Raw genomic sequence first — 113,225 nt, 5'->3', positions numbered from 1 at the left:
TTTCGGGCATGCGGCTAGCCGCGGCTGGGAGTTGTCTTGGCAGATGACCGGCGGTGTTCAGGGGCAGCATCCCGCGCGATCGGGCGTGCCAGTCGAGGAGTATTTCGGCAACGCCTATGCGTTTGATCCGGCCGGCTTTGATGCGGCTCAGTGGGCCGACGCCATTGCAAAATCGGGCGCCACCTATGCCGTGTTCACATCGAAACATCACGACGGCTTTTCGATGTTCGACACCGCGCACAGCGACTACTCGATCACGCGCGCCAGCCCGTTTGGCCGCGACCTGATGCGTGAATTGCTCGACGCGCTGCGTGAACGCGGTATCAGAACTGGTGTCTACTTCTCGCTGCCTGACTGGCATCATCCGCTCTACCCCGCCATGACGGAAGAGACGATCACTCGGCCGTACGAATTAGGCAGCTATGTGCGCACGGATGCCGCACAGTGGGGGCAGTATCGTGCGTTCGTGCTGGCGCAGCTCACCGAAATCCTCACCGAGTACGGCCAGATAGATCTGCTGTGGTTCGACGGAGAATTCGAGCACACCGCCGCAGAGTGGGACTACGCCGGCATCCGCGAGCACGTCCGCGCACTTCAGCCAGATTGCGTGGTGAACGACCGGTGCGTCGGATTCGGCGACTTCACGACCGTAGAACAGCGCGTTCCGACCGAGATTCCGACTCGGCTGTGGGAAGCCTCGATCACCATGAACGATTCCTGGGGATGGAGCGCCGACGATCACCACTGGAAGAGCACGGCGACGCTGCTGGGCATCCTGGCCGAGGTCGTCGCAGCAGGCGGCAACCTGCTGCTCAACGTTGGCCCCACAGGCGAAGGGTTGTTCCCCCGTGAGGCAACCGAGCGATTGGAACAGATCGGAGAATGGACCAGTCGAAACCGCGAGGCGATGAGCGGCGTCACACGCGCTCCGGCCCCCATTCATGCCCCCCTGCCAATCGGCGTGAAAGCTTCCGCGGGTATCGATCGCGTCTTTGTGTATTGCACTCTGCGCCCGCACGACACCGTGATGATCTCGGGTCTGCCCGTCTCACGCATTGTGGGTGTTTCTGTGTTGGGCACAGACCTCTCGCTCGCTCACACCGGCGCCGCATGGCTGTCAGAAGTGCACGCTGGTGTCAGCGATCCACTCGGAGACCTGGAGATCATCATTCCTCAGCAAGTCGCAGACTCACTCGTTCCGGTTCTTGAAGTCACCGTGCGCACCAGCAGCGAGGTTTGAAAATGAAGATCACAAGTGTCGAGGTATGGACTGTTCAGGTTCCGGGCGCCGACCCGCCGTACTCTTGGCGGGCGGGCCTTCAGGGGAGTCCACCAACTGGAGACCGGGCCGTGCTGCGCATAGGCACCGACGAGGGCGTGACCGGTGTGGCGCTTGCGCCTCGCCCTGGTAGCCCCGCAATGCTCACCGACATCGTAGATCGGCTGTTGCGAGAAGAACTGGTCGGGCAGGATCCGTTGCAACGTGAGTGGCTTTGGCATCGCATGTGGGAGCTCGATCGTTTGGATGAGTTTCCGCTTCCACTGCTGGGAATCGTCGATATCGCCCTCTGGGATCTGGCCGGGCGCCATGCCAATCTGCCCACCTGGCAGCTGTTGGGCGGCTTCCGCACCGAAATTCCGGCATACGCATCGACCTCGACGTTCCGCACTACGGAAGAGTTTCTCGACGTCGCAGATCAGTGCATCGCCCTTGGCTATCGCGCAATCAAGCTGCACGCGTGGGGTGATGCGAGAGCCGACGCGGCGCTTTGCATTGCGCTGCGCGAGCATGTTGGACCAGACCTGCCGCTGATGTACGACGGGTCGGCAGGATTCGACCTGCCTGACGCCATCTACGTCGGTGAAGCTCTCGCAGATGCGTCCTACACCTGGTACGAAGAGCCAATGCGAGAGTTCAGCGTCAGCGCGTACGCCTCGCTGGCGCGCTCGGTGAGAGTGCCGCTGCTGGTCGCCGAGACTTCAGATGGAGCGCACATGAACTCCGCGGACTTCATCCGCGCGGGAGCGGCGACATTCGGCGTCAGAGCAAGCACCGGCCTGCGCGGCGGGTTCACCGGATCCATGCGCACAGCACACCTCGCCGACGCATTTCGCGTGCGCGCCGAGGTTCACGGCGGTGACATTCCCAACCGCCACCTCTGCATGGCCATCTCGAACACGACGTACTACGAGTCGCTGGTCACATCAGTCGCCGTGCGACGCGAAGCCTGCGTCACCTCCGACGGACTCGTGCTCGCGCCAACTGGGCCAGGGGTTTCGTTGCCGACGAACATCGATCTTCCCGCCGCTCTGAGCGAGTACGCCCAGAGCTGAGCCGCCTAAGCCGGAGCGCCGCACTAGCGGTGCAGTCGCGCTGAACGCACGGGCGGATAGATCGACTAGATCACGTCGTTGAGCGCCTGAACCCGAAGCGCGCGGGCACGGTGATCGCGCTGCTCGGTGACAAGCCTGCGCAACGCGGCGGGTGCGCTGTGGTGAGCCGCAAGCCACCCATCGACGAGCTCGAGCGTCTCAGTTGCAGGAAACAGTCCGACAACGAGGCGCCGCGCGATCTCGATGCTGCGTGTCTGCCACACCTCCCCGATTCGCGAGAAGTAGTCACTGTCGTAGGGCACAGTGAGGTCGCGGTGATCTCCCGCCGTGAACCCACGGGTCGTCGCATCAAGGTGATCGTTGGTCAGCGTGTGGTCATCCCATGCACTCGCCCAGGCCGCCGCGCGCACCGCGACCGTCGGACGTGAGGCGAGCACCCGCACAAACTGTGTTCGCCCGCTTGCCGTGTCATCTGAAACAAGTTCGCGGCGTGCGTCCGCCTCGTCGGCATCTCCCGTGGCGGCGAGGGCCCCGAGCAGCATCCATCGCAAATCAGCGTCGAGCTTCAGACCTTCGGGTGCGCCCGAACCATCCGTCAAGATCGCTCGAATATCGCTTGCCCGTGCGCGGTCACGAGATGCCGCATCTGCCAGCGCGCGTGCCCACACCAGTTGCGCCCCGCTCCCGGCATCCGCTGCCATCAGCGCTTCCCATGCAGTGCTCAACCATGCTGCTGAGGCACTCGCGCGCAAGCCCTCGGGTTGGTAGACACTTGACGCGGCGGCAGCGTTGGCGACAACTCCCGCGAGCAGACTGAGGTTGGTCTCAGCTGGGGCATGAGCGCGCACGATGCGCAGATATCGATCGGCGCGCAGCTCGCCATCGCGAGCGGCATTCCACAGCGCCGACCACACCAGGCCGCGCGCGAGCGCATCGTCGATCGTCGAGAGCGCCGCCTCGACAGCGTCAAGCGAGCGGTCGTCAAGACGCACCTTGGCATACGTCAGGTCTGCGTCGTTGATCAGGGTGAGGTCGGCCTCGTTGAGCGCGACTTCGGTCTGCGCGCTGTCAATGTCGAGCGCGACTCGTTCCCGAAGGGCGAGGCGGCCCGCCACCAGGTCGTAGAGACCGACCTGCAGGCGGTGCGGGCGTGGTTCGCTCTGATGCAGCACTGCCTGCGAATCGGTCGTGCGCTCGAGCCAGAGGGTGGTGACACCACTGGTTTCGAGCCACGCGCGAGACCAGCTGCGCAACTCTCGGCCAGATGTCTGTTCCAGTTCCACCAGAAGATCGCCGAGGGTCGTGTTGCCGTACGCGTGTCGCGCGAAGTAATGGCGGGCGCCGCTGAAGAACGCCTCCTCGCCCACGAATGCGACCAACTGTTTGAGAACCGAGGCGCCCTTGGCATAGGTGATGCCATCGAAGTTCAGCTTTGCCGCCTCTAGGTCGGTGATGTCAGCCACGATCGGATGCGTGGTCGGCAACTGATCCTGCGTATAGGCCCAGGCCTTGCGTCGGTTGGCGAAGGCCACCCACGCGTCGGTGTACTTGGTGGCCGCAGCAGATGCGTGCGCTCCCATGTAGTCGGCGAACGACTCTTTGAGCCAGAGGTCGTCCCACCAGCGCATCGTGACGAGGTCACCGAACCACATGTGTGCCATCTCGTGAAGAATCGTGTTCGCACGTGCGGCCTGTTGCGCCTGGGTGGATGCTCCACGAAACACATATGCCTCGGTGAACGTCACCAGACCCGGGTTCTCCATCGCGCCGATGTTGTACTCGGGCACGAAGATCTGGTCGTACTTTCCCCACGGGTAGGGGTAGGCAAACGCGTCGTCGAAGAAGTCCATCCCTTGGCGGGTGATCTCAAGAATCTCGTCAGATTCGAGGTGATCGGCGAGCGAGGCCCGGCACAGCACTCCGAGCGGCACCGTGCGATCGCCCTGCGTCCACGTGGAACCGACGCGATGATAAGGACCGGCCGCAATGCAGGTGATGTAGCTCGACAGCGGGAGCGTCTGCGCGAAGCGCACGGTCTGTGCCGACTCGGTGGTGACGGTTGAGGCAGCATCCTGATTCGACAACACATGCCAGCCCAGTGGTGCCGTCACCTCGAAGGTGTAGCGAGACTTCATATCGGGCTGCTCGAAGCAGGCCATCACACGACGAGAGTCTGCTGGCTCGTAGTGCGTATAGAGATAGGTCTCACCGTCGACGGGGTCAACGAATCTGTGCAGCCCCTCACCCGATCGGCTGTACTCGGCCGTAGCGACGATGACCACCTTGTTCGTCGCGGAAAGGCCCGTCAGCGCGATCCGTGCACCGTCGTAGTCGACCGGAACTTCGTCGCCGTTGATTGTCAGGCTGCTGACACTCGCACCGATGAAGTCGACCCACGTCTGTTCGGTCGAAGAATCGAACTCGAGCGTGGTGGTCACCGGAAAGCCGGCCCGGTCGGGGTCGGTCGCGCCGGTCACATCGATTTCGACATGGATGCTGCGGGCAGAAACAGCAGCGGATCGCGCGGCGGTCTCATCCCGAGTGAGATTGGCAGTGGTCATGCTTCCATGGTGTCACTATCGCCTCACGACGCGTCTAGGCTTCGGGCCAGGCCCTCGAAGCCAGACACACTGTCAAAGAAGCGAACACAGGAATTGCTCGCCCGAAGCGGAATGATCAGTCGCCGGCCGCAGTTGCACCTGTGGCCCGTCGCGACCACCGAGTGTCTGCGACCCCAACGAGCAGAGAGCTGTTGAAGGATGTCAGAAGTGACCCAAATGCCCTCCCATCTTGACGCAACCGTGCTTGACAACGCGGCCTGGCACGCGCTTTCAGGCCCACATGCAGCTTTTGCCGAGGGCGACGGTCTCGCCCGTCGCTACCACCCAGATGTCGCCCCGTTCGTCGCGGTGCGCACCTGGGACGACCCCCGGGTATGGGCTTCGCTCAGCGACCTGGTCGGGCCAGGAGCGCAGATCGGCCTCTCTGGAGACATTCCGGAGTTTCCAGACGGCTGGCAGGAATTGTGGCGGGGCGAGGGAGTGCAGCTCGTCGAGACCGGGTCGCTTCACCCCGTGCCCGATGCCGAAGCTGTGCTGCTCGGGGAGGGTGATGTGCCCGAAATGCTCGCTCTTGTCGAGCGAAACAAACCTGGCCCTTTCCTGCCTCGCACCCATGAACTGGGGCGATACGTCGGGATCCGTCGGGACGGGCGACTCGTGGCGATGGCGGGCGAGCGCCTGAGGTTGCCGGGATGGACCGAGATCAGCGCCGTGTCAACTGACGATGCATACCGTCGACAAGGGTTCGCATCGCGGCTCGTGTTGGACGTCGCCTTTCACATCCAACAGCGCGGCGACCGTGCCCTCATGCACGCCGCGGCAACGAACGTCACGGCGATCGCGGCGTACGAGCGCCTCGGCTTCGCGCGACGCGGACTCACGACCTTTGCCGGGGTGCAACTTCCCTGAGCCCCCCCCCCCCCCCGACGCCGCCGGCCGGACGGAGCCGCCATGGCGGAAGAAGAGATCGCGGACGCGACCGGCATGACCCCGTTGCGCAGATCTGTCAACCCCCGTGCACCCAGGCCCACAAACCGGCTGAATAGAGAAGGCCGGTTCAGACCCCGGGCAATCCCACAAACAGGAGGAGCACCTATGACGCAGATCATCGAAACCATCGACGTCGACGTTCCCGTAAGCACGGCATACAACCAGTGGACGCAGTTCGAGAGCTTTCCGAAGTTTCTCGACGAGGTCGAGTCGATCACTCAAGTCGACGACACCCACAATCTGTGGAAGGTGCGCGTCGGCGGAGCCGAGCGCGAGTTCGGCACCGAGATCACCGAGCAGCACCCCGATGAGCGTGTCGCGTGGCGCAGCGTGGGCGGCGAGACCGAGCACGCAGGAGCCGTGACTTTTCACAAGCTGAGCGACAGTGAAACCCGCGTCACAGTTCAGATCGACTGGGATCCGCAGGGCCTGCTCGAGAATGTAGGTTCTCTGGTCGGAGCGGGATCGCACGCCGTGAAGAAAGATTTGAAGAACTTCAAGGAGTTCATCGAAAGCCGCCACACTGCCACCGGCGCGTGGCGCGGAGACGTGCCCGCCTGATCAAACAAGCGGATGCTATGACGGATGAGCCCGGTACGGAGGAGATGTCTCCTCCGTACCGGGCTCATTCATGCCCGCATGTCCTGCTCCCAGGATGCGAGGTCGTCTGTATCAGGGCTTTCCGCCTCGGGCTGCGCCACGGGCGGGCTTTTCAGCGCTCTGATGCGCTCGGTCATGTACTTCACCGCTTCGGCGTTGTCGGGCGGGTTAACCTCGGAGTTGGTCGACTCCACCAGCATCACGCTTGCGCTGTTGAGCAAGAAGCGCCCCTCGATCGTGTTGCCATCGGGACTGATCGCGCGTAGTGACACCGAGTCTGCATGCGAAGTATCGGCGAGCACCTGCGCATACTCGAGCAGGCGGTCGGCCGTTTCGTCGTCCATGAGCAGGGATTTGTCCGCGAATTTCACGTGTTTCATGCGCTCAATGTATGAGCCCCAAACTCACTGGGCGACACCCTTGACAGATCGGCGTTCTATCCCCTCTCCGTTGGTACGCGCGGGTATCGCGGAAGGACGGGATGCGCAAGGGGTATGGCACTCTGCGCTTCGCTGCGGTTGCCCCTCTCATCTCCAAAATTCTCAAGTATGTCGGCTCGCTGGCGTGGGCGTCTGAATGCGGTGTGCGCGTGCTCGACGAGGGACAAATGTTCATGTCGAGGTGTTTGTGGTGCCCCGACGCCGGCGAGTGAGAGTGGACCAGATCGAGCACGCGGAGCGGGGGGTCGCGAACCTCGATTGCAAGGTGCAGGATGTTGCTATAGTCATCGCGACCCAGTTGCCCGATGAGGTGCAGCGACGCCTGCCGACATCTAGAGAGAAGACCTGATCGTGGGAACTATTTATTACGGGGGATCAGCTACCCCCATCCATATCGACGATCGGGCACTCGCACACCTGAAGATCGTGATCGCCACGAAGCTGCGCCGCAGTGAGAGCTTCACCCTGACGTGGGTTCACCCCGAGGGAGAGCCTCGGGGGCGCAGCACGGTGTGGCTGCACCCCTCCATTCCCCTCCGCTTCGTCTTCGACGAGCCCGAGGCGCCCGAACTCAACCACGACTGGATACGCGAACTCGCGAACTCGGCCAATTCGTCAGGTGGGATCAGTCTGGTGGCAGAGCACGTGCTCTCGACCGACTCCGGCCCCACCGACAGTGCACCTCAGGCCGTGGAGGTTTCCGACTCCTAGCGCAGACCGGCGATGACAGCGCCGAGTGTGACCTACAGCGCCAGCACAATGGTCGCCGCGTAGATGACTGGGATGCTGACGCCCTCGAACCCCACCCCTCGTCGATCACGCAGAAGCAGTCCGGCGGCAAGCACCGCCGTGATCAGCAGAGTGCCGCCGAGAAGAACCAGGCTGGTCGCTCCGGCTGCGCTGTAGATGGTGCCGTTGAGGTAGAAGGCATCTGCAACCGACAGCGTCAGCACATCGAAGACGTTGCCGCCGATGATGTTGGCTACGCCGAGCGTGAGTGCACCCATGCGGATCGCCGCGATCAACACGATCAGCTCGGGCAACGAGGTGATCGCCGTCGTTACCGTGAACCCCGTGATTCCGCTCGGCCAACCCGTCGCGGCGATCACACCGAGTCCGGCTCGACCGATTATCCACCCAGTCGTTCCAACCACTAGTCCGAGTGCCGCGAACGCAATCCACAGCCGCGCCAGCGAGCCGGTGCCCTCTTCTGCGGGGTTGTCTTCTCGTGTCTCGTTCGTGCGGATCGGCTTCCACATCGGCGCGTCATGCATCCGGCGAACCAAGCGCAATCCGTACAGGTAGAACACCGGAATGAGGATGGTCACCGGGTGCACCCAGCCGATCTGAAGCTGCGGCGTCGCAAATGCCACAACGGGCAGCGCCAGCAGTGCAATCAAGACAATCGACTGCAGAAGGTTCTCGAGCGATGCGGCGGCATGCTCGAGATTCGCCCTGCGGTAGAGCAGGTCCGCGATGGCCAGCCACACGGTCTGAAGGGCAATACCGCCCACCGGGTTCGCCAATGCGAAAGCCGCATCTCCTTCGAGTGCGCCGGTCGCGGTCGTCACAATTCCCGGGAGCGACGTCACCGCTCCCAGGAAGACTGCTCCCGCCACTGCCTCGCCGAGGCCCGTGCGATCGGCGAGTTCGTCCGCGGTGCGCGCGAGCCGCGAGCCGGCGAACACGATGACGATGACCGCGACTGCGAGCGCGATGACGCTCGGCCACAAAGGCCATGGGCCGTTCATCGCGCTCCCCGTTTCGCGGCTCTCGACTCAGCGATCACTGGTATGAGTACGAGCCTCGACGTGCAGTCTCGAGACCGAATTCACTCGCTCGGCAACGGAAAGCGCAACGTCGCAGCGACCGGCGAACCGTCGAGAAGATCGGCGTTGCACACGGCACGAACCGATCCGCCCGACCTGAGCACCCGCGCAGCGATCTCGTCGACGAGCGCATAGGTGTCGGGCCCGGGCGACTCGGCACGCTCGACGCCGCCGAATTCATCGATACGTCCCTCTTCTGTCGCGTCCATGTCGAAATGCAGCGTGTCTACGGCAGCGGTCGCGGCGGCAACGGCAACCTCGTCGAACTTGCTCGTCGCCAAGCCTTGTGCGCGTAGAGTGCCGAAGCGCTCGCGCCATGCGTCTAGTTCGGCTGCATAGTGCTCGTCGAGGATCTTTCGCACCTTTGCGGCACGCGCCGGGTCGTCGACCGAGTCCGGGTGACCATCGATCTCTGCATCGAGCAGAAACGGGTGCGTGTTGACTTCTCGGTACGCGGGTTGCAGGTCGGTGGATGCTGCGAGGATCAGCGGCACGTCGTTGGGGACGACTTTCACAACTTCGTCCTGCACCGCGGCCGCATAGCGTTGCCGTTCGATGCGGTCGCCTGTCGTTCCGTCTGCCCGCTGGCGATCGAAGCGGCCACCGGTGGTGGTGTGTTCGAGCATCAGCTGATGATCATCAGGCAGATCAAGCGGGTGCTCGCGAGGGTCATGGTCGGGACCGAACTCGAGCAGACGAGCACGGCCCTGGGTGAGCTCGACGACGAAAGCCCGATGAGCGAACGCGCTGGCCCGCAACAGCGCGCCGATGTCGAACCGATCGCCCACAGCCACGTTCTCCTCCACGACGTTCGCGATGCGGAATGCCTCAAGGAGTTCAGGCGCTGCGAGGATGACGAGCGACCTCGACTGATGACGCCAGAAGTCGTCGTCATCATTGAGCGCACGAAGTGGCGCCACGACCTGCTCGATGACGTTGCGAGAGACGTCCTTCTGAGTCAGGTGCCGCTCGGCGTCGTCGATCGCGTTGCGCAACCCGATGCGAATGCGTTCGTGGTCTGCGGGCATCGGCGACGACGCAATCGCGATCGTCACGCTGGCATCGTCTCGATGGTCCATGAGTTCAAGCAAGCGGTCGTTCTGGGGAATCTCTGAAGCCAACATGTCGTCAGGTTAGGCAGAATCTTCCGGCAATTTCGAGGGGGTTGCGATGTGCTCGGCACCGCGTTAGTGGGCTCGCCGGAGGAGCGCCTTGACTCGGCTATTCCTGCGCGCAGTTCCGGTCGGCCACTGCCGAGAAGTCAGGCACCAGCCTCGACGCCGCTTCGTCCGCGGTCTCGGCGGGCCCGTTGTCTTGAATGTCGCGGACCAGCCAGTCCATCTCTGCAATCTCGCGGCGCTGAGCCTCGCTGATCTCAACTGCCAGTTCGCAAACCCGCACGTCGACGTTCTGAAACCGCTCCGAGCGGGTGGCGGCGCGACGGCGCCCCGCCTACAATCGTGCAATTCCGTAGAGCTTCCAGACACAGATCTGCCCCGGCGAGGGGTGCAGCCCGAAACCCGGGGGGTTGATCCGGTCGACGCCAGCCTCGGTGACGAAGGACAGGGCGATCTCGCCCCCGAGGATCGGTGATTGAACTCGAGCAGCCCGGGCTGAGCCGCCCCGCACGCAACGTGAGCTCGCGGCGTATGCGAGCGACGTCCCCTACGCGCGAAACCCCGATAGTTTGTGGCTTCCGTCACACCACGGCTTGATGACCGACAGACCGCATCGGCACAGCGCGACGGTTTCGCGTTGTCGTTCAAGCGGCTCACCGTCTGCGCCAGTGATTTCCACTGGTCCGCGAACGATCAGCGGACCGTTCGGGTACGCCGCGATCGAGGGCCACTGCGAATCGTTCATGTGGTTGCCTTTCGAAGTTCTCGGAGCGGCGACGCAGAGCGCCGTACGACGGCATCCCGGCCGCACACCCTCCGCGCCCACGCAACATGAGCGCACGACATGATGCACGCCGCAGCGACAAGCGACAGCGTGTCGACAGTCACGCTCCCCCCAGCGGCGTCGCCACTCGAAGTGCCGAATGCCCGTGCTCCCATGCCTCACGGATGTCGTCGGCGACCATGTCATCGACGAGAAGACAGGCGGCGGCACCGAAGATCACGTCGTTCAGGAGCTCTGGCTCGGACTCCACGAGTGCGCCTGCAAGATCTCGCCCGGCGATCTGCTCGTGGACGGCGTCAGCCTCGACGTGCTCGTCGAAGTACTCGGTCACCTCATCGCCGAACCCGAGTCGCCGGAATCCGTCCGCGTAGCCGCGGTTCGGAAGCGACGAGGTCATCTCGAACGCAGCCAGGTGCCCGACGATGGCGCCACGAAGTCGTCGGTGAAGTCCGAACAGCGACATCATGTTGTGCGAAGCCAGCAAGATCGGCGGGACGGCGTCGATGTGCGTGGCATAGGTGGCATCGAGCCCTGCGCCGCGCATCGCCCTCGCAAAAATCTCGGCATGGATGCGTTGCGGACGCCCACCGCCATACTCATCGGCTTGGATCTCGACGAGGGCCGCCTTTGCGCGACCGGTGAGCCGTGGGATCGCCCACGAGTGCGGGTCTGCCTCGCGCAGCGTGTAGACACTCCGAAGAACAAGGAACTCCCGTGCCTGCTCGACCGTCGCCGACTTCGCCATGAACCGAGACAGACTCGGCCCCGGCGTCGGCGCCGTCAACGCGAAGAGGTACTCTGCGACGGCATCCGCCGTTGCATCCGGAGCCACGGGAGGCTGCACGGCCGCGCGCAGCGCCACCTCCATCGCGGCCTCGAGGATGCCGCGCACTCGGATCAGCCCGGGGTTCCATTCCCACTCGGCATCGAACTGCGTGATCGAGCCGTAGTGCACTGAGTACATAAGGAACAGCGACAGCTGCGCGTCATCGTCGTGAAGAATGTCGGGCGAGCACGCGAGTATGTTCGCGATGCGCGCGGCATCCGCTTCAAAGCTGTCAACTGGCGGTCCGGTCAGCGCATCGATCAGGAGCTCGCTCAGCGCCCCGCGGGATGAAAAAGTGAGTGTCGACCGCATTGGGGCCGGTGAAATTGACAGGCTGATGGTGCTCTCCGTGTGTCGCAAGGATGGTGTTCCTAATTCTCACCGACGCGCTCCGGAGCGACTCAGGGCTTGACGTGCGGTACACAAGCGGCTATCCATCGCCGCGCTCTCGGCGGTTGGCGATGATGCGCAGCAGCATCGAAGCACCCCTTCGAGACCATTAGCGCACGGAGCCTGATCAGCGCAACCCTGTGTGCTCTTGCGGCGTTCCGACGCACAATTGGGCGAAACGACCGCTCGAGAATCACCCACTCACGCGGCGAGACACTGCACGAAGCGAGGAGGCCGGATGCGAGGCACGCGAATGTTGGCTGCGGTGTCGGTGGTCGCTCTCACCTCGACGCTCGGCGCCTGCGCCCCAGCAGACGACACGCCGACCCTCACCTGGTACATCAACCCAGATGCCGGAGGTCAGGCGCGCATCGCTGAGCTCTGCACAGAGGCGGCTGACGGCGCGTATCGAATTGAGACGTCCTTGTTGCCGCGCGACGCCGCATCTCAGCGCGAGCAACTGGCGCGTCGACTGGCGGCGAGCGATCGGTCGCTCGACATCATGAGTCTCGATCCCCCATTCATCCCCGAGCTCGCCGAGCCCGGGTTCCTCGCTCCCGTCCCCGACGAGCTGCAGAGCACCGACGGCATCGTGCAGGGCGCGATCGACTCCGCGAGCTGGAACGACGAGCTGGTGACCGTACCGTTCTGGGCCAATACGCAGCTGCTTTGGTACCGCGAATCCGTCGTCGAAGAGGCCGGGCTCGATATGAGCGAGCCCGTGACGTGGGAGCAGATCATGGATGTTGCCGCTGAGAACGACCTGCAGCTCGGCGTGCAGGGCGCACGCGCCGAATCACTCACGGTGTGGGTCAACGCTCTCATCGCCTCGGCAGGCGGAGAGATCCTCATCAACCCGGGCACCGCAGCCAATGAGATCGAACTCGGGCTCGACACCGACGAGGGCCGCGCCGCGGCCGAGATCCTGTCCCGCATCGGATCGGAGGGTCTCGCGGGAACGGGGTACCCGACAGCGGATGAGAATGCGAGCCTGTCGCTGTTCCAAGGTGATTCCGGGTCATTCATGGTGAATTGGCCGTTTGTCTGGCCCGCGCTCAACGAGTCTGCTCCCGAGATCGCCGACGACCTGGGATGGGCGATTTACCCTCGTGTGGATGCTGATACCGAGGCCGCGCCACCGGTAGGCGGCATCAATCTCGGGGTCGGCGCGTTCAGCGAGAACCAAGAGCTCGCGTGGCAGGCCGTCGAGTGCATCGTGCAGCCCGAGAACCAAGCTGAGTACTTCGTCACCAATGGGAATCCCCCCTCGAACACCGCGGCGTACGACGACCCGTCTGTGCAAGAGGAGTTCCCTATGGCCGATGTCATCCGCGAATCGCTCGACCTTGGAGCACCGAGACCGCAGACGCAGTACTACAACGAGATCTCGCTCGGGCTGCAGTCCACCTGGCACCCGCCGGGCTCGGTGGATCCTGACGCGACGCCGCAGACGTCACAGGACTTCATCACCGCTGTGTTGCGAGGGGAGCGACTCCTATGATCGCCCAGACGAGCATCGACACGAAAACGCCAACTGATCGCGACGATACGCCCCAGAAGACAAAGAAGACCAAGCGCTCAGCAAGGACGCGCGCGGAAGCTCGACTCGGGTGGATGCTGGCGGGTCCGGCCTTCGGCATCATGCTGCTGGTCACGATGTACCCGATCATCCAGGCGTTCTACGATTCGCTGTTCAGCCTGCGCCTGACCGCCCCCGACGACCGCGAATTCATCTGGTTTCGCAATTACGCAGTGGTGCTCACCGACCCCGCATTCTGGGAATCGATGTGGATCACGCTTTTCATCACCGTGGTGACCGTGATCCTCGAGCTGCTCCTCGGGTTCGCTCTCGCTCTGGTGATGCACCGCGCGGCGAAGAAACTGCGCGGCCTTGCGCGCACAGCCATTCTCGTTCCCTATGGGATCGTCACCGTCGTCGCGGCGTTCGCGTGGTTTTATGCGTTCGATGTGAACTCAGGCTTCGTCAACAGCTGGCTCGCGTGGATCCCCGGCTATAACGACGAACTCAACTGGTTCGCCTACCAGGGCACGTCGCTCTTCGTCATCATCCTCTCGGAGGTGTGGAAGACGACGCCATTCATCTCGCTTCTTCTGCTGTCGGGACTCGCTCAGGTGCCCGGAGACCTTGAAGAAGCCGCCAAGGTCGATGGGGCGACCGGCTGGGAGGTCATGCGCCGGGTGATTCTGCCGAATATGAAGGCCGCGATCATGGTCGCGGTGCTCTTCCGCACACTCGAGGCGTTCCGCATCTTCGACAACATCTATGTCATGACCGCCGGCGCCAACGGCACCGAAGCGCTCTCGCTGCTGGCATACAACACCTCGATTGGCCGGCTGGAGATCGGGCTCGGCTCAGCGATCTCGGTGCTCCTGTTCCTCAGCGTCCTTATCATCGCTGCGATCTTCATCCGCGGGTTCAAAGTCGACCTCACCGGTGGGAGGAACAGCTGATGCGCGCGATGAACTGGCCGCAGCGAATCGGATGGATTGCGATCCTCCTGGCCGTGCTGGTCTGGTCGCTCTTCCCCGTCTTTTCGATCCTCATGACCTCGTTCAAGACGCCGGCAGGGCTGTTCTCGGGCACGCTGGTTCCCACGGAGTGGACGCTCGACAACTACGCCGAGATCCTCACTCCTGGCGGGTCGGCGCAAGAGCTTTTCCTGACGTCACTGCGCAACTCGATCGGCATATCGCTCATCGCGACGGCGATCGCCGTCGTTCTCGCAACCCTCTGCGCCTATGCCGTCGCGCGCCTGGACTTTCCCGGAAAAGGCGTGATCCTCGTCACGGCGCTCGCGGTGTCGGTGTTCCCCGTCGTATCGATTGTCACGCCACTGTTCAACCTGTGGCGCACGATCGGCCTCTACGACACCTGGCTCGGGCTCATCATCCCTTACCTGTCGCTCACCCTGCCGATCTCGATCTGGACTCTTTCTGCGTTCTTCCGGCAGATTCCGTGGGAATTAGAGCAATCCGCTCAGGTCGACGGCGCTACGCCGTTCGAGGCTTTTCGCAAGACAGTGGTCCCGCTGGCCGCGCCAGGAGTCTTCACCACGGCGATCATCGCGTTTTTCATCGCCTGGAACGACTTCGTATACGGGATCTCGCTGACCTCGACGGATGCTGCTCGGCCGGTTCCCGCCGCGCTGTCGTTCTTCACGGGCGCGTCACAGTTCGAAGACCCCACGGGCGCGATCTCGGCCGCCGCGATCGTCGTCACCGTGCCCGTCGTCATCGTGGTGGTCATCTTCCAACGCCGCATCGTGTCGGGCCTCACCCAGGGTGCGGTCAAGGGATGACACCGCACTCTCGAGATAAGGAGCTGTCATGGCATCCATCACTCTGAACAACGTCGTCAAGACATACGACGATGGCTTCACCGCAGTCAAGGGCGTTGATCTCGACATCGCGGACGGGGAGTTCGTGATCCTGGTGGGCCCTTCAGGCTGCGGCAAGTCGACGCTCCTGCGAATGATCGTGGGGCTGGAAGACATCTCTGATGGTGAGCTGCAGATCGATGGCGAAACCGTCAACGACAAGGCTCCCAAAGACCGCAATCTCGCCATGGTCTTTCAGAACTATGCGCTCTACCCCCACCTGACCGTCTACGAGAACATCGCGTTTCCGATGAGGCTGAAGTCGAGCACGGTCGACGCAGACGAACTCGACAAGCGCGTCAAGCGGGCGTCGAGTCTGCTCGAACTCGACGAGCACCTCGACCGCAAACCGGCAAACCTCTCGGGAGGGCAACGCCAGCGGGTCGCGATGGGTCGCGCGATCGTGCGCAACGCCGCGGCATTCCTCTTCGACGAGCCGCTGTCAAACCTCGACGCGAAGCTACGCGGTCAGATGCGTACCGAGATCGCCAGACTCCAGCGATCGCTCGGAATCACCACGGTCTACGTCACGCACGACCAAACCGAGGCGATGACGCTCGGCGACCGTGTGGCAGTGCTGCGACGCGGAGAGATGCAGCAGGTCGCAAGTCCTCGTGGGCTTTACGAGCAGCCGGCGAACCTGTTCGTAGCCGGCTTCATCGGCTCGCCACCCATGAACTTTCTCGGCGGCACAGTCGACGGCGACACCCTGCACCTACCCATGGTCGACGTACCGATGGACGATCGTTTGCGCGCGGCCGTCGGCGACCGCGATCTGGTCATCGTTGGCGTACGACCCGATTCGTTCGCTGATAAGGAGTCCCTTGAGCGGGAACCGGAAGGCGGCGTCGAGGTCGAACTCGAGTTCGAGATGACGGAGTGGCTCGGCGAAGTGCTGTACGCATACGTGCCGTTCGACGTCGACGGCGCTGTACGCGACAAGCTCGCAGAGCTCGATCGCGATCTTGACGGTGAGAGCTTGCGCACCGAGCTGGTCGTCGCCCTCGACGCCACAAGTTCGATCCGTGACGGCGACACGGCGACGCTCTGGTTCTCACTCGACAAGCTGCACGTGTTCGATCCCGAGACCGGCGAGAATCTCACCCGTGATGAGGAGCGGGCCGAGAAACTCGAAGAGGATGCTCGCGCGCAACGCAAGCGCGCGCTAGAGCGGGCGCGCGAGCGAGCCAGCACATCGTCAGAGTGACCCGGCGCGGCTTGGCAGCGGAGTCAAGCGGCCAGTCCTGGATTACGGCGAGAGCCGTCCGCAACTAGACGACGCCACGCACGACGCGGCGCAATCGCCACGTGTTGCCTTCGTGCGTCTCGTGCACGAGCTCGTCGAGCGTGGCAAGGGCGAGCGCAAGCCCCCGGCCAGATTCGGCGTGCCAGTCGGGCATCTGAATTGACGACAGGTCGATGAGGGCAGGATCGGCTGTATCCGTGAAGACGGCCTCCAGCATCGTCTCGGTCATCGTCAGCGTGAGCGATACATGAACTGGTTCACGGGCGCTCGCATGTTCGACGATGTTTGCGGCAATCTCGCTCACGGCGAGCGCGAATGGTTCGCGGTCCTCGGCAGGGACAGGAGGTCCCGACTCCCACAGCGCGGCGAGTGCGTCCAGGACACGATCGGTAAGGTCAGCGCCGACCCTCCCACAAACGTGTTCAGTCCGCTCAGTCGGCATCGAAGGCCGCCTCAGGCGAAGGATAGTCGTGCAGCACACGATCTAGATTGGTCAGTTTGAACACGTTCCGGACCTGATCCGTGATGCCAGTCACCCTCAGGTCGCCGCCCGCCAACCTGGCTGACTTCAGGCCTCCGACGAGAGCTCCGAGCCCAGAGGAATCCACGAACTCCGTCGCCGACAGATCGACGGCGACGCGCACGTCGCCCGCGGCAACGAGTTCGTCTACCGTTTGTCTGAATTGGGCGACGGATGGAGCCGTCAGACGGCCTTCGAGTCTGATCACGGCGCAGCGTTCGCCCGTTATGACGCTGAGGTTCACGAGGGTTCCTCTCTGAATGTCGTCCCCTCACGCGCGGGGCCGCGGTACAGGGCTGCCTGGATGATGACGCTGAGTACCACCAGGTCGTAGATGACCCAGACGGTGTTGACGAGCGTACCTGTCCCGTCGGCGGTGCCGACAGCGAGCCGTCCGAGGCCGATGATGAGCGCGAGAGACAGCACCGCGATCGCGATGAGTTGCGGCCAGATCTCGCGCCACGGAAAACCCTCGCGTGTCGAACCATCCTTTCGCGTGACGACGAACGAGAGCGGGCGACCAAACACGACGTTCGCGAATGCGGTACTGCAGGCAACGATCCACACCGGAAAAAGGGCGAGCGAGTACTGCTGACCGCGCCACGTCCGAAGTCCGCGGGCGACTACGAGGAAAAGGATCTGATTGACAAGAAAGTAGGGTATGAACCGCGCGAAGAAGTCGACGCTCCATGCCGTGACGGGCAGGACACCGAAAACGAGATAGATCACCGGAGCGGCCAGGTACACGATTGCTGCATATCCCGAGATGTAGCTCCACATCGTGGAGAAGTACATCAGCCGTTGCCCCGCCGACAGCCCTTTCTTCACGAGAGGGTTATCGCGCAACATCACCTGCAGAGTCCCCTGCGCCCAGCGAAGGCGCTGTTTGAGCATCGTGCGCAGATCCTCGGGAGCGAGGCCGACCGCCAGGATTTCGTGGTGGTAGACGCTACGCCAGCCGAGCGCGTGCAATTGCATTGCGGTCGCCATGTCCTCGGTCACGGAGATCGTCGCGAGCGGCTGCACCGGCTGGGCCTCGTCCGGTCTGTCTACCCGCAGAGCGTGGAGCAGAGCTGAGACGGACTCCACCGCCGCCAGAGGTGAGAACTCATGATTGGCCAACGCATCCAGCGCATCGTCGTCGATCACGACGGCGTCGAGTTCGGCGTCGCGCTCGACGGGGAGACTTTCAATCATCGCGAGATCGGCGCGGAGGCTGGCGAAGTCGCGCGCCACCAGCTGACGAGAAGCCTTGTTCACGGCAGCCTGCAAACGGTACGTGACATCACCGATCGCTGCGCCGGCCGCGATCTCCGAACGCGCTCCAGAAACATCTGCGACGAGCGACTTCAACTGCCGACCGACATCCGGATCCACCTCACGACGACGGACGGCTTTCGCCAACATCGACTCGGCCGCCCTCAGGGTACGCATGGTCGACCTCTCCAAATCGCGCACATACCCGACGATCCCCAGCTGCATGAGAGCGTCCCGTCGCAGGACCGCGTTGGAGCCACAGAAGAAAGCCGCGTTCCAGCCATCCTTGCCTTGCTGAATCGGACCGTAGAAGAGGGGCGCCTGGCTGCCGAGCGGGTCAGCATCGTCCACATTGCCGAACCACTGCGGTGTCTGAACGAGAGCGACCGCCGGATCATCGGCGAAATAGCCAAGCGTGCGGTGCAGGATGAGGGGGTCCGGAATCTGATCGGCGTCGAGAATCAGCAGGAATTCGCCCTCGGTTTGAAAGAGTGCATTGTTGAGGTTTCCCGCTTTCGCATGGCGCGGCTTGTCATCCCAGTCGTTGGAGCGGCGAATGTACCCGATGCCCGCTGCGCGCGCGGCCTCTTTCATGTCCTCGCGCGCTCCGTCATCCAGGATCCACGTCTCGTGCGGGTATGCGATGCGCTGCGCGGCGAGGGCCGTCGCTAAGACCATCTCGATGGACTCGTTGTAGGTGGTGATGAAGACATCGACCGTGCCCTCGGGAGCCGATACGGGCGCCGGGCGATCACGTGCTCGCCACATCGTGAGCGAGAAGAAAAAGGTGTCGACGAGACTATAGGTTTCGGCAAGCACGAGAGGAACGGCGATCCACCAAGCCGACCAGTTCACCGATTCCAACCAGCGCCACGCAACATAGTTGGCGCCGAGAATTACGGATAGGGCCGCGACTATCCGGATGAGGACCAAGCGAGCGCTCACCCGTCCCTCCTCTCCACCAGAACGGTCGCGTCGTCGTGGGGCGCGTCCGTCGACTCGAGCCGCTCGAATCGACCGTCACTCCGCAGAACGAATGTCAGGCTGTGCCGCGCATCGACACACGCGAGCGATCCCGACGCGACGTCGATCTCAGCGAGGACTGCGGTGACAAAGATGTTTGATCCCCCGATGTATTCTTCGAGCATCTGATCGACTGTGTCACCGCGTCCGGGATGCTGCGTGCGGGCGCGGTGACTCGCGACCGCTCGCTGTGAGTGTGTGCCCAGGAACTGCCGGTGGATCATCGGCGAAGACAGCCTTCTGCACGAGCACCGCCTGGTCGATCTCGTCTTCGCGTGTGATTTCACTCTGCACCCATTGCGCCAGCTCGCGCAAGGGTTGGATCAACATAATTCCCCTTAATCAGCACGCCACTCAACCCAGGAGCGGACCGAGAAAACCCCTGATCATGCGGTGCTGGCAATCGAGCTTGACCCAAAACCAAACGAGACCCGCTCAAGCACACTCTTTCCGAATCGCGCTGTCGCTCCGCTTGGGGTACCAGCGTCAAAAGACTCAACGTACACAGTCGCCCACTCGCAGCGTCACTGAAGTAAGGCAATGGCTTCGCCTGTCCCCTCCTCGATGCTTCCATCCTCATCCCATATGCCAGGGGGATCTGAAGGAAAGTCGATGCCCTCCGGCAACGAGATGGCCAGCTCGTTCGCAGCCTGTCGGTGAGTATCTGTCCTTGTTGGGCGCCGCGGCCCTCGGCAGTGCAAGCACTCAACACAAGTATCGATTTCAGCCCCGCGATGATCGATAGAGACTTCCGCTGATCGGCTGAACGCTTCACAGCATCTTCTCGATCTCTGCATCGTATTTGTTGGCGTTTTCCGCCATCGAGAGAGCGATGGAACTGTCGCCCGCGAATCTCGTGATCTCTGGCGGGCAATCAACGTCGGTGACGGTCAGCTCGCGTTCGGTGAATCGCCCGGTAAAGCTGCCGCAACTATGCCGTGATTGGTTCGTCGCAACGAGCCCGCTGGATGCAAAAGCACCCGCACCGAAGAACACCAGGAACGACACGGACCCGTCAGGGTTCTCGATGATGTCGTACACAGCGCGTTCTTCAGCCGGTCCAGGTTCCTCCCCCGTGTACTCCCTCATGTCATTGACGAACACCGTTGCGATGTCGCCGCTGGAGATCTCCTCGAGCGCAGTGTGGTCAGCCAGAAGGTTCGCGGTATCCGTCTCGGTGATGGATAGGAGCAACGCCACGCCGAGCTCCGCTTCTTCGACCGCTTGCGTATACGCGCGGCTGGTCCCGCAACCGACCACCGAGGCGCAAACGAGCGCAAGGACAAGGCCTAACGCGAGCGGGCGAGCTACCGGTACAGGTCTCCGGCCCATGACTGCGTTCCACCTCCTGGGCACGCTGTTGTCAGTCGCGCGTTCATCGCGTAGGTGTTGCCCGGCAGGTCTGGCGTCGCCAGAGAATCGGGTGCGTGAATGAAGTTCTGCATGTCATGTGGGCTAGTCCACGAAAGGGAGTTGCTCGGCTGAGTGCCCGGTACGCCTGAGCGTAGCCCAAGCCGCAGCTCCTGACCGCACGCTCGCGATGCCGAACATCTGTGCGGTCGCGCGCTCGCCGGCAGCGCGACCGCCCACCTCATTCGACGTCGATCAGCCTCAGTCCAATTCAAATGTGGGCACAATCCCATTGCAGGGCAAAGCAAAACCCCCGCGATCCCAGTGTTTACAAGGGATCTGCGGGGGTTTTAGGTGGCGGTGACGGTGGGATTTGAACCCACGGTAGGGGTGAACCTACACAACATTTCGAGTGTTGCACCTTCGGCCGCTCGGACACGTCACCATCGACCAGTTTACGATAAGGATGCCGATGCCGCGAATCGGGTGATCCGCCTTCATCCGGGCGCGATACCCCAGCTGCGCGCAAACGCAATACGGTGGCCATATGAGTTCCGCCCCCGAGGGATCGCCCGGCCGGAACCCGGCCGAGAAAATGTCGCGAGATCAGCGCGTCATTCTCGTCATCGCGGTGCTCGCGTCGTTCGTGGCGTTCCTCGATGGCACAGTAGTCAACGTCGCATTGCCTGCCATCCGCAACGAACTCGGCGGCGGTTTGGCGACACAGCAGTGGGTGGTCGATGCCTACCTGATCACCCTGGGCGCGCTGATCCTTGTTGCGGGTTCAATCAGCGATGCGTACGGACGTGTGCTGGTGCTGCGGCTCGGGCTCATCGGGTTCGGCGCAGCATCCATCGCCGTTGCAGCCGCGCCGACAGCGGATTTCCTCATCGTTGCGCGCGCTCTACAAGGCGCGGCTGGCGCATTGCTCGTTCCTAGTTCTTTGGCTCTCATCACCTCGACTTTTCGAGGCGTAGCCCAGGGTCGCGCGATCGGCGCGTGGACAGCAATGACCACCACGGCGATGATCGCGGGGCCGGTCATCGGCGGCGTCTTCGTTGATCTGCTCTCATGGCGACTCGCGTTCCTCATAAACGTGGTGCCGATCGCGATCACCCTTTGGCTGCTCACGCGCACCCGCGTGCGCGACGTGCGTCGCCCTGACGCTTCGGTCGACTGGCTTGGTGCGGTGCTCTGCACGGCGGGGCTGGGCACAGTGGTCTTCGCGCTCATCGAGCAACCGCGCCTCGGATGGCAGTCTGCGGCAATCTGGCTGCCGCTGGCGGGCGGCAGCATCCTATTCATCCTCTTCATCATTCGACAGCGCCGCGTGCGCAATCCGATCTTGCCGCTCGACCTATTCACGGTGCGCAACTTCTGGACGGGCAATGTCGCGACATTCTTCATCTATGGCGCACTCGCGCTCAATGGCTTTGTCGTCGCGGTGTATCTGCAGCAGAGCGCAGGGCTCTCGGCAACCTTGGCTGGGCTGGCAAGCCTGCCCAGTACTGTGTTGCTGATCGTGCTCAGCTCGCGAGTCGGCGCGGTCGCGGCGCGTATCGGACCTCGGCTGTTCATGACCATCGGTCCGCTCCTGATGGGGGCCGGCGCTCTGCTGTTGCTCACCGTGTCGCTCGATTTCTCGTACTGGTGGCAGGTGCTGCCAAGCATGGTGCTGAGCGGCTTCGGGCTCGCGCTCATGGTGGCCCCGCTGACCACCACGATTCTCGGCTCGATCGACACCGAGCGCTCGGGCATCGCCTCCGCTGTCAACAACGCGGTGTCGCGTGTCGCTGGGCTCGTCACCATCGCACTGCTCGCCACCATCGTCGGCGGCGCGCTCGATCTTGAGGGCTTCCATCGCGCAGCCATCGCGACGGCAGTCTTCATGTTCGCGGGCGGCGTGGTGTCGTTCTTCGGCATCCGAAACACGCAGATTCATCATGACGTGCGGCAGACGGGGCTTTAGTCCTGGTGCAGATTCCACTGCCCCTGCCAGACTGGATGCATGGCCGTTATTGAGAACTCCAAAGTCACCGTTGTAGGCGCCGGCAGCGTCGGCTCCAGCGTCGCGTACGCAGCGCTCATCCGAGGCTCCGCACGCCACGTCGCGCTCTACGACATCGCCACCGAAAAGGTCGAAGCCGAAGTTCTCGACCTCGCACATGGCACCCAGTTCACGGGGACCAGCAGCATCACCGGCGGCAGCGACATCTCGGTCGCCGAGGGTTCGCACGTCGTGGTGATCACTGCCGGCGCGAAACAGAACCCCGGTCAGACCCGCATCGAACTGGCGGGAGTCAACGCCGGCATCATGCGCAAGATGATGCCGCAGCTGCTTTCGGTAGCGCCCAACGCCGTCTACGTCATCGTGACCAATCCGTGCGACGTGCTGACCGTGCTGTCGCAACAAGAAACCGGCCTACCGCCCGAGCGCATCTTCGCCTCGGGCACCGTGTTGGATACATCGCGGCTGCGCTGGAAGCTTGCCGAGCGTGCGGGCGTCTCAACCTCCAGCGTGCACGCCTACATTGTCGGCGAGCACGGTGACACCGAGTTTCCGCTGTGGTCGGCCGCAACGATCGGCACCGTGCCGATTCTCGAATGGGTCACCCCCGCAGGTGACCGCATGACCGTAGAAGAACTCGACCAGATTGCGATTGACGTCCGTGATGCTGCGTATAAGGTCATTCAGGGCAAGGGCGCGACCAACTACGCAATCGGCCTTTCAAGCGCCCGCATCATCGAGGCGATTCTCGGCGACGAGCACGCGGTGATGCCAGTGTCTCCTGTGCTGACTGACTTTCACGGCCTCAGCGGCGTCGCACTCTCGGTTCCGTCGATTGTCAGCGCCAGGGGTGCATTCCCGATCGCTGAGACACGGTTCTCACCGAACGAACGTGAGCTGTTCCACCGCTCAGCAGATGCACTCACCGAAGTCGCGAACTCTTTGCGATAGCGGTGATCAGTGGATGCTGCCACCTGCGGCATCCACTGATGCTTACTGGCGCTTCGCACGCCATGCCCGCCACGCGCCCGTCGCCCACAGAGCCCACAGCACCAATAGCGGCTGAAAGAGCAAGCGGATTCCGCGAGATAGATCGGTGTCAAGACCGAAAGCGTCTCGTCCCTCAACGAACTGCGCGATGTTGCCGGGGAACACGGCGATGAAAAACGCCGCGGTGATCCATCCGATCGGCACACGCCAGCGGCCTAGAAACAACAGTGCGAGCCCGAGCGCGATCTCGACGACTCCCGAGGCGATCACGACGAAATCGACGTCGAACGGCAACCATGGCGGCACCTGCGCCCGAAAATCCTCACGCGAAAAGGTCAGATGCGAAGTGCCTGCGAGCACCAAGAAAGCGCCGAGAAGCCAGCGCGCGATACGCCGCAGCCACGGTCGGGGTTCGCTCGGCGATAAGGGGGTCATCTTTCCAGTGTGAGCCATCGGTGCCTATGCCGGCGGCGATTGTCGTACCCGGCCCGTACGCTGATCTCATGGCGACCCGCAAACCCACCACCGCCGCGGCCTACCGATGCACGGAGTGCGGGTGGACGGCCCACAAGTGGGTAGGCCGTTGCGGCGAATGCCAGCAGTGGGGCACCGTAGTCGAAAGCGCCGAGCAAACGGGCATCTTGCGATCGGTCACAGCGGTTGCGCCCGGCGCATCACGCGCGGCACGGCCGATTACCGCGATTGACACCGCAGATACGCCGCGGCGCAGCACCGGGGTGGGCGAATTCGATCGGGTTCTGGGCGGGGGCCTAGTACCCGGCGCGGCAATTCTGCTGTCTGGCGAGCCCGGGGTGGGCAAGTCGACGCTGCTTCTCGAAGTGGCAGCGAAGGCTGCCCAGTCGGGGCGGCGGGTGCTCTACGCCAGCGCTGAAGAGTCCACCGGCCAGGTGCGTCTGCGCGCAGAACGCACCGGGGCGCTGCACGACAGCCTTTATCTCGCCAGCGAAACCGACCTCGCCACCATTCTCGGACACGTTGACGAGGTGAAGCCTGACCTGCTGATCGTCGATTCAGTGCAAACCGTGTCGTCATCGATGTCTGACGGCATGGCTGGCCACCCGTCGCAAGTGCGTGAAGTGGCGGCGACGCTCATTCGCACGGCGAAAGATCGAGACCTTCCCACCATCATCGTCGGACACGTGACGAAAGACGGCTCAATCGCTGGTCCCCGCATTCTCGAGCACCTCGTTGATGTGGTCTGTCACTTCGAGGGCGATCGCCAGACGTCGCTGCGTTTCGTGCGCGCGCTCAAGAATCGCTTCGGCCCCACTGACGAAGTCGGATGCTTCGATATGACCGGTGCAGGAATCGCCGAGGTGCCCGATCCGAGTGCCCTCTTTCTCGGTCACGGCAGTACAGAACCGGGCACCTGCGTCGCGATTGCGCTTGAAGGCCGGCGCGCCTTGCCAGTCGAAGTGCAGGCGCTGACAATCACGACAAATGCACCGAATCCACGCCGCATCGTGAACGGCGTCGACTCAGCTCGGGTGGCGATGGTGCTCGCGGTGCTCGAGAAGAAGGCCGGCATCGTCACCTCGAACCAAGACGTCTATGTATCGACGGTCGGCGGCGTGAAGTTCACCGAACCTGCCGCCGACCTCGCCATCGCCCTCGCTGTAGCGGGGGCGGTACGCAACGAAGCGATCCCCAAGCACATCGCGGCAATCGGTGAACTGAGCCTCGCGGGCGAGATTCGCCCGGTAACGCAAGCCGCGCAGCGGCGCACCGAGGCCGCGCGGCTCGGCTATCGCGACCTGATCGACAGCCGCTCGTCGCGGCTGCGTGGAGCGCTCGATGACGTGCGGGCTCGTTCCAAGAGCCGCCCGGGCGACGACATTCCCCGGTTCTAGGGCAAGAGATTACGCGTCGAGCGCCGCGATCAAGTCCGCCGGAGTTGCCTGCATCGCGTGTGGGCCTGCGATATCGAAGAAGACGGTCGTGATCTCGTCACCGTGCACTTCAAGAAACGCGTGCAGCCATGCCGCTGACTGCAGGGCAACACCGGGCGGCAAGCTTTCTGGCTTATTGGCGGCATCGCTGAACAGAAGCAGCGCTACATCGCCGGTCTTCGGATCACGGTACGTCCACACCTCACCTGAATCGAGGGGGTTATCACGCTGGCCCGCGCGCATGAGCGGCGCAACCGTCGGCCCGTGCCGCAGAGCGAACGCAACCGCAGCCATGTCGCCGGTCTGCAACGCGTCGCTCAACTGCGGGTTGCGAAACTCCAGGGGCGCTTGCTTCTTCGATCGCTTCTTGCCTGCCACCCCACCAGCGTAGTCGCGGCCAGCAGGCCCTGTCTTTTCGGCGGGTCAGTAGAGCTGGAACGACGCGGTTTCAAACGACGGGATGCCGCCGATCTCTACCGACAGGTGGTAGGTGGCGCCAGCGCCAGCTGCTCGCGGTCGGGTCTCGTCGTCACATGTGCCTACCGATGAACGGGTCCGGTCCCATTCGAGGGGCGCCGCGCTTGAGACGGTTTGGCCAGCTGCCAACATGACGACCATATCGCTCGGTTCGCTCTGGCAGTCGGTCGAACGCCACCACACATCGCTGCCGCTCGATACCTCGAACTTCTGTGTGCTGGTGCCCACGTTCAAACTGCAGTCTGTCTCGCCGTCGTTGGTCAAGGTGATCGAGAACTGCGGGTTCTCATCAGCGGTGTAGCTGCTCTGGTCTGTCACCGGAACAACTGTGATGGCGCTTTCTACGCACGGGGTCACGACAGGTGTCGCGTCAGGCGTCGCGGCGGAAGCATCGCTCGTCGGCTGCGCGGTAGCAGTTGGTGACGCTGCGGCGCTTGATACGGGCGCCGGAAGGTCGGACGCCGCTGCCTGCGAAGCGGGCACATTCGCATCGGAAGTTGCTTCGGTCTCAACACCCCAGCTCTGCCATGGCTGCGCGATGAGAAGCCACACCGATCCTGCAATCGCGATGATCGCGAGCAGCAGCACAATGCGCCGGCGCCGATAGACGGCGGGGGAGTGCTTTCTGCGACGTTCCTGGCCGGTCATGAATCCAGGGTAGGCGTGCCTTGCCGAGTCTTTGGTGTGACTCGCCCCTCAGAGGCTCTTCAGCATGCGAGTGTTGCCGAGAGTGTTCGGCTTGACGTGCGCGAGATCGAGAAACTCGGCGATACCTTCGTCGGGGCTGCGCACGAGTTGAGAGTACACATCGGGATCGACAACCTGTTCGCCGATCGTCGAAAAGCCTCGCCGTTCGAAGAACGCCACTTCAAACGTGAGGCAGAACAGTCGCGAGATTCCGAGCGCACGCGCATTGTCTTCCAGAGCTTCAACGACACGGCGGCCCACGCCGCGTTGCAGCCACTCGTCTGAAACGATCAGCGTGCGAACCTCGCCGAGGTCTTCCCACATCACGTGGAGCGCGCCACAGCCGATGATCGTGCCGTCTTCCGCCTCGGCGACGACAAACTGCTGGGTCGACTCATAGAGCACCACGAGATCTTTGCCCAGCAGAATGCGTCGCTGCACGTAGGGCTCCAGCAGCGACTGGATTGCCCGAACGTCTCGCGTCGCGGCTGGTCTGACGGTGAAAGTACTCACCGCTCAAGCCTACGGCCCACACAGCGAAGGGCGGATGCTCCCTTTCGGAAGCATCCGCCCTTCGATATGGTGTGCGGTCAGTCGCTGGTTGCGGCGAGGTACGGCGTGGACGCGATCTCACCTTGGGTGACCTCGCCGACAGCCACCTTCTCGCCGCGGGGTGCGGTCTCGAACGCGAACTGTCCGTCGGCGAAGTCAACCTTCACGTGGTCGCCCGCGTTGAGCGTGCCGTGGAGGATCTGCTCGCTAAGTGCGTCTTCGACCTCGCGCTGCATGGCGCGACGCAACGGTCGTGCACCGAGAGTCGGGTCGAAGCCGATCTCGATGAGCCGTTCCTTCGCACTGAGCGACAGCTCAACGGTCATATCGCGGTCGAGCAAACGTTCACTGAGGCGCTTGGTGAACAGATCAACGATCTGCACCAGCTCCTCCTTCGACAGCTGCGGGAACACGATGACGTCGTCGACACGGTTGAGGAACTCAGGCTTGAAGTGACGCTTCAGCTCTTCGTCTACCTTGCCCTTCATGCGCTCGTAGGTCGTAGCTGAGTTGCCCTCAACTTGGAAGCCGACCGGGCCGCCAGCGATCGCCGACGAGCCGAGGTTCGTCGTCATGATGATCACGGTGTTCTTGAAGTCGATAACGCGACCCTGGCCGTCGGTGAGACGCCCTTCTTCGAGAATCTGCAACAGCGAGTTGAAGATGTCTGGGTGAGCCTTCTCGATCTCGTCGAACAGCACCACCGAGAACGGCTTGCGGCGCACCTTCTCAGTGAGCTGGCCACCTTCTTCGAAACCGACGAAGCCGGGAGGGGCACCGAACAGACGAGACACGGTGTGCTTCTCGCCGAACTCGCTCATGTCGAGCGAAATCAGCGCCGACTCGTCGTCGAAGAGGAACTCCGCGAGAGCCTTCGCGAGCTCGGTCTTTCCCACGCCCGTCGGGCCGGCAAAGATGAACGAGCCACTGGGGCGCTTGGGGTCCTTGAGCCCGGCACGCTGACGGCGAATCGTCTTCGCGAGCGCCGCGATAGCTTCTTCTTGGCCGATGACGCGCTGGTGCAGCGCCTTCTCCATGAAGACCAGACGGCTGGATTCTTCTTCGGTGAGCTTGAAGACCGGAATGCCGGTCGCCTGGGCGAGCACCTCAGCGATCAGACCCTCGTCGACCACCGCGTGGCTGGCGACGTCACCCGAGCGCCACTGCTTCTCGAGTCGCAGACGCTCGGCAAGAAGAGACTTCTCTTCGTCGCGCAGTGATGCAGCCTTTTCGAAGTCCTGCTCTTCTGAAGCGATCTCTTTGTCGGCACGAACGCGAGCGATCTTGTCGTCGAACTCACGCAGTTCGGGCGGGCTCGACAGAATCGACAAGCGCAAGCGCGCACCCGCTTCGTCGATCAGGTCGATGGCCTTGTCTGGCAAGAAGCGGTCAGCGATGTAGCGATCAGCCAAGTTGGCTGCCGCGACAATGGCGCCGTCGGTGATCTGAACCTTGTGGTGAGCCTCGTAGCGATCGCGCAATCCCTTGAGGATGTTGATCGAGTGAGGAAGGCTCGGCTCCGCAACCTGAATCGGCTGGAAGCGACGCTCGAGCGCAGCATCCTTCTCAAAATGCTTGCGGTACTCGTCGAGCGTCGTGGCACCGATGGTCTGAAGCTCACCGCGGGCAAGCAGGGGCTTCAGAATGGATGCTGCGTCAATCGCGCCTTCGGCTGCACCGGCGCCCACGAGGGTGTGGATCTCGTCAATGAAGACGATGATGTCGCCGCGCGTGCGGATCTCTTTCGTGACCTTCTTGAGTCGCTCTTCGAAGTCACCGCGGTAACGAGAGCCGGCGATGAGCGAGCCGAGGTCGAGCGAGTAGACCTGCTTGTCTTTGAGGGTCTCGGGCACGTCGTTCTTCACGATCGCCTGAGCGAGGCCTTCGACGACCGCTGTCTTTCCGACGCCGGGCTCACCGATGAGAACAGGGTTGTTCTTCGAGCGACGCGAGAGGATCTGCATGACCCGCTCGATCTCTTTTTCGCGACCGATGACGGGGTCGAGCTTGTTGTCGCGCGCGGCTTGGGTGAGGTTGCGTCCGAACTGGTCGAGCACCGCCGAGCCGCCCTGAGCGGATGCGGGCTGCTCCCCTGCTCCGGCGGCGACGCCCGCGGGTTCCTTGCCCTGGTATCCGCTGAGCAGCTGGATGACCTGCTGGCGCACCTTGTTGAGGTCAGCGCCGAGCTTGACGAGCACCTGAGCGGCAACGCCTTCACCCTCGCGGATGAGACCAAGCAAGATGTGCTCGGTGCCGATGTAGTTGTGACCGAGCTGCAGCGCTTCGCGCAGGCTCAGCTCGAGCACCTTCTTGGCACGCGGCGTGAAGGGAATGTGGCCGGTCGGCTGCTGCTGCCCCTGGCCGATGATGTCTTGCACCTGCTCGCGCACAGCGTCGAGCGAGATACCGAGGCTCTCAAGTGCCTTCGCGGCAACACCCTCGCCCTCGTGAATGAGACCGAGCAGGATGTGCTCGGTTCCGATGTAGTTGTGGTTGAGCATTTTCGCCTCTTCTTGGGCGAGCACAACCACACGACGTGCACGGTCGGTAAATCTCTCGAACATCGCTTCCTCCGGGGTACCTGGGTCGGTCGACCACTGAGTGCCTTACATCGAGGGTAACGAGAGCGCGCGAACGGTATGCCCGTGTTCGCCCTGGGCATACGCGCCGACCGGGGGTTGACCTGCAGCATTCGTAGACATATCGTTTTTCGATAACAACGTTTATCGATATGGAATTCTGCAAAAAGGATGCAGCGATCGGTCGGGGTGCGCACCTGCAAAGGGATGCGCCGAGGCTCGAATGAGTTCGGTCACCGCGCTCGCACTTCGCCGTTCACAACCGATCTGTCGGGAGGACTCCCAATGACGTCGTACACGCCAAACCTTGAGCTTGCTCTTGCGCCAAACCTCGAGTTTGCTCTTGCGCTGCTGGCCGCATCGGCCGTTGCTATCGGTGGACTGATCGCCCTCTTTGTCTGGCGGGCGCGCAGACGCAACAGCAAGACAGTGCTGATGGATGTCGCAGCACGAATTTCAATCGTGTGGATAGCGCTCACCGCCGTTGGACTGCTCGTGTTGCTGCCAAGCTGGTTTCTTCAACCGAACGTGATGGTTGCTCATCTCCCCCTGATTACCGCGTGGCCGAGTGATCTGCCCTGCCTCGGCGAGCCTGTCCCCGCCTCGTCTGCAACGGCCACCTCGCTTTACTGCGCCTCGGTCAACACAGCAACCGCAAGCATCACCAATCTCAGTACTGCGGCGACCGTCGTGCTGGCATCTGCTGATCTGCTGGCGCTCGTCGTCGCGGTCTTTCCCGCGATCGTCGTGCTCATCATCTGCAATCAAGCACGTGAAGGCACGCCGTTCTCAGCCCTCACGAGCCGGTGGCTCTTCATTGGTGCGGGTGTCATTCTCATCGCTGGCATCGGAAGCACCGTTCTCAACGACATCGGCAGCACCATGGCAGCAGCTGAGGTGTTGCCACAACCGGGCGCGGGTACGACAACAGCCGCAGGGATTGCCACATTCTCCATTCCCTACTGGCCGCTTGGCGCTGCTGGCATCGCCGCACTTATGGGCACCATCTTTCGCCACGGTGCTCAGTTGCAGCGAGATACGGATGGCCTCGTATGACGCCCGCCGAAGATGAGGGACCGAGCGGTGTGCACTGCAGACTCGACGAGTTGCTGGCCGAGCGCGGCATGACGCTCACACGGCTGTCGCAGATCGTCGGGGTCTCGATCGTGAACCTGTCGGTGCTCAAGAACGACCGTGCTCGCGCAATCCGCTATTCGACGCTCTCTGCGATCTGCCGCGCCCTCGACTGCGAGATCGGCGAATTGCTGGTGCGCGTTGACTAGCTCCTGCTGAGCCCTGTGGAGTCGCTAGGACGCGAGGCTGTCACGGGAGGACAGAAAACGGTGCTGGCGTTGGAGGCGAATTGTGCACATTCGCCGTCCAACGCCAGCAACCAACGTTGCGGGTATGCTCCCCGAGCCACTCTCCCCAGAGTGCCCTCAACGGTTAAAACCGTATTCGAGCCGCAACTGCGCCAACGGCCAATACACTGCTCGCGCGAGGCGCCGCCCCGCAATACCGCGGGTGTTTCTGCCTAATCCGGACAATCCCGAACAGCGCGAGACCCCCGGTGGTGAACCTCGACCTAGTTGACGCCGATGATGGGCACCCGCACACCATCGAACCCAGAGCCAGTGAGCACAGCTTCGACGTCAGCGGCGTCTTCAAGGTCTGTCACCCACGCGACCGTGGTCTGCGGCGCCATGTCCAGCGTGCACACCTGATCAGCATCCGGCGTTGCGAATGTGACGGTGACCTCAGCAGGGCCAGTGGCCTCTGAATTCTCGATCACCGGCAAGCACGAAGATGACCCCCAAGTGAGAATCACGAACTGTCCGTCGGCGCCGGTCCAGCCAGCGCTGGGCAGGACCTCCATTGAGCTATCCCCGGGAACAAGGCCGTCGACGCCAGCAAGCAACGCTTCGCCCTCGACCGCTCCGGTCGTGATCACGGTGACATCTTGGGCCGTGTCAAGGCCTTCGGGAACACCCACTCCGGTCGCACGCGGAACCAGATCGCGCGTGCAGACTTCGCCGAACTCCGTGAGCTCAACAGTGAGCACCTGGCCGCTTACCGACACTTCTCCCGCAACCGGCACGCAGCTCGAGCTGCCCAAAGTCACCACACCGATCATCGCGCCGCCCTCAAGCCATGCGGCCTCAACTCCGGCGCCGTCAGTGGACTCCTCGACGGGCGTCTGCGTGGGAGCGTCGCCTGGCGACGACGTTGAACAGCCGACCAGCACGCTCCCCAGAAGCATTACCAGCCCAATCCCGGCACCGATCAAGCGAATGCCCACGAGCGCCACCTTTCTCAAAGAGGATGGATGCTGCGCAGCATCCACTCTTCAAGTGTCTCGCTCAACGCGACCGTCTCACAACTCTTACTGCAGCGACGAAGTCAACCGTGCCAGGTTGTCGAGCACTGTCGAGCGAAGCGGTTGCTTCATCCACTCTTCAAGCGTGAGTTCACGCGATGACTCCCGGTACATGTCTTCGGTCTCACGCAGCTGCTCGGTGAACTCGGCACCGCGCACCAGCATCGAAATCTCCATATTGAGACCGAAGGAGCGCATGTCCATGTTGCTCGACCCGAGGATTGAGACCTCATCGTCAATGCTCATCGACTTCGAGTGCAGAATGAACGGGCGCTTGTACATCCAGATCTTCACGCCCGCGCGCAACAGAGCCTCGTAATAGCTGCGCTGGGCGTGGTAGACCAGCGCTTGGTCGCCCTCTTCTGAGACGAAGAGCTCAACGTGAACGCCTCGCTGGCACGCCGAATTGACCGCCATCAGAAGTGCCTCGTCGGGCACGAAGTAGGGGCTGACGATAATGATCTTGTGCTGTGCGGCGTAAAGCAGGCCTGCAAACAGCTTGAGATTGTTCTGAAACTCGAATCCCGGGCCAGACGGGATGACTTGGCAGTCAAGGTCACCTGTGCCCGACGCGACGCGGAGCAGATCGATCTCGTCGGTGAGAATCTCTTCAGTCTCGCTGTACCAGTCGCTGAGGAATACGGCGTTCACCGATGCGACCACGGGCCCATCGAAGCGCACCATCATGTCAACCCAGTGCAGACCGCGCTTGATGTTCTTCTTCAAGTTGTAGGTCGAATCAGTCGCGTTCTGCGAGCCCATGAACGCTACAAGGCCATCAACGACGAGCAGCTTGCGGTGGTTGCGCAGATCGGGGCGCTGGTACTTGCCCTTCAGCGGCTGTACCGGAAGCATCAAATGCCAGTGGGCGCCCATCTTGTCGAGGCGCCTGAGAGTCTTCTTGTAGTAGGGCTTGCCCCGGTTCGCCCAGTGGTCCAGCAGAACGCGAACGACCACCCCGCGGGCGGCAACCTCTTCAAGAGCGCTGAAGAAGTTGTCGGTCGCCACATCGGACTGCAAGATGTAGAACTCAACGTGCACGTAGCGTTCTGCCTTGCGGATCTCATCGGCCATCGTGTCGAGGCTCTGCTGATAGTCAGAAATCAGCTGCGCCCCGTTGTCGCCCGCGAGTGGCAGCGCGCCAAGATTGCGGTTCATCGTCACGAGCGAGGTGAACCACTCGGGAGCGTCAGGTCGCAGTGTGCCGAAGTCGAGCGATTGGCTGGTCTCTTCGATGTAGTCGTTGATCTTGCGTTGCATCTGTCGACGCTTGCGCGGCAGTTTCGGGTTTCCGATGACCAAAAACAGCAACACACCGACGAGGGGAATGAAGTAGATCGCCAACAGCCACGCCATGGCCGCGGTCGGGCGCCGATTGCGCGGGATCACGATGATCGCGGTGATTCGCACGACCAGATCGAAAACGAAGACGAAGACAAGCCACCAGGTCGTATAGATCTCGACCGTCATTTACTGAGCCCTTCCGCCACCGGTGTGCTCAGCGTAGCGGGCGCCGACGGTATCAATCGGACGATGCCGACGGCGGGGTGGATGCCGATGCAGCCGGAAGTCCCCGGCGCGCACGTTCCTCAGCCTCGAATTTCGCGTATTCACGCCGCTCGGTGCGGTCCATTCGGATCACGCCACGCATCACCAGAAAGAAAATGATGCTGACCACGACAGTGGGCAACAGCGTCCACACGACCGCAACCCAGTAGCTATCCATGCTTCCAGGATACGCGGGTGAGCGATCGCGCCGGACCCTCGCTAACACCCTGACTTTTGTGGACGCTCCCCCGTGGCATCGATTTGTCTCGTTTCGCATACGCCAGATGCTCGAATGTCTTGGGCATGACCACCATCGTGAAGGCGGCGAATGCCGCACAGTTCCTGTCTCTCGTTCCTCATCTGCTCGGTTTCACCCCGTCACGAAGCCTCGTACTGGTTCCGTTCGACGGCGACCGCAGCCTCGGCGCCATGCGCTTCGATCTTCCCGCTGCTTCGCCCGATGCTCCTCCTGACACCATCGATCGCATCGCGTCTACGGTCATCGGCATGGTCTGCCGACTGCCTGCGGCAACAGCGATCGCCGCCGTCGCCTATACCGATGCGACGTTCGACGCAGGCGCTGCGATGCCGCACCAGGATCTGCTGCGCGCGCTCGAGCGCCGCGCCGACTCTTGCGGACTGCGCATCACCGACATGATCTGCGTCGCCTCAGACGCCTGGGGATCGCTGTTCGACAGCGAGCGACCGGGTGAAGCTCGCCCGCTCGCCGAGATCAACCCGCATCTCGACGCCGAAGTGGGGCCAGCACCTGTCGGCAACCAGACAGCCGGGGCCGACTTGCCGCCGGTTGATTCCGCGCAACAAGAACACGTTGCAGAGGCGATTGTGTCGCTCAAGCACTTGGTGGCACTTCTCAGTGGCGCACCAGACGGCGAGGCAGAGGCTGACTCGACGCAGCGAATCAACCCCCAGACGATCGCCGCGGCCTACACCCTCGACGACATTCCCGCCCTGTTGGAGGAGTCGCTCACGTGGGATCTCGCAGACCTTGCCCCGTACGACGTCGCCCTCGTGGGCTGGTGCTTGGCCCGACCGAGCATGCGAGACGTCGCGCTGGTGCAGTGGAGCGGTCAGTTCGACGACGGCGACGAGGCCCTCGACGCCCAGTTGCGCTGGGAAACAGGTGAGGAGTACCCGCCAGACCTGGCAATGCGCATGTGGGGCGAGGGCGAGCGCCCTGAGCCCGGCAGGCTCAATGCTGGCCTCGAACTCAGCCGTCGCATTGCCGCGACGGTGCCACGCGACATGCGCCCGGGGCCGTTGTCGATGTGCGCATGGTTGTCATGGGCGCTGGGGCGCTCATCGCACGCAGAGGTGTACGCGAGCATGGCCTGCGAGATCGAACCCGAGCACGGGCTGTCTGAGATCGTGCTCTCGTTCGTGTCGGCGGGGCATCTGCCCGAGTGGGCTTTCACCTCGACCCCAAGACCGAGCTGACTACTTGACGAGCGGAAAGAGGATCGTCTCTCGAATGCCGAGTCCGGTGATCGCCATGAGCAGCCGGTCAATACCCATTCCCATCCCGCCGGTTGGGGGCATGCCGTGCTCAAGAGCTCGCAAGAACTCTTCGTCGACGCGCATCGCCTCATCATCGCCGCGCGCTGCGAGCTTGGCTTGTTCGACGAATCGCTCCCGCTGGATCACCGGGTCGACAAGCTCGGAGTAGCCGGTGGCCAACTCGAATCCACGAACATACAGGTCCCACTTTTCAACGACGCCCGCAATTGTGCGGTGCTCACGCACGAGCGGGCTGGTGTCGACGGGAAAGTCCATCACGAATGTGGGGCGTGTCAGCTCGCCCTTGACGAAGTGCTCCCACAGCTCTTCCACGAGCTTGCCGTGCGTGGCCACCTTCGCGGGAACATCGACGCCTTCCGCTTCGGCGAGCGCCGCGAGCTCGTCGAACGAAGTGTCGGGGGTGATCGTACGACCGCACGCCTCTGACAGCGAGCCGTACATCGAGATGCGCTCCCACTCGCCGCCGAGGTCGTACTCCGTGCCATCCGCCCAGGTGACCGTGGTTGACCCCGCAACCGCGATCGCGGCATTCTGAATGAGCTCTTGAGTCAGATCGGCGATGCCGTTGTAGTCGCTATAGGCCTCGTACGCCTCAAGCATCGCGAATTCGGGGCTGTGTGTTGAGTCAGCACCCTCGTTGCGGAAGTTGCGGTTGATCTCATAGACACGATCGATACCGCCGACCACGGCACGCTTCAGGTATAGCTCGGGAGCGATGCGCAGGTAAAGGTCAGCGTCGAACGCGTTCGAGTTGGTGATGAAGGGGCGAGCGGACGCCCCGCCATGCTGCACCTGCAGCATCGGCGTCTCTACTTCGATGAAGTCGTGGTCGGTGAAGGTCTGACGCAGGCTCGCGTTGACCTTCGACCGGGCAACAACGGTCTGACGGGCCTGATCGCGCACGATCAGATCGAGGAACCGGCTGCGCACGCGGCCTTCATCACTCAACTCGGAATACATGTTCGGCAGCGGAAGCACAGCCTTAGCGGCGATCTGCCACTCGGTCACCATGATCGACAGCTCACCGCGGCGGCTTGAGATGACCTCGCCCGACACGAAGACGTGATCGCCAAGGTCGACGATCTCTTTCCACGCCTGCAGCGACTCTTCACCCACCGACGCCAACGACACCATCGCCTGAATGCGGCTGCCGTCGCCGGACTGCAACGAGGCGAAGCACAGCTTGCCAGTGTTGCGGCTGAACACGATGCGACCGGCCACACCTGCGACGACACCCGTCTCATCTCCCGCTTCAAGCGCGCCGTACTCGGCGCGAAGCGCGGGAATGGTTGTGGTGACGGGGAGGCTCACGGGGTATGCGCCACCGGCAGCATCCACTCGCTCTGAAATCAGACGCTCACGCTTGGCAAGGCGAACTGCCTTCTGCTCGAAAATCTCATCGTCGGTCGGTTCGTTCTCGGCCGGCGCGGGCGCGCTGGTATCAGTCATCGCAGATGGCTCCTCAAAAGTCACCCAAGTCTATCGGGGGCACCGCATGGGGCACCGTCGGAAGGAATTCGCGGCATCAGGGCCAGCGTCAGCGTCAGCGTCAGCCGAGGTCCAGTTCGGCGATCGATGAGCCGTCGCCACCGCCCGCTTCGGCGAGAGTGTGGTCGATCGTCGAGTGCACCAGGGTCGATAGGTAAAGACCCGGGTTGGGCACACCGACCTTTGCGAGCAACGTGGTGGACTGCTGCACGATCGATCGCGAGAACTGCGTCGCGGTCGCAATGCCCTCTGCGTAGTCGGCACGGTCTTCTTCAGCGATCACGATCGGCTCACAGCCAAGTTCGACTGCGAGCGCTTGTGCGATAGGCAGCACTGGCCCGGGCGCCGTGACCGCAGCGAAAGAGTTGGCGAGAAGCCTCAAGTCCATCGATGTTCCGGTGAACGCGATCGCAGGGTGAACGGCGAGCGGAATCGCCCCCTTTGCCATCGCGGGAGCGAGCACCCCGGTGCCGTACGCGGCATCGGTGTGCAATACCAGCTGCCCCGGTTGCCAAGCGCCGACCTCGGCGAGTCCGGCAACGAGGTCTGGCAGCTGATCGTGGGGAACAGCGATGACCACGAGTTCGCTGCGGCGAACAACTTCGGCCGCGTCCAACACGGGCAGCCCCGGCAAGATTGCCTCCACCCGGTCGGGGTCACTGCCCGCAGTGATGGCGACGAGTGCGTGCCCAGCGCCAGCGAGTGCAGCGCCAACGACCGGACCGACCTTTCCCGCGCCGATGATCCCTACGCCGAGACGACCTTCACGATTCATTCGACCTCCTCTGGGCGAGCTGGCAAAGCTGTCTCGGATGCGCCGGGCCCACCGTCGCTCGCAGCGTCCGCGTCGTCACGGGCGTCCACGTCGTCACGGGCTTCCGCGTGATCGCGGGCTTCCGCGTCAGCTGCATGGCGAGCCTCGTCGACGTGCGCCCAACGATGCGAATGATCGCTCGCAGCCGCGCGCACGGTGCCTGCGGCGACATCGGCGAGCAGTGCAAGCGCGGCATCACGATCCACGGCGGCCAGGTGAGCTGATACCGGACCTGTCACGACGTGAGCATGCGCGCTGGCCACGCGACTCTTGCGGTCAAAAGGACCCTGATGAAGGGCGAAGCTCTGCAAGCGCGCGAGCGGCAGAATCGACAGATTTCGCCAAATCACGCCTCTGCGCAAGAGCAACAGGTCATCGGTCAGCCGAAAGCCGTTGCGCTTCCACGACAGCGGACGGATCCACCAGGCGCGTTTCGGCGTGGTGGTGAAGCTGTCTTGCTCGAGCGGCCCAAACATTCCCTCGCGCACGATGAGCGACCACTCAGTCTCTGGCACGCCGGGCTGCATCAACCGCAGCACCTGCTCCACATCGGCCGCTGTGCCGACGGGCAGCACGGTGGTGAACTGGTCGGTCGTCGAGTCAGTGGCGCTGCGACCGCTGAGTCGATTGAGCTTCACCGCCCACCAGCCGAACGGCCGCCAGAGAATCGGCTGTGTGACCTCGAGCGCGTGCACGCGGCCCGGCGGAATGGTCTCGGTGATCGTGGTGAGCAGCCCGAACGTGATCCGCGCACCGTCGGGCGTGGGGGCGATGGAATAGCGCAGCGAGCGCAGAATCGAACTCACCCAATAGGCCCCAAGACCGATGAATGCGGGAATGAAACCCAACAGCAGCCACGTATAGCCGAGCGAGACCCCGATGACGATTGCGATCACCGTGATCAACACGAAGACAGTAGACGGACTGACCACGTGAGAGGCGATAATCCGCACGACGGGAATGTCTACGACAGACTCTGGCTCGGCCACCGGGGCTTCGGGTCCCTCAATCAAGCCGGTGATCTCGCGGCTCATCGTCGCGCTCAGTGCAGACACTCGAGATCCGGATGCTGATCCCTCCGCCTTCGCGGCTTCAGCAAGCTGCTGGCCCGATGCCAGGCGCAAAATATCTGCGCGCACGGTTTCGGCGTTGACGGTCGACAGATACTCCAGCTTGACGTTGGAATCCATCCCCGCGCCGACAACCTCGAGCTTGGCGAGGCCGAACAGTCGCGCGATCATCGGACGGGTGAGGTTCACACCCTGCACCCGGTCAAGTGGCGCACGTCTCTGGGTGCGGAAGAGAATGCCGCTGCGCACCTCGACGTCGTCCTGAGTGATGCGAAAAGTGTGAAAGCGCCACGAGATGTAAAAACCCAGCACCAGCAGGGCGATCACACCGAACACGACAAGAATCGCGACCAGGTAGAGATTGTGGGCGATCACGAAGTCGATGGGATCGTTCGAGGATTCGTAGCTCTGATAGCCGTCAAAGTCAGACGAGAGCCACGGGAGCACGATTCCCAGCAGCCGATCGCGCAAGTTGGCGATCACCACACCGACGATGACGAGCAACACCAGCCCGCCACGAAGCAGCGGGCTCAGCGGGTGCATGCGTTGCCATTCGCCGTCGCTTAGCGGCGAGCGCACCAGCGTTTGCGGTGGTGCGTTCGCAGCGTTGGGTACGGGTTCAGAACCCGGCAGAGTCGGATCGGTCATAGGCCGGTACGGCGACTCTCTGCCACTGTCACGAGGTGATCGCGCAGCAGCTCGGCCGTGCCCTGAGACAAGCCCGGAATCACCACGCCGGTGGCCGCGGCAGCGGTGACAAACTTCAGCTGCGCAATGCCGAACTTGCGATCGAGTGGGCCGTGAGTGATGTCAACCAACTGCATACGGCCATAGGGAACCGCGACCATTCGCTGCCAGAGGATTCCTCGCCGAGATACCAGGTCATCTTGACGTAGCTGATAGCCAATAGCCCGCGCCTGACGAGGCATGATCGCGAGCGACCAGACCATCAAGACGGTGATGATGCCGCCCGGAATCCACGCCCACCATTGATTCCACAACAAGGCAAGCAACAGCGTGGCTGCGATAACCAACAGCAGAACTGAGCCGCTCGAGATCAGTTGCACAATGACGTACTTGGGCGAGATCTGATGCCAGATGCCCTCCTCGAGCACGAGCCGGTTTTGCGAGCGAGCCTCCACCAGCTTCGAGAACGTCTCCGTTCCGTCGCTGACGGCTTGCGTTTCCGCTTCGGCTGCGGTTTCGGCTTCGAAGGACTCAGTGGTCGTGGAGTCGAGGCCGGAGTCCGGGGTCGTCTCCTCCGGGTTGTTCGTCATCGTCGTCCTTCCGGATGGTGCACAGGTGTTCGGCGATGAGCCCTGCGGCTACAAGAGCGCCGCCGCCAACGACGGTCGCGATGATCGCCGACATCGATCCTAACGACGGGGTCACCGGCCGGGTCAGCAAGAAGATGAGCAACCCGACGGCCACCCCCGCCACAGCAGCGCCAACGATACTCGAAGATTTGGCGAGAATAGCCGTCCTGAGCGCGCGGAATGGGTTGACCGGAGCACCATGCAGCCCTCGCGTGGCCCGGCGCACCGGCAGCGCCATCACGATGACGAACACCCCGAGCAGCACCAGAAGCACCGGCAGCATCACGCTCGGGCTGAACGTCGCTCTGCCCGACAGGGTCAGCACCTGGTCGATAACAAAGCCAGCGACCGCGCCAATCCCTGCGGCGATCAGCAGCATCCCTATGCCCGTGCGCTTCACTGTTGTTGCCTCAGCTGCGCGAGAACAGCGTCGACTCGTCCGTGTCCGGGCAGTACGGCGTCGCGATCAAGCCCCAGCCACGGTGCCAGCACGAACTCGCGTTCCGCGGCTCGCGGATGCGGGATCAACAGCTCAGGATCGTCACTGGTGACCTCGCCGTAGGCGATGAGGTCGAGATCAAGTGTGCGATCGCCCCACCGTTCACGCCGCTCGCGACCGTGACGATTCTCAATCGCGTGCAGATATGCCAAGAGCACGGTCGGCGCCAAACGTGTCTGCAGCAGAGCCACCGCGTTGAGGTACGCCGGGGCGTCTTCATCGGGGCCGTCGAGCTTGACCGCCACCGACTCGACCGGCGCAGAGGCATGCACGTGACTCACAAGGGGCAGTCGCGCGAGGTCTTCGACTGCTATGCGCATCGTGTCTTCGCGATCGCCCAGGTTCGCGCCCAGTGCGATGACAGCGGTGACGGTTGGGGGTGCGTCTCGCTCGGGCACGCCGCCGACGCCTTCGCCCAACCGCCGGCTCAAGGCTTTGCTCTTTCGATCGACACTGAGACATCGTCAAACGAGAGTGCGATAGGCGCGTTCGGCTTGTGCAACGTCACGCGCACGCGTCCGATGCGCTCAATTGTCAACAGGCTAACGGCAATGCGCTCGGCAAGCGCCTCGAGCAGATTCACCGGCTCGCCAGCAACGATGTCTGCTACGCGTTGGGCAATCTCGCCGTAGTGCACCGTGTCGCGCACATCGTCGCTGGCCGCGGCGGCGCGGGTGTCGACGTACATCGTCAAGTCGACGATGAAGTTCTGACCTTCTCGCCGTTCGCTGTCATAGACGCCGTGATACCCAAAAACAGTGAGACCTGTCAGCGCGATCTCATCATGGGTCGTTGCCGAGGTCACGAGGTTGATCCTTCCCAGTGGTGGAGCACGTTCAGAGCATCTCGCGTCGCGGCGACATTGTGCACGCGAACCGCCCAGGCGCCGGCTTGCGCCGCGAGCAGGCTAGTCGCGGCAGTCGCCAGATCTCGCCGCTGCTCGTCGGCGTCTGCCGCATCGGTCGCAAGCATCTGGGCAAGAAAACGCTTGCGGCTTGTGCCGATCAGCACGCGCTGCCCCGCCGCGGCGAGGCGGTCAGTGCCGCGCAACGTCGCCCAGTTCTGCGCACCTGCCTTGCCGAACCCGATTCCCGGGTCGACGATGATTCGGTCAGCAGCAAAGCCTGCGGCGAGCGCAGCATCCACTCGTTCGAAGAGTTCGCGCTCAACGTCGCCAGCCACGTCGTCGTAGGTTGCACGCGCGTACATTTCTGCTGATGGTCCCCGCCAGTGCCCTAGCGCAATGTGTGCCCCTGTCGGCGCAATCGCATCGAGCATTTCGCCATCGGCGAGGCCACCCGATACATCGTTGACGATGCTCGCTCCCGCGCTGACCGCGGCTAGCGCAGTGGATGCGTTCATGGTGTCGACGCTGATGACAACATCTGCGGCGGCAAGCCCTGCAACGACGGGGAGCACGCGGTCGCACTCAACTCGGGTGTCGACCCGCTGCGCGCCAGGGCGTGTGGATTCGCCGCCGATGTCGACGATGTCGGCGCCGTCGCGGCGCAGTTGCAGCGCGTGCGCGATCGCCGCATCAGCCGCGAGAAATCGTCCGCCGTCGCTGAACGAATCAGGGGTCACGTTCACGATGCCCATCACGAGGGTCATCCGGCGTGCCCTCCCCCACGATTCAAGCCGCGGGCAGGCAGTAGCGCGATGAGTTCCGCGCGCGCGATGGGATTCGTCAGCTCGCCACGGGCAGCGATCGTGACCGTCGAAGAATCAGACTGCTGCCCGCCGCGCATCGTCACGCACTCGTGAGTCGCGGCCAGAACGACGAGCACACCGCGAGCGTCGAGTGAACTCGCAATCGCATCGGCGACCTGCTCGCCGAGCCTCTCTTGCACCTGCGGGCGTGATGCGATCACGTCGACGACTTTTGGCAGCGCTCCCAACCCGACGACCTGCTCACCGGGCAGATAGGCGATGTGAGCGTGCCCGCGAAACGGCAACAGGTGATGTTCGCAGATCGACCGAAATCGAATATCGCGCAGCATCACCGCCCCCGAAGGCAGGGTTTCAGGGGCGGGCCCTTGCGCTACCGAGATGGTGTGGGCGAGGGGCTCGGTTGCATCTTCACCTACTCCGGCGAAGAACTCGGCGTATGCACTCGCTACCCGCTCGGGGGTTTGGCGAAGTCCTGGGCGATCAGGATCTTCGCCGATCGCCTCGAGAAGTTCGCGAACGAGCGCCGCGACGCGCTCACGGTCGACGGCCATTTAGCGCTCCTACGCGGTCGCCGGGCGTGCTTGCCCACTCGCGCGACGCTCAGGCGCGGCCGCCTCAGCGTCTGCTTCAGCTTCTGCCTCAACCGACGCGACCACCAGGTCGGGTGCGGGAGCGCGGGCAGGAACGTCTACAGGAGGATGCTGCGAAACCGGGCGCTGCTCGCTCGAGAGCCACTGCGGCCTCGGTGGCAGGCGCTTGACATCCTTGAAGATCTCGGCGAGCTCGAGGTGGTCGAGCGTCTCTTTCTCAAGCAGCTCGAGCGCTAACTTGTCGAGCACTTCGCGGTTGTCGTTGATCACTTCGTAGGCTTCGTTGTGTGCCTGCTCGATAAGCGCGCGCACCTGATCATCGACACGCTCAGCGATGCGCTCCGAGAAGTCACGGCCGTGACCCATATCGCGGCCCATGAATACCTCGCCCGACGACGAGCCGAGCTTGACCGGGCCCACGTCGCCGGTCATGCCGTATTCGGTCACCATCTTTCGTGCGATGCTCGTGGCTTTTTCGATGTCGTTCGAGGCGCCGGTCGTGGGGTCGTGGAACACGACCTCTTCAGCCACGCGCCCGCCCATCGCGTAGGCAAGCTGGTCTTGCAATTCGTTGCGCGTGACCGAGTATTTGTCTTCGAGGGGAAGCACCATCGTGTATCCGAGTGCACGCCCTCGCGGAAGAATCGTGACCTTTGTGACGGGGTCAGTGTGGTTCATTGCAGCCGCTGCCAGCGCGTGGCCACCCTCGTGGTAGGCGGTGATGAGCTTCTCTTTGTCTTTCATCACACGCGTGCGGCGCTGCGGCCCAGCGATCACGCGGTCGATTGCCTCGTCGAGTGCGCGGTTGTCGATCAGTTGCGCGTTCGACCGCGCGGTGAGCAACGCGGCTTCATTCAACACGTTCGCGAGGTCAGCGCCGGTGAAGCCCGGAGTCTTGCGTGCGACGACCTCGAGGTCAACATTGTCAGACAGCGGCTTGCCGCGCCCGTGCACTTCGAGGATCGTCTTGCGGCCCTTCAGATCGGGAGCGTCGACACCGATCTGACGGTCGAAGCGGCCCGGGCGAAGAAGGGCAGGGTCGAGAATGTCAGGACGGTTGGTCGCCGCGATGACGATGACGTTCGCCTTCGGGTCGAAGCCGTCCATCTCAACGAGCATCTGGTTGAGCGTCTGTTCACGCTCATCGTGTCCGCCGCCCATGCCGGCACCGCGGTGACGACCCACGGCGTCGATCTCGTCAATGAAGATGATGGCGGGCGCGGTCTCTTTGGCCTGGTTGAACAGGTCACGAACACGACTGGCCCCGACGCCGACGAACATCTCAACAAAGTCAGAACCCGAGATCGAATAGAAAGGCACTCCGGCCTCGCCTGCAACCGCGCGGGCGAGCAGGGTCTTGCCTGTTCCTGGAGGGCCGTACAGCAGCACGCCCTTCGGGATGCGCGCACCGACCGCCTGAAAGCGTGTCGGGTCTTGCAAGAAGTCTTTGATCTCTTCCATCTCTTCGATGGCTTCATCCGAGCCGGCAACATCGGCGAAAGTGACCTGCGGCATTTCTTTGCTGACGAGCTTGGCCTTCGACTTGCCAAACTGCATCACCTTGCTGCCGCCACCCTGCGCGCTAGAGAGCAACCACCAGAACAACAGGCCCAGCAGCAGAATCGGAATCATCAGCGACAGCAGACCGTCGAGCCAGGTGGTCTGCGGAACCGTATCGTTGAACCCGTCGGTCGGATTCGCGTTGTTGATCGCTGTAACGACCTCGTCGGCACGGGCCTCTACGTAGTAGAACTGCACCTCTTCTGAGCCTTCGAATGGTTCCGACAGCGTCAGATCGACGCGCTGGTCGCCATCGGTGATCCCCGCTTCGACAACCGTGTTGCCATCGAGCAGTTCAAGGCCCTGCTGCGTGGTGATCTGCTTGGCGCCGGTCAGGCTCGAGATGAGCAAGAACCCGACGATCAGCAGCAGCCCGATCAGCAGTGCATAAAAGAACGGGCTACGAGTGAGCTTCTTGAAGTTCATGGTGCGGGCGTGTGCCCGATCCCTTTCGTCGACGAACCTCCGCAACACACACTGGTGCCTCGCGCGGCGGTGCATTCAGGGTATAACGGGGCCGCTATGCCGTTGCTGTGCATTCGCCCACGGCGTAAGCGGCCGAACAGCGAGCTGCCGAGTGGCCGAGTGGCCGAGTGGCCGAGTGGCCGAGTGGCCGAGTGGCCGATCAGTCTTGATACACGTGCGGCGCCAGAACGGCCACATCACGCAGATTGCGGTACTTCTCGGCATAGTCGAGTCCATAGCCGACGACAAAGTCGTTGGGAATGTCGAAGCCGACATACTTCGAACGCACCTCAACCTTGGCTGCGTCGGGCTTGCGCAACAGCGCGAAGACTTCGATCGATGCCGCGCCGCGCGACTCGAAGTTCTCGAGCAACCACGCGAGGGTGAGCCCCGAGTCGATGATGTCTTCCACGATCAGCACGTGTTTGCCGTGCAGGTCGGTATCGAGGTCTTTTCGAATCTGCACGACACCGCTCGACTTGGTTCCGGCCCCATACGACGAGACGGCCATCCAGTCCATCGGAACCGGGGTGGGCAGTGCCCGGGAGAAATCGGCCATGACCATAACCGCGCCCTTGAGCACACCCACCAAGAGGAGGTCTTTGCCTTCATAGTCGCTCGCGACTTGCGCAGCGATCTCATCGAGCTTGTGAAGGATCTGCTCCTCGGTCACAAGAATGTCGGTCAGGTCGTCTCGAATTTCGGCCGCGCGCATAACAGCGAGTCTATGGCGCGCTCGACGTTTCGTCAGAGTCAGTCGTCGCCGCGGTGCGGGCGGTGAACTCAAGCTGATTGCCGATGCGTCGGGCTTGGCATCCCGGCAAATCGATGGCGCCCTGACCTGACCAGTGCGTGACAAGACGCGCGACCTCAAGCGTCTGCGACCGGGTGAGACTCTGATGAAACTCTGCGGCGACCACGTGACGAATGATGCGATGGCGCAGCGCTGCGGGGTTGGCGGCGAGGGCGGGTGCTGATACCGAGATGCCAGCTTCCGCATGCTCGACGATGTCTTCAATCGTCTCGTTGATCATCTCGTCGAAAGCCTCGGCATCTTCACGCAGCTGCGCTGCCGTGCGCGCAAGCGCCTCGGCGATGCCAGGCCCCAGTTCGGTCTCGAGCATCGGCAGCACAGTTGTGCGCACGCGCACTCGCGCGAAGCGGGCTTCGTCGTTGTGCGGATCCTCCCACGGTGCCAGGTGTTGGGCAGCACATGCGGCTCGTGTTGACGTGCGCCGCACCTCGAGCAGCGGACGCACGATCGAGGTTCCATTGCGCTCAGATTCAACGGCCATGCCCTGCAGACTGGCGGCGCCCGAGCCCCGCGCAAGCCCGAGCAGCACGGTCTCGGCCTGATCGTCGAGGGTATGACCAGTGATCACCGCAGCGGCGCTCACCTCTCGGGCAACGCCGCCGAGCGCGGCATAGCGCGCGCTTCGGGCGGAGGCCTCTGGTCCGCCATCGTGCCCGACGTCGACCGTGACTACGCGGCTTTCGAGCCCGAGCGCGCTGGCCTGATCAGCCGCCTTCGCAGCGACTTCGACAGAGCCCGGCTGCAAGGAGTGATCCACGGTGACCGAGATGGCCGTGATCGAGAGTTTCGGAGCTTCGAATGCAACTGCTGCGGCCAGCGCGAGGGAATCTGCGCCGCCCGACACGGCAACGATCACCGTGGTGCCAACGTGCATCTTCGACAGCGCGGAGCGCACCGCCAGCCGTACTTCGGCGACAGCGGGATCAAGGGGTTCACGAAGTGCCACGGGGCTACGCTACCGGCGAGGCAGGCTTGCCAGTGATATCGGAATCGTCACGCGACTAGGCTGGACGGCGGCATCCCACAGATTTTGAAGGAGAACCCCATGGGCGCATACGACGCCGTCATCGAGATCCCTCGCAACAGCAAGATCAAGTACGAAGTTGACCACGGCACCGGCCGCGTCTTCCTCGACCGCATCTTGTACACCCCGATGGGCTACCCCGCCAACTACGGGTTCTTCGAGAACACCCTCGGCGAAGACGGCGACCCCCTCGATGTGCTGGTTCTGCTTGACCACGACCTCGCGCCCGGAATCATCGCCAAGGTGCGCCCCGTTGGTGTGCTCAAGATGAGCGACGAGGCTGGCGGCGACGACAAGGTCGTAGCCGTTATCGCAAAGGACCCGCGCTGGGATCACATTCAAGACGTCGCGGATATCTCGCAGTACACGCAGAACGAGATCGGTCACTTCTTCGAGCACTACAAAGACCTTGAGCCCGGCAAGTGGGTCAAGGTTGACGAATGGGCTGGCGCAGCTGAAGCCGAGCGACTCGTCTCGGAGTCGTTTGTGCGCTTCGAAGAGCACGAGGGCGAAACCCGCACGCAGGGCGAGGGCGAATCGCCCAGCAGCCTCTGAGGATCTTTTAGAAGGGTGGATGCCGCGAGGCATCCACCCTTCGTCGTTTAGACCGAGATTCCCCGCGCCGACATGAAGTTCGTCGGATTCACGGGGGAACCGTTGACATATGTTTCGAAGTGAAGGTGGCAACCGAACGAGTTGCCGGTGTTGCCCTCGCTGGCGATGAGCTGGCCGGCTTTCACGGTCTGACCGCGGCTGACGAAGATGCCGCCGCTGCGAATGTGGGCGTACCCGGTGCCGATGTTTCCACCGTGGTTGATCTTGATGTAGTTGCCATAGCCGCCGTTGTAGCCGGCGTACTCCACCGTGCCGCCATACGCCGCATAGATGGCCGAGCCACAACCGGCAGCCAGGTCGACGCCGTAGTGATAGCCGCTTGAGCAGTACCCGTTGCCGCACTGCACATAGCGGGCGCCGTAGCCCGAACTGCGGTAGCCCGACGACGGCCGCACCCACCCGGAGCTCGTGGAGGAACCACTCGATCCGCTGCTGCTTCCGCTGCTCCCGCTGCTGCTGCCTCCGCTGCTTCCACTGCTTCCGCTACTCGTGCCGCCGCTGTTGGCGGCTGCGGCAGCAGCGGCTTTCGCGGCGGCAGCGGCAGCCGCAGCGAGTCGCTCGGCCTCTTCTTTCGCTTTGCGCGCTGCTTCTTCTTTTGCTTTGCGTTCCGCTTCGATGCGAATGCGCTCACCCTCTTGGTACTCAGCGAGGGTGCGCGCCGAGGTGTCTTGCAAAGCCGCCAACTGTGCATCGAGCGTGATCTTGCGTTCGGTCTGCTCGTCGAGCGCTGCTTGGGCCGCATCGGCGGCCTCTTGAGCGGCGATCATCTTCTCTTGTGCGATCTGCTGAAGCCGGTCGCGCTCAGCTCGTTGAACCTCAGCCTGGTCTGTCAGACTCTGGGCTGAATCACGAGCGGTGATCGCATCGGCATATACCGATTGGTTGCGCTCGATGAGCTTGTCCATGGTGCCGAGCCGCGCGAGCAGATCGTCGGCAGATGCCGCAGAGCCGGAGAAGAACAGCTCCATAGACGTATCGTCGCCGCCGTTGCGATAGAGCTGCGCGGCGACCCGGCCTGCTTTGTTTGCGGAGTCGAGGGCCAACTGGGCTTGCTCGTCAGCTTGAGACTGCAGCTCGTCAGCGCGAAAAGAAGCGTCGAAGTACTCTTGCTGCGCCGCGTAGAAGTCGTCTGAGGCCTGCTCTGCGAGAGCCTGTTTAGCCGCGACATCGTCAGCCAAGGATTGGATGAGTGCCTGGATGCGGGCGATCTCGGAGGCCTTTGACGATTCGTTCTTACGTGCCTCTTCAACGTCGTCCCACGAGGGGTAAGTCGCCGCAAAAGCCGGAGCGACAACACCACCCCCGAAGAGCGCACCGAAAGATACGACGCCGATGGCGCCAAGCCCGAGGGCTGACCGACGGTTGAGAACAGAGCCGAAGAGGCGACGTTCGCGCTCGGTCGGAGCGCAGCCGCAGTCGTCTGCGACGTCTTCGGAAACCATCAATTCCTCCCACCCGCGCTTGGTCACAACTTTCACATTAGCAACATGAGTCCCGAAATGGTCTTTTGTGTTGTCTATATCCTGCGCTCGTTCGCGAGCGAACGCACCAGCCAGTCTCAACTGAGCTGGGAGTTAACCTGGCTCGGCACGCCCTCGATTGGCACATTCACAAATGTTTGCGTATGCTTGACCCTCGGCAAGCCTGATCCCATCGGGCGACCCGGCCCCATCGTTTAGTGGCCTAGGACGCCGCCCTTTCACGGCGGTAGCACGGGTTCGAATCCCGTTGGGGTCACACTACAATTTAATATGCAAGGCCCTGTAGCGCAGCTGGTTAGCGTGCCGCCCTGTCACGGCGGAGGTCGCGGGTTCAAGTCCCGTCAGGGTCGCTCTGAGCGACGGGCCCTTTTTCGAGAGGGCCTTTCGTCTTAGATCGCGACGTTTTTCGAAATGCCGCGAGGCTCTGTAGCTCAGTTGGTAGAGCGTTCGACTGAAAATCGAGAGGTCACGGGATCGACGCCCGTCGGAGCCACTGGCCCTTTCCTAGGCTTCTACTGGGGGAGGGTCTTTTATTTTGCTCGCCGATCCCCGCGACCGCTCCAGAATGGGTAGCGTTTGTCTCGTGACTGCACCGATTGACGCCACCGCCACGTCCGCCTGGGCCGAACTGCTCGCCCATCAGGCCGGGTTCTCCCCCGACCTGCGCGAATGGTTCGCCAACGATCCTGGTCGAGTGGAGCGCCTGACGTTCGACCTCGCCGACCTGCGAGTCGACCTGTCGAAGAACCTCGCGACCGACGACATCGTCGCCTCGCTCGTGCGCCTCGCCGAGCAGACCGGCGTCGCCGAGCGCTACGCGTCGATGCTCGCCGGTGAGCACATCAACACCACCGAAGACCGTGCCGTGCTTCACACCGCGCTTCGCCGACCCGCGGGCGCAAGCCCCGCACTCGTCGTCGACGGCCAGCAGATCGATGAAGACGTGCAGCACGTGCTCGCGCGAATCGACGCATTCGCCGCGCGTGTGCGCAGCGGCGAGTGGAAGGGCGTGACCGGTAAGAAGGTGACGCACGTCGTCAATATCGGCATCGGCGGCAGCGATCTAGGCCCAGTCATGATCTACGAAGCGCTCAAGCCCTACGCCGACGCAGGCATCGAAGCGCGCTTCGTGTCGAATATCGACCCGACAGACATCGCCCAGACCACGGCTGACCTCGATCCTGAGACAACCCTGTTCATCGTGGCATCCAAGACTTTCACGACCCTCGAAACACTCACGAACGCACGACTCGCGCGCCAGTGGCTGTGGACGAAGCTCGCCGAAGCGGGCGTCATCGGCGACGATGAGGCATCCCGAACCGATGCGGTCGCCCACCACTTCATCGCAGTGTCGACCGCGCTCGACAAGGTTGCTGACTTTGGCATCGACACCGAGAACGCATTCGGGTTCTGGGACTGGGTGGGTGGCCGCTATTCGGTCGACAGCGCCATCGGCACGTCGCTCGCGATTGCTCTCGGACCCGAGGTGTTTCGCGAACTGCTGGCCGGCTTTCATGCCGTCGATGAGCACGTGCGCACGCAGCCTCTCCACGAGAATGTTCCTGTGCTCATGGGGCTGCTCAACATCTGGTACTCCAACTTTCTCGGATCGCAATCGCACGCCGTGTTGCCCTACGCACAGCAGATGCACCGTTTTGCGGCGTATCTGCAGCAGCTCACCATGGAGTCGAACGGCAAGTCGGTTCGTTGGGATGGCTCCCCCGTCACGACAGACACCGGAGAGGTGTTCTGGGGCGAGCCGGGCACGAACGGACAGCATGCGTTCTACCAGCTCATCCACCAGGGCACGCGGCTGATTCCCGCCGATTTCATCGCGTTCGTCAATCCCGCCTACCCGCTTGAAGACGGCGGCGCCGACGTGCACGGGCTGTTCCTCGCGAACTTTCTGGCCCAGACGAAAGCCCTCGCCTTCGGCAAGACGGCCGCAGAAGTTGAAGCCGAGGGCACGACTGGCGCTCTGGTGGCAGCGCGCACCTTCGGCGGCAACCGACCGACAACGTCGATCTTCGCGCCTTCGCTCACCCCGTCGGTGCTCGGTCAGCTCATCGCGCTCTACGAACACATCACCTTCACGCAGGGTGTGATCTGGGGCATCAACTCGTTCGACCAGTGGGGTGTCGAACTCGGCAAGCAGCTCGCCATGCAGATCGCTCCGGCGATCGAAGGCGACACCGCAGCGATCGACGCGCAAGATGCGTCAACCCAGTCGCTCCTCGCCTACTACCGCGAACACCGCAACTGAGTCGGCGAGCGCTCAGCGCTCAAACGTGACATCCACCTGAATCTCGGCGGCAAGCTTTTCGAGATCGTCTTGCACTGCCGCCAGATCGATGGATGCAGCCACGTTCGCAACCACGGTCGCCTCGAACAGGCGACCGCCGAACATCGCCGCATCTCTCGTCTCGGTTGTGAGCCGATCAATGCTGATGTCGTGAGCGCTGAGCACCGAAGAGATATCCCGAACGATGCCCGCCCGGTCATTGCCGAGCACACGCACGGTCACCAGTTGCGCATCCCTTTCGCTCGAATCGCTCTCTGCGGTGCTGTGCACGGTGACGGCGAGCAGACCTTCCAGAATATCGAGCGCAGCGCGCAGATCATCAGCCCGCTCGGCTGCCACTGAGACCTGGATCACCCCTGCGAAGGTTCCCGCGAGCTCGGCGAGTTCGCTGTTCTCCCAGTTGCCGCCGTGGTGCTCTACGATCTCTGCGATCTTGGCCACGAGGCCAGCCCGGTCATCTCCGACGACGGTCAAAATGAGAGTAGTCACACGGTCAGCGTAGTCGGGTATTCTCGCGCTATGTCTGCCGTCGACAACCCGCTGATTCCCGCTGGCTACGACGTAGCCTGGTCGATGGTGATGCTCGCAATTGCGGTTCTGGCGATCGTCGCGATGGTGTCTTGGTGGCGAGCGACCAAGTGGCTCAGTCTGACCGAGCGGCTGATGTGGGTGCTGCTCATCATCTTCGTTCCGCTCTTCGGACCTCTCGCCTGGTTCGCAATCGGACGTCGTTGCGTCGCGCAGGCGTGCTCGCTGGGGAGTGACTCCGTCTAGAGCTCGCCGGGGGTCATGAGCTGCTCGTCGATCTCTTCCGCCAACTGACGCGCCCTACTGGGCGCCTCCCCCGGCTTCTTGGGCGCGTAGACCACCAGTGAGTGGAAGACAAAACGCAACACGAACGCGAACACAAGCGTGATCGCTGTGGCGATGACGGCCGAGAAGTGTCCAGATTCAACCATCAGCGCGATGATCGGGATTCTGATCAGTGCCTCCGCGTTGTTGAAGGTGAATGACTTCACGAAGCGCATCCACATGCTGGAGGCCTGGTCGCGCATGTCGTGAAACACGAAGCGCTCTTGCAGCACGAAGTTGCCGAGGATCGTCGCCTCGGCCGCGATGATCGCCGCCCAGATGTAGTCGACGTCCAACCCGGTCAATGCCCATACGATCGCAACGTTCGCCACGGCTCCGAGCGCACCGATCACCGCAAACAACGACATCTTTCCGAACCGCAGCGCGGTGAGCTGGGTGAGAAAGTGCAAGCCCTGACGCATCGAAGCCTTCGACTCGCCCGCATGGCGGCCCGCGAAATCGAACGGTACCTCGGCGACGCGAAAGTTCCGACGCGCAAGAATCTCAAGCAGGATCTTGAATCCGCGCGGTTTCAGAATTGCCGAGTCAACCGAGCGACGATCGACCATGAAGAAGCCCGTCATCGGATCGGTGACGTCGTGCAGCTTGACGGGAAACATCGCCTTCGTCACGGCGGTCGACGCCTTCGATACCAACACGCGCGTGCGGTCAGCGAGACCGTTGGCTGTGCCGCCACCCGCATACCGCGAGGCGGTCACGATGTCGACATCACCCTGAGCAAAGCGCTCCCACAGCTCCATGATCTTCTCTGGTGGATGCTGCAGGTCGCCGTCGATCACCACGCACAGATCGGCCTCGGCGGCCACGAACCCCTCGATAACCGCTCCGCCGAGCCCTCCCTCGCGGGTCTCACGGTGAATCAGCCGGACTGGCATGGTGGCTGTTTTCGCCACTTCGCGAATGACGCCGGGCGTAGCATCCGTGCTGTCATCGACGAACACAATCTCGGCGTCGAGGCTCGAGACACTCGCCGTGACACGCCGAACAAGCTCCGCGATGTTGGGAGCCTCATTGAACGTGGGAACGATGATCGACAGTTGCACTGTCTCTCATCGTCGCATGCCCGAGCGGTGTGAGACGAGTTCTGCACAGACCGCGCAGCGCCCGCCCGTCAAAATGCCCGCAGAATAGAACCATGACTGATTCGACCACAATCACCCTTTTCGGCGCGGACTGGTGCCGCGACTGCGTACGCACGAAGGCACAGCTCGACACCCTTGGCGTCGAGTACACCTACGTTGACCTGGTCGCTGATCCTGCTGCAGCAGATGTGGCGCGTGAAGTCTCGGGGCGCACGAACATTCCTGTCGTCGTCTACCCCGACGCATCTCACCACGTCGAGCCGTCGAACGCCGATGTCGAGTCGAAGCTGCGCGAGCTTTCGCTGATCTGAACACGCTGATCCCCCAGCGAGAAACACCGCGCGGCCGTAGGCTGAGCGTGTGAGCGAAGGCGTCGATCGAAACACCCGAGCCATCGAAGAGTCGGTAGTCACCGACTTTGCCGATCGCATGAGCTACGGCGGGTATCTCGATCTCGCCACGTTGCTGTCTGCGCAGCGCCCGCTGAGCTCTCCCGAGCATCATGACGAACTGCTGTTCATCATTCAGCATCAGACCACTGAGCTGTGGCTGAAGCTGGTGCTGCACGAGCTGGGCGCCGCCTGCAAGTATCTGCGCGATGACAACCTTGCACCTGCGCTCAAGTGTGTTGCGCGAGTGAAGCACATTCAGCGCACCCTGACCGAACAGTGGTCGGTGCTGGCGACGTTGACTCCCGCCGAGTACGCGCAGTTCCGTGCCGTGCTGGGCAACGCGAGCGGCTTTCAGTCTGCGCAGTATCGGTCTATCGAGTTCACCCTCGGCAACAAGAACGCCGCGATGCTCCGCGTCTTCGAGAACGACGCCGCCGCACACGAGCTGGTGAACTCTGCGTTGCAGGCTCCGAGTCTCTACGACGAGTTCCTTCGACTGCTCGCTCGCAGGGGCTACCAGATTCCCGCCGAGCTACTTGAGCGTGACGTCACGCAGGCATGGACGTTTTCGCCTGAGTTGGTGCCCGTTCTCACCGCGATCTATGAAGACCCCAAATCCCATTGGGAGGCTTACGAGACCTGCGAAGAGCTCGTCGACCTTGAAGACAACTTTCAGCTCTGGCGTTTCAGGCATCTCAAGACCGTCGAGCGAATCATCGGCTTCAAGCACGGCACCGGCGGATCGAGCGGCGTTCCGTTCTTGCAGCGAGCGCTCCAGCTGACGTTCTTTCCTGAACTGTTCGCTGTGCGCACTGAGATAGGCCGATGAACGGCAACCCGTTCGCGTTGCGCGCCCTGCTCGGGCCGAGTGCGGTGCTGTGCCGCACCGCGTTGACAGGCAGCCATGGCGTGGCGTTGCCGCCTTTCGTTGATCACCACGTCCATCTGCACCTCATTGATGAGTCAGGATTCGCCGCGGGGGGCATCGCCGGGGTGGTGGATCTTGGCGGCGACCCGGTCGCACTCGCTCGCCGCCCCCTCGAGCTCATTCCGCATCTGGCCTACGCGGGTGCGATTCTCACTGCTCAGGGTGGTTATCCGAGCGGACGCACTTGGGCCCCCAGCACCATCTGGCGCGAGGTCACTGATTCGTCACTGCATCCGGGCGTGGCGGGCGGCGCAGCAACAGCGGTCGAAGAGCAGGTGACCTTCGGTGCCGCCGTCATCAAAATCGCTCTGCACTCGGACACCGCAGTCTTCGACGCTGCGACTCTGGGCGCGATTGTTGAAGTTGCGCATGAGAACTCACTCCCCGTTGTGGCTCATGTGCAAGGCGGGGGGATGCTGCGCCTCGCGCTCGATGCAGAAGTCGACGTGCTGGCTCATGCTCCCTTCAGCGAAGCGCTCACCCCAGATCTGGTGAGCGAGTGCGTCGAGGCGGGGCAGCAGTGGGTCTCAACGCTCGACATTCATCGCGATGATCCCGCAGCGATCTCACATGCCACGCAGAACCTGGCCGCTTTCGCCGCCGCCGGCGGCCGCGTGCTGTACGGCACTGATCTAGGCAACGGTGAGCTGCCTGTCGGCATCAATGTACGCGAGGTCGCGGCGATACATGCCGCAGGGATCCAGGGCAGCGCCCTGATCGACACCCTCATCGATGCATGGCCCTACAGCGATGCCCTGGCTGGCGTCGCCACCTTCATTCCGGGTGACCCGCCCGCGTCTATTGAAGACATCCCCCGATGGCTGGCGAATGCCACCGTCGTTCCACACGAGGAGCTGGTGCACGATGACTGACAGCGAATATTCACAGGCCATCGAAGACTTCGCCGCCGCAGCGGCTGCGCTTGACCTCGCTGACGGACTTGCTGAGGTGCGCGACGAGTTCGTCGGCGCCGACACTTCACTGGTGTACTTCGACGGCAACTCACTCGGGCGTCCGCTGCGTGCGAGTGTGGAGCGCCTGACCTCGTTCGCAGAGCACGAGTGGGGCGATCGCCTCATTCGCGGATGGGACGAAACCTGGATGCAGCTGCCGTTCGAGATCGGCGACACGATCGGTCGCGCTGCGATCGGTGCATCGGCGGGCCAGACGGTGGTGGGCGACTCGACTACGGTGCTGCTGTACAAACTGCTGCGCGCGGCGTTTGATGCGCAACACGCGTCAGATTCCGCACGCGTGGAGATCGTGGTCGACCGCGATAATTTTCCCACCGATCGATACCTCGTCGAGGGGATTGCCCGAGAACGAGGCGGGCGCGTGCGCTGGATCGACGTCGAACTGGACGGCGGCGTCACGGCTGACGCATTGAGCGCAGCGGTCGGAGCTGAAACCGCCGTGGTCTTGCTGTCGCACGTGGCCTATCGCTCGGGCTATCTTGCCGACGCGCGAGCGCTGACCACCATCGCACACGACGCGGGCGCGCTCGTGCTGTGGGATCTGTGCCACTCTGCGGGCTCCGTGCCAGTGCACGCCGATGAGTGGGGCTTCGACCTCGCGGTCGGCTGCACCTACAAGTACCTCAACGGCGGGCCGGGTTCTCCCGCCTTCGCCTACGTGGCATCGCGCCTGCAAGACACGTTGACGCAGCCCATCCAGGGCTGGATGGGCACCGCTGACGTCTTCGCGATGGGGCCTGAGTATCGCCCCGCCGAAGGCATGCGCCGGTTCTTGTCGGGCACGCCGCCGATCACCGGCATGCTCGCGATGCAAGACACGCTGGCACTGATCGAGCGCGTCGGCATTGCGGCAGTGCGAGAGAAATCTGTGCAACTCACCGAGTTCGCGTTGCGCGTGAGCGACGCGTTGCTTTCTGGGCTGGGAGTCACTGTTGCCTCACCGCGCGAAGCCGATCACCGCGGGGGCCACATAACGCTCTCTCACTCGACGATGCGCGAGGTGACCGCTGCGCTGTGGCAGAACGACATCATTCCCGACTACCGCGACCCACACGGGCTGCGCATCGGATTGTCACCGCTGTCTACGTCGTTCGAAGAGGTTCTCGAAGGGCTTGTCGCCGTGCGGCTGGCGATAAAGGCGGCGACGCCTAGCGGCTAAACGTCGTCGATCGACGAAAGTCGCCGCCCGGCGACTTACACTTCTGCGATGAGCAATGATGCCCACGGCGGCGCCGACGGTGCCCTGAACGATACGCCCGCGCACACCACGGAGCCGTCTCAGCAAAAGTCGGCGACCCCCGGGCGCCTGCCCGTCAGCAGCATCTGGCGCTACGCAATCGGGTCTCTCGGCACGGGCGGCTTCGCCACCCTCCCGGGCCTCGTGCTCACCTACTACATGACCGATTCGCTCGGCATCGCGGCGATAGTGGCGGGTCTGGTCATCGCCGGAGCCAAGGTCTGGGATGTCGTCATCGACCCGATCATCGGTGCGATGACTGACAGAGACCTGATCCACAACGGCACGCGGCGGCGCCTCATGCTCATCGGTGCGCTCTCGCTGCCGGTGTTCTTCGCCCTCACCTTCGCCGTGCCCCCGTCGCTGGGCCCCGTCGTTGGGGCGATCTGGGTCGTCATCGCGTTCACCGCCACGGCGACCGCGTTCAGCCTGTTCCAAGTGCCGTACATCGCGCTGCCCGCAGAGTTGACCCCCGACTACAACGAACGCACACGGCTGCTGACGTGGCGCGTTGTCGTGCTGACCTTCGCCATCTTGCTCTTTGGTGCTGGCGGCCCTGCGCTTCGCCGCATTACCGACGATTCGGTCACCGGCTATCTCGTGATGGGCGTCATCGCAGGATTGGTCATCGGGGTCGGGATGCTGCTCGCCACCACCGTGACTCGCCGCGCCGCACGCAGCAGCATCCAGCCCTCTTCATCGGCGACCGTACGGATCGCACCCACCGCGCCCCCACCTCGCACAAGCATCCGCGCGCACTATGCCGCGGGTATCGCGGCGCTTCGTCGAAGCCCCGCCTTCCGCGCGCTGCTTGCCACGTTCGTGCTGCAGGCTTTAGCGACCGGCCTCATGCTGGCTGGCGCGCAATACGTGGCGACGTGGGTGCTTCATTCTGAAGCCGCCGTCGAGCTGCTTTTCGTGGCGCTTATCGCTCCGGCCCTGTTCGCGGCTCCCGTATGGGGCGCGATCGCTCGTCGCATCGGCAAAGAGCGAGCATTTGCCATCTCAAGCGTCATCTTCGCAATCGCGGCACTCACAATCATTCTTGCGCTCTGGATTCCAGGCGAATGGGTCTACGCGCCTGTTGCTGTGAGCGGAATCGCCTATGCGGGCATGCAGTCTCTGCCGATGGCTATGCTTCCCGATGTCATCTCGGCAGACGAGCGCACGCACGGTGCTGGCCAAGCCGGCGCATTCAGCGGTGTGTGGACTGCCGGTGAGACGGTTGGGTTCGCGCTCGGCGCCACCACGCTGTCAGTCATCCTCACCACCACAGGCTATGTCTCCTCGACGGCGAGCGAACTGGTAATCCAACCCGATGCCGCCGTGACAGGAATCGTGGTGAGCTTCAGCCTGGTTCCAGCGATCCTCATTGCCGTCAGCCTGGTAGCGCTCGCCAAGTATCCGCTGCGGCGAGCCGACATAGACTGATCACTCGCACAAAGGAGAGCGCATTGCCTGAGGGATCGCCAAAAACGCCAGCCAAATCCGCTGCGAAGCGGCCATCCACAGCAAAAGCGGGCCTGGCTGACGAGGTGCGCAAAGCTCTCGACGCCGATATCGATCGACTCGAGACCGGCTCTCAGATGTGGAGTCACTTGACGCTGTCGCAGCGCGCAACGCTGATGGAGCGACTCGCCTCATCCGTTGGCGCAGTCGCCGAGGAGTGGGCCGACACGGCGGCGATATCCAAAGAGCTTGAACCCGGTCACCCGCTACGCGGCGAAGAGTGGCTTTCCGGACCATACGGCACGCTGACTGCTCTCGAAGCCTACGGCTCGACGCTTCGTGCGCTCGCCGCGGGCACGAGCCCTCTCAACGCAGTGAAGATCGACACTGCCACGGGCGGCCGCACCCGCGCGCACGTGTTTCCCCTCTCCCGCGTCGATTCTCTTCTTCTTTCGGGCTACACCGGCGAGATTTGGTTTGCGCCCGGCGTCACACAGCGCGACGCTCGCGAAAGCGCCGGGCTCGCGCAGCTCACCCCGTCGGATTCGGGGGGCGTTGGCCTAGTGCTGGGAGCAGGAAACATCACCTCGATTCCGGTGCTCGACGTCATCTATGAACTGCTCGCCCACAACCGCGTGGCGCTGCTGAAGGTCAACCCAACCCAAGACTCACTCGTGCCGGTGTTCGAACGTGCCCTCGCGCCGCTGATCGAGCCAGGCTTCTTGAAGATCATCCGAGGCGACGGCGCGGTGGGCGCCTATCTCACGACCCACCCGCGAATCTCGCACGTGCACATCACCGGGGCAGCAACCACATTCGACGCGATTGTCTGGGGTCCATCGAAAGGTGCGAGGTCCGCCGCAACCACCAAGCGTCGCCGTGAGAACAAGCCCAAACTGACTAAACCCATCACCGCCGAACTTGGTGGGGTTTCACCCATCATTGTGGTTCCAGGCGAGTGGAGCGACGCCGACCTGAAGTTTCAGGCCGAGCACATCACCACGATGCGACTGCAGAATTCTGGGCACAACTGCATCGCGGGGCAAGTCGTCATCGTTAGCGCCGACTGGGCACAGCGCGAGGACTTTCTTGTTGCGTTGCGCAGGGCATATGATGCCGCCCCCCGCCGCTCAGCCTGGTACCCACGCAGCAACGAGAAGCTCGAAACCGCGGGTTCTACCTATCCCAACGCCGACTGGTGTGCCGGGGGCACCCGCGCGCTCATTGAAATCGGTGCCGACGATGACGCGAGCGCGCTCGAGACGACGGAGTACTTCGCCCCGGTGCTGGGCGTTGTCACGCTTACCGGTAACGGACAAGAGTTCCTCGACGCAGCTGTGGCTCACGCCAACGACAACCTCATCGGAACGCTTGGCGCGAACGTCATTGTTGATCCGCGCACGCTCGATGCGCTCGGCGATAGTTTCGAACGGTCGATGGCCGACCTGCGCTACGGCACCATCGCTATCAACGCCTGGACCGCGCTCGGATTCTTGACCCCGACCCTGTCGTGGGGCGGCTTTCCCGGCGCGAGTCTCGAAAACGTCGAAAGCGGGATCGGCATTGTGCACAACGCGCTGTTGCTCGACCGTGTCGAGCGTTCAATCGTGCGCGGTCCATTCCGACCGTTCCCTCGCTCGGTAGGCGCGGTGTTGCGGCCTGGCACGTTTTCGGTGTTGCCGAAACCGCCGTGGTTTGTCACCTCGCGGACCGGTGCAAGCGTGAGCGAAGGCCTCACTCGTTTCCGCATCGACCGCAACTGGGGCGGACTCGCGAAGACCCTCACGAAGGCATTCGGCGCATGAGCAAGCGTCGCCATGCCCTCGACGCAGACTATGTGATCGTCGGCGCAGGCTCAGCGGGCGCGGCGCTTGCGGCCCGTCTCAGCGAAGACCCAAGAATTTCAGTGCTTCTGCTCGAAGCTGGCGAGGCCGACAAGGCGCTCGAGTTGCACATTCCAGCCGCTTTCTCGAAGCTCTTCCGAGGAAAGTACGACTGGAACTACGACACCGTCGCGCAATCTTCCCTGAATGGCCGAACGGTGTTCTGGCCTCGAGGAAAGACGCTCGGCGGCTCGTCATCGCTCAACGCCATGATGTGGGTGCGCGGCTTCGCCGCGGACTATGACGAGTGGGCGGATGTCGCCGGAGACAGCTGGTCATGGGATGCGCTGACCCCCTATTTCATGAGGGCCGAAGACAACGAAACTGTCAGCCACAAGACCCAGGGAACCGGCGGCCCGCAGCGAATCGAGAACCAGCGCGATCCCCGCCCTCACACAGCCGCGTTCCTCGAAGCCGCGCGCGAAGCAGGCCACGAAGTCGTGCCAGCAAACCAGCCCACCGGCCTCGGCTTCAGCCAAACCATGGTGGCGCAGCGGCGAGGAGCACGAGCATCCACCGCCGACGCCTATCTGCGCCCCGCGCGCAGACGAAAGAACCTGCGCATTGTTACCGGCGCATTCGTGCGTCGCGTGACCTTCAGCCACGACCCCGTTCCTCAAGCGACCGGTGTGTACGTTGAAATCAGCGGCGTCACCCATCATGCCCGCGCGAACCGCGAAGTGATTCTCTGCGGTGGCGCGGTCAACACCCCACAGCTTCTGATGCTCAGCGGTATAGGACCAGCACAGCACTTGGCTGATCATGGCATCCCGCTCGTCGCAGAGTCTTCTGACGTCGGCAGCAACCTTCAAGACCATCTCGTCGCTGGTCTGGCACCGGGGGCACTCGGCGGCACCCTGTACACCGCAGAGAGTGCGGGCCAGCTCGCGCGCTATCTGACCACGCGCATGGGTATGCTCAGCTCAAACGTCGCCGAAGCGTGCGGCTTCGTGCGCACTCCGGTCGCTGATGCAGCCGGAATGGGCGCGGGTTTGGCTGACATCGAGATCATCTTCGCCGCTGCGCCCTACGTTGGCGAAGGGCTCGTCCCGTTGCCCGCTGAGGGACTCACGGTCGGAGCGATCCTGATGCGACCGCGCAGCCGCGGCACCATCCGCCTGGCCTCGGCAGACCCCCACGACAAGGCCGTCATCGACCCCGCATACCTGTCAGACCCAGACGGCATCGACCGTGCGACGCTGATTGCTGGTCTTGCCGAGTGCGAGCGGATCATCGCCACCGACGCGTTGCAAGCAGTCACCAATGGTGAGTGGGTACAGCCCGCAGACGGCGCCATGATGAGCGCCGCCGAGCGGGCAGAGCTCGCCGTCGATCAGTATTCCCACACGCTCTACCATCCGGTGGGAACAGCGCGCATGGGCCTAGACGCCAGCTCGGTCGTTGACCCACAACTGCGGGTGCGAGGCGTCGAAGGCCTGCGTGTGGTCGACGCCTCGGTGATGCCGACGATCATCCGCGGGCACACCAACGCGCCAGCGATTGCGATCGGCGAGCGCGCAGCCGATCTCATTCTCGAGCGCAAAGCGTCAAAATAGAACTGCCCCTCCGCAAGAGCGGAAGGGCAGTTCGAAGCATGGATGCTGCGGGTCAGCGACCCGAACGGCGGTTGCCGCCGTTCTCGCGAACGACCGAGCCAACCATCAAGCTCGACGAGCCACCCGAATGCGAGGCACGGCGCGAACCCGACTGACGGGGCTTGCCTGCCGGCGCTGCATCACGGTGTGAGCTGTCGCGGTGCGGAGCCGCGTGCTGCTGGCCTGAGCGCTGACCACCGCTCGACGAGCCGCCCTGGCTGCGCTGTCCACCTGAGCGCTGACCGCCGCCAGCTGCTTCAGAGCTGCGCTGCGCGGGGCGCCCCGAACGGTCACGACGCGGCTGCGACTGACCGCCGCCTTCACGTGCGGCACGCTTGCGCTGTGCGTTTGCACCCTGGCTGCGGCCGCCACCGCGTTGCGGCTCGACCTTCGGCGCGGGCTTGACGTACGCGGCAACCGTGCCGACGAGTGCGGCTACCTCGGGCGAGGTCGGCGTCACACGCGTGGGCGTGACCGAAATCGCTGCCTTGCGCAGCAGCTGAGCGACGTCTTTCTCTTGACCGGGCAGAACCAAGGTCACCACGGCGCCTTCGGCGCCCGCGCGGGCGGTGCGGCCCGAGCGATGCAGGTACGCCTTGTGTTCCATAGGCGGGTCAACGTGAATGACCAACTCGACGTCGTCAACGTGCACGCCACGAGCGGCCACATCGGTGGCGACGAGAACCTTGGCGGCGCCCGACGAGAACGCGGCGAGGTTGCGGTCACGCGCGGGCTGCGAGAGGTTACCGTGCAGATCGACAGCCGGAATGCCCGCCGCGGTGAGCTTCTGGGCGAGCTTCTTGGCCTGGTGCTTCGTACGCATGAACAAAATGCGACGGCCGGTGCCCGAGGCAAGCGTGCGGATGACTTCGTTCTTGGAGTCGACGCCATCGAGGGTGAACACGTGGTGGGTCATCGCCGCTACGGGAGAGTTGGCCTCATCGACCGAGTGGAGCACCTCGTTCTGCAAGAAGCGGTTGACGAGCTTGTCTACACCGTTGTCGAGCGTGGCGCTGAAAAGAAGCCGCTGTCCTCCGGTCGGCGTTGCCGACAGAATGCGGGTGACACCGGGCAAGAATCCCAGGTCGGCCATGTGGTCAGCTTCATCGATGACGGTGATCTCGATGGCGTTCAGTTTCACGAAGCCCTGCTTCATGAGGTCTTCAAGGCGACCAGGGCACGCGACGATGATGTCGACGCCTGATTTGAGGGCCTGCACCTGACGGTTCTGGTTGATACCGCCGAAGATCGTGGTGGTGGTCATTCCATAGGCCTTGGCAAGCGGCTCAAGAACCGCATTGATCTGGGTGGCGAGCTCGCGCGTCGGTGCGAGCACGAGGCCAAGAGGCAGGCCAGCACGGCGGCGTCCGCCTGCCAGCTGGGTGCCGAGGCGAGCCACCATGGGAATCGAGAAAGCGAGGGTCTTGCCCGAGCCGGTCTTTCCCCGGCCGAGCACGTCGCGACCGGCGAGCGTGTCAGGAAGAGTGTCTACCTGAATCGGAAAGGCATTGGTTTTGCCCTCGGCGGCAAGAATGTTGACGAGGGGCTGCGGCACGTTGAGCGTGCTGAATGTGACATCAGTCATTGAGGATTCGTTCTCCGGGCACAGATACGCGCCCTATTCGGTGGCCCGAGTCATATTTTGACCTGGGGTCGCCGTGCGAAAGTTTCAGCCAGCGACGTCTGGGAGCGTGTCTACAGACGGCGGCGAGGGAGCGTTCTACGACGCAAGAAGCGCATCGGAGCGCTGCAAGAATCCTTAGTCTACCAGGGACGCGACCTCTGCCTCGGCCAGAGACAGAGGCTGCGTCTCTGGCAGAGCTTCATAACCGGTGGGTTCATGCGCTGCCGCAGGCGTTTCATCGGCGGCAAACTTGTCGGTCGCGGCGCGCAGCACCGCCGCAATCCCTGGCTCGGTGGCGGCGTGCGAAGCATCCGAGATCATGAAGAACTCTGCCTCGGGCCATGCCCGGTGCAGATCCCACGCGGTCATCGGCGGCGTGCACATGTCGTAGCGTCCCTGCACGATCACGGCGGGAATGTGGCGGATCGCCTGCACCCCGCTGATCAGCTGGCCTTCTTCGAACCAGCCACCGTGCATGAAGTAGTGGTTCTCGATTCGCGCGAACGCGGTGGCTGCGGCGGGGTCGGTCATGTCGGCGACCAGCTCAGGGTCGGGAAGCAAGGTCAGCGTGGACGCTTCCCACCTCGACCATGCCACTCCCGCGGGAATGTGCACCGCGGGGTCTGGATCGCTGAGTCGCCGATGGTAGGCCGCCAGCATGTGGGAGCGCTCGAGTACCGGAATCGGTGCGATGAAGTCTTCCCAGAGATCGGGGAACACGGCTCCTGCCCCACCCTCGTAGAACCATTCGAGTTCATGTCGGCGAAGGGTGAAGATGCCGCGCAGCACGATCTCGCTCACCGCGTCGGGGTGCGACTGGGCGTACGCGAGCGCGAGCGCACTGCCCCATGAACCGCCGAAGACCTGCCACTTCGCGATGCCGAGGTTGCGACGCAACAACTCGATGTCAGCCACGAGGTGCCAGGTTGTGTTGAAGCGAAGATCAGCCTCAGGATCGCTCGCGTGCGGGATGGATTTTCCACACCCTCGCTGGTCGAAGAGAATGATGCGATAGCGCTCAGGGTCGAAGAATCGGCGTTGCCACGGAGAGGTTGCGCCGCCCGGACCACCGTGCAGAAAGACCACGGGCTTGCCGTGGGGGTTGCCACTCTGTTCCCAGTAGATGCGATTGCCCTCGCCCGCGATCAGCTGTCCGGTCTCGTACGGTTCGATGTCGGGGTAAAGGATGTCATCCAGTGAGTCGTTCATCGGCTTCTCTCGGCGTTCTCGCACTGTCGCCGTTGGCAGTGCGCAATGATGATCATGGCTCACGGTACCGCGCGCAACCCGGCTTAGCGCGGAGCCTAGGCCTGCGGGTTGCGCTGTGCCAGGCCTTCGCAGAGATGGATGCTGATGAGCTCAGCGTGCCACTGCAGCTCGAGAAAGAGTGAATGGTTGGCGGATCGGGCTGTGCTGGGCGAGAATGAGAACCGACGAAGAGGTATCTCCATGAGCGAGACGGCAATGACTCCCGCAACCGACGGCATCCGCACCCCCAGCGATCACGCGCATCCCGAAACCGCGCCGCTCCACTTGCCCCACCCCGCTGCCGACTGCCCGCGTTGCTTCACCGAGCTCCAAGCCGACCGGCATTGGTGGCAGGCCCGCCCCTCGGGTGCACGGCTCGTCGGACTCGTGATCTCACGTGACGACATGCCGTCCGTGGTTGATCAGCGAAACGAGCTCACTCGGTTTGGAGTGCCGATCGAAGGATTCCGCCACCCTGCGCCCGAGACGCTCGAATCGTGGGAAGAGCGACTCGTCCGCCTTTTCGGCACTCTCAAAGGTGGCGATGTGCTCGTGGTCGCCAATATGCACGCGCTAGGCCGCGATATCGAAGAAGAGCGGCGAACAATCGCCGCGCTACGCAATCGCGGGGTCATGGTGAAGGTGCTCAGTCACACTGGTCGCCACCTCGCCGACCCCGTCGCTGTCGCCGAGCAGTAAAACCCGCTCGAGGCGCGCCCTTCAGCCGCCGACGTATTCGCGCAGATGTGTCGCGGTGAGCGTATCTGACGACGCAACGAGGTCAGCGGGCGTGCCTTCGAACACGACTTCGCCACCGCCCCGGCCCGCCCCTGGGCCCAGATCAATGATCCAGTCGGCGTGCGCCATCACCGCCTGATGATGCTCGATCACAATCACGCTGTTGCCTGACTCGACAAGCCTGTCGAGCATGCCAAGCAGATTGTCAACGTCAGCGAGGTGAAGTCCGGTCGTGGGCTCGTCAAGCACATAGATCGCGCCCTTCTTAGCCATAGAGATCGCCAGCTTCAGCCGCTGGCGTTCTCCGCCCGAGAGGGTACTGAGCGCCTGACCGAGCGTGATGTACCCGATTCCCACGTCGATCATGCGCGTGAGCGTGGTGTGGCTTGCGCCCTTCTTTGGCAAGAACTCCTCTGCCTCGGCCACGGTCATTGCCATGACCTCCTTTATGTTCTTGCCGTCAAGCAAGTACTCGAGCACCTCATCAGCAAAGCCACTGCCCTCGCAGAGGTCACAGCGAGTCTCCACCGTCGAAGCGAAGCCGAGCTCGGTGATGATCACACCCAGCCCCTTGCATGCGATGCACGCACCTTCGGAGTTTGCACTGAACAGTGCCGGTTTGACGCCGTTCGCCTTGGCGAAAGCGGTGCGAATCCCGTCGAGCAATCCCGTGTAGGTCGCTGGGCTGCTGCGGCGAGAACCTTTGATGGCCGACTGATCGACGACGATGACATCGTCGAACGCGGGCAGATTGCCGTGGATGAGTGACGATTTTCCCGACCCTGCCACTCCTGTCACGACGGTCAGTACCCCCAGTGGCACATCGACGCTGACATTCTTCAGGTTGTGCTGCGCAGCATCCCGAATCTCAAGCACGCCCTTCGGTGTGCGCGTGGACTCTTTCAGCCTCGCCCGGTGGTCAAGGTAGCGCCCGGTGAGAGTGTTTGACGCGCGAAGATCGGCGACGGTTCCGCTGAACTGCACTTCGCCACCCGCTCGGCCGGCGCCGGGGCCGAGGTCAACGACGTAATCGGCGATATCGATCACCTCCGGCTTGTGCTCGACAACCAGAACGGTGTTGCCCTTGTCTCGCAGCTGACGAAGCAGGTCATTCATGCGCTGAATGTCGTGCGGGTGCAAGCCAGCCGTCGGCTCGTCGAATACGTAAGTGATGTCGGTCAGCGAGGAGCCAAGGTGACGAATCATCTTGGTGCGCTGAGCTTCACCGCCAGAGAGGGTTCCCGACGCGCGGTCGAGCGAGAGATAGCCCAGCCCGATCTCGACGAACGAATCGATGAGCTGTTGCAGACTGACCAGCAGCGGCGCCACCTGCGGATCTTTGATCGAGCGCAGCCAGGTGGCAAGGTCGGTGATCTGCATCTGGGCGGCGTCGGCAATGCTCACGCCGTCGATCTTCGAATCACGTGTGGCCTGCGCAAGCCGCGTGCCCTCGCACTCCGGGCAAGCTAAGAACTTGACAGCCCGGTCAACGAACGCGCGAATGTGCGGCTGCAGGGCATCGCGGTCTTTCTGGAGCATCGACTTGGTGATCTTCGGAACCAGACCCTCATAGGTCATGTTGATGTTCTGGATCTTGATCTTTGTGGGCTCTTTGTAGAGAAAGTCATTGAGCTGCTGCTCAGTGAAGTCCTTGATGGGCACATCTGCGGGAAACAGCCCTGACTCGCTGAAGCCGCGCACCATCCAGCCGTCGGCACTGTAGCCGGGGATCGTGATGGCACCATCGGTGAGCGACTTGTCACGATCGAATAGTTCGGCCAGGTCAACGTCGCTTACCTCGCCGAGACCCTGGCAGTGCGGACACATTCCGCCGGTCACCGAGAATGATCGGGCCTCGCTCTTACCGGACGCCGTTTTGATGCGCCCGCTGCCGCTGACCGACGGCACATTGAACGAATAGGCCTGCGGCGAGCCGATGTGCGGTGTAGCGATACGGCTGAACAACAAGCGCAGCATCGCGTGCGCATCGGTTGCGGTGCCGACCGTCGAGCGGGCGTTGGCCCCCATGCGCTCCTGATCGACCAGAATCGCCGGGCTCAGATTCTCGAGCGCGTCGACTTCGGGGCGATTCATCTGCCCCATGAACTGCTGCACGAACGTGGGGTAAGTGTCGTTGATGAGGCGCTGAGATTCGTTCGCTATCGTGCCGAACACGAGCGAAGACTTGCCCGATCCGCTCACGCCGGTAAAGACGCTCAATCGCCGTTTGGGAATTTCAACACTCACGTTCTTGAGGTTGTTCTCGCGTGCACCGACGACGCGAATCACCTCGTGAGAATCAGCGATGTGTCCGGATGCCTCGGTCATGAGTTTCCTCTCGTGGTGCCACCTACATTCTGGCGTGCACCGGCGACATTGCGCTCGTGTTTTTCTGCTCGGGGACAGAACCGCACCTAACTCAAACGCTGACCGCTCGCCAACAACCCGGCACGTGGTCATCGACCATGCCAGACGACTGCATCAAGGCATACATCGTGGTTGACCCGACGAAACGAAAACCGCGCTTCTTCAACGCCTTGCTCATGGCATCGGACTCAGCCGTCGTGGCAGGCACATCTGAGAGCGACTGCGGACGAGGTCGCTTCTCTGGCGCAAACGACCACATGAACTGGTCGAACTCCCCCGCACGCAACTCCAGCATGAGTCGAGCGTTTGAAATGGCCGCTCCGATCTTCAATCGATTGCGGATGATCCCCGCATCCATCATCAACCGCTCGACGTCTGAGTCATCGAATCGCGCGATCACCGCGGGATCAAAACCTGCAAACACCTCACGAAAGTGCGGTCGCTTGCGCAGAATGGTGATCCAGCTGAGTCCGGCCTGAAAGCCCTCAAGGCTCATCTTCTCGAACAGCGCCAGGTCGCCGTGCAGCGGTCGCCCCCACTCCTCGTCGTGGTAGCGGCGATACTCCGCGTCATCCCCCACCCACGCGCAACGCGCGATGCCGTCGGGCCCGATCCGCACATCCGCACTCATTCCGCAACCCTACGGCGCGGGGCGGACAGTGTCAGGCCATCGAGAGGACGAGCTGCCCGGCGCGCCCGCGGTCGAGATGGGCGTGCGCAGCGGATGCTTCGGCCAGCGGGTAGGTCCCCTCGACCACGGCGCGCAGAGACCCGGCGTCGACCAGCTCGGCGGTGACGGCGAGATCGTGGCGCTTCGCGGCATCCTTCCTGAGTCCAGTGAGCGCGATGCGCGAGCGTCGTCCGCGTGAGCCGATCGTCCACAGGTGCCACCAGAGCGCACCGAAGGTCGGCACCGTGATCAAGTAGCGGCCCGTCGGGGTGAGCAGCGCTCGCGCGCGGCGGTAGCCGAGGTTGCCGTTCACATCGAACACGACGTCGAAGCGGTCGTCGAGTCTTGGAATGTCGACTGCTCGGTAGTCGAGTACGCGCTCGACTCCGAGGTCGCGCACCGCCTGCGCGCGCTCGGCGCTGCACACCGCGGTGACCTCGGCTCCCCACGTATGGGCGAGCTGTACGGCCAACGTGCCGACCGCGCCGGATGCTCCGTTGATCAGCACACGGTCGCCGCTCTGCAGCTGTGCGGTGTCACGGAGGAAGGCCATCGCCGTCGCGTCGACGAGGGCGGCGGCATCCGTCGACGAAAGCCCCGCAGGACGACGCGCGATCACGCCCGAGGCCTTGACGCGCACGAAATCGGCGTGCGAACCCATCGCGGCTCCAGTGGCCCCCCACACGCTGTCGCCCGGCGCAACCTCGGTGACGCCGTCGCCGATCGAGTCGACGATCCCCGCGAAGTCCGAACCCTGGATCGACGGTCGCGGTTTTCGCAGTCCCGCGAAGAGCCGTGCGGCGAAGGACTCGCCCGATCGAAACGCGGCGTCGGATGCCCCGACAGACGAGGCTTCGACGCGCACGACGACGGTGCCGGGCTCGGCGACGGGCGTCGGCCGCTCGACAACCTCAACGACCTCGGGCCCTCCGTAAGCCCGGAAGACGACTGCGCGCATGGTCTGCTCCTTCGTGTAAAGAATTATTTACACGAAGGCTACGACCGAGTCTGCGAGTATGTCAAGTTTTCTTGACATACTCGCAGTGCGACGGACTACTTCTTCTTGAGCGATTTCTCTGACACGGGCGCCTCGCCCGATGCAGCGAGCGCACGATAGTGCTCGCGGGCCTCATCCTGGCGAGCTCTCTCGGCGCCTGACGCGATCGGAGCGCGCACGTGCTCGGGCGCGAAGCCGTAGGCGTCGACGAGGTCTTGAGCGTGCGGACGAAGCCTCGTGCAGAGTCGGTCGATGTAGCGAGTAACCGATGCCGCGCGCTGGGTCGAGAGCCGCCCGTTGATCATGTACCAGGCGAGGTGCTTCTCGATCAGGTAGAGGCCAAAGAGGTCTCGAAGCCAGGTGAGCACCTGCGCGGTGCCCTCATCTTCGACCGAGGCGACACCGTCAGAGAACGCCTCCCACTGCAACAGCTCTCCGTGTGCACGAGCCGCTTCGATGAGCTCTGCCTGGCGAGAGTTGAAGACCTCGGCTGCCTCTTTCGAGGAGAGCTTGGAGGCCGGTCGCAGCGCCGAGGCGACGTCTGACACCATCTGCTCAACGCGTCCGGCGAGCAGCTCATGCTGCTGTTCTGCACGCAGGCCGAACTCGACCGAGCGCGCCGTCGAACCGAAGTCGGCGACCGACTGGCCGAATTGACGCAAGCCTGCGCCGTGAAAGACCTTGCCCGCGGTCTGGCCGACAGCGTACTTCGCGAGCTTGGCAGCATCCGCCCCTTTGAACTGCTTTGCGAAATCGCTCAGCAGTCGCTTGCCGACAAGCTGCAGCAGAACGTTGTTGTCTCCCTCGAAGGTGACGTAGACATCGAGGTCTTGACGAAGGCCCACAAGCCGGTTTTCGCCAAGGAAGCCGGAGCCACCGCACGCCTCGCGCGCTTCTTGGATGGTGTCGAGGGCGTTCCATGTCGACAGCGGCTTGAGCGCGGCGGCAAGGGTTTCGAGATCTTCGCGCTCTTCGGGGGTGTCATTGCGACCCGAGAAGACGCCATCGAACTTCTGCAGCAGCTCATCGTTCGCGAAGAATTGCGCGTAGTTCTGTGCGAGCAGCGGAAGCAGACGACGCTGGTGCTTGCCGTAGTCGAGCAGCACGATCTCGTCGGTGCCCGAGCCAGAATCGAACTGACGACGCTGGTTGGCGTAGGTGAGGGCGATATAGAGCGAGAGCGCCGTGCCGGTCGTTGCGGCGCCATCAAGCGAGACGCGACCCTGCACGAGCGCGCCGAGCATGGTGAAGAAGCGGCGGCCTGGGCTGGAGATCTCGCTCGAGTAGCTGCCATCAGCGGCAACATCACCGTAGCGGTTGAGCAGGTTCTCACGGGGCACGCGCACCTGATCGAAGTGCAGGCGACCGTTGTCGATGCCGTTGAGGCCACCCTTGACGCCATCGTCTTCGCCACCGACGCCGGGCATGAAGCTGCCCTCGTCGTCGCGGATCGGAACGAAGAAGCAGTGCACTCCGTAGTTCACGCCACCGGTAATCAGCTGTGCGAACACAGTTGCTGCCTTGCCGTGCACAGCGGCATTGCCGAGATAGTCCTTCCATGCACCGCGGAACGGTGTGTGAATGACGAACTCTTCGGTCTCGACGTCGTAGGTCGCGGTGGTACCGATTGCGGCGACGTCTGAGCCGTGGCCGGTCTCTGTCATCGCGAATGCGCCGGGAATGGTCAGGTCGACGATGTCGCGCAGCCACTTATCGTGGTGCTTCTTCGTGCCCAACTGCAGCACCGCAGAGCCGAAGAGCCCCCACTGCACACCCGACTTGATCTGCAGGCTGGGGTCAGCCAGTACGAGCTCCTGGAATCCGGCAATGTTGGCGCCGTTGTTCCCCGCGCCGCCGTACTCTTTCGGAATTGCGCGGCGCGATGCGCCATGCGGAACCAGCAGGTGCATCTGTTCGAGCACACGCTCGCGGTGCTCGGCCATGGGCTGACCTTCGATACGCCAGAATGCGGGATCCTTGATCATCTCTCGCGCCTCGCGGCGCGTGTCTGCCCACGTTCCCAGCAGCAAGTCGGTCACCGCATCGATCTCGATGCGGGGCTCGGATGCTTCGGCGGCGCTGTGTGCGGCGGTAGGCGCGCCGCCGGCAGGAGTGCGCTTGCTCTTGGCGGGCGTCGAAGAACGGACGGCGGTGTCAGACATGGCATCACCTTTCGGCTTTGGAGGGCAGGCTAAGTCACTTTCGACCGTAGGACTCCTCTAACGGCCCGGCAACACCGTTGGCGCATTGCTACAACCCGGCGACGCTAAGGCTTCGCCGGTCATGTGCACTCCCGACATGTCATCGCCGAGACCCCATGCGCAGCGAGGCCACTGCGCCCGCACGTGCAAGAACAGTGGCCTCAAGTGATGAGTGTTGCTTCGGCGAGGTGGCCTAGAGCTTCAGCCCATGACCGAAGCGGAAGAGCGGGTTCTCGGTGTCGAAGGGCACATCAGGGCGTGATGCCTCGACCGCTGCCATCGAGCGCGGCAGGTCAAACGGCAGACGACCCTTCGGCGACGCAGCGCCGGTCAGCACATCGAGCAGTGCGGCGGCATTGGCGCCCCAGTTGGCCGTGATTGCCGCGACATGATCGACGAATGGTGTGAGAACTGCGGGGCGGTCAAGCAGCACGTCGATGACCGTAGGCACGGTAGCCGCGACCTCGCGCACATGAGCCACGACCTCGTCTGAGTAGTCGAGTGAACCCGCGTGAAAGAAGTTCTCGAACATCGTCTCGCGCTCTTCGAACGGAGCCTGGAGTCGCAGCACCGCCACTTCTGCTTCAGCCGGGGTGGCAACGATGTCACCGAAGCGCGCGGCAGTGTCTGCGTCGATTCCTTCAACGTAGAGCTTCGGACGACCCGCGAGCGGGAGCACTCCGGTGTTGGCGAGCACCGTGATCGCCGCGCGCTGGGCGGCTTCGCCCGCCGCGCGAAACTCGGCGTTGCCGACAATCGCGTCAGCCTTGTCTTCATCCACAAATGGGTTCTCGAACAGCCCGAGGTCGAACTTCTCGCGCAACACGCGGCGCGCCGAGACGTCGAGGCGCTCTTCGGTCACTTCACCGTCTGCGACGAGCTCAAGCAGCAGTTCGGGGCATGCTTCGCCGCCGAACTGGTCGACGCCGGCGTCCATGACCTTCTTCATGCGCTCACGCGGGGTCAGATGCTCAACACCCCACGCTCGGGCAGCGTGAACGTGACCGAGTAGCGCACGGTCGTGAACAAGTCCCCAGTCGGTGCACACCACACCTTCGAATCGATAGCGCTCGCGCAACAGTCCGGTGATCACCGACTTATTGAAACCGAAACCGACTTCTTCGTACTCGGTGCCCACCGGCATGCCGTAGTAGGGCATGATCTGGCGGGTGCCTGCTTCGAACGCTGCCTCGAAAGGCTTGAGATGCGTTTCAAACTGGCCACCGGGATAGACCTGCTCGCGCCCATAGGCGAAGTGCGGGTCTTCGCCGTCCTTCTGCGGTCCGCCACCAGGAAAGTGCTTCGTCATCGTCGAGACGGATCCGGCACCGAACGACTCACCCTGAAAGCCCCGAATGTAGGCAGCGCCCATGCGGCCGGCAAGTTCGGGGTCTTCGCCGAAGGTCGCCGTGGCGCGTGCCCAACGAGGCTCGGTGGCAAGGTCGACCTGCGGATGCAGTGCCACGCGCAGGCCTACGGCCGTGTACTCCTGACGAGCGATGTCGGCAAACTGCTGAACGAGTTCTTCATCGCGAGTCGCGGCGAGACCCATTGTCTCTGGCCACTGCGAGAACGGTCCGGCCATGATCGCAGCCCCAGGGTTCTCACTGAACGAATGGCGTGGATCGGTCGAGAGAGTGACCGGAATTCCAAGCCGGGTGGATGCGGCCAGCTTCTGCAAAGAGTTCTGCCAGGCGGCGATCTCGCGTCCCGTGGGGGCCGCGCCCAATAGGTTGAAGTGGCTCATCAGCTTGTCATCGATGAACTCGCGCGCCGAGGGGATGTCGAACATCGCGTTGCCCTCGTCGAGATCGCTGATCGCGATCATCGTGTGAAAAAGCAGCCCGGCCTTCTCTTCGATGGTCATCTGCGACAGGAGAATCTCTACGCGATCGTCGATCGGCAGCGATGCGTCACGAAAACGCGTGTCAATAGTGGCGTCATTGCTCATGCCCTCGAGCATAAACCGAACAGAGCTCGGTTTTCAACCCGATCATCCTGTCGGCTAGGAGCCAGCCACGACCGCCAGCACCGCCTCGCCGTACGCCTCGCGCTTCTTCGCACCAATTCCCGTCACTCCATCGAGGTCGCCCAGACTCTGTGGACGATGCTCGGCGAGCGCGCGCAGCGTCGCGTCGCCGAAGACGATGTAGGCCGGCACGCCGAGCTCTTTCGACACACCTGCTCGCCACTCGCGCAGCTTCTCGAAGAGTCCGCGGTCCGCGGCATCCAACGTGTCAGACGCTGAGGTCTTGCGAACCCGGGGCGCCGTGCCCGCGCGGCCGATCACATCGCGACGCAGCAGAACGGTCGCTTCACTGCGCAGCACCGCTCCCGCGGGTTCGCCGAGAGCCAGGGTGCCGTAGTCGCCTTGCGCGACGATGATTCCGCGCGCGAGCATCTGCCGGATGACGCTGCGCCAGTCTTGGTCGCTGAGATCCGAGCCAAGCCCGTAGGTGGCGAGTGTGTCATGACCCTGCTGGCGGATTCGCTCGGTCGATGCTCCGCGCAGAATATCAACGAGATGACCGGCACCGTACGACTGGTTGCGCTCGCGCTTCAGCCGAACAATCGTCGACAGCAGCTTCTGTGCGGCGATCGTGCCATCCCAGGTGTCGGGCGCTTCGATGCAAGTGTCACAGTTGCCGCAGGGCTGCGATGGCTGCCCGAAGTAATCGAGCAGATTCTGACGTCGGCAGCTGACGGTTTCGCACAGGCCGAGCATCGCATCAAGGTGCTGTCCGAGCCGCACCTTGTAGGTGCGGTCGCCTGGACTCTGGTCGATCATTCGGCGTTGTTGCACGACGTCACCGAGACCATAGGCCATCCAGGCGATGGATGCTTCGCCGTCACGTCCGGCGCGACCGGTCTCTTGGTAATAGCCCTCTACCGACTTCGGCAGGTCAATGTGTGCGACGAAGCGAACGTCGGGCTTGTCGATGCCCATGCCGAAAGCGATCGTTGCCACGATGACGACACCGTCTTCGCGCAGGAAGCGCGACTGGTTGGCAGCTCGCGTCTCGGCGGGCAGGCCGGCGTGATAGGGCAACGCCTTGATGCCCTGCGTGCTGAGGTAGTCCGCAGTCTGCTCGACCGATTTGCGACTGAGCGCGTAGACGATGCCGGCCGGCGGCTCGGTGTCAGTCGCCACGCGAAGAGAGCGGATGAAGGCGACAAGTTGCCTGCGCGGATCGGTCTTCGCCTCGATGCGGTACTGAATGTTGGGGCGGTCAAAGCTCGAAACGAAGTGCTTCGCCTTTGGCATGTGCAGACGCTCAGTGATCTCTTTGTGAGTCGCGCGGGTTGCTGTCGCCGTGAGCGCGAGGCGCGGCACCCCAGGGAAACGCTCGCCGAGGCCGCCGAGACCGAGGTAGTCAGGGCGAAAGTCGTGACCCCACTGCGACACACAGTGTGCTTCGTCGATGGCAATCACGCTGAGCTTTCCTCGCGCCAGAAAGCGCAGGGTGGCCTCGGTGTTGAGGCGCTCGGGCGCGACATAGAGCAGGTCGAGTTCGCCCGAGAGGTATGCCTGCTCGACCGCCGCCCGTTCGCTAGAGCTCTGCGTCGAGTTGAGGTAGCCCGCGTGCACACCGTTGGCTTTGAGTGCGTCAACCTGATCGTGCATCAGTGCGATCAGCGGGCTCACCACCAGTCCGGTGCCAGGTCGCACGAGTGCGGGCAGCTGGTAGCAGACGCTCTTTCCGCCGCCGGTCGGCATGAGCACCACGGCATCGCCACCAGCGATGACCTGGTCGATGATCTCGCCCTGGTCTCCGCGGAAGGTGTCGTAGCCGTAGACCTCGTGCAACACCGCGCGGGCGTCGGCACCGACGAAGTCTTTGCGCGGCGACGAGGGGAACGTGGCAGGCGGACCAGCTGGCACAGCGGCGGCGCTGCCGCCAGACCGTGCGGTGCCCTGACGCCTGGTTGAGCTGGAGGTGCCCGCGGGCGCGCCCGCAGCTGAACTCGGCGCGCCGCGATAGGGCCCCTCGTCAAACGGCGGCTCATCAAACTCCGGCGGCGGGGCGTGCTCGTCTGGATCCCACACCAGGTCTGCGTATGGGTCGGACTGGTTGCTCATCCCTCCCAGGGTAGCCGTGGCGCCCGACACCGCTCACCCGTTTCCACAGGCGGGTGTGCCCGGCTTCGGCGGGCCGTGCCGGCGAGCGGGGGTGCCAGCAAGCCGCGGTGCCCGCCGCCAGCGAGCGTGGTGCCAGCCGCCGGCGCGCGGGGGTGCCAGCCTTCGGTGCACGCGCCAGCGATCCGTGCATGCGCCAGCCTTCCGCGCACGCCGCCAGCGCGCGGCGAAACGGCCGGGGGATTCGACGACACGCCGCACCGCAGCATCCACACCCCGCGTGTCACCAAAAGCCCCGGCCGTTTTGCACGCGGAGCGCCCGAACAACACCGGCACCCGCACAACACCGGCACCCGAACAACGCGGAACACCCGTTCAACAAGGAACACCCGTTCAACACCGGCACCCCAACCGGCTACGCAACCCACGAAGCGGACCCACCGGCGCGCTAGAGCCGCACGACCTCCGTCACGCGCACGACGGCGGTGCCCTCTTCGACAGAGGCGGCGAGGTCAACCTCAGCGCGAATGCGCCAGTCGTGGTCGCCCGCGGGGTCGTCAATCGTCTGCTCGACGCGCCACACTCCCTCATCAGCCGACGATTCGTCGATATCGACCAGTCGAGGTGAACGCGCTGGCCCACCGGTAAGCAACTCGTCATGGTCGTCGAAGTAGGCGTCGAGCGCTGCGGGCCAGTCGACGTCGGGGTCGAGTTCAACGAGCTCGTCGTCTTTCTGCAACGCTGCCAGCTGCACGCGGCGAAACAGCTCGTTGCGCACCAGCACGAGAAACGCGCGCCGGTTGGTGAGCACCGACGGCGGTGCTGGCGGCACAACGGGAGCGGCGGGGTCGGTCACCGGGTTGATCAGAGCTTCCCACTCATCGACGAGGCTCGAGTCGACCTGCCGCACGAGCTCGCCCAGCCACTCGATCAGGTCGAGCAGCTCAGAGGTCTGCGCTTCGGTCGGCACGGTCTGTCGAATGGCGCGATAGGCGTCAGAGAGGTAACGCAGCACGAGCCCCTCGCTGCGCGCGAGTTGGTAGTGCTGCGTCAACTCGGCGAACGAGAAGGCCCGCTCGAACATGTCGCGCACGACCGACTTCGGCGAGAGCTCGAAGTCGCGAATCCACGGCTGGCTCGACGCGAAGACCTCGTACGACTGGTTCAGCAGCTCTTCGAGCGGCTTCGGATAGGTCACTTCTTCGAGCAGTTCCATCCGCTCGTCGTACTCAATGCCGTCGCGTTTCATTGCGGCAACCGCTTCGCCGCGAGCCAAAAACTGCTGCTGAGAAAGCACCGGCCGAGGGTTGTCGAGGGTCGACTCGATCACGCTCACAACATCGAGCGCGTAGTGCCCGCTTCCCACGCTGCCGGCTTCGTCCTCGGGGTCTAGCAACTCAATCGCGGCGAGCGCAAAAGGCGACAGCGGCTGGTTGAGGGCAAAATTCGCCTGCAGGTCGACAGTGAGTTGGATGCTGCCATCCCCCGTCACTTCAACTACGTCGGCGGCCACCAGGGTGCGGAAGATATCGAGGGCGCGTCGCGCGAGCTCGAACTGTCGCGCACGCGGCTCGTGGTTGTTGCGCACGATGTCGCGCACGTTCTCGAACACGTCGCCGCCCCGCGCGATGATGTTGATGAGCATGGCCGCGGTGAGCTGCATCTGTGGAACCAGCGGCTCGGGCTCAGCGTCAACAAGTCGCTCGAACGAGGCCTCGCCCCAGTTGACGAAACCCTGCGGCGCTTTCTTGCGCACGACCTTCTTGAGCTTCTTCGGGTCATCCCCGGCCTTCGCCAGCGATGAGGCGTTGTCGATCTCGTGGTCGGGGGCCATCACCACCACCGTGCCCGCCGTGTCGTAGCCCGCACGACCCGCCCGGCCAGCTACCTGGTGAAACTCACGCGCGCTCAACTGACGCATTCGCTGACCGTCGTACTTGGTCAGCGCGGTGATCATGACGGTGCGAATCGGCACGTTGATACCGACACCGAGAGTGTCAGTACCGCAGATGACGCGAAGCAGGCCGCGTTGCGCCAGAGTTTCGACGAGCCGCCGGTAGCGCGGCAGCATCCCGGCATGATGAACACCGATCCCCGCGCGCACATAGCGCGAGAGCGTGCGCCCAAACGTGGTGGTGAAGCGGAACCCGCCGATCGCCTCGGCGATCTCGTCTCGCTGCTCACGCGACACGATGCGAATCGACGACAGCGCCTGCGCACGCTCCATCGCGGCAGCCTGCGAGAAGTGCACGATGTACACCGGCGCCTCACCCGTGTGGAGGAGCTCTTCAACCGTTTCGTGCACTGGTTTGCGCACATACGAGTAGTGCAATGGCACCGGCCGCTCGACGCCCGTGATGCGCGCGAGGGGGCGACCCGTTCGTCGCTCGAGATCTTCAGCGATGTCGGCGACGTCACCGAGGGTCGCCGACATCAGAATGAACTGCGCGCGGTGCAGAATCAGCAGCGGCACCTGCCACGCCCAGCCGCGGTCGCTGTCGCCGTAGTAGTGAAACTCGTCCATGACGACCTGGTCAACGAGCGCATCAGGCCCCTGACGCAGTGCGAGGTTCGCCAGAATCTCTGCCGTACAGCAGATGATGGGCGCATCTGCGTTGACCGATGAGTCACCAGTAACCATGCCGACGTTGTCTGCACCGAAGATGTCGACCAGCGCGAAGAACTTCTCGCTCACCAGGGCTTTGATCGGCGCGGTGTAGTAGGTGCGCCCACCGGCGGCGAGCGCCGCCGCGTGAGCGGCAATCGCGACCATCGACTTTCCGGTGCCGGTCGGGGTCGAAAGCACCACGTTCGCGCCAGAGGCAATCTCGATAACCGCCTCGTCTTGAGCGGGGTAGAGCGTCAGTCCACGACTGGTTGCCCACTGCACAAACCCGTCATAGACGGTGTCTTCGTCAGCGCCCGGCGGCACGAGGTCGGTGAGCAGTGGCATCCTCCCACTCTCTCATCTCTTGCTGCGGGACTGGCGACACGATTCGCAAAGCCGTACGTTGATCACCAGACGAAAGGATGCCGATGACAACCTCCGCAGATGAAACCACCGTTGCGCGCAATGAGAAAGCAAGCCGCTACGAGATCCATGTTGGCGAAGTGTTGGCTGGCTTCGCCGACTACAAGACCGACTCTCATGACCGCGTGTCTTTCCCCCACACCGAGATCGACCCGGCGTTCGCCGGCAGAGGTCTGGCGAAGCTTCTCATCAAAGACGCGATGGCGGACGCTGCCGCACGAAACGACACCGTGGTGCCGCACTGCCCGTTCGTCGAGAAGTATCTGAAGAACAACTCCGTGGAGGGGCTCGAGGTGGTGTGGCCCGACGAGCCGCACCCCGAATAGGCCGATTGACCCCCACCTGCCACATGTTGAAGGGCGCCCGAGCGTTGCTCGAGCGCCCTTCAACCGTCTTCCCGTTAGCGCAGCACCAAGAACCCGGTCACTCCTGCTGATCTCTCAACCGTCTCGGCACCGTCGTAGACGGCGGTCACAACGTGTATGCCGCTGCTCTGCCTCGGCAGTGTGATGCTTAGCGCACCGTCGGTCAGTGTGCCGGTGTACTTCTTGGAGTCCACCCGCACTGTCACTTCGCCTTCGGCTGCGGCATCACCCGAGACCTGCACCGACACGTTCACTTCGAAAGTCTGCGAAGACTTGCCGACGTATCGGTTCATCTTGACCGTCGTCTTCGAGTTGCTCTTCACGATCACTTCGTCGCTCACGGCCACACCGCTGTTCACGTTTCCGCTCTGCGTTGCGGTCACCTGAATGGAGAGTGCTGAACCGGCATCTGCAGAAGTCACCTCGTAGCGGGGCGTCGTTGCTCCATCAATGGGTTCGCCATCGCGCAGCCATTGATAGGTCACCGCAACTCCGCTCGGTGTCCACTTTCCCGCGTCAGCCTTGAGCGTTTTTCCAACCTTCGCCGAGCCAGTGATCTTCGGAGCCTTGGTGGCAACCGGAGCGGGGTCGCCAGCCTCGACCGTGACCAGCGTGCGCACCGCAGAGTCGCCATACTGCACGACGCCGAGATAGCTGGTTGACGGTTCAAGGTTCTGCCACGAAGCGGTGAGGGTTGCTTGCTCGCCCTGGGCCACCGTGACGGGGTTTGGCTCCGCCGTGAATTCGCCGACGCCATCGGGCGTCACGATTGCTTCGTGGAGGTCCCACGTCATCGGATCGGCTACCGAGTACAGGTTCGCGATGATCAGGTAGGTGCCGGCTTCTGGGTAGTCCAATGTGACCTGCTCGTCGGCCGAGCCTGTTGCTGACTGCCATACCTCGTAGTAACGCAGATCGTCAGGGCTCACGACGTGGTAGACGAACAGGTCGAGGTCGCTGCCGACATCGTCAGAGGAGTCGAGCGTCCATTGTGCGAGGCGCGTGCCCTCTTCGATCTCGGTGATCCAAGAGATATTGCCGTTCGCATCACCCGAGGCTTCGTCGCCTGAATGCCCTTCTGGGGCATCCGGCGCCACAAGCAGCTCCAGCGGCGCAAGTCCGCTGAGGTTCAGCGGCAACTCACCCGAGATACCCGAGATGAAAGCGATATCGGTGCTCGATGTGATGCCCTGACCGACCACTGACTCCGGCGCATCGGCGGTGACCGGCTGCACAGCCAGCGGTGAGCGGACGGTGATCCCGTTGTCGCCCGTCCACGTCAGCGAACCCGTCGACCACTGCTCGACCGCAGCGCTCTCGTTTGAGAACGTGACGGTGAACTCGACGCTCTCACCTTCGGCGAGCGTCACCTGTGAGGGTGAAACCTCAGCCGCGATACCTGGAAACGACACCGATGCCGTGTAGGTTCCCGCTGTGGTCGCGGTGACCGTGCGGGTGACGGACTGCGATCCTGACAGGCTCCCGATACCGATAGACGCGAGATTCAGATCGCTGGGGTCGATCGGTTCGATCTCGGCAAAGTCTGCGTTGCCCGTGCCCTCCATGTATGCGGCCCAGTCATTCGGTCCGTTGAGATAGAGAAGGCCTGGCTCGAAGAACCGTGTCGGATCCACGTGACCCGCGCCCTGCGCAAATGGATCGGTGACCGCGTTGTTCGACGCGTCGACCGTGTCATACGCCGTGGTCATCATTGCCGACTTGACCTCAGCCGGGCTGGCGAGAGGTCGCTCGCCGAGGTACAGCGCCCCGAGGCCTGCAATATGAGGTGATGACATCGAGGTTCCTGAGAGAAATTCGAACGCGCCCGCCTCACCAGGGGCATTCGCGGCCGCCGCGAGAATAGCGACACCGGGTGCGGAGATATCAGGTTTGATGACGTCACTGCCGTCGGCCAGCATCGGACCGCGGCTTGAGAAGCCCGCCACCTGTGGCGTGGGTGTTTCAACGCCGGTGACGTTGTCACCGATGAGAGTTGCCGTCGGGTTCGGCGTCACGCGCACATATTCGAGAATCGCGTCGCGGTACTCGTCGCCCAGGTGCACGGTAGGCACCGAGTGAAAGTCGTTGTCGAGCGATCCCGGCGTGACGTTCACCAGAATCATGCCCACCCCGCCGGCCTCGGCAACAGCTTCGGACTTCTCGACTCTGGCAATCGTGCCGCGGTCACAGACCACGATCTTGCCCTCGACAACGGCAGGGTCGAGAGTGTCGAGGTAGCAGAGCGCGGCCTCGGTCGGGGATTGACCCGAAAGAGCTGCGTCGCCCGCATAGATGACGTCGTCGGTGATCGTCGTGCCGAACGGCACTGAGATCGACGCACCCGCAGCCTCGAAGCCGTTGGGCAACTGCACGGTGCCTTCGTAAGTCGGGATAGTGGATGCTGCCACAGTCATGTACCAGGGTGAGGCATGATCGGCAGTCGAAGCATCCGGACCGGAGTTGCCAGCGCTCACCGAGACGAAAACACCCGCAACGGCTGCGTAGAAGAACGAAACGTCGTCGGCGGCGAGTGTCGAGGTGGCTGAGCCGCCACCGATCGAGTAGTTGATGACGTCAACGCCGTCTGCGACGGCAGCATCGATCGCGCTGAGAAGATCGCTCAGGGCGCAGATATCGTCATCGGTCGTGAGCGGATCGGGGCCGACATAGCAGGCCTTGTATGAGGCTACTTTTGCGGCTGGTGCGACGCCAGAGATGGTGCCGAAGTCGGTGCCCGCAACAGATGCCGACACCCCCGGGTTGCCAGCGGCAGTGCTCGCGGTGTGGGAACCGTGAGTATCACCATCGCGGGGTGAGAGGTAGTCAGCACCGAAGTCATAGCCGGCTGCAGCCGCGCCCGACGAGAAGTACTTCGCGCCGATGAGCTTGGTCGAATAGTCGCTGTTGTCCCATTCCTCGCCCGATACGCGCTCGCTGATGAACTGCTGCCCATCTGCTTTGTCGAAAACGACGTTGTTGTCGACAAGATAGGGCTCTTCACCGGGGATTGTCCCAAGCGGCTCGCCAGCAAATGAAGGACTCTCGGGTGCGATCCCGGTGTCGACGACACCCACCACAACGCCCTCGCCCGCGGCAGCAACGCCACCGACCGACTGCCAGACTCCGTCTTCGCCTTCAAGGCCGAGGAACTCGGTGGACGAAACGGCGTCGGGGTGGCGGATCTCGTCGGGGTACACGGCGAGCACACCCTTCGCGGCCGACAGCTTGCCAGCTTCTTCTGGTGACATCTGCGCGCTGAAGCCGTTGAGCGTGACCTGGTAGGTCGCTTCGACCTCGACGCCGGCTTCTGCAGCAACCTCGCTTTGGCGCTCTTCGAGAAACTCGGTGTAGTTCTGAGCGTTGCGCGACCGAGGGTCGAGTTTCTCGCCTTCTTCAGGTTTGGTGGGCGCAAGGCCCGCTTCGCCGCCCTCATAGCCAGCAACCGGTTCCTCCTCGAGAAGAACGATGTAGTTGCCGCTGGGCGAATCGATGGGCGCTGGGACTGTCACCTCCTCGTCGGTCGCGCCGAAGCTGGCGGTAGCGGTACTTGCGAACAGCGCGGCGAGGGTAATCGCCGCTGCAGCCCTCAAGGTATTTCGACCCATGAAGTGCTCCCTGGTGTCTAGGAAGTTGAGCAGATGTCGTCGTCGACACCCGCAAAATCAAAGCTAACCCACAGCTTCAGGCTTGTGAATAAGGCATTGTGAGAATCCGATGAGAGACCGGGGCTACGCTGGGCGAGTGACTTCACGATCGCGCCTATCTACGAGCGTCTTGCTCACATGCGCCGCGATCGGCGTCGCGACAGGTGTGTTGCAGGTGGCTGCTGGCGTCATCAGCGTGCCCGTTTCGGCGACTTTGCCCATCCTCTATGGACTCGTGCTTGGTGTGCACGTGCTTCCCGGGGTGGTCGCCCAAGAGCTGCTGCGCGCGCCGTGGGTTGCGCTGATCACTCATTTCGTCGCGGCCCTCGTGGCAAGCGCGATGACCCCGCCTTGGATCGGTCGCTACATCGGCACCGCCCTGCTTATCGGGGGACTGCAGGAACTGGTGGCTGCGACTTCGCGCTACAAGCAGTGGCAGCCGTGGCGGTTCTTTGTCTCGGCGGTAGTCGTGGGCGCCGTCATCGCCGTCGCGATCTGGTTCGCGGCAGACGTCACTCGCTTCCCCCTATGGGGACAGATTTTCTACGTAGCGCTGTTCATCGCCGGCCCCGTCGCGTGGACGGCAGTGGGCCTCGGCATCGGTCGGGCCCTGCGCCGCGCTGGTGTGCCGCGCCGGGTGCACGGCTGAGCACGCAGTGCTCTGTGAGACTCGCTGTATTCCTTAGGGTGAACTAAGTTAGGACTGACTAAGTTCACCTTCGGAAAGTTTCATGACCGCACTCGAGCGCGACTCCTCCGCCGCTGGGGCGGCCGACTTCGCAGTGCCCCTGGTGCGGTTGCGCGACGTCGCGATCACCCACGATGGCGAATCAGTAGCCTCTCCCGCGTCCGTCTCTTTCGAGATCGCCGCCGGCGAGGTCGTGCTGCTGCTCGGGCCTTCTGGTTCAGGAAAGTCGACCCTCACCCTCGCCCTCAACGGGTTGATCCCGCACGCGATACCAGCTGGCGTTGCCGGATCGCTCTTGGTCGACACGCTTAACACTCTCGAGACCCCCGTAGCCGAAATGAGCACCCGCGTTGGCATGGTGTTTCAGGACCCCGACGCGCAGCTGGTGACCGGAACGCTTCTCGACGAGGTGGCTTTCGGTCCCGAGAACCTTCGAATGCCCGTTGCCGCGGTGCTCTCGCGCGCGGAGGCCGCGCTTCGGCAGGTGGGGCTGTGGGAGCGTCGCCGCGAGAATCCTGACCGTCTTTCGGGCGGTGGCCGCCAGCGCCTTGCGATTGCTTGCGCGCTAGCTATGGGAGCACCGCTGCTCGTGCTCGATGAGCCCACCGCCAACCTCGATCCCCAGGGAATTGAAGACGTCTACCAGGCCCTCGCTGAGCTGGTTGCTGCCGGGGATCACGCGATCCTCCTCGTAGAGCACAACCTCGATGCCGCGATCGGTTTCGTCGACCGCGTCGTCGTGCTCGACCACGCGGGCGTTGTGGCCTTTGACGGAGCTGTCGACGAAGTGCTGCGCGATCGCGCTGCCCAGCTGCATGAGATGGGAGTATGGCTGCCGGTCTCTACGATCGCCGCACTTCGCATGCGTCGCGCCGGATACGTATTCGATCCCCTCCCCCTCACGCCGGCCGAACTACGCGCTGCCCTTGAGTCGACGCCGGCGCCGATAGCTGAGGCAAACGACGAGGTGCCGCAGCCAGGCGCACTCGCGCCACGCGCAGCATCCGCACCCGAGACCGCAATCGAGGTGCGCCGCCTCACCCTTCGACGCGGCCGCACCGCGGTGCTTCATGACGTGAACCTCGAGATCCTTGAGGGCGAGTTCGTTGCAATCGTCGGAGCGAACGGTGCAGGCAAGACCAGCCTGATCCAGGCGATTGCCGGCGTCATCCCGCCACCGCGCGGCACGGTGTACTTGAGTGAGACGGTGCACTCGACCCCCCCTGCAAGCGGGGGCAGGGCCGTGGACCGGGGGCGGGTCGATGTCGCTCGCGCGGACTCGCGCACCACGAGCTCACTCATCGGCTTCGTCTTCCAAAACCCTGAGCACCAGTTCATCGCGCATACGGTGTTCGACGAGGTCGCGCACGGGCTGCGGCGCCAACGTCTGCCAGAAGACGAAGTAGAAGCGCGCACCTTGGCGCTGCTCGAGAGGTTTGGTCTCGCTGAGAAGGCACTCAGCCATCCCTTCCTGCTCTCAGGAGGACAGAAGCGACGCCTCTCGGTCGGCACCGCGCTGGTCGCGGGAGCTCCGATTCTCGTGCTCGACGAACCGACGTTCGGGCAAGATCGTGCTCGCGCCGACGAGTTGCTGTCGCTGTTGCGCGAGCTCAATGATCACGGCACCACCATCGTTGTGGTCACCCACGACATGCAATTGGTCACCGAGTACGCCGACCGCACGATCGTGCTCGCCGATGGCCGTGTCATCGCCGCCGGACCCACAGCCCACATTTTCGACGACCAGGCGCTGATCGAGCGCGCGGGACTGCGCCTGCCGCCGCTTCGGCAGGCCCTCACAAATCTGCCCTCGCATCCTGATCTCACAGGAGTCGCACGTCTTCGAGACCTTCCCGGCGGGGCCACCTCATGACTGCCGCGACCCTCGTGACACCCGCGCAACAGGAGTTCGATCCGTACGCGGGGCGATCAGCGGCATCCCCCATTCGTTTTCTCTACGCTCTCAATCCGCTTGGCAAGCTGTTGGCCCCGCTGCCCGCGATGGTGTTGCTGGTTTTCGTTCGGGATGCTGCCACCCCCGCGGCCTTCATCGTGCTCAGCTACGCGATCATCCTCGTCGGAGCATCGATGACAAAACGTCTTGCCGCAGTACTCGTGGCCGTGCCGCTCGCCATCATCGTCATCGGTGTCGGGTTTTCGATCTGGACCGATGCCGCACAGGTTGACCACACGGCCCCCGCCCTGCAGATCGGCGGCTGGACACTGTATTGGGGTGCGCTGGCCATCGGCTTCACGACCGGGCTCCGCATCGCCGCGATCGTCTCGCTCACGCTGATCGTCGGGCTGTCGACCACCGGTCCAGATCTCGTGCGCTCCATGGTGCAGCAGCTGCGCGTGCCATATCGCATCGGCTACACGGCACTTGCCGCCTTCCGCTTCGTGCCGCGTTTCGGGTATGAGCTAGAGGTCATCAGGCAAGCCCACCGCGTGCGCGGTGCCCACGGTGGACGGGGGCCAGTTGCCGCCATCGCACGATGGAGCGGCTACATTGTGCCGCTGCTCGCGGGGGCGATCCGACACGCTGAGCGAGTGGCGCTTGCGATGGATGCGCGCGCCTTCGGCGCCTACCCTGATCGCACCGAGCGCTATCTGGTGCCGTGGCACACGCGCGACACGGTGTTTGTCGTGCTGTTCGTCGCAGCATCCGCCCTGATCTTCTGGTTCACCTATCCGTGGACTCTCGCGTAGCGGGCTGCTGGTGACGCGAAATGCCGCGCCCGCCCGACGGGCGAGACGCGGCATTTGAACGAGCGCCTAGCGCTTGCCTGCGATCTGACGACCGACGATCTCACGCATGATCTCGTTCGTGCCGCCGTAGATGCGGTGAACGCGTGCGTCGAGCAACGCCTGAGCGATCGGGTACTCGGTGATGTAGCCATAGCCGCCGTGCAGCTGCACGCAGGAGTCGAGGATCTCCCACTCCCGCTCGGTCGTCCAGAACTTGACCTTCGCGGCTTCTTCGGCCGTGAGCTTTCCGTCCTTATACGCCAGCAGTGCGCGGTCGAGATATGCCCACATCACCTCGACCGTGGTCGAGATATCAGCAAGCTTGAAGCGAGTGTTCTGGAAGTCGATGATGCGTTCGCCGAAAGCCTCACGGCTCTTCGTGTACTCAACCGTCCATGCGAAGCCAGCCTGCGAAGCAGCAGCGGCAGCGATACCGATCGACAGTCGTTCAAGCGGCAGGTTCATCATCAGCTGAATGAAACCCTGACCCTCCTTGCCGCTGATCAGGTTCTCGTCGGGCACGAAGACGTCAGCGAATGAGAGCTCCGCGGTGTCGTGACCGTGCGATCCCATCTTGTTGAGCTTCTTGCCGTGCTCGAAGCCCTCCATGCCGTTCTCGATGATGAGAAGACTGAAAGCATCGGGGCGGTTGCCCTCGCCGGTCTTGACGAACGTGACGACAATGTCGGCCGTCTTGCCCGAAGAGATGAAGGTCTTCGCGCCGTTGACGATGTAGCCACCGTCAACCTTCTTGGCGGTCGTACTCGCACCGCGCAGGTCGCTGCCTGCGCCAGGCTCCGTCATGGCAAGAGCGCCGAGAACCTCACCGGTCGCCATGCGGGGCAGCCACTTCTCTTTCTGCTCCTGCGTGCCCATGTGCACGATATAGGGAACCGCAAGGTCGTCCTGAATGCCGAACGCGCCCGCGAGGGAACCGGCGCCAGCACCGATGACTTCTTCGTTCACGATCGTGCGGAACCGGTAGTCCTGCAGCATTCCCGCGCCGCCGAACTCTTCGGGCACCGAGAGGCCAATGAGGCCTGACTCGCCCGCGGCGAGCATGGTTTCGCGGTCGATCTCGCCCGCCGCATCCCAACGCTCACGCGCTTCGGTCGTTGCGTATCGCTTGACGAACTCTTTGACGACGTCGCGGAATGCTTCGTGGTCCTCGTCGTAAATGTCGCGCTTCATGTGCGCCTCCCTCTCGTCTTTGAGGAGCTGAGCCCGACGCGTCGCGCCTCTGCAGCCCGTCACTGATCTTACTCCTGTGTGAGATTGCGTCTAGTGTGAGCTGACACTGAGTTTCAGATTGATCTCAGCATGACGGATGCTGATTGCACCGCTGGTGTCACTATTGCGGGTACGTCGGTGCGGCGTCTAGTCCGAAGAAGTCCTCCAGTGTGGAGTATCCGCCCGCGTGATATGCGGCAGCGAGCTCGTTGCCGACGTAGCGCAAGTGCCAAGGCTCGGGCGAATATCCGCTGATCTCGGTGAATCCTTCTTCGTAGCGCACTATCCAGCCGTAGCGCCACGACTCGGCCGCGACCCATTCACCCTGCGGCGTCGCTGCCAGCTCGTCGAGCGTGCCGCAGCCACCATCGCAGGCGACCACGTCGGCGGCGAGTCCCGTCTGGTGTTCGCTGTAACCGGGTCGGGCACTCACCATGTCAGCCCCCGCGACGCCCCGCGAATCCACCTGGGTGCCATAGGAACTCTGTTGCGTCGTGTAGGAGCGGTATGCGCTCTGAAGCGCGATCACGCCGGCACCATCCCCTGCCGCGGCGGCTGCCATCTCAGAAAGCGCTGCTGCCGGATCGTTGCGCAGCTTGCCGCCCGAGATGCTCTGCACGCCCTCCGAGCCTGCGAGCGAACTGGGGGCGTAGTCGATCGGGTCGAGCGGTCGCGCCTTGTTGATCACTACCCATTGGCGCTCGGGATCGTCAAGCGAGAAGCAGTCGGCTCGCCCCGCGACGATGGCTGACCGCACGGCTTCGCCACCACCGGCCGCGATGATGGCGGCTTCGTCTTCGCCAGCGTCGAGCTTCGCGACGACCCCGTCTAGAGCGCAGATGTCGTCCGCGAGGGCGACGGCCCCATCGGTGGCAGCGGGAATCTCCTTGGCCGCGGCCGGCATCGGCACGTCGACGCTCGAGTCCTCATTCAACACGGGGTCGTGCGCGATCGCCGGACCCGAGAGCGCCGCAGTGACAGCGACCGCCGAACCGACCAGCAGCGAGGCAGCCACGATCGCCGCGAAACCGACGCCAATACGCGCGGCGCGGCGATCGCGAGCATGGCGTGGCGCAGACGCTTCGGCATCTAGCAGCGCGGACGCGCGCCGTTCGCGCCGCGACTGAGGTTCGCGTGGCGGCTGTTGCGTGCTGGTCACACTTTCTATTGTCACCCGCATTCATCACGATCCCCTGAACAGGCAGGCGGGTATCGAATAGTTTCTATCTCACCCGAGCCGCATTGACTTAACTATCGCAGCTATGTTCGACTGTTGCTATGAGATGGCAAGGGCAGCAATTGGGAACAGCGGATGCTTCAGCCCTGCCGGGCCTTGAGAGTCTGAACTCGCTGGTTCAGTCGGTCAGCACTCCCGAGTTCGCCGAGATGACCTTTCACGAGGTGCTCTGCAAATCAGCACTGAACCACGTTCCGGGCTCGTCCGCGATGCCTTTCGACTGGACGGTGAATCCATATCGCGGCTGCAGTCACGCCTGTTCATACTGTTTCGCACGAGGAACCCACGAGTACCTTGAGCTCGATGCGGGTCGCGACTTCGATTCGCAGATCATCGTCAAAGTCAATGTCGCCGATGTGCTGAGGCGTGAGCTCAACCGCTCCACGTGGCAACAAGAGCCGGTAATGCTCGGCACCAACACCGATCCCTACCAACGCGCCGAAGGTAAATACCAGCTCATGCCTGAGATTGCGAGTGCGCTCACTGAAGCGGGAACACCGTTCTCAATCCTGACGAAAGGGACGTTGCTTAGGCGTGATCTTCCGCTGCTCAAAGATGCCGCCGATTCGGTGCGCGTGTCGATCGCGCTGTCGATCGCCGTCTTCGATGATCAGCTGCAGAAACTGATCGAACCGGGCACTCCGAGCACGGCCGCACGACTGGCGACTGTGCGTGCCGCGGCCGACGCGGGCTTTCGTGTCACGGTCTTTCTGATGCCGATCATTCCGCACCTGACAGACTCGATCGCCGTGATCGATCATGCACTCCATGAGATCCGCGCCGCAGGCGCGGTGCGAGTCGTCTATGGCGCTTTGCACTTGCGCCCCGGAGCCAAACAGTGGTTCATGCAGTGGCTCGAGAATGAGCATCCAGAACTTGTATCGTCATATCTGGGCCTTTACCCGGGCGTTTCAGCCAACGCACCCAAGGGCTATCGCTCGTGGCTGGCAAAGCGGGTGCGCCCACTCATGCGGGTTCACGGCCTCGACGGCTACGCCGAAGACGATCACCCTAGAGGCGCACCTGTCTCGGGCCTCGCAGCACGCTCACGCGTTGTCACGACCAGCCGCGGGCGGGCCGCAGCCGGGGCGACGCTCTTCTAACTGCCAGACGCGAAGAAGCCCGCCCCGACAGGGACGGGCTTCTTCGGCTCAGCAAGAGTTATGCGTCGACGTTCGAGAGCTGGCGGTTGGCGAGCTCCTCGATAAGAGCATCGCCGGGGCGCACCTCATCGAACGGAGCATCGATCTCTGCACGATCCAGCAGGTCACTCATTCGGTTGCGGCGCTGGCGCGGAATCAGGGTGACGACGGTACCTGAGCGACCGGCACGACCCGTGCGGCCCGAGCGGTGGAGGTAGGTCTTGTACTCGTCAGGAGCGTCGGCTTGCACGACCAGATCGATGTCATCGACGTGGATGCCTCGGGCAGCGACATCGGTGGCGACGAGCACGTGCACTCGTCCCGAAGTCATGCGCTCAAGGTTGCGGGTGCGCTTGGCCTGGTTGAGGTCACCGTGCAGGGCAAGTGCGCGAATGCCGGCATCATCGAACTGCTCAGCCAGCATCTCGGCGTAGGCGCGGGTGCGAGTGAAGACGAGCGTCTTGCCTTCACGGTCGACGAGCGACGCCAGGATCTCCGCCTTGTTGCGATGGTCGATGACAAGCACTCGGTGGTCGATCGTGCCGGAGTCCTGGTCTTCACCAGCAACTTCGTAGACGGCGGGGTCAACGAGGAATTCGTCAACCAGGGCAGCGACCTCGCGGTCAAGCGTTGCCGAGAAGAGCAGCTTCTGGCTGCCCGGTGCGGTCTCGCGCAAGATGCGCTGCACCGGCTCCAGGAAGCCCAGCTCACACATGTGGTCACCCTCGTCGAGAACGGTGATCTGAATCTGCGAGAGGTCGAGCTTGCCCTGATTCATCAGGTCTTCGATACGACCCGGTGTGCCGATGATGATGTCGACACCCTTTTTGAGCGCACCTACCTGACGACCGGCGGGAACACCACCATAGATCTGAGTGGTGAACAGGCCCACACTGCGTGCGATCGGCTGAATGGTGCGGTCGATCTGCAGTGCGAGCTCGCGCGTCGGCGCCAAGATGAGCGCCTTCGGTGAACGACCGAACTCGCGACGCTGGCCCTTCTGCGAGCGCAACACACTCTCAACGAGCGGAGCGCCGAAGGCAATCGTCTTGCCAGAGCCGGTGCGTCCGCGCGCGAGCACGTCTTTGCCATTGAGGATCGGCTTGACCGTCGCCGCCTGAATCGGGAACGGCGCGCTCGCGCCCATTCCGGTCAACACCTGAACGATGTTTTCGCCGAGGCCGAGGTCACCGAACGAGACGTTGGCGACCAGCGCCGCTTGAATGGCCTTGCCCTGAAGTCGCTCGTGAACGACGTCTACGTGAGCCTCTTGAGCCGCTGAGCGCGACTTGGCGTTCCAGTCAGAGCGGGTGGGGTTGCTTTCGCGACGCGGGTCATCGCGACGCGGTCGGTCGCTGCTGCTCTGGCGCGCGCGGTCATCGTTGCGGTACGAGGGGCGTGCGTCGCCGAACGATCGACGGTTGTCGCGCTCGACACGATCTTGCGCGGGGCGGGCCGGGCGATCGTTGTCGTACGAACGAGTCGGGCGGTCGCCGCGGTCATCACGACGAGGAGCCTTGCTGTCATACGAACGAGTCGGACGATCACTGCGATCATCACGACGAGGAGCCTTGCTGTCATACGAACGAGTCGGGCGGTCGCCGCGGTCATCACGACGAGGAGCCTTGCTGTCATACGAACGAGTCGGACGATCACTGCGATCATCACGACGTGGCGACTTGTTGTCGTACGAACGGGCGGAACGATCATTGCGGTCGTCACGACGCGGTGCACGATCGTCATAAGAGCGCGCGGGGCGGTCGCCGCGGTCATCACGACGAGGAGCCTTGCTGTCATACGAACGATTCGGACGATCGCTACGGTCGTCACGACGCGGCCCACGGTCAGACCCGGCGTGGGTGCGGATGCCGCGCGCTTCGTCACGGCCGGCGCGCTCTTGCGCGTTCCAACGGCGCTTGGGCGCACCATCCGAAGATTCTGCGGGTCGGTGGCCGCGGTGACTCGGGCTCTTGCTTCCCTGGGTGCCGCTCGATGACTCGCCGGGGCGACGCTTGCGGTCCTGGTAGCTGGTGGTCGCGCCGTAGCGCGGTTCGAAATTCTTGGCGGGGCGACCGCCGGCAGGCTTCTTGCTCTTAGGCATGGTGGGTGTCCTTCTGGGTTGTTCTCTTGAGAACAGCGCTCCACAGATCGCGCACAAACGCTAGCCGCTTCGGCGGCACGGAGTATCCCGGACTATCGTCGGCCGGGGGCCATTCAACGTGATGGTCGTAAAGACGGAAGTGTCTAAACCATCGGCCCCTTGGACTCACAAACCCAAAACCCGCGCACGCCGCGGTGTCCAGAGCCGACCCCGAGAGCCTAGCGGAGGCACCTGAGAACTGGCTCTGCATCGCCGCGGACTGGCAGCGCACTCGCTGCGCGCAGAATAGTTGGCATGGCAGAACCCGAAGCCCACTCCATCACCGTCGCCATCGAACGACGCATCGACCCCACCCGTACGCGCGAAGCCACAAGCTGGATGCAAGCGGGCACCGACCTGGCAACGGCCTTTCCAGGTTTCTTAGGATCAGGCTGGGTGCGCGCCGGTGAATCGAGCGACCTCTGGTACATGCTGTACCGGTTCCGCGATCTCACCACTCTCGAAGAATGGGAGCAGTCTTCGCAGCGCGAGTGGTGGCTCGAGAGCGGTCGTGCCTTCGCGAACGAGGTGCGCGCCGAAAGGCGAACAGGCATCGAAGGGTGGTTCGACGCCGCGGGCGCGACACACGTTGACCCTCGCGAGCCAGAGGCGGTGAGCACCGGCCCGGTGCAGCAGCCGATTCCGGCAGCGCCGCCCCGCTGGAAGCAAGCAATCGTCATCTGGATCGGCTTCTTCCCGATGAACCTGCTCACCTCGTGGGCGCTCGGCTTCGTGCCTGGGTTTGAACATTGGCCGCTGGTGTTGCGCATCCTGCTCGCGACGGTGATGCTCACACCGGTCATGACCTACTTCGTACTGCCCTGGGTCACACGCATGCTTCGACCCTGGTTGCAACGAAGCTCCTAGACGACTTCATATGCTGGGCGCCGTCATTGCAATAGAAACGGGGGAGCGACTGCGTCATCACGCGGTCGCTCCCCCGATTGTCATCGCTCAGTCGCGGTGGTCGTTCTCATCACCAGGTGCATCATCTGAAGGTGCATCTGCGCTCCACTCGGGAATGCTGTCGACGTTCTCGTTGTCTGAGGCGTTCTCGGCCGAGTCTGCATCACCACTCGACTCATCGAGCACGGGCTCGGCTTCGTCGGTCGAATCATTCTCTTCGTGCGACTCAATGTGATCGACGGGTTCGGCTGCGGGCTCTACCGTGTCGGTAGCTGTCTCGGCATCCATGGCGTTGGCAGCTTCATCTGCCTCTGCAGAGGCGGCTTGCTCTATTGGTTCGATTGGTCCTTCAGCAACGACCTCGCCGCCACCTTCACTGTTCTCGATCACCGAATCATCGGGTCGATCGACGCCTTCGGCAACAGCAGCACTCTCGACAACAGCGACGTCAGCCGACTGCGCGATCTCAGGTGACTCGCTCGCCGCAGCAAGCGCCTCAGCCTGCTCGCGTTCACGCCGCTCCCGTCGTGTCTCGGGCGGGGCTACGGCAACAGTCGAAGCACCACCGGCCGCAAGCGCAGTGCCAGTGGCGCGCGCTCCGCCACCTTCGCCGTCGGTCGCCGCGGCATCGCTATCACGGCGGCGCTTGCGCTCGGCACGGCGTTCCTTTGCTCCCTCAACGAGGTTGTAGAGCGTGGGAAGCACCAGCAGGGTGAGCACTGTCGATGAGATGAGTCCACCGATGACGACGATCGCGAGCGGCTGCGAGATGAAGCCGCCCTGCCCGGTGATGCCCATCGCCATCGGCGTCAAAGCGAAGATCGTCGCGAGAGCAGTCATCAGAATCGGGCGCAGCCGTCGAGCACCACCGGCGAGGGTCGCGTCGTGAGAGCTGAGCCCCTTCTCGCGGTATTGGTTGACGAGGTCGACGAGCACGATCGCGTTGGTGACCACGATGCCGATCAGCATCAGCACGCCGATCAGCGATGCGACACCGAGCGGAACGCCCGTCGCGATCTGCAGCAGAATCGCGCCAGTCGCGGCGAACGGAATCGACACGAGCAACAGCAGCGGCTGGCGCAGCGACTTGAAGGTCGCGACCATGATGATGTACACGATCAGAATGGCAGCGAGCATCGCCAGACCAAGCTGCGTAAACGCGTCCTGCTGTTGCGTGACCACACCGCCGAGTTCGGCATCTGCTGATGCTGGCAGGTTCGCGTCATCCAGAGCTTCAGTAACGGTCGTCGTTGCGGCGGCGAGGTCGTCAGTCGACGGCGTGACCGTGACCGTCGACGTGCGTTGCCCACCCTCGCTCGTGATTGACGCCGGGCCAAAGCTGTTCTCGACCGTCGCGATCTCTTCGAGAGGAACGACTCCCGCTGCGGTGGGAATGCTCAACTCGCGAAGCTCGTCCAGAGTCTGCGGGGTTTCGGCAGCAGCAAGGTAGACGGTCAGGGCGGTGTCGTCGACCTCTACCGTGCCAATCGACTGAGCCTGCATGGTGTTGGAAACGATCGCGCCAACGGCAACCTCAGACAGGCCCACCGCCGCAGCCGCGTCGGCGTCGACCTCAACCGCGATGTACGGCAGTGATGACGACAAGTTGCTCGAGACCTGACCAATGCCCTCTTGGCTTTCGACCGCTGCTACGACTGCGTCGGTCGCCTCTTGCAAGGTCGACGCGTCGGGAGCGGTCACGTCGATGGCAATATCGCTGCCGCCGAATCCGCCCTGAGACGAACCCACGGTCACGGTTCCGACATCGTCGAGGTCTGCAACTGCTTCGGTGACCTCTTCGCGAATCTCTACCTGGTCGAAGCCGGGGTCAGTCGTCACCGAGTAGGTGACACCCGAGCCGCCACCCGAGAAGGCGTCCGCCAGCGCCGAGCCGCTCGTGCCGATCGATACCTGCACCGTTTCCACACCATCGATACCCAGAAGCACAGCTTCGACGGGCTCAGCCGCAGCTTCTTCGGTTTCAAGACTTGGCGCCGGGCCAAGATCCTGAGTGACAGTGAAGGTGTTCTGCCCGCTGTCGCCCAAGAAGTTCGTCTTCATGAACGGGGCGACGGCAACGGTGCCCGCGAGCACGAGCACGGCGAGAAGCAACGTCGTCCAGGAGTGCTTGAGCGTCCAGGTGAGAATCGGCACGTAGCCTCGCTGCAGGCGGCTGAGCGGCGCAGACGGATCCTCGGGATCAATCTGCTGACCGTTCGCGTCGAGCAGCGGTTTTCCGGGGCGCAAGAACCAGTAGGCGAGCACAGGAACGATCGTCAAGGCAACCAGCAACGATGCCGTCATCGCGATGGTCACCGTCAACGCGAACGGACGAAATAGCTCGCCGGTCACGTCGCCCACGAAGGCGATTGGCAAGAAGACGGCAACAGTGGTCAGCGTCGACGAGGTGATAGCCGAGGCCACCTCTCGCACACCGAGCAGAATCGACGCCTTCTTGTCGGCATCCCCGACGTAGTGGCGCTTGATGTTCTCGATAACAACGATCGCGTCGTCAACCACGCGACCAATCGAGATGGTGAGAGCACCGAGGGTCAGGATATTGAGCGAATAGCCGAAAGTTTGGATGCCGATGAAAGTGATCAGCACGCTGGTCGGGATCGAGATCGCGGTAACGAGCGTGGCGCGAACCGAGAGGAGGAAGACCAAAATGACCAGCACTGCGAAGATGAGGCCGAGCATGCCCTCTTTCGCGAGGGTGTCGATCGACTCTTGAATGTAGGGCGCTTGGTCGAAGACCACGGTGAACGTCGCACCGCCCAGCGACTCTTCGAGGTCAGGAAGAATTGCCAGCACGCCGGAAGAGACGTCGACCGTGTTGGCTGAGGGGAGCTTTGTGATCGCGATGGTGAGCGCAGGCTCCCCATCAACGCGCGAGATGCTGGTGACAGGGTCTTGCTCTTGCTCCACGGTGGCGACGTCGCCAATCGTGACAACATCTGCTTGAAGCTGCTCTGCTGTGCTGGGCACCAGCGGCAGCGCCGAGACATCGTCGACACTGGTCAGCTTCGATCCGGTCTGAACAGTGAGGGTCTCGTCGCCCTCGGTGATCTGTCCGCCGGGGAAGAGCACACCGTTCTGTTCAAGCGCGTCTGTGATCGCCTGCTGACTGTAGCCCGCCGCAGCAAGTTCTGCCTGGTCTGGCGTGATCGTGACCCGCTGCCCGACACCGCCGACAATTCCCGCCGCGTTGACGCCGTCAACATCTTCGAGCTCTGGGATGACGCTGGCTTCAAGCTCTGCCTGAATTGTTTCGGGATCGTCGTAGCCCGTCACTGCAATCTGGATGACCGGCAGGTCATCGATGCTCGCCAGAATCACCTGCGGATCAACGTCATCAGGAAGCTGATTCGAGATGCGGTTGATCGCCTGCGTCAGCTTCTGCTCTGCGGTTCCGAGATCAGTGCCGTACGCAAACGATGCCTGCACCACCGACGCGTTGGTCGTGCTCGTCGCGGTGGTGGATTCGAGACCAGGCACACCCTGGATCGCTTCTTCGATCGGGGTCGACACATCGTTGTTGACCACATCGGGCGATGCACCGGGGTAGGTCGAGATGATGATGACGGCCGGGAACTCGATCGAAGGGATGAGTTCTTGCTTGAGGCTCGTGAGCGCGATGCCACCGAAGAGCGCGGCGACAACTGTCACCAGAGCGATCAGGGCGCGGTTCTTGAGGCTCAGGATGGCGAGGTTCGACACAGAGGGCCTTAACTGACGGTCATGCAGACCTGACGCTCGAGCGACGTCAGGTGGATACGGGAGTGTATCGACACCTCATTGTTTCATGAGGATTCGGTGAGAGTCACAATCCAGGTTGCAAGTGCATAACCCATCGCGGCCGTCCCCACTGCGATCCCCAGCGTCCCGAAGAGGGTGCCCGCGGCATCCACCCACCGACGGCGCTCGACAAGCAGCACCGTTTCCACTGAAACGGTGCTGAAGGTCGTATAGCCCCCGAGGAGTCCAACCCCAAGAATGACGCCGAGGTCGGATGCTGCGGCAGACCCGAGTCCGGTGAGCACTCCGAGAGCAAATGAGCCGCTCACGTTGACGAGAAAGATACCCCACGCGAAGCCGCCTTCACGCGCGGGAAGCAACCGGTCGATCGCATAGCGAGCGCCGGCGCCGAGACCCCCTGCCAGCGCGAGCCACAGCACGAGCCACGCGCTCACTCTGCAGTCTCCGGTTCGAGAGCTGCGCTCGGGCGCGTTCGGCGGCCCAGCACAATGCCGACGAGTGCCGCGAGAGCGCCCGCGAACAAAGAAACGCCCATCAGCGAGATCGCGACGAGCGGCGTGGGCATCAGCTGCACCGAGTGAACGGCGAAGGCACTGTACGTCGTGAAGCCGCCGAGCACGCCGGTGCCGAGAAATGCACGCCAACGCGAATACTCATCGCCCAGAACCCCGACGACGAAACCCAGGAGAAGTGACCCGGCGACGTTCACCGCGAGCGTGACCCACGGCACAACGGGCTCGTCTGCGAGGGGAACGACCACCGCCGCTCGGGCCAGCACACCGACAGCGCCGCCGACGATCACCAGCCCTAGAACACGCAGTTCGACCGGTTGCGGCATGTTGCCACGCTACTGCAGTGAGCGGTTGGGGGTGATCAGCGCGCGGATCGCCTTTTCAGGAGTGATCGACAGATCGAGCAGATGCCCATCGCGGTAGCGCTTGAACACGCGCGGATCGATGTACGAGCCGCGCGCGACGCTGGGAGTGTTGCCGAGGGCGTCTGCCGTGGCATTCACGGCATCGTGCTCGGCACGTTTTCGCGCGGACTCCGAATCTGCCTCGCCGATGTGCGCGAGTGCATCGGCCGCAAGAACCGTGCCGCGCAGTGTGCGAAAGTCCTTCGCTGTGAAGCGTCCGCCGGTGAGGGCACGCACGTAGGCGTTGACGTCACTCGGCGTGAGCGCGACTCGTCGGCGCCCTCGTTGCCATGCCAACAGTGCGGAGCGTGAGCGTCCGGTGATGAGCAGCGCCATTGCTTCAGCAAGATCTTCATCATCGACCTCGAGCGATTGACGCTTGCCGCTCTTGCCCGGGAAGACAAGCGACACGCACGAGCCCACCACGTTCGCGTCTCGACGCTGCAGCGTGGTGAGCCCTCGACTGCCATGCGCCGTCAGATAGCGCTCCGAACCGATTCGGGGCGCCGCCTGGTCAAGCAGCCGAAATGCGGTCGCAAGCACACGCTCGCGATCAAGATCTGGTCGCCGCAACGACACGGTCACCCGGGCGCGTGCGCGAGGGAGCGACTCGGCGAGCAACAGGGCACGCGCGAACTTGCCGCGATCGCGACCAGCACTCCACTCGGGGTGATAGATGTACTGCCTGCGCCCCGCACCGTCGGTGCCGACTGCCTGAATATGACCATCGGCTCGTACGCAGATCCATACGTCCTGCCATGCGGGCGGAATCACGAGCGCTCGAATTCGGTCGACGTGACGCGAGCTGACTGGCCGGCCGCGCTCATCGATATAGCGAAAGCCGCTACCCGCACGCACTCTTCTATACCCGCGATCGTCAAGTGGACGAACGCGTGTGAGTTTTGCCACTGGGCGACGGTCAGTGGTCGAGAAGCATGGCGATGAGCTCTGCTTTTCGCTTGCTCGAGTATCCGCTCAGGCCGAGCTCTTTCGCACGGCTCTTCAGCTCGTCGACCGTCCAGTCTTCGTATGAACCTGACTCGCCGCCTCGGCGACCCACCTCGTTGCGACCGTCACGGGCGGCAGCATTCGAGATGCGCGCGGCTTTTTCTTTCGACGCACCATCGTCGCGCAGCTCCTCGTAGAGATCGGCGTCCTTCAGGCTGTTCGAACCCTGCCCCTTCGGCATGGCGCCTCCGTTTCGCGTAGACAGCGCTTCTTCGCGTAGACAGCGCTTTGCTTAGACAGTACGAAGCTATGGAAGAAGCATCCAGGGGCTTGACAGATCTACCTCAGGGGCCTAAACGTTTGCCATTAGCACTAACGGGACGGCAAGCGCAAGCCCCGCGCACGCGGCTTTCGGGCGTGACAGAGTCATCTGCGTGCCTAAAAGGCATCAACCTCGGGACTCCCTGTCTGTGGTTGCGAAAGAGAAGGAGCACCCTCCATGAATCTCGCACTGATCATCATCATTGTCATTGCTGTTGTACTAGCCATCGTTGGAAGCCTCGGCGAAGCGCTCGGCTTCTTGCTTTGGGTCGCCCTCATCGTGGGCGTGATCGCCCTCATCGCCTTGCTATTCCGACTCATCACCGGAAAAAAGGTCGGCTAGCTCCGGCCTAAGCGAAGAACGGCGAATGCCGCGACTACCCCCATGGTCGCGGCATTCGCCATTTCTTGGTTATAGGTGCGCGTTCGCGTACACGTGAAGTGCGTCGCGCACGAACTCAGCGCCAGCCGCCCCTCCTGAGGCGGTGGCGTAGTTCGCGGCAAAGCGGTCGTCAGCGACATACATGTCGGCGAGACCCAGCACGTATGCCTTGGTGTCAGCAGGAGCGCCAGGCGTCCCACGCAACCATTCGACGTGGCGCTCTGCGAGTGACTGCGCTTCATTGCTTTCGGGTTTCATGCCCGCTTCCGCTGCGCTGATCCAATCACCGTTGAGCTCGGCGAGGCGTTTCTTCCACGCCGTCTGCTCGTCCGGTGACTTCGAGCGCCACCAGCTGTCACTGTCGGCGTAGGCCTTCTTGCCCCACTTCTGCTCTACCTCATCTTTGTAGTGCGCGTGGTCGAAGCCATCAAACATCTTTTCTGCCATTAGTTCTTCACCTCCTCTCAGAGCGTTGATTGTGGTGTTCACCGAGGCGATCTGTCGGGCCAGCCGCTGTTGTTCCCGCTCCAACCACTTGCGGTGGTTTTCGAGCGCGTCGGCCTCTGTGACCTCCCGATCCAACACCGCTGCGATCTGAGGCAAGCCCAGACCCAGATCACGAAGCAGCAGAATCTGCTGCAGCCTCACCAGCGAGTGCTCGTCGTAGTAGCGATAGCCGTTGCGCGCGATGCTCGACGGCTTCAGCAGGCCAATCTCGCCGTAGTGGCGCAGGGCGCGGCTGGTGGTTCCGGCCATCTTGGCGACCTGCTGGATCGACCACGAAGTCATGGCTGATCTCCTCTCTCGCGATGTGAACACGATCCACGCTAAAGGTTGACGTTGCGTCAAAGTCAACCCGCAGCCCGTACAACCCCTGGCGAGTCGCGATATATCGTGTTATGGTCGAATCTGACGCGATATATCGCGATCTCCACCCCTCTCACCCTTGGAGTGTCACCATGACCCTGGAAAAGTGGATCATCCACCCGGGCGAAACGCGCGTGATCGACATCGACTCTGTGCGCTCGCTCAAAATTGGTCTCGTCGGAGGCCAGATCGATGTCGTTGCCCACGATGAACCAGGCGCCCGTATTGAGGTTCATGGCGTGACGACCAAAGATCTGCGCATCGAGGTTTCGGGCGACATGCTCGAAATCGACCATCCTCAGTTGCGATGGGACAACTTTCTCGAGGTCTTTCGCAATTTCGGATCAGGCGGGCCGCAGGCTGAGATCAGCGTCGCCGTTCCCCGCGAGATCGCACTCTCGCTCGGCGTCGTGAGCGCAAGCGCGCTCGTGGCGGGCATCACGAGCGATGCCCGTCTCAACACCGTGAGCGGCGACATCATTGTCGACGGCATCACCGGCGACATCAGCGTCAACGCAGTGTCGGGCGATGTAAACGCGCGAGGAGTGGTCGGATCACTGAACGCCAACTCGGTGTCGGGCGATGTCGCGGCGACAGGAACACTTCGCAGGGCCACTGCAGACACCGTCTCGGGCAGCATTCTGATCGACTCCGACGGACCGGTGCAGGCGATCAACCTCAACACTGTGGGAGGCGCGACCACCATCCGCCTCGATGAAGGCTACCCGGCGAACTACGTTGTGCGCAGCGTGAACGGCCGAGTGCAGATCGACGGGCACTTGCGTTCCGGCCAGGGCACGGGGCCCACTACCAATTTCGTCAGTTCTGTCGGCGAACTCAGCGGATCTTTCGTGGACGTGCGCGCAAACTCCGTATCTGGAGACGTAACGGTTCTTCGTCGCACGCCCATCGTTGCGGATGCTGCGCCCGCCGTGCGGCAAGAAGGTTCTGATCCTGCATCGGAGGACGAGCGATGAGTCCCGTCTTCTCACACGGCGACCTTCGCCTGTACTTGTTGAACCTGCTCGACGAAGGCCCTCGCCACGGCTACGACATCATCCAGGCGCTGTCTGACCGCACCGGAGGCACGTACACCCCGAGCGCTGGCACCATATATCCTCGACTGGCAAAGCTCGAAGAAGAGGGCCTGGTGTCGAAGTCCGTAGACGGCCGCAAGACCGTCTACGCAATCACCGACGCTGGCCACGCAGAAGTGCTTGCTCGCGCCAGCGATCTTGAGGGCATCGAAGCCGCACTCACGGACTCAGTACGACTGATCGCCGATGAAGTTCGCGGCAACGTGCGCGAAGCAATGCGCAGTCTGCGCGCGGACCTTGCCGCGGCGAGCCGCGAGGCGCAGGACTCGGCGCCTCAGGCACCGCCTGCCGATGATGCCCGTGGGCGAAGTCGAGAGCAGCTCAACCGCGCCGACGGCATCATCAATGAATTCCGCGGTCGGGTGCGCGGTGACCTGCGCTCATACGTCGCTCGAGGCGGAAGCCTGAATGCAGAAACGGTGAGTGCACTAGAAACTGCGCTCGACGAAGCGAGCCATACCCTCACGCGCGCACTGCACGGCTAACCGCTCATGCGCGGGACACTTGCTCAGGCTGGCCAGATCTCTTCGTCGTCTGGTGTTGCTTCGCCGAGTGGCACCACCAGGAGTGTGCGGTGCTGACGGTGAGCGAGCCTCGCGCCCACTGACCCGGTGAAGAACTCGCGAATCGACTCGCCAAGCCCTCGCTTACGCGTGCCAACGACAATGAGCTTCGCGTCGACTTGCTCAGCAAGATGTTTCATCGCCATCGCGGGATCCCCGACGAGCTGGCGCACGCTCCACTGCACAGGTGATTCAGCGAGCACCTCGGCGGCGGCTTGCTGCACCAAGACCAGATCGCTGTCGCCAGCGGCGATGTTGATGTCGATCGGAGCCGAGTGAACGTAGCCATCGGGGTCTTCATAGGTCACAAATCGAGTGACATCGACGTGCACGATCAACAGCGGCGCGCCGAGCAGACCGGCATAGCGAGCAGCCTCTTTGAGCACTCTCGGTGACTGATCAGGAATGATCCCGACGATGACCGCGCCGTGCAGTGATTCGTCTTCAGTCGGCTGATTTGTAGGGTCAGGTGTGTCGTTCGTCATGTGTGGGCTCCTTCGACACCGCATACTCAAGCAGGCGGAACCGCCGAAGTGCGGGGGCTCCGTGTTATTCTGAATGCTACTCTTACCGGCTTACAGCCGACCAACGTTGAAGCGGGCACTCGCACCGCCCGCAGCTCAGAAATGAGGGGGTCTCGCATGGGTCGTGGCCGTCAGAAGGCAAAGCACACCAAGATCGCTCGTGAGCTCAAGTCCTACAGCCCGAGCTTGAACACCTCGGCGCTCGAAAGAGAACTGGGGCACCCCGCAGAAGACCAGTACGTCGACAAGTGGGCGGATCTTTACGCCGACGAGGATGAAGACGAACTAGAGCGGGCCTGACAACCGTCTACACGCGCGTGCGACGAGCAGCTCTCATCGCTCGACGGTGCTTCCACCATTGCCAGAAGCGATCAAGTGCGCTCTTGAGCCATAGTGCTATTCGGTGAGCCCAGTGAAATTCGGTGCCCAGCACGGCGAGCCCGAGGAACACCACGAGCCAACCCGGACCGGGTAGCGGAACAAGAATCAGCCCGACAATGGCGAGCACGCTGCCTGCAGCTGCAACGGCGACGCGGTATGCGAGTTCGAGCCGCGGGTGCTCGGCTATCCACGAACGTGCTCTGCGCATCAGCTGGCGGATAGGCCGGTCACGGCGTTCTGCCGCTGCGATGTCGGCGCGAATGTCGCGCTCGACGACAAGGGAGTCGTGCGTCATGGCGTGACGCTAACAAGGTAGCTCGCAAAACCACTGGGAGTGTGCCGTCTACCTCATGTACGCCGTCCGCTCACCAGACGCCGTGCTTGCGCTCCCATTCCTCCTCGACGGTGTGGCGCCGCGACGCGACCACCCCGGCCGGAATAGCGGTCAGTATCACCAGCGCAAGAATGACCAGCGGAATGGTCCACGAACCGGTGGCCTCGTGAATCAGTCCGATCGTGAGTGGAAACACTGCGCCCAGACCATAGCCAACACTCTGCACGAATCCGCTGAGCGCAACTGCGCCCTCATGGGTGCCGGTGCGCACGTTGAGCAACACGAGCGAGAGCGGAAAGAGCAGGGTGGGTCCGCTCAGCATCAGCACCCACAACCAGGGCGCCAGCGCCGGAGCCCAAAGCAAACCTGCAATACCGACGAGACCTGCGGTGACGGCGACCCCATAGAGCGCGCGCGTCGCGTGGTATCGAACCACGAGCAGCGGCACCACCAACGACGCGGGCAGCCCGACCGCCGCGAAAAGTGAAAGCAATACACCGGCGGCGACAGGCGTCACGCCGGTCGTGTCAACGAGAATTCGTGGCAACCATGAGAACGAGGTGTAGGCCACCACACCCGCGGCGCCGAACCCCACCATGAGCGCCCACGCTGCCGGCAGCCTGAGCATGCGGCTGAACACTCGTGGGTTGGGCGGTTCGACGTCGGCTGACTCGTCGATGTCGAGCTTGCTGGCACGTGCCCTCGAGATCAGCGCAATCCACGGCACTATCGCCACCAAAGCAAAAAGCGCCCACATCCCGAGCGACGCGCGCCAGTTGCTTGCGTCGGCCACGGGAACGGCAATCAGCGGGGGCAGGAATGTCGACACCGCCATCGTGGCCGAGTAGAGCCCGGTGATGAGTCCGATTCGGTCAGGAAAGTAGCGCTTCACCAACGGCGGCAACAGGATGTTTCCCACACCGATGGCAGCAAAGATGATCGTCGTTCCCACCAGCATCAGCACGGCATTGGTGGCGAAACTGCGGGCTATCAGCCCCACGGCCACAATAAGGAACGCGAGAACTGCGAGGGGTTCCAGGCCGATTCGGCGCTCGAAAGCGGGCGTCAACAGGCCGAAGATCGCGTAGCAGACGGGTGGCGCTGTGGCGATCAGCCCGATGGCAGCCGCAGAAAGAGCGAAGTCGCGCTCGATGTAGTCGAAGAGTGGCGATAGCGACGCCACCGCCGATCGCAACGAAAAAGCCAACAGCAGAATGCCGATGAGGGCGAGGGAACGCCCCTGCCACAGCGGGCGCATAGGGGCAGGGTTCACTCGTCCCACCCTAAGCCCGCATCGGTGCCCGGTTGCGCGCTCGGTGCCGCGACAACCAGCGCGTCAGCGCAGATCAGATCCCTGGGCTCGCGCTTGCCACATGCCACGCGCCCCGGCGCACTATTCGCTCCAAGTCGTGCGCGCGCGAGGCGAAGTCTTCGGCGGTGGTCGAAACCGACACCGCACCGATCGTGCGGCCGCTGCGGCCGCGCACCGGCGCTGCGATACATGCCAACTTCGGCATGTACTCTTCCACCTCGGTGGCGATCTGAAGCGCACGCACCTCGTCTAGTTGTTCTCGCAGCACCGCTTCGTTCGTGATCGTGTGAGCGGTGAGAGCCCGAGCACCGTGGCGATCGAGGTAGCGGCTGAGAGAAGCAGCATCCTTCTCTGCCAACATGATCTTTCCAAAAGCGGTGATGTGTGCCGACTCGGCGAATCCCACGTGCAGCTGACCAATTCGAGGATGCTGCGCAGAGTCAGCCACGTGCGCCACCGCGATATCGTCACCACGAAAGACGGTGAGGTACGCGGGTGCTCGTGCGGCATCCCTCATTCCCGACAGCACGCGTCGCGCGTCAGGCGTCGCAATGATCTGGGCCCGCACGGCGCGCCCTAGCTCGTCAACAGCGCGGCCCAAGATGTAGCGCGATTCTCGCGAGCGCACGAGGTAGTCGTGTTCTTGAAGGGTCGCAAGCAGTCGATACGTCGTCGCGGACGACAGCGCAAGGGCATGCGCAAGCTCTGCGGCGGTGAGTCCGTCGGGCGCCGAGCCCACAGCATCCAATATCGCGAGTGTTCGATCAGCGGAGCGAATGCCTGCGCTGTCTCGAGAGCTCTTCGTCGTGCTCATAGGAGCAGTGTAGGCCTGCCTAGTTAGATTGTGTTTCGCACATCGTGAGAATCTTGCTCGCGCCAGCACCACCCGCGGCGCACTCTGGAACCGCACACAACGTTGTCGTGAAAGGAACCACCATGACCAGCAAGATTCTCATCATCACGGGCGATGCCGCCGAGACCCTAGAGGTCTTCTATCCGCTGCACCGACTGCAGGAGGCCGGCTACGAAGTGCACATCGGCGCCCCCGAAAAGCGCAAGCTTCAGTTCGTCGTTCATGACTTCGTTGACGACTTCGACACCTACACCGAGAAGCCCGGACACACCTGGAACGCAGACATCGCGCTGGCCGACGTCAACCCCGCTGACTACGTCGCTATCGTCGTGCCTGGCGGTCGCGCCCCCGAGTACCTGCGCAACAACGAAGAAGCCAAGCGAATCGTGCGCTACTTCTTCGAGAAGAACAATCCTGTCGCTGCGACCTGCCACGGACCACTGCTGCTCGCCGCCGCTGGAGTGCTTGAAGGACGCACTTCGGCCGCCTACCCAGAGCTTGCCATCGACGTTGAGGTTGTGGGCGGTGTCTTCGAGAACGGCGGAGCTGTCGTCGACGGAAACCTGGTCAGCTCGCGCGCCTGGCCCGACAACGGCACGTGGATGAAAGCGTTCCTCGAAGTGCTCGACGGCGCTTCGGCCTAGCCGACCCAGTTCGTCGAGACGAGGCTTCGTGCGCGAGACAACCCGCTGTGCAGCATGTTTCGTGCACGAAGCCTAGTTTCGGCGCCGGTGGCAGCCGCAGCGGCGCCGGGTGCAGCAGCGGTGCCGGGCTCACGCCGCGGCGGCTAGGACTCCTGCGACCCTTCGACCCAGGCGAGGTACTCGTCTGACACGGTGCCGGTGACGTAGCGGCCGTCGAAGCAGCTCATGTCAAGATCGTCGAGGTCTGAGCCTTCAAGAATGGCAGCCTTGAGGTCTTCAACCTCTTGGTACACCATGTAGTCAGCGCCGAGCTCTGCAGCGATCTCGGGGATGGTGCGTCCGTGCGCCACCAGCTCGTGCCTCGACGGCATATTGATGCCGTACACGTGCGGGAACCGCACCGGGGGCGCCGCTGACGCGAATGCGACGGACTTCGCGCCAGCATCGCGTGCCATCTGAATGATCTCTTTCGACGTCGTACCGCGAACGATCGAGTCGTCAATCAGCAGCACGTTCTTGCCCTTGAACTCACTCGACATCGCGTTGAGCTTCTGGCGCACGCTCTTCTTGCGCACCGCGTGGCCGGGCATGATGAAGGTGCGGCCGACATAGCGGTTCTTGTAGAAGCCCTCGCGGTACTCGATCCCGAGCTTGCGAGCCACCTGCATGGCGGCAGGGCGAGACGAGTCAGGAATGGGCATCACTACGTCGATCTCATCGACCGGGGAGTGCTTGGCGATCGTGTCAGCGAGCCGTTCGCCCATGCGCAAGCGGGCTTCGTACACCGAGATGCCGTTCATGATCGAGTCGGGGCGAGCAAGGTATACGTACTCGAACGAGCACGGTGCCAGCTGCGTCTCCTGCGCGCACTGCATGGTGTGAAGGTTGCCCTCAAGGTCGACGAAGATCGCCTCACCGGGAAGCACATCGCGCACGACCTCGAACTCACCGTTTTCGAGCACGAGCGACTCACTTGTCACCACCCACTCGTAGGTGCCGTCTTCGTGCTTGCGGGTGCCAAGAATCAGTGGCCGGATGCCGAAGGGATCGCGGAACGCCAAAAGACCGTATCCGGCGATCAGGGCGATCGCCGCGTATGAACCTTCCACCCGATCGTGCACGCGCGCGACGGCATCGAAAAGCTGCTCGGGAACGAGCTCGTCACCCGAAATCGACGCCTGCAACTCGTTGGCCAGCACGTTGACGAGCAACTCAGTGTCAGAGGTCGTATTGAGGTGTCGGCGGTCTTTGCGAAACAGCACCTCGGTCAGTTCACGCGTATTGGTGAGGTTTCCGTTGTGCACGAGCACGATGCCGTAGGGCGCGTTGACGTAGAACGGCTGGGCCTCTTCTTCGCTCGATGCGGTGCCCTTCGTCGCATAGCGCACGTGGCCGAGACCGATATTGCCGAGCAGCACCCGCATGTCGCGGGTGCGGAAAGCTTCGCGCACCTGCCCACGCTCTTTGTGAACGTGGAACACCCCGCTGGGTTCAGCGGTCGCGATTCCCGTGGAGTCTTGACCCCGGTGCTGCAGAAGAAGAAGGGAGTCGTAGATCTCTTGGTTGACAGATCCACGACCCATCATGCCGACGATTCCGCACATCTGGGATTACTTTGCTCCGTTCACGGCCGAGCCGTCTGCGTAAGAGCCGACGAGTCGAACGGCGCCGCCGTTCACACCCTTCGCGCCCTGCTCAAAATCTCCGGAGGGAAGCGCATCGGTGTGCACCACGCCCACCTGCCACGTGTCGATGCCATTGCGCGCCAGCGCAGCGATTGCAGCATCTGCCTTGGTTGCCGATACAACCGCGAGAAAACCGATGCCCAGGTTCCAGGTTCCTTCGGTCGATTCAAGATCGAGGCTCCCGAGGTCTGCCAGCACACGAAAGGTCGCCGGTGGTGACCACGTCGAACGGTCCACCTCTACCCAGGTGTTCTGCGGCAGCACGCGCGCCAGGTTGGCGGCGATACCGCCTCCGGTGACATGACTCAGTGAGTGCACCGCATCGCCCAGCTCTTCGATGAGATGAAGCAAGGGGGTCGTGTAGAGACGTGTGGGTTCGAGAAGCGCCTCACCCCAGGTGATGCTGTCGCCGAGGTCGGCCGCTCGATCGCCGTACTGAATGCCCGCGCCGGCGACGATATGGCGCACCAGCGAGTAGCCGTTCGAGTGCAGTCCGCTCGACGCGAGCGCCAGTACGACATCGCCGTTCTGCACGCGCTCGGCACCGAGAACCTGGTTGGCTTCAACCACTCCCGTAGCGGCGCCCGCGACGTCGTAGTCGTTCACGCCAAGCAAGCCGGGGTGCTCTGCGGTCTCGCCGCCGACCAGCGCCGTGCCGGTTTCAGCGCAACCCTGCGCGATGCCGCGCACGATGTCTGCGATGCGTTCAGGGAACACTTTGCCGCAAGCGATGTAGTCGGTCATGAAGAGCGGCTTCGCTCCCACCACCACGATGTCGTCGACGACCATGCCAACCAGGTCGAGTCCGATCGAGTCGTGCTTGTCGATAGCCTGCGCGATGGCGACCTTCGTGCCGACGCCATCGGTGCTCGTTGCCAGCAGCGGCTTGGTATAGCCGAGCAGTGCACTGGCATCGAAGAGGCCCGCAAAGCCGCCGACACCACCGAGCACCTCGGGTCCGTGTGTGCGACGCACGGCCGACTTCATCAGTTCAACGGCAAGATCGCCGGCAGCAGTATCGACGCCGGCGGCCGCATAGGGGTTCGCGGAGGCATCACGAGAAGGGGTGACCACGGCTCCAGACTACCCGGGTCGGCGCGCGAGTCGTTGCGATCTCGCCCTCTGCAGCATTCCACTCCTCCACTCTGCCGACCTGCGCCCCTACAATGGCCGCATGGGTGGCACCGGAATGCCGGAATGGCTGATCCGCGAAGACGCCGGTCAGCCAGTTCTTCTTGCCCTCTATCTGCGTCAGGTGCTCGGCATCCGCTACCCGGATGAACTGCCGCATCTGCGCGGCATCGCTCCGCGAGCGAACGACCGCACGAGCGCGTCACAAGACGTGCTGGAGTCTCAATGGCGAGGTCTCTGGGAGATGACAATCGAGCCTGAGATACATCCTTCGCCGGTTCCGCTCGAGTTGGTAGACGGCTACGAAACGCTGCTGGCACTGCCCGCAGATGGTGCGTCTGAATTGAGGGATGCTGCACGGCCCCACGCGAGTGAAGCCCTCGCGTTCGCCCAATCAGCGCATGCACGCTATCGAAAAGACATCGGCAGCGGAGTGAGCTACCGCGCCTACGCGAGCGCGATTGCCGAGTACGAACGACAGGTGGGTCGCCGCGCGCACTCGTTCGAACTCAACGTTCAGGTGCTGCCGCTGAGTCAGCGAGGGCTGTGGTGGGTCGGTTCCCTCACCATCGCCGTGACCGATGGACTGCGCGGCGACGTCGTCGCTTTCGACGCTGCAATCAACCCGATCATCGCCGAATTGGCCTGAGTGCTAGTCGCTCTCGCCGCGCACTGTTTCGTGGTCGACGGCGACGCTACGAGCGCGACGTGACGCCCTGCGGTCGAGCATCACAGCGATGAAACCGAACAGCGCGATCCCGATTGGCACGCAGATCAGCGTGACGAACCCGAAGACCTGCATCTGCGAGTAGACGAATCCGGTGTTGGGGCTGGCCTGATCAGAGCCGTCGAACGCGAACGTCAAGATCATCGCCACGAAGACACCGAGCGCTGCCCCAAGCAGCAGGAACACCGACATCTTGGGAGCGCGGCGCACGCGAACGGTTTCGATGTGGTCTTCAGCGTGCTCAGCCATGCTCCTATTGTCCCACCGCATGCGCGCGAGCGCGCCACGCGGCTTGGTCAGGGCCGAAGCGGCAGCAGGTCTGAGACGTCGGCGCGCACTCCCGACGCTGAGATGCGGCCTGCGGCCGTCGCATCCACCCACTCCTGTTCGCCCGTCGCCAGCGCGATCCACGTGAGCGGTTCCATTTCAACCACGTTCGGCGGTGTGCCGCGAGTGTGACGTGGTCCCTCAACCACCTGAACGGCGCCGAACGGCGGCACGCGCACCTCAACGCTGTGGCCGGGTGCCTTCTCTGCGAGCAGCTGCAAGAGGTAGCGCACAGCGGTAGCGAGGTCGGTGCGCGCGGGAACCTCGTTCGATGCAGAGGCGGCTCGCACGGCCGTTAGCGCGGAGCGTCCGTCGGCGGTAGAGATGCTGCGTGGCATGGGCCAACGCTACGCCCGAATCCGAGGCGCCTGTGCCGACGGGCAAGGATCGGTAGGCTGGCCGGGTGAAGATTCTGGTCCTCGGTTCGGGCGCGCGCGAGCACGCCATCATCCTCGCTCTTCGTGCAGAGGAGGCCGCTCACGACATCTTCGCTGCGCCGGGAAACGCCGGCATCGCTCGAGACGCCAGCTTGGTCGCGCTCAGTGCCACCTCGCCAGCCGAGGTCACGACGTTCGCCTTCGAGAACTCCATCGACCTCGTGGTGATCGGACCCGAGGCTCCCCTCGTCGCCGGCGTTGCTGACTCGTTGCGCGAGCGCGGCATTCCGGTATTCGGTCCGGGCAAGGCCGCCGCGCAGCTCGAGGGTTCGAAGACCTTCGCCAAGCGGGTGATGGATGCTGCGGGCGTCCCCACCGGCCGCGCTTCGCGCGCTGTCACCCGTGCCGAGGTCGAAACGGCGATTGACGAGTTCGGCGCACCCTACGTGGTGAAGGCTGATGGACTCGCCGCGGGAAAGGGTGTGATCGTCACGAACGATCGCGCCGCAGCCCTCGACCACGCCGACACATACCTGCCGACCGGGGCGGTTCTGGTTGAAGAGTTTCTCTCGGGCCCTGAGGTGTCGCTGTTCTTTCTCAGCGATGGTGACCACGTGCTGCCGCTCAGCCCGGCGCAGGACTTCAAGCGTCTGCTCGACGGTGATGAGGGACCGAACACCGGCGGCATGGGCGCCTACTCACCGCTGCCGTGGCTCGACGAAAAGTTCGGCAGCGAAGCCGGATTCGTCGATCTCGTCACTCGCGATGTCGCCGAGCCGGTCATCCGCCAGCTCGACGCAGAGGGAACTCCATTCATCGGGCTTCTCTACGCGGGCCTGATTCTCACCGATCAGGGCGTCAAGGTCATCGAGTTCAACGCCCGCTTCGGCGACCCCGAAACCCAGGTCGTGTTGCCTCGCCTGCTCGATCCGCTCTCGGAGTTGCTGCTGGCTGCTGCGTCGGGCCATCTCGAAGATTTCCCGCGGCCGTCGTTCTCGCCTCAGGCGGCCATCACCGTTGTGCTGGCGAGCGAAGGCTACCCGCAGGCTCCCCTCACCGGTCGCCCGCTCGATGGGCTGGACGCCGCAGCCTCCGCCGCAGGCGTGCATATCGCGCACGCGGCGACCGCTGACAGCGAGGGCTCGCTCCTCGCGACCGGCGGGCGCGTGCTGAGCGTCGTCGCCACCGCAGAAACCTTCGCTGGCGCACGCGAGCTCGCATATGACGCTGTGGGCCAGATCACGCTCGACGGCGGTCAGTTTCGCGGCGACATCGCGGCACGAGTCGTCTGAGCCGAGGAGCTTCAGCGCTCACTCGCCCAGCGTTCAGCCTCGTCGGCGTCGATCGTCGCGATCGAGCCGGTGAACTGCTCGGCGCGCTCCTCACCTTCGGCTGACCCGGTGAACAAGCCGGCGTGCTGATCGCTCGCCTCTGGACTGACACTAGGCTCTTCCGGTGCTGGCTCAGCCACAAGCTGCACTCGGGAAATCGGCAGTGCCGACTTCTTGTCGTGCAACCACTCGACGAACTCTTCGCGCACGAAACAGCGCAGATCGAACAGTGTTGGCGCGTCGACGGCAGTCAGCAGAATACGCACCCGCACGGTGTTGTTCACCGCCTCAGTCACCTGCAGTACTTTGGCGCGCCGGTCCCACAGCTCGGTGCGCTCGAGAATGACGTCGAGCTGTTGACGCATCTCTGACGGCCTCACTCGCCAGTCGAGGTCGAACTCGATTGATCCCAGAAGCTCGCTCGAGCGACGGGTCCAGTTTTCGAACGGCGTAGTGGTGAAGTAGGTTGACGGCAGCACCAACCGCCGGTCGTCCCAGATGTGCACGACGACGTACGTGAGCGTGATCTCTTGGATGCGACCCCACTCGCCTTCGACGACTACCACGTCATCGACGCGAACAGCATCGCTGAACGCGATCTGCACCCCGGCGAATACGCTCGCGAGGGTCGATTGAGCGGCAAGCCCCGCCACGATTCCTGCCACGCCGGCTGAGGCCAACAGACTTGTGCCGATTGTTGCGAGCGCGGGAAAGGTGACAAGAATCGCGCCAGCCGCAAAAACCACCACCACAGCGACCAGCAGCCGACGAATGAGCGTGAGCTGCGTCTGCCGACGGCGCGCGACCAGATTGTCTTTCGACCCCAACGGCAATCGCGCCATCGCGACGCCGAACCCGAATGAGATCGCCGCGCCGATGAACCACGCGGCTGCAGCGATGGTGGCGATGACAAGCCCGTGCGCCACGGTCTCAGATGAATCAGGCGCCGGCCACGAGAGCAGAAAGGCGACCCACAGCGCGATGACGACGATCAGCACTCTGAAGGGCGCACGCACTGTCGCCGAGAGGGTGGCGGGCCACCGCTTCTTTCGCGAGATGCGCTTGAGCGCTGCCGCGACGACGATTGCCACCACGACCGCTGCGATCAGCGCGATGGACATCACGACCGTGAGGCCGAGCCATGACTTCAGTTCGAACAAGGTGCTCCTCCTGCCGGGCTGAAAGGGTGTTCTACCCTAGCGTCCGATAGGAGGAGCCCACGAGGCGCTAAGACTTGCGCCCTGCGATTGCTTGCATCAGCCACCAGATCAGGCCGATGACGAGCACGACCAAACCGATCCACAGCAAGAACTTGGCGACTTCGACGAATGCTCCGAGCAGAATGAGCACGATTGCGACGACGATGAGAATGATGATCCATGCGGGCATGATTGTTCCTTCCGCGTGCGTAAATACGAACCTGAGACAACGACGCTATCGACGCGCCCACGACGATGCCAGCCGGTTGCGTTCGCTACTCTCACACGCTAAGCACGCGCGCGAGCCGATAGCGGCAATAATGGGCGAGTGACAAACGAGACTGACCTGCCCGGCTGGAAGCACATCTATTCGGGAAAGGTGCGCGACCTGTACGTTCCCGCGGAGATGCCCGACGGTGAGGTTTCGAACCGGATGCTGGTTGTGGCCAGCGACCGAGTCAGTGCGTTTGACCACGTGCTCAGCCCCGGCATTGCCGGCAAAGGTGAGCTGCTCACGACCCTGAGTATGTGGTGGTTTGCCCAGCTTGCCGGCCTCGACGGCGGGCGCAGCATCCCGAATCACCTGGTTGCCGATGGTGAGACCGAAATCCCGCATGCGGTCTCGGGTCGATCGATGCACGTGCGCGGCCTGCAGATGTACCCCGTCGAATGTGTCGTGCGCGGTTACCTGACCGGTTCTGGCTGGGCCGAGTATCAGGCAAGCGGCACCGTGTGCGGCATCGCGTTGCCAGATGGGCTGAACGACGGAGACCGGCTGCCCGAGCCGATCTACACCCCGGCCTATAAGGCTCCGATGGGTGAGCACGACGAGAACATCTCGTACGAGCAGACTGTCGAGCTTGTCGGAGCCGACGTGGCTGCCGCGCTGCGAGACACCTCGCTCGAGATCTACGAACGCGCCGCAGCCCTGGCCGAAGCCCACGGACTGATTCTGGCCGATACGAAGTTCGAGTTCGGCGCCGATGCCGAGGGAGTGCTCACGCTTGCCGATGAGGTGCTCACGAGTGATTCGTCGAG

107 protein-coding genes and 4 tRNA genes (2 of these 111 running past the window's edge) are annotated in these 113,225 nt (G+C 63.2%); 44 read left to right on the top strand and 67 right to left on the bottom strand.

The annotated features are described in order from the left end of the window. Both SJY18_RS10110 and SJY18_RS10105 read left to right on the top strand, forming a co-directional pair. A protein-coding gene (locus SJY18_RS10110) for an alpha-L-fucosidase (RefSeq protein ID WP_396668906.1) crosses the window boundary here: on the top strand, positions 1-1,240 show its 3' portion. Its footprint begins 98 nt before the window's first position; only the last 1,240 of its 1,338 coding nucleotides appear in the window; the start codon falls outside the window, past its left edge; it ends in the stop codon at positions 1,238-1,240. A 2-nt stretch (positions 1,241-1,242) separates the two neighbouring features. Further along, a complete protein-coding gene (locus tag SJY18_RS10105; RefSeq protein WP_396667455.1) occupies positions 1,243-2,334 on the top strand; it encodes an enolase C-terminal domain-like protein in 1,092 nt (363 codons plus the stop codon). 65 nt (positions 2,335-2,399) lie between these two features. Here the strand turns inward: SJY18_RS10105 and pepN are convergent, their stop codons facing one another. Then, on the bottom strand, positions 2,400-4,895 hold the full coding sequence (pepN, locus tag SJY18_RS10100) for an aminopeptidase N (protein WP_396667454.1): 2,496 nt from the start codon (positions 4,893-4,895) through the stop codon (positions 2,400-2,402). 216 nt (positions 4,896-5,111) lie between these two features. Here pepN and SJY18_RS10095 point away from each other — a divergent pair, with 216 nt between their 5' ends. Together SJY18_RS10095 and SJY18_RS10090 are read left to right on the top strand one after the other, a co-directional pair. Beyond that, positions 5,112-5,804 (top strand): GNAT family N-acetyltransferase, encoded by a 693-nt coding sequence (locus SJY18_RS10095; protein ID WP_396668905.1) that lies wholly within the window; start codon positions 5,112-5,114, stop codon positions 5,802-5,804. Positions 5,805-5,990: 186 nt separating this feature from the next. After that, a complete protein-coding gene (locus tag SJY18_RS10090) occupies positions 5,991-6,446 on the top strand; it encodes an SRPBCC family protein (RefSeq protein WP_396667453.1) in 456 nt (151 codons plus the stop codon). Between the two features lie 68 nt (positions 6,447-6,514). Here SJY18_RS10090 and SJY18_RS10085 read toward each other — a convergent pair whose 3' ends face one another. Then, a complete protein-coding gene (locus tag SJY18_RS10085; RefSeq protein WP_396667452.1) occupies positions 6,515-6,865 on the bottom strand; it encodes a hypothetical protein in 351 nt (116 codons plus the stop codon). Positions 6,866-7,276: 411 nt separating this feature from the next. Here SJY18_RS10085 and SJY18_RS10080 point away from each other — a divergent pair, with 411 nt between their 5' ends. Next, positions 7,277-7,636, top strand: a complete 360-nt coding sequence (locus SJY18_RS10080; RefSeq protein ID WP_396667451.1) for a hypothetical protein — start codon at positions 7,277-7,279, stop codon at positions 7,634-7,636. A 32-nt stretch (positions 7,637-7,668) separates the two neighbouring features. Here SJY18_RS10080 and SJY18_RS10075 read toward each other — a convergent pair whose 3' ends face one another. From SJY18_RS10075 to SJY18_RS10055, 5 genes are all read right to left on the bottom strand, one after another. After that, on the bottom strand, positions 7,669-8,676 hold the full coding sequence (locus tag SJY18_RS10075; protein WP_396667450.1) for a sodium:calcium antiporter: 1,008 nt from the start codon (positions 8,674-8,676) through the stop codon (positions 7,669-7,671). An 80-nt stretch (positions 8,677-8,756) separates the two neighbouring features. Next, complete coding sequence (locus SJY18_RS10070) at positions 8,757-9,878, bottom strand: hypothetical protein (protein WP_396667449.1); 1,122 nt, start codon at positions 9,876-9,878, stop codon at positions 8,757-8,759. 97 nt (positions 9,879-9,975) lie between these two features. Further along, on the bottom strand, positions 9,976-10,155 hold the full coding sequence (locus SJY18_RS10065; protein ID WP_396667448.1) for a hypothetical protein: 180 nt from the start codon (positions 10,153-10,155) through the stop codon (positions 9,976-9,978). 264 nt (positions 10,156-10,419) lie between these two features. Continuing rightward, positions 10,420-10,617: a CDGSH iron-sulfur domain-containing protein gene (locus SJY18_RS10060; RefSeq protein ID WP_396667447.1), complete on the bottom strand. Its 198-nt coding sequence runs from the start codon at positions 10,615-10,617 to the stop codon at positions 10,420-10,422. A gap of 139 nt (positions 10,618-10,756) precedes the next feature. Continuing rightward, entirely contained in the window at positions 10,757-11,794 is a 1,038-nt protein-coding gene (locus tag SJY18_RS10055) for an iron-containing redox enzyme family protein (RefSeq protein ID WP_396667446.1), read from the bottom strand. A gap of 316 nt (positions 11,795-12,110) precedes the next feature. Here SJY18_RS10055 and SJY18_RS10050 point away from each other — a divergent pair, with 316 nt between their 5' ends. The 4 genes from SJY18_RS10050 to SJY18_RS10035 are packed head-to-tail and all read left to right on the top strand — an operon-like array spanning position 12,111 to position 16,477. Further along, complete coding sequence (locus SJY18_RS10050; protein WP_396667445.1) at positions 12,111-13,373, top strand: extracellular solute-binding protein; 1,263 nt, start codon at positions 12,111-12,113, stop codon at positions 13,371-13,373. Next, positions 13,370-14,344, top strand: a complete 975-nt coding sequence (locus SJY18_RS10045; RefSeq protein ID WP_396667444.1) for a carbohydrate ABC transporter permease — start codon at positions 13,370-13,372, stop codon at positions 14,342-14,344. The genes SJY18_RS10050 and SJY18_RS10045 overlap by 4 nt, the downstream gene beginning before the upstream one ends. Then, on the top strand, positions 14,344-15,192 hold the full coding sequence (locus SJY18_RS10040) for a carbohydrate ABC transporter permease (RefSeq protein WP_396667443.1): 849 nt from the start codon (positions 14,344-14,346) through the stop codon (positions 15,190-15,192). The genes SJY18_RS10045 and SJY18_RS10040 overlap by 1 nt, the downstream gene beginning before the upstream one ends. Positions 15,193-15,220: 28 nt before the next feature. Further along, entirely contained in the window at positions 15,221-16,477 is a 1,257-nt protein-coding gene (locus SJY18_RS10035; RefSeq protein ID WP_337336886.1) for a sn-glycerol-3-phosphate ABC transporter ATP-binding protein UgpC, read from the top strand. A 64-nt stretch (positions 16,478-16,541) separates the two neighbouring features. On the opposite strand, the gene SJY18_RS10030 is transcribed toward SJY18_RS10035, so the two are convergent. The 8 genes from SJY18_RS10030 to SJY18_RS09995 all read right to left on the bottom strand — a co-directional run bounded on the left by SJY18_RS10030 (position 16,542) and on the right by SJY18_RS09995 (position 21,111). Continuing rightward, positions 16,542-16,958 (bottom strand): ATP-binding protein, encoded by a 417-nt coding sequence (locus SJY18_RS10030; RefSeq protein ID WP_337336885.1) that lies wholly within the window; start codon positions 16,956-16,958, stop codon positions 16,542-16,544. After that, positions 16,948-17,280 carry an STAS domain-containing protein gene (locus tag SJY18_RS10025; protein WP_337336884.1) on the bottom strand — a complete coding sequence of 111 codons (333 nt, stop codon included), beginning with the start codon at positions 17,278-17,280 and terminating at the stop codon, positions 16,948-16,950. The genes SJY18_RS10030 and SJY18_RS10025 overlap by 11 nt, the downstream gene beginning before the upstream one ends. After that, complete coding sequence (locus SJY18_RS10020; RefSeq protein WP_396667442.1) at positions 17,277-19,238, bottom strand: glycosyltransferase; 1,962 nt, start codon at positions 19,236-19,238, stop codon at positions 17,277-17,279. Before SJY18_RS10020 ends, SJY18_RS10025 begins: the two co-directional genes overlap by 4 nt. Further along, positions 19,235-19,441: a hypothetical protein gene (locus SJY18_RS10015; RefSeq protein ID WP_396667441.1), complete on the bottom strand. Its 207-nt coding sequence runs from the start codon at positions 19,439-19,441 to the stop codon at positions 19,235-19,237. The genes SJY18_RS10020 and SJY18_RS10015 overlap by 4 nt, the downstream gene beginning before the upstream one ends. Before the next feature lie 13 nt (positions 19,442-19,454). Next, the gene (locus SJY18_RS10010) at positions 19,455-19,646 is read right to left on the bottom strand and encodes a hypothetical protein (protein ID WP_337336881.1); all 192 of its coding nucleotides are present in this window, start codon (positions 19,644-19,646) and stop codon (positions 19,455-19,457) included. Between the two features lie 441 nt (positions 19,647-20,087). Beyond that, positions 20,088-20,516 carry a hypothetical protein gene (locus tag SJY18_RS10005; protein ID WP_396667440.1) on the bottom strand — a complete coding sequence of 143 codons (429 nt, stop codon included), beginning with the start codon at positions 20,514-20,516 and terminating at the stop codon, positions 20,088-20,090. A 107-nt stretch (positions 20,517-20,623) separates the two neighbouring features. Further along, positions 20,624-20,761: a hypothetical protein gene (locus tag SJY18_RS10000; RefSeq protein ID WP_396667439.1), complete on the bottom strand. Its 138-nt coding sequence runs from the start codon at positions 20,759-20,761 to the stop codon at positions 20,624-20,626. 260 nt (positions 20,762-21,021) lie between these two features. Continuing rightward, positions 21,022-21,111, bottom strand: a tRNA-Ser gene (locus SJY18_RS09995). Between the two features lie 102 nt (positions 21,112-21,213). Between SJY18_RS09995 and SJY18_RS09990 the strand changes: the two genes are divergently transcribed. Together SJY18_RS09990 and SJY18_RS09985 are read left to right on the top strand one after the other, a co-directional pair. Next, positions 21,214-22,635: an MFS transporter gene (locus SJY18_RS09990; RefSeq protein ID WP_396667438.1), complete on the top strand. Its 1,422-nt coding sequence runs from the start codon at positions 21,214-21,216 to the stop codon at positions 22,633-22,635. A gap of 39 nt (positions 22,636-22,674) precedes the next feature. Next, positions 22,675-23,625: an L-lactate dehydrogenase gene (locus SJY18_RS09985; RefSeq protein ID WP_337336878.1), complete on the top strand. Its 951-nt coding sequence runs from the start codon at positions 22,675-22,677 to the stop codon at positions 23,623-23,625. 42 nt (positions 23,626-23,667) lie between these two features. On the opposite strand, the gene SJY18_RS09980 is transcribed toward SJY18_RS09985, so the two are convergent. Then, the gene (locus tag SJY18_RS09980) at positions 23,668-24,099 is read right to left on the bottom strand and encodes a hypothetical protein (protein WP_396667437.1); all 432 of its coding nucleotides are present in this window, start codon (positions 24,097-24,099) and stop codon (positions 23,668-23,670) included. Positions 24,100-24,167: 68 nt separating this feature from the next. Here SJY18_RS09980 and radA point away from each other — a divergent pair, with 68 nt between their 5' ends. Beyond that, complete coding sequence (gene radA, locus SJY18_RS09975) at positions 24,168-25,535, top strand: DNA repair protein RadA (protein ID WP_396667436.1); 1,368 nt, start codon at positions 24,168-24,170, stop codon at positions 25,533-25,535. A gap of 9 nt (positions 25,536-25,544) precedes the next feature. Here radA and SJY18_RS09970 read toward each other — a convergent pair whose 3' ends face one another. The 4 genes from SJY18_RS09970 to SJY18_RS09955 all read right to left on the bottom strand — a co-directional run bounded on the left by SJY18_RS09970 (position 25,545) and on the right by SJY18_RS09955 (position 29,854). Further along, on the bottom strand, positions 25,545-25,952 hold the full coding sequence (locus SJY18_RS09970; RefSeq protein WP_396667435.1) for a dehydrogenase: 408 nt from the start codon (positions 25,950-25,952) through the stop codon (positions 25,545-25,547). Between the two features lie 45 nt (positions 25,953-25,997). Next, a complete protein-coding gene (locus tag SJY18_RS09965; RefSeq protein ID WP_337336874.1) occupies positions 25,998-26,699 on the bottom strand; it encodes a hypothetical protein in 702 nt (233 codons plus the stop codon). Between the two features lie 48 nt (positions 26,700-26,747). Then, a complete protein-coding gene (locus SJY18_RS09960; RefSeq protein ID WP_337336873.1) occupies positions 26,748-27,251 on the bottom strand; it encodes an amino-acid N-acetyltransferase in 504 nt (167 codons plus the stop codon). A gap of 77 nt (positions 27,252-27,328) precedes the next feature. After that, entirely contained in the window at positions 27,329-29,854 is a 2,526-nt protein-coding gene (locus SJY18_RS09955) for an ATP-dependent Clp protease ATP-binding subunit (RefSeq protein WP_396667434.1), read from the bottom strand. Between the two features lie 300 nt (positions 29,855-30,154). On the opposite strand from SJY18_RS09955, the gene SJY18_RS09950 reads away from it, so the two are divergent. After that, positions 30,155-30,925, top strand: a complete 771-nt coding sequence (locus SJY18_RS09950) for a hypothetical protein (protein WP_396667433.1) — start codon at positions 30,155-30,157, stop codon at positions 30,923-30,925. Then, positions 30,922-31,152: a helix-turn-helix transcriptional regulator gene (locus tag SJY18_RS09945; protein ID WP_337336870.1), complete on the top strand. Its 231-nt coding sequence runs from the start codon at positions 30,922-30,924 to the stop codon at positions 31,150-31,152. Before SJY18_RS09950 ends, SJY18_RS09945 begins: the two co-directional genes overlap by 4 nt. A 302-nt stretch (positions 31,153-31,454) precedes the next feature. Here the strand turns inward: SJY18_RS09945 and SJY18_RS09940 are convergent, their stop codons facing one another. The 3 genes from SJY18_RS09940 to SJY18_RS09930 all read right to left on the bottom strand — a co-directional run bounded on the left by SJY18_RS09940 (position 31,455) and on the right by SJY18_RS09930 (position 33,972). Further along, a complete protein-coding gene (locus SJY18_RS09940; protein WP_396667432.1) occupies positions 31,455-32,168 on the bottom strand; it encodes a hypothetical protein in 714 nt (237 codons plus the stop codon). Positions 32,169-32,252: 84 nt separating this feature from the next. Beyond that, on the bottom strand, positions 32,253-33,716 hold the full coding sequence (gene cls / locus SJY18_RS09935) for a cardiolipin synthase (protein ID WP_396667431.1): 1,464 nt from the start codon (positions 33,714-33,716) through the stop codon (positions 32,253-32,255). A 52-nt stretch (positions 33,717-33,768) separates the two neighbouring features. Next, a complete protein-coding gene (locus SJY18_RS09930; RefSeq protein WP_337336867.1) occupies positions 33,769-33,972 on the bottom strand; it encodes a hypothetical protein in 204 nt (67 codons plus the stop codon). Between the two features lie 125 nt (positions 33,973-34,097). Between SJY18_RS09930 and SJY18_RS09925 the strand changes: the two genes are divergently transcribed. Continuing rightward, positions 34,098-35,252 (top strand): DUF4192 family protein, encoded by a 1,155-nt coding sequence (locus SJY18_RS09925; RefSeq protein ID WP_396667430.1) that lies wholly within the window; start codon positions 34,098-34,100, stop codon positions 35,250-35,252. On the opposite strand, the gene lysS is transcribed toward SJY18_RS09925, so the two are convergent. The 12 genes from lysS to tilS all read right to left on the bottom strand — a co-directional run bounded on the left by lysS (position 35,253) and on the right by tilS (position 46,566). Beyond that, positions 35,253-36,782, bottom strand: coding sequence for a lysine--tRNA ligase (gene lysS / locus SJY18_RS09920; protein WP_396667429.1), 1,530 nt, complete (start codon positions 36,780-36,782; stop codon positions 35,253-35,255). 100 nt (positions 36,783-36,882) lie between these two features. Further along, complete coding sequence (locus SJY18_RS09915; RefSeq protein ID WP_396667428.1) at positions 36,883-37,596, bottom strand: DUF2520 domain-containing protein; 714 nt, start codon at positions 37,594-37,596, stop codon at positions 36,883-36,885. Continuing rightward, positions 37,593-39,353 (bottom strand): PH domain-containing protein, encoded by a 1,761-nt coding sequence (locus SJY18_RS09910; RefSeq protein ID WP_396667427.1) that lies wholly within the window; start codon positions 39,351-39,353, stop codon positions 37,593-37,595. The genes SJY18_RS09915 and SJY18_RS09910 overlap by 4 nt, the downstream gene beginning before the upstream one ends. Beyond that, entirely contained in the window at positions 39,350-39,982 is a 633-nt protein-coding gene (locus SJY18_RS09905) for a PH domain-containing protein (RefSeq protein WP_337336862.1), read from the bottom strand. The genes SJY18_RS09910 and SJY18_RS09905 overlap by 4 nt, the downstream gene beginning before the upstream one ends. Further along, the gene (locus SJY18_RS09900) at positions 39,924-40,421 is read right to left on the bottom strand and encodes a DUF3180 domain-containing protein (protein WP_396667426.1); all 498 of its coding nucleotides are present in this window, start codon (positions 40,419-40,421) and stop codon (positions 39,924-39,926) included. Before SJY18_RS09900 ends, SJY18_RS09905 begins: the two co-directional genes overlap by 59 nt. Continuing rightward, complete coding sequence (folK, locus tag SJY18_RS09895; RefSeq protein WP_396667425.1) at positions 40,418-40,951, bottom strand: 2-amino-4-hydroxy-6-hydroxymethyldihydropteridine diphosphokinase; 534 nt, start codon at positions 40,949-40,951, stop codon at positions 40,418-40,420. Before folK ends, SJY18_RS09900 begins: the two co-directional genes overlap by 4 nt. Further along, positions 40,948-41,325 (bottom strand): dihydroneopterin aldolase, encoded by a 378-nt coding sequence (gene folB / locus SJY18_RS09890; protein ID WP_396667424.1) that lies wholly within the window; start codon positions 41,323-41,325, stop codon positions 40,948-40,950. The genes folK and folB overlap by 4 nt, the downstream gene beginning before the upstream one ends. Further along, positions 41,322-42,131, bottom strand: a complete 810-nt coding sequence (folP, locus tag SJY18_RS09885; protein WP_396667423.1) for a dihydropteroate synthase — start codon at positions 42,129-42,131, stop codon at positions 41,322-41,324. The genes folB and folP overlap by 4 nt, the downstream gene beginning before the upstream one ends. Then, entirely contained in the window at positions 42,128-42,742 is a 615-nt protein-coding gene (gene folE / locus SJY18_RS09880) for a GTP cyclohydrolase I (RefSeq protein WP_396667422.1), read from the bottom strand. The genes folP and folE overlap by 4 nt, the downstream gene beginning before the upstream one ends. Before the next feature lie 9 nt (positions 42,743-42,751). After that, positions 42,752-44,767, bottom strand: coding sequence for an ATP-dependent zinc metalloprotease FtsH (ftsH, locus tag SJY18_RS09875; RefSeq protein ID WP_396667421.1), 2,016 nt, complete (start codon positions 44,765-44,767; stop codon positions 42,752-42,754). A 199-nt stretch (positions 44,768-44,966) separates the two neighbouring features. Next, entirely contained in the window at positions 44,967-45,521 is a 555-nt protein-coding gene (gene hpt, locus SJY18_RS09870) for a hypoxanthine phosphoribosyltransferase (protein ID WP_337336855.1), read from the bottom strand. Positions 45,522-45,531: 10 nt separating this feature from the next. Then, entirely contained in the window at positions 45,532-46,566 is a 1,035-nt protein-coding gene (tilS, locus tag SJY18_RS09865) for a tRNA lysidine(34) synthetase TilS (protein WP_396667420.1), read from the bottom strand. A 99-nt stretch (positions 46,567-46,665) separates the two neighbouring features. Between tilS and ppa the strand changes: the two genes are divergently transcribed. Further along, complete coding sequence (gene ppa / locus SJY18_RS09860; RefSeq protein WP_396667419.1) at positions 46,666-47,199, top strand: inorganic diphosphatase; 534 nt, start codon at positions 46,666-46,668, stop codon at positions 47,197-47,199. A gap of 47 nt (positions 47,200-47,246) precedes the next feature. On the opposite strand, the gene SJY18_RS09855 is transcribed toward ppa, so the two are convergent. After that, entirely contained in the window at positions 47,247-48,701 is a 1,455-nt protein-coding gene (locus SJY18_RS09855) for a peptidoglycan DD-metalloendopeptidase family protein (protein WP_396667418.1), read from the bottom strand. A gap of 222 nt (positions 48,702-48,923) precedes the next feature. On the opposite strand from SJY18_RS09855, the gene SJY18_RS09850 reads away from it, so the two are divergent. The 4 genes from SJY18_RS09850 to pgi all read left to right on the top strand — a co-directional run bounded on the left by SJY18_RS09850 (position 48,924) and on the right by pgi (position 51,003). After that, positions 48,924-48,996 (top strand) — tRNA-Glu (locus SJY18_RS09850). Positions 48,997-49,016: 20 nt separating this feature from the next. After that, a tRNA-Asp gene (locus tag SJY18_RS09845) sits at positions 49,017-49,090 on the top strand. Between the two features lie 70 nt (positions 49,091-49,160). Beyond that, a tRNA-Phe gene (locus SJY18_RS09840) sits at positions 49,161-49,233 on the top strand. A gap of 72 nt (positions 49,234-49,305) precedes the next feature. Then, positions 49,306-51,003, top strand: coding sequence for a glucose-6-phosphate isomerase (gene pgi, locus SJY18_RS09835; protein WP_396667417.1), 1,698 nt, complete (start codon positions 49,306-49,308; stop codon positions 51,001-51,003). 12 nt (positions 51,004-51,015) lie between these two features. Here pgi and SJY18_RS09830 read toward each other — a convergent pair whose 3' ends face one another. Further along, the gene (locus SJY18_RS09830; RefSeq protein ID WP_337336851.1) at positions 51,016-51,531 is read right to left on the bottom strand and encodes an ACT domain-containing protein; all 516 of its coding nucleotides are present in this window, start codon (positions 51,529-51,531) and stop codon (positions 51,016-51,018) included. A gap of 30 nt (positions 51,532-51,561) precedes the next feature. Between SJY18_RS09830 and SJY18_RS09825 the strand changes: the two genes are divergently transcribed. Beyond that, on the top strand, positions 51,562-51,816 hold the full coding sequence (locus SJY18_RS09825; RefSeq protein WP_337336850.1) for a PLDc N-terminal domain-containing protein: 255 nt from the start codon (positions 51,562-51,564) through the stop codon (positions 51,814-51,816). Here SJY18_RS09825 and SJY18_RS09820 read toward each other — a convergent pair. Then, the gene (locus SJY18_RS09820) at positions 51,813-52,958 is read right to left on the bottom strand and encodes a glycosyltransferase (RefSeq protein ID WP_396667416.1); all 1,146 of its coding nucleotides are present in this window, start codon (positions 52,956-52,958) and stop codon (positions 51,813-51,815) included. The genes SJY18_RS09825 and SJY18_RS09820 overlap by 4 nt on opposite strands. Before the next feature lie 92 nt (positions 52,959-53,050). On the opposite strand from SJY18_RS09820, the gene SJY18_RS09815 reads away from it, so the two are divergent. The 7 genes from SJY18_RS09815 to SJY18_RS09785 are packed head-to-tail and all read left to right on the top strand — an operon-like array spanning position 53,051 to position 61,416. After that, positions 53,051-53,308: a glutaredoxin domain-containing protein gene (locus tag SJY18_RS09815; RefSeq protein ID WP_337336848.1), complete on the top strand. Its 258-nt coding sequence runs from the start codon at positions 53,051-53,053 to the stop codon at positions 53,306-53,308. A gap of 49 nt (positions 53,309-53,357) precedes the next feature. Continuing rightward, positions 53,358-54,218 (top strand): tryptophan 2,3-dioxygenase, encoded by an 861-nt coding sequence (gene kynA / locus SJY18_RS09810; RefSeq protein WP_396667415.1) that lies wholly within the window; start codon positions 53,358-53,360, stop codon positions 54,216-54,218. Beyond that, positions 54,215-55,189 carry a hypothetical protein gene (locus tag SJY18_RS09805; RefSeq protein WP_396667414.1) on the top strand — a complete coding sequence of 325 codons (975 nt, stop codon included), beginning with the start codon at positions 54,215-54,217 and terminating at the stop codon, positions 55,187-55,189. Before kynA ends, SJY18_RS09805 begins: the two co-directional genes overlap by 4 nt. After that, complete coding sequence (locus SJY18_RS09800) at positions 55,182-56,450, top strand: kynureninase (protein WP_396667413.1); 1,269 nt, start codon at positions 55,182-55,184, stop codon at positions 56,448-56,450. The genes SJY18_RS09805 and SJY18_RS09800 overlap by 8 nt, the downstream gene beginning before the upstream one ends. A 48-nt stretch (positions 56,451-56,498) precedes the next feature. Further along, complete coding sequence (locus SJY18_RS09795) at positions 56,499-57,959, top strand: MFS transporter (protein ID WP_396667412.1); 1,461 nt, start codon at positions 56,499-56,501, stop codon at positions 57,957-57,959. Between the two features lie 23 nt (positions 57,960-57,982). After that, entirely contained in the window at positions 57,983-59,782 is a 1,800-nt protein-coding gene (locus tag SJY18_RS09790) for an aldehyde dehydrogenase family protein (protein ID WP_396667411.1), read from the top strand. Further along, entirely contained in the window at positions 59,779-61,416 is a 1,638-nt protein-coding gene (locus tag SJY18_RS09785; RefSeq protein WP_396667410.1) for a GMC family oxidoreductase, read from the top strand. The genes SJY18_RS09790 and SJY18_RS09785 overlap by 4 nt, the downstream gene beginning before the upstream one ends. A 52-nt stretch (positions 61,417-61,468) precedes the next feature. Here SJY18_RS09785 and SJY18_RS09780 read toward each other — a convergent pair whose 3' ends face one another. Together SJY18_RS09780 and pip are read right to left on the bottom strand one after the other, a co-directional pair. After that, positions 61,469-63,040 (bottom strand): DEAD/DEAH box helicase, encoded by a 1,572-nt coding sequence (locus SJY18_RS09780; protein ID WP_337336841.1) that lies wholly within the window; start codon positions 63,038-63,040, stop codon positions 61,469-61,471. Positions 63,041-63,214: 174 nt separating this feature from the next. Next, a complete protein-coding gene (pip, locus tag SJY18_RS09775; protein WP_396667409.1) occupies positions 63,215-64,288 on the bottom strand; it encodes a prolyl aminopeptidase in 1,074 nt (357 codons plus the stop codon). Here pip and SJY18_RS09770 point away from each other — a divergent pair. Together SJY18_RS09770 and SJY18_RS09765 are read left to right on the top strand one after the other, a co-directional pair. Beyond that, positions 64,276-64,470 carry a hypothetical protein gene (locus SJY18_RS09770; protein WP_396667408.1) on the top strand — a complete coding sequence of 65 codons (195 nt, stop codon included), beginning with the start codon at positions 64,276-64,278 and terminating at the stop codon, positions 64,468-64,470. The two genes, pip and SJY18_RS09770, sit on opposite strands and share 13 nt — an antisense overlap. Before the next feature lie 58 nt (positions 64,471-64,528). Continuing rightward, positions 64,529-65,026 (top strand): dehydrogenase, encoded by a 498-nt coding sequence (locus tag SJY18_RS09765; RefSeq protein WP_396667407.1) that lies wholly within the window; start codon positions 64,529-64,531, stop codon positions 65,024-65,026. 21 nt (positions 65,027-65,047) lie between these two features. Here SJY18_RS09765 and SJY18_RS09760 read toward each other — a convergent pair whose 3' ends face one another. The 7 genes from SJY18_RS09760 to SJY18_RS09730 form a co-directional block, all read right to left on the bottom strand. Continuing rightward, positions 65,048-67,393 carry an ATP-binding cassette domain-containing protein gene (locus SJY18_RS09760; protein WP_396667406.1) on the bottom strand — a complete coding sequence of 782 codons (2,346 nt, stop codon included), beginning with the start codon at positions 67,391-67,393 and terminating at the stop codon, positions 65,048-65,050. A gap of 91 nt (positions 67,394-67,484) precedes the next feature. Then, on the bottom strand, positions 67,485-68,063 hold the full coding sequence (locus SJY18_RS09755; protein WP_396667405.1) for a DNA-3-methyladenine glycosylase I: 579 nt from the start codon (positions 68,061-68,063) through the stop codon (positions 67,485-67,487). A 31-nt stretch (positions 68,064-68,094) separates the two neighbouring features. Further along, positions 68,095-69,060, bottom strand: coding sequence for an NAD(P)-dependent alcohol dehydrogenase (locus SJY18_RS09750; protein WP_337336836.1), 966 nt, complete (start codon positions 69,058-69,060; stop codon positions 68,095-68,097). 95 nt (positions 69,061-69,155) lie between these two features. After that, a complete protein-coding gene (locus SJY18_RS09745; RefSeq protein ID WP_396667404.1) occupies positions 69,156-71,261 on the bottom strand; it encodes an acyl-CoA dehydrogenase in 2,106 nt (701 codons plus the stop codon). A 232-nt stretch (positions 71,262-71,493) separates the two neighbouring features. Continuing rightward, positions 71,494-73,251, bottom strand: a complete 1,758-nt coding sequence (locus SJY18_RS09740; protein ID WP_396667403.1) for a glycoside hydrolase family 3 protein — start codon at positions 73,249-73,251, stop codon at positions 71,494-71,496. 54 nt (positions 73,252-73,305) lie between these two features. After that, entirely contained in the window at positions 73,306-75,381 is a 2,076-nt protein-coding gene (gene recQ, locus SJY18_RS09735; RefSeq protein ID WP_396667402.1) for a DNA helicase RecQ, read from the bottom strand. Positions 75,382-75,826: 445 nt separating this feature from the next. Continuing rightward, entirely contained in the window at positions 75,827-78,331 is a 2,505-nt protein-coding gene (locus SJY18_RS09730; protein WP_396667401.1) for a DEAD/DEAH box helicase, read from the bottom strand. 83 nt (positions 78,332-78,414) lie between these two features. On the opposite strand from SJY18_RS09730, the gene SJY18_RS09725 reads away from it, so the two are divergent. After that, positions 78,415-78,735, top strand: coding sequence for a GNAT family N-acetyltransferase (locus tag SJY18_RS09725; RefSeq protein WP_337336831.1), 321 nt, complete (start codon positions 78,415-78,417; stop codon positions 78,733-78,735). Positions 78,736-78,809: 74 nt separating this feature from the next. Here SJY18_RS09725 and SJY18_RS09720 read toward each other — a convergent pair whose 3' ends face one another. Next, positions 78,810-82,379: a S8 family serine peptidase gene (locus SJY18_RS09720; RefSeq protein ID WP_396667400.1), complete on the bottom strand. Its 3,570-nt coding sequence runs from the start codon at positions 82,377-82,379 to the stop codon at positions 78,810-78,812. Positions 82,380-82,515: 136 nt separating this feature from the next. Between SJY18_RS09720 and SJY18_RS09715 the strand changes: the two genes are divergently transcribed. The 3 genes from SJY18_RS09715 (at position 82,516) to SJY18_RS09705 (ending at position 85,815) form a co-directional block, all read left to right on the top strand. Further along, entirely contained in the window at positions 82,516-83,067 is a 552-nt protein-coding gene (locus tag SJY18_RS09715) for an ECF transporter S component (protein ID WP_396667399.1), read from the top strand. Positions 83,068-83,149: 82 nt separating this feature from the next. Further along, positions 83,150-84,979, top strand: coding sequence for an ABC transporter ATP-binding protein (locus SJY18_RS09710; RefSeq protein WP_396667398.1), 1,830 nt, complete (start codon positions 83,150-83,152; stop codon positions 84,977-84,979). Beyond that, on the top strand, positions 84,976-85,815 hold the full coding sequence (locus tag SJY18_RS09705; RefSeq protein ID WP_396667397.1) for an energy-coupling factor transporter transmembrane component T: 840 nt from the start codon (positions 84,976-84,978) through the stop codon (positions 85,813-85,815). Before SJY18_RS09710 ends, SJY18_RS09705 begins: the two co-directional genes overlap by 4 nt. A 66-nt stretch (positions 85,816-85,881) precedes the next feature. Here SJY18_RS09705 and SJY18_RS09700 read toward each other — a convergent pair whose 3' ends face one another. Further along, positions 85,882-87,045: an acyl-CoA dehydrogenase family protein gene (locus SJY18_RS09700; protein WP_396667396.1), complete on the bottom strand. Its 1,164-nt coding sequence runs from the start codon at positions 87,043-87,045 to the stop codon at positions 85,882-85,884. A 160-nt stretch (positions 87,046-87,205) separates the two neighbouring features. Beyond that, positions 87,206-88,243 carry a M15 family metallopeptidase gene (locus SJY18_RS09695; protein WP_396667395.1) on the bottom strand — a complete coding sequence of 346 codons (1,038 nt, stop codon included), beginning with the start codon at positions 88,241-88,243 and terminating at the stop codon, positions 87,206-87,208. Between the two features lie 119 nt (positions 88,244-88,362). Between SJY18_RS09695 and SJY18_RS09690 the strand changes: the two genes are divergently transcribed. Continuing rightward, positions 88,363-89,424 (top strand): Rv2578c family radical SAM protein, encoded by a 1,062-nt coding sequence (locus tag SJY18_RS09690; RefSeq protein WP_396667394.1) that lies wholly within the window; start codon positions 88,363-88,365, stop codon positions 89,422-89,424. 58 nt (positions 89,425-89,482) lie between these two features. Here the strand turns inward: SJY18_RS09690 and SJY18_RS09685 are convergent, their stop codons facing one another. Then, a complete protein-coding gene (locus tag SJY18_RS09685) occupies positions 89,483-91,564 on the bottom strand; it encodes a DEAD/DEAH box helicase (protein WP_396667393.1) in 2,082 nt (693 codons plus the stop codon). A gap of 294 nt (positions 91,565-91,858) precedes the next feature. Here SJY18_RS09685 and SJY18_RS09680 point away from each other — a divergent pair, with 294 nt between their 5' ends. Further along, entirely contained in the window at positions 91,859-92,470 is a 612-nt protein-coding gene (locus SJY18_RS09680) for an antibiotic biosynthesis monooxygenase (protein WP_396667392.1), read from the top strand. 87 nt (positions 92,471-92,557) lie between these two features. On the opposite strand, the gene SJY18_RS09675 is transcribed toward SJY18_RS09680, so the two are convergent. The 5 genes from SJY18_RS09675 to SJY18_RS09655 form a co-directional block, all read right to left on the bottom strand. Beyond that, positions 92,558-96,229, bottom strand: a complete 3,672-nt coding sequence (locus SJY18_RS09675) for an efflux RND transporter permease subunit (protein WP_396667391.1) — start codon at positions 96,227-96,229, stop codon at positions 92,558-92,560. 83 nt (positions 96,230-96,312) lie between these two features. Continuing rightward, positions 96,313-96,702: a fluoride efflux transporter FluC gene (locus SJY18_RS09670; RefSeq protein WP_396667390.1), complete on the bottom strand. Its 390-nt coding sequence runs from the start codon at positions 96,700-96,702 to the stop codon at positions 96,313-96,315. Next, the gene (locus tag SJY18_RS09665) at positions 96,699-97,106 is read right to left on the bottom strand and encodes a CrcB family protein (RefSeq protein WP_337336819.1); all 408 of its coding nucleotides are present in this window, start codon (positions 97,104-97,106) and stop codon (positions 96,699-96,701) included. The genes SJY18_RS09670 and SJY18_RS09665 overlap by 4 nt, the downstream gene beginning before the upstream one ends. Before the next feature lie 9 nt (positions 97,107-97,115). Continuing rightward, positions 97,116-98,093, bottom strand: a complete 978-nt coding sequence (locus tag SJY18_RS09660; RefSeq protein ID WP_337336818.1) for a DNA topoisomerase IB — start codon at positions 98,091-98,093, stop codon at positions 97,116-97,118. 10 nt (positions 98,094-98,103) lie between these two features. Then, positions 98,104-98,373, bottom strand: coding sequence for a Rho termination factor N-terminal domain-containing protein (locus SJY18_RS09655; RefSeq protein WP_396667389.1), 270 nt, complete (start codon positions 98,371-98,373; stop codon positions 98,104-98,106). Between the two features lie 258 nt (positions 98,374-98,631). Here SJY18_RS09655 and SJY18_RS09650 point away from each other — a divergent pair, with 258 nt between their 5' ends. After that, positions 98,632-98,796, top strand: a complete 165-nt coding sequence (locus tag SJY18_RS09650; protein WP_337336816.1) for a hypothetical protein — start codon at positions 98,632-98,634, stop codon at positions 98,794-98,796. Positions 98,797-98,865: 69 nt separating this feature from the next. Here the strand turns inward: SJY18_RS09650 and SJY18_RS09645 are convergent, their stop codons facing one another. Beyond that, a complete protein-coding gene (locus SJY18_RS09645; RefSeq protein WP_396667388.1) occupies positions 98,866-99,624 on the bottom strand; it encodes a MerR family transcriptional regulator in 759 nt (252 codons plus the stop codon). Between the two features lie 170 nt (positions 99,625-99,794). On the opposite strand from SJY18_RS09645, the gene SJY18_RS09640 reads away from it, so the two are divergent. Both SJY18_RS09640 and SJY18_RS09635 read left to right on the top strand, forming a co-directional pair. Beyond that, positions 99,795-100,679, top strand: coding sequence for a DUF4097 family beta strand repeat-containing protein (locus SJY18_RS09640; RefSeq protein WP_396667387.1), 885 nt, complete (start codon positions 99,795-99,797; stop codon positions 100,677-100,679). Further along, positions 100,676-101,284 (top strand): PadR family transcriptional regulator, encoded by a 609-nt coding sequence (locus tag SJY18_RS09635; protein ID WP_337336813.1) that lies wholly within the window; start codon positions 100,676-100,678, stop codon positions 101,282-101,284. The genes SJY18_RS09640 and SJY18_RS09635 overlap by 4 nt, the downstream gene beginning before the upstream one ends. A gap of 23 nt (positions 101,285-101,307) precedes the next feature. Here SJY18_RS09635 and SJY18_RS09630 read toward each other — a convergent pair whose 3' ends face one another. Beyond that, positions 101,308-101,847 carry a universal stress protein gene (locus SJY18_RS09630; protein WP_396667386.1) on the bottom strand — a complete coding sequence of 180 codons (540 nt, stop codon included), beginning with the start codon at positions 101,845-101,847 and terminating at the stop codon, positions 101,308-101,310. Positions 101,848-102,003: 156 nt separating this feature from the next. Between SJY18_RS09630 and SJY18_RS09625 the strand changes: the two genes are divergently transcribed. Further along, the gene (locus SJY18_RS09625) at positions 102,004-102,186 is read left to right on the top strand and encodes a DUF3073 domain-containing protein (RefSeq protein ID WP_337336811.1); all 183 of its coding nucleotides are present in this window, start codon (positions 102,004-102,006) and stop codon (positions 102,184-102,186) included. Positions 102,187-102,193: 7 nt separating this feature from the next. Here the strand turns inward: SJY18_RS09625 and SJY18_RS09620 are convergent, their stop codons facing one another. The 3 genes from SJY18_RS09620 to SJY18_RS09610 all read right to left on the bottom strand — a co-directional run bounded on the left by SJY18_RS09620 (position 102,194) and on the right by SJY18_RS09610 (position 104,727). Then, complete coding sequence (locus SJY18_RS09620) at positions 102,194-102,562, bottom strand: TIGR02611 family protein (protein ID WP_337336810.1); 369 nt, start codon at positions 102,560-102,562, stop codon at positions 102,194-102,196. A 70-nt stretch (positions 102,563-102,632) separates the two neighbouring features. After that, positions 102,633-103,874 carry a CynX/NimT family MFS transporter gene (locus SJY18_RS09615; protein WP_396667385.1) on the bottom strand — a complete coding sequence of 414 codons (1,242 nt, stop codon included), beginning with the start codon at positions 103,872-103,874 and terminating at the stop codon, positions 102,633-102,635. 73 nt (positions 103,875-103,947) lie between these two features. Next, entirely contained in the window at positions 103,948-104,727 is a 780-nt protein-coding gene (locus SJY18_RS09610; RefSeq protein ID WP_396667384.1) for an IclR family transcriptional regulator, read from the bottom strand. A gap of 122 nt (positions 104,728-104,849) precedes the next feature. Between SJY18_RS09610 and SJY18_RS09605 the strand changes: the two genes are divergently transcribed. After that, positions 104,850-105,410: a DJ-1/PfpI family protein gene (locus tag SJY18_RS09605; protein ID WP_396667383.1), complete on the top strand. Its 561-nt coding sequence runs from the start codon at positions 104,850-104,852 to the stop codon at positions 105,408-105,410. A 143-nt stretch (positions 105,411-105,553) separates the two neighbouring features. Here the strand turns inward: SJY18_RS09605 and purF are convergent, their stop codons facing one another. Then, positions 105,554-107,014, bottom strand: coding sequence for an amidophosphoribosyltransferase (gene purF / locus SJY18_RS09600; protein WP_337336806.1), 1,461 nt, complete (start codon positions 107,012-107,014; stop codon positions 105,554-105,556). A 6-nt stretch (positions 107,015-107,020) separates the two neighbouring features. Continuing rightward, the gene (gene purM / locus SJY18_RS09595) at positions 107,021-108,169 is read right to left on the bottom strand and encodes a phosphoribosylformylglycinamidine cyclo-ligase (RefSeq protein WP_396667382.1); all 1,149 of its coding nucleotides are present in this window, start codon (positions 108,167-108,169) and stop codon (positions 107,021-107,023) included. Positions 108,170-108,269: 100 nt separating this feature from the next. On the opposite strand from purM, the gene SJY18_RS09590 reads away from it, so the two are divergent. Then, positions 108,270-108,875, top strand: a complete 606-nt coding sequence (locus SJY18_RS09590) for a zinc-binding alcohol dehydrogenase (RefSeq protein ID WP_337336804.1) — start codon at positions 108,270-108,272, stop codon at positions 108,873-108,875. A 3-nt stretch (positions 108,876-108,878) separates the two neighbouring features. Here the strand turns inward: SJY18_RS09590 and SJY18_RS09585 are convergent, their stop codons facing one another. Next, positions 108,879-109,202 (bottom strand): potassium transporter Trk, encoded by a 324-nt coding sequence (locus tag SJY18_RS09585; protein ID WP_337336803.1) that lies wholly within the window; start codon positions 109,200-109,202, stop codon positions 108,879-108,881. Positions 109,203-109,249: 47 nt separating this feature from the next. After that, positions 109,250-109,618: a sterol carrier family protein gene (locus tag SJY18_RS09580; protein WP_337336802.1), complete on the bottom strand. Its 369-nt coding sequence runs from the start codon at positions 109,616-109,618 to the stop codon at positions 109,250-109,252. Positions 109,619-109,683: 65 nt separating this feature from the next. On the opposite strand from SJY18_RS09580, the gene purD reads away from it, so the two are divergent. After that, a complete protein-coding gene (gene purD / locus SJY18_RS09575; protein WP_396667381.1) occupies positions 109,684-110,949 on the top strand; it encodes a phosphoribosylamine--glycine ligase in 1,266 nt (421 codons plus the stop codon). Between the two features lie 11 nt (positions 110,950-110,960). On the opposite strand, the gene SJY18_RS09570 is transcribed toward purD, so the two are convergent. Continuing rightward, positions 110,961-112,148 (bottom strand): mechanosensitive ion channel family protein, encoded by a 1,188-nt coding sequence (locus SJY18_RS09570; RefSeq protein WP_396667380.1) that lies wholly within the window; start codon positions 112,146-112,148, stop codon positions 110,961-110,963. Positions 112,149-112,215: 67 nt separating this feature from the next. Continuing rightward, entirely contained in the window at positions 112,216-112,377 is a 162-nt protein-coding gene (locus SJY18_RS09565) for a hypothetical protein (protein WP_337336799.1), read from the bottom strand. A gap of 138 nt (positions 112,378-112,515) precedes the next feature. On the opposite strand from SJY18_RS09565, the gene SJY18_RS09560 reads away from it, so the two are divergent. Then, positions 112,516-113,225: the 5' portion of a phosphoribosylaminoimidazolesuccinocarboxamide synthase gene (locus SJY18_RS09560; RefSeq protein WP_337336798.1), read on the top strand. It continues 196 nt past the right edge of the window; only the first 710 of its 906 coding nucleotides appear in the window; it begins with the start codon at positions 112,516-112,518; its stop codon lies off the right edge, out of view.

The organism is Microbacterium sp. R86528 (assembly GCF_044596335.1).
Lineage (GTDB): Bacteria > Actinomycetota > Actinomycetes > Actinomycetales > Microbacteriaceae > Microbacterium > Microbacterium marmarense.
Note: the sequence above shows the minus strand (reverse complement) of the source record. Positions and strands in the feature narration are given on the sequence as shown.

What these genes read in the sequence shown, in the direction of transcription:
- SJY18_RS10105 (WP_396667455.1), top strand. Translation starts at nt 1,243, where the DNA reads ATGAAGATCACAAGTGTCGAGGTATGGACTGTTCAGGTTCCGGGCGCC.
- pepN (WP_396667454.1), bottom strand. Translation starts at nt 4,895, where the DNA reads ATGACCACTGCCAATCTCACTCGGGATGAGACCGCCGCGCGATCCGCT.
- SJY18_RS10095 (WP_396668905.1), top strand. Translation starts at nt 5,112, where the DNA reads ATGCCCTCCCATCTTGACGCAACCGTGCTTGACAACGCGGCCTGGCAC.
- SJY18_RS10090 (WP_396667453.1), top strand. Translation starts at nt 5,991, where the DNA reads ATGACGCAGATCATCGAAACCATCGACGTCGACGTTCCCGTAAGCACG.
- SJY18_RS10085 (WP_396667452.1), bottom strand. Translation starts at nt 6,865, where the DNA reads ATGAAACACGTGAAATTCGCGGACAAATCCCTGCTCATGGACGACGAA.
- SJY18_RS10075 (WP_396667450.1), bottom strand. Translation starts at nt 8,676, where the DNA reads ATGAACGGCCCATGGCCTTTGTGGCCGAGCGTCATCGCGCTCGCAGTC.
- SJY18_RS10070 (WP_396667449.1), bottom strand. Translation starts at nt 9,878, where the DNA reads ATGTTGGCTTCAGAGATTCCCCAGAACGACCGCTTGCTTGAACTCATG.
- SJY18_RS10060 (WP_396667447.1), bottom strand. Translation starts at nt 10,617, where the DNA reads ATGAACGATTCGCAGTGGCCCTCGATCGCGGCGTACCCGAACGGTCCG.
- SJY18_RS10055 (WP_396667446.1), bottom strand. Translation starts at nt 11,794, where the DNA reads ATGCGGTCGACACTCACTTTTTCATCCCGCGGGGCGCTGAGCGAGCTC.
- SJY18_RS10050 (WP_396667445.1), top strand. Translation starts at nt 12,111, where the DNA reads ATGCGAGGCACGCGAATGTTGGCTGCGGTGTCGGTGGTCGCTCTCACC.
- SJY18_RS10045 (WP_396667444.1), top strand. Translation starts at nt 13,370, where the DNA reads ATGATCGCCCAGACGAGCATCGACACGAAAACGCCAACTGATCGCGAC.
- SJY18_RS10040 (WP_396667443.1), top strand. Translation starts at nt 14,344, where the DNA reads ATGCGCGCGATGAACTGGCCGCAGCGAATCGGATGGATTGCGATCCTC.
- SJY18_RS10035 (WP_337336886.1), top strand. Translation starts at nt 15,221, where the DNA reads ATGGCATCCATCACTCTGAACAACGTCGTCAAGACATACGACGATGGC.
- SJY18_RS10030 (WP_337336885.1), bottom strand. Translation starts at nt 16,958, where the DNA reads ATGCCGACTGAGCGGACTGAACACGTTTGTGGGAGGGTCGGCGCTGAC.
- SJY18_RS10015 (WP_396667441.1), bottom strand. Translation starts at nt 19,441, where the DNA reads ATGCTCGAAGAATACATCGGGGGATCAAACATCTTTGTCACCGCAGTC.
- SJY18_RS10010 (WP_337336881.1), bottom strand. Translation starts at nt 19,646, where the DNA reads ATGTTGATCCAACCCTTGCGCGAGCTGGCGCAATGGGTGCAGAGTGAA.
- SJY18_RS10000 (WP_396667439.1), bottom strand. Translation starts at nt 20,761, where the DNA reads ATGCAGAACTTCATTCACGCACCCGATTCTCTGGCGACGCCAGACCTG.
- SJY18_RS09990 (WP_396667438.1), top strand. Translation starts at nt 21,214, where the DNA reads ATGAGTTCCGCCCCCGAGGGATCGCCCGGCCGGAACCCGGCCGAGAAA.
- SJY18_RS09985 (WP_337336878.1), top strand. Translation starts at nt 22,675, where the DNA reads ATGGCCGTTATTGAGAACTCCAAAGTCACCGTTGTAGGCGCCGGCAGC.
- SJY18_RS09980 (WP_396667437.1), bottom strand. Translation starts at nt 24,099, where the DNA reads ATGACCCCCTTATCGCCGAGCGAACCCCGACCGTGGCTGCGGCGTATC.
- radA (WP_396667436.1), top strand. Translation starts at nt 24,168, where the DNA reads ATGGCGACCCGCAAACCCACCACCGCCGCGGCCTACCGATGCACGGAG.
- SJY18_RS09965 (WP_337336874.1), bottom strand. Translation starts at nt 26,699, where the DNA reads ATGACCGGCCAGGAACGTCGCAGAAAGCACTCCCCCGCCGTCTATCGG.
- SJY18_RS09955 (WP_396667434.1), bottom strand. Translation starts at nt 29,854, where the DNA reads ATGTTCGAGAGATTTACCGACCGTGCACGTCGTGTGGTTGTGCTCGCC.
- SJY18_RS09950 (WP_396667433.1), top strand. Translation starts at nt 30,155, where the DNA reads ATGACGTCGTACACGCCAAACCTTGAGCTTGCTCTTGCGCCAAACCTC.
- SJY18_RS09945 (WP_337336870.1), top strand. Translation starts at nt 30,922, where the DNA reads ATGACGCCCGCCGAAGATGAGGGACCGAGCGGTGTGCACTGCAGACTC.
- cls (WP_396667431.1), bottom strand. Translation starts at nt 33,716, where the DNA reads ATGACGGTCGAGATCTATACGACCTGGTGGCTTGTCTTCGTCTTCGTT.
- SJY18_RS09930 (WP_337336867.1), bottom strand. Translation starts at nt 33,972, where the DNA reads ATGGATAGCTACTGGGTTGCGGTCGTGTGGACGCTGTTGCCCACTGTC.
- SJY18_RS09925 (WP_396667430.1), top strand. Translation starts at nt 34,098, where the DNA reads ATGACCACCATCGTGAAGGCGGCGAATGCCGCACAGTTCCTGTCTCTC.
- lysS (WP_396667429.1), bottom strand. Translation starts at nt 36,782, where the DNA reads ATGACTGATACCAGCGCGCCCGCGCCGGCCGAGAACGAACCGACCGAC.
- SJY18_RS09915 (WP_396667428.1), bottom strand. Translation starts at nt 37,596, where the DNA reads ATGAATCGTGAAGGTCGTCTCGGCGTAGGGATCATCGGCGCGGGAAAG.
- SJY18_RS09910 (WP_396667427.1), bottom strand. Translation starts at nt 39,353, where the DNA reads ATGACCGATCCGACTCTGCCGGGTTCTGAACCCGTACCCAACGCTGCG.
- SJY18_RS09905 (WP_337336862.1), bottom strand. Translation starts at nt 39,982, where the DNA reads ATGACGAACAACCCGGAGGAGACGACCCCGGACTCCGGCCTCGACTCC.
- folP (WP_396667423.1), bottom strand. Translation starts at nt 42,131, where the DNA reads ATGACCCTCGTGATGGGCATCGTGAACGTGACCCCTGATTCGTTCAGC.
- folE (WP_396667422.1), bottom strand. Translation starts at nt 42,742, where the DNA reads ATGGCCGTCGACCGTGAGCGCGTCGCGGCGCTCGTTCGCGAACTTCTC.
- ftsH (WP_396667421.1), bottom strand. Translation starts at nt 44,767, where the DNA reads ATGAACTTCAAGAAGCTCACTCGTAGCCCGTTCTTTTATGCACTGCTG.
- hpt (WP_337336855.1), bottom strand. Translation starts at nt 45,521, where the DNA reads ATGCGCGCGGCCGAAATTCGAGACGACCTGACCGACATTCTTGTGACC.
- ppa (WP_396667419.1), top strand. Translation starts at nt 46,666, where the DNA reads ATGGGCGCATACGACGCCGTCATCGAGATCCCTCGCAACAGCAAGATC.
- SJY18_RS09855 (WP_396667418.1), bottom strand. Translation starts at nt 48,701, where the DNA reads ATGGTTTCCGAAGACGTCGCAGACGACTGCGGCTGCGCTCCGACCGAG.
- pgi (WP_396667417.1), top strand. Translation starts at nt 49,306, where the DNA reads ATGGGTAGCGTTTGTCTCGTGACTGCACCGATTGACGCCACCGCCACG.
- SJY18_RS09825 (WP_337336850.1), top strand. Translation starts at nt 51,562, where the DNA reads ATGTCTGCCGTCGACAACCCGCTGATTCCCGCTGGCTACGACGTAGCC.
- SJY18_RS09815 (WP_337336848.1), top strand. Translation starts at nt 53,051, where the DNA reads ATGACTGATTCGACCACAATCACCCTTTTCGGCGCGGACTGGTGCCGC.
- SJY18_RS09805 (WP_396667414.1), top strand. Translation starts at nt 54,215, where the DNA reads ATGAACGGCAACCCGTTCGCGTTGCGCGCCCTGCTCGGGCCGAGTGCG.
- SJY18_RS09800 (WP_396667413.1), top strand. Translation starts at nt 55,182, where the DNA reads ATGACTGACAGCGAATATTCACAGGCCATCGAAGACTTCGCCGCCGCA.
- SJY18_RS09795 (WP_396667412.1), top strand. Translation starts at nt 56,499, where the DNA reads ATGAGCAATGATGCCCACGGCGGCGCCGACGGTGCCCTGAACGATACG.
- SJY18_RS09785 (WP_396667410.1), top strand. Translation starts at nt 59,779, where the DNA reads ATGAGCAAGCGTCGCCATGCCCTCGACGCAGACTATGTGATCGTCGGC.
- SJY18_RS09780 (WP_337336841.1), bottom strand. Translation starts at nt 63,040, where the DNA reads ATGACTGATGTCACATTCAGCACGCTCAACGTGCCGCAGCCCCTCGTC.
- pip (WP_396667409.1), bottom strand. Translation starts at nt 64,288, where the DNA reads ATGAACGACTCACTGGATGACATCCTTTACCCCGACATCGAACCGTAC.
- SJY18_RS09765 (WP_396667407.1), top strand. Translation starts at nt 64,529, where the DNA reads ATGAGCGAGACGGCAATGACTCCCGCAACCGACGGCATCCGCACCCCC.
- SJY18_RS09760 (WP_396667406.1), bottom strand. Translation starts at nt 67,393, where the DNA reads ATGACCGAGGCATCCGGACACATCGCTGATTCTCACGAGGTGATTCGC.
- SJY18_RS09755 (WP_396667405.1), bottom strand. Translation starts at nt 68,063, where the DNA reads ATGAGTGCGGATGTGCGGATCGGGCCCGACGGCATCGCGCGTTGCGCG.
- SJY18_RS09750 (WP_337336836.1), bottom strand. Translation starts at nt 69,060, where the DNA reads ATGCGCGCAGTCGTCTTCCGGGCTTACGGAGGGCCCGAGGTCGTTGAG.
- SJY18_RS09745 (WP_396667404.1), bottom strand. Translation starts at nt 71,261, where the DNA reads ATGTCTGACACCGCCGTCCGTTCTTCGACGCCCGCCAAGAGCAAGCGC.
- SJY18_RS09740 (WP_396667403.1), bottom strand. Translation starts at nt 73,251, where the DNA reads ATGAGCAATGACGCCACTATTGACACGCGTTTTCGTGACGCATCGCTG.
- recQ (WP_396667402.1), bottom strand. Translation starts at nt 75,381, where the DNA reads ATGAGCAACCAGTCCGACCCATACGCAGACCTGGTGTGGGATCCAGAC.
- SJY18_RS09730 (WP_396667401.1), bottom strand. Translation starts at nt 78,331, where the DNA reads ATGCCACTGCTCACCGACCTCGTGCCGCCGGGCGCTGACGAAGACACC.
- SJY18_RS09725 (WP_337336831.1), top strand. Translation starts at nt 78,415, where the DNA reads ATGACAACCTCCGCAGATGAAACCACCGTTGCGCGCAATGAGAAAGCA.
- SJY18_RS09720 (WP_396667400.1), bottom strand. Translation starts at nt 82,379, where the DNA reads ATGGGTCGAAATACCTTGAGGGCTGCAGCGGCGATTACCCTCGCCGCG.
- SJY18_RS09710 (WP_396667398.1), top strand. Translation starts at nt 83,150, where the DNA reads ATGACCGCACTCGAGCGCGACTCCTCCGCCGCTGGGGCGGCCGACTTC.
- SJY18_RS09705 (WP_396667397.1), top strand. Translation starts at nt 84,976, where the DNA reads ATGACTGCCGCGACCCTCGTGACACCCGCGCAACAGGAGTTCGATCCG.
- SJY18_RS09700 (WP_396667396.1), bottom strand. Translation starts at nt 87,045, where the DNA reads ATGAAGCGCGACATTTACGACGAGGACCACGAAGCATTCCGCGACGTC.
- SJY18_RS09690 (WP_396667394.1), top strand. Translation starts at nt 88,363, where the DNA reads ATGAGATGGCAAGGGCAGCAATTGGGAACAGCGGATGCTTCAGCCCTG.
- SJY18_RS09685 (WP_396667393.1), bottom strand. Translation starts at nt 91,564, where the DNA reads ATGCCTAAGAGCAAGAAGCCTGCCGGCGGTCGCCCCGCCAAGAATTTC.
- SJY18_RS09680 (WP_396667392.1), top strand. Translation starts at nt 91,859, where the DNA reads ATGGCAGAACCCGAAGCCCACTCCATCACCGTCGCCATCGAACGACGC.
- SJY18_RS09665 (WP_337336819.1), bottom strand. Translation starts at nt 97,106, where the DNA reads ATGCCGCAACCGGTCGAACTGCGTGTTCTAGGGCTGGTGATCGTCGGC.
- SJY18_RS09655 (WP_396667389.1), bottom strand. Translation starts at nt 98,373, where the DNA reads ATGCCGAAGGGGCAGGGTTCGAACAGCCTGAAGGACGCCGATCTCTAC.
- SJY18_RS09650 (WP_337336816.1), top strand. Translation starts at nt 98,632, where the DNA reads ATGAATCTCGCACTGATCATCATCATTGTCATTGCTGTTGTACTAGCC.
- SJY18_RS09645 (WP_396667388.1), bottom strand. Translation starts at nt 99,624, where the DNA reads ATGACTTCGTGGTCGATCCAGCAGGTCGCCAAGATGGCCGGAACCACC.
- SJY18_RS09640 (WP_396667387.1), top strand. Translation starts at nt 99,795, where the DNA reads ATGACCCTGGAAAAGTGGATCATCCACCCGGGCGAAACGCGCGTGATC.
- SJY18_RS09635 (WP_337336813.1), top strand. Translation starts at nt 100,676, where the DNA reads ATGAGTCCCGTCTTCTCACACGGCGACCTTCGCCTGTACTTGTTGAAC.
- SJY18_RS09630 (WP_396667386.1), bottom strand. Translation starts at nt 101,847, where the DNA reads ATGACGAACGACACACCTGACCCTACAAATCAGCCGACTGAAGACGAA.
- SJY18_RS09625 (WP_337336811.1), top strand. Translation starts at nt 102,004, where the DNA reads ATGGGTCGTGGCCGTCAGAAGGCAAAGCACACCAAGATCGCTCGTGAG.
- SJY18_RS09620 (WP_337336810.1), bottom strand. Translation starts at nt 102,562, where the DNA reads ATGACGCACGACTCCCTTGTCGTCGAGCGCGACATTCGCGCCGACATC.
- SJY18_RS09610 (WP_396667384.1), bottom strand. Translation starts at nt 104,727, where the DNA reads ATGAGCACGACGAAGAGCTCTCGAGACAGCGCAGGCATTCGCTCCGCT.
- SJY18_RS09605 (WP_396667383.1), top strand. Translation starts at nt 104,850, where the DNA reads ATGACCAGCAAGATTCTCATCATCACGGGCGATGCCGCCGAGACCCTA.
- purF (WP_337336806.1), bottom strand. Translation starts at nt 107,014, where the DNA reads ATGTGCGGAATCGTCGGCATGATGGGTCGTGGATCTGTCAACCAAGAG.
- SJY18_RS09590 (WP_337336804.1), top strand. Translation starts at nt 108,270, where the DNA reads ATGGGTGGCACCGGAATGCCGGAATGGCTGATCCGCGAAGACGCCGGT.
- SJY18_RS09585 (WP_337336803.1), bottom strand. Translation starts at nt 109,202, where the DNA reads ATGGCTGAGCACGCTGAAGACCACATCGAAACCGTTCGCGTGCGCCGC.
- SJY18_RS09580 (WP_337336802.1), bottom strand. Translation starts at nt 109,618, where the DNA reads ATGCCACGCAGCATCTCTACCGCCGACGGACGCTCCGCGCTAACGGCC.
- SJY18_RS09565 (WP_337336799.1), bottom strand. Translation starts at nt 112,377, where the DNA reads ATGCCCGCATGGATCATCATTCTCATCGTCGTCGCAATCGTGCTCATT.